119 protein-coding genes and 2 pseudogenes (2 of these 121 running past the window's edge) are annotated in these 109,372 nt (G+C 62.7%); 76 read left to right on the top strand and 45 right to left on the bottom strand.

Annotation, left to right across the window (positions count from 1 at the left end; translation table 11 throughout):
• The 31 genes from tuf to bfr all read left to right on the top strand — a co-directional run.
• Positions 1-287, top strand: the 3' end of a protein-coding gene (tuf, locus tag CXQ81_RS29625; protein WP_007924207.1) for an elongation factor Tu. 907 nt of this gene lie to the left of the window's left edge; only the last 287 of its 1,194 coding nucleotides appear in the window; its start codon lies off the left edge, out of view; the stop codon is at positions 285-287.
• 140 nt (positions 288-427) lie between these two features.
• Positions 428-739 (top strand): 30S ribosomal protein S10, encoded by a 312-nt coding sequence (rpsJ, locus tag CXQ81_RS29620; protein WP_003186070.1) that lies wholly within the window; start codon positions 428-430, stop codon positions 737-739.
• 80 nt (positions 740-819) lie between these two features.
• Entirely contained in the window at positions 820-1,455 is a 636-nt protein-coding gene (gene rplC / locus CXQ81_RS29615; RefSeq protein WP_007924205.1) for a 50S ribosomal protein L3, read from the top strand.
• Positions 1,456-1,467: 12 nt separating this feature from the next.
• Positions 1,468-2,070, top strand: coding sequence for a 50S ribosomal protein L4 (rplD, locus tag CXQ81_RS29610; protein ID WP_007924200.1), 603 nt, complete (start codon positions 1,468-1,470; stop codon positions 2,068-2,070).
• Complete coding sequence (gene rplW, locus CXQ81_RS29605) at positions 2,067-2,366, top strand: 50S ribosomal protein L23 (RefSeq protein ID WP_002555488.1); 300 nt, start codon at positions 2,067-2,069, stop codon at positions 2,364-2,366. The genes rplD and rplW overlap by 4 nt, the downstream gene beginning before the upstream one ends.
• Positions 2,367-2,380: 14 nt before the next feature.
• Positions 2,381-3,205: a 50S ribosomal protein L2 gene (rplB, locus tag CXQ81_RS29600; protein WP_007924198.1), complete on the top strand. Its 825-nt coding sequence runs from the start codon at positions 2,381-2,383 to the stop codon at positions 3,203-3,205.
• Between the two features lie 16 nt (positions 3,206-3,221).
• Entirely contained in the window at positions 3,222-3,497 is a 276-nt protein-coding gene (gene rpsS / locus CXQ81_RS29595) for a 30S ribosomal protein S19 (protein ID WP_002555486.1), read from the top strand.
• Between the two features lie 13 nt (positions 3,498-3,510).
• Positions 3,511-3,843: a 50S ribosomal protein L22 gene (rplV, locus tag CXQ81_RS29590; RefSeq protein WP_003103908.1), complete on the top strand. Its 333-nt coding sequence runs from the start codon at positions 3,511-3,513 to the stop codon at positions 3,841-3,843.
• A gap of 13 nt (positions 3,844-3,856) precedes the next feature.
• Positions 3,857-4,543 (top strand): 30S ribosomal protein S3, encoded by a 687-nt coding sequence (gene rpsC, locus CXQ81_RS29585; RefSeq protein ID WP_007924192.1) that lies wholly within the window; start codon positions 3,857-3,859, stop codon positions 4,541-4,543.
• Positions 4,544-4,555: 12 nt separating this feature from the next.
• Entirely contained in the window at positions 4,556-4,969 is a 414-nt protein-coding gene (gene rplP, locus CXQ81_RS29580; protein ID WP_003228729.1) for a 50S ribosomal protein L16, read from the top strand.
• The gene (gene rpmC / locus CXQ81_RS29575) at positions 4,969-5,160 is read left to right on the top strand and encodes a 50S ribosomal protein L29 (RefSeq protein WP_002555481.1); all 192 of its coding nucleotides are present in this window, start codon (positions 4,969-4,971) and stop codon (positions 5,158-5,160) included. The genes rplP and rpmC overlap by 1 nt, the downstream gene beginning before the upstream one ends.
• Before the next feature lie 2 nt (positions 5,161-5,162).
• The gene (gene rpsQ / locus CXQ81_RS29570) at positions 5,163-5,429 is read left to right on the top strand and encodes a 30S ribosomal protein S17 (protein ID WP_003194644.1); all 267 of its coding nucleotides are present in this window, start codon (positions 5,163-5,165) and stop codon (positions 5,427-5,429) included.
• A gap of 23 nt (positions 5,430-5,452) precedes the next feature.
• Positions 5,453-5,821 carry a 50S ribosomal protein L14 gene (gene rplN, locus CXQ81_RS29565; RefSeq protein ID WP_002555479.1) on the top strand — a complete coding sequence of 123 codons (369 nt, stop codon included), beginning with the start codon at positions 5,453-5,455 and terminating at the stop codon, positions 5,819-5,821.
• A gap of 11 nt (positions 5,822-5,832) precedes the next feature.
• Positions 5,833-6,147, top strand: a complete 315-nt coding sequence (gene rplX, locus CXQ81_RS29560; RefSeq protein WP_003186046.1) for a 50S ribosomal protein L24 — start codon at positions 5,833-5,835, stop codon at positions 6,145-6,147.
• Positions 6,148-6,167: 20 nt separating this feature from the next.
• Positions 6,168-6,707, top strand: coding sequence for a 50S ribosomal protein L5 (gene rplE / locus CXQ81_RS29555; RefSeq protein ID WP_007924186.1), 540 nt, complete (start codon positions 6,168-6,170; stop codon positions 6,705-6,707).
• A gap of 13 nt (positions 6,708-6,720) precedes the next feature.
• On the top strand, positions 6,721-7,026 hold the full coding sequence (gene rpsN / locus CXQ81_RS29550; protein ID WP_003228726.1) for a 30S ribosomal protein S14: 306 nt from the start codon (positions 6,721-6,723) through the stop codon (positions 7,024-7,026).
• A gap of 208 nt (positions 7,027-7,234) precedes the next feature.
• Positions 7,235-7,627, top strand: a complete 393-nt coding sequence (gene rpsH / locus CXQ81_RS29545) for a 30S ribosomal protein S8 (protein ID WP_003228724.1) — start codon at positions 7,235-7,237, stop codon at positions 7,625-7,627.
• Between the two features lie 12 nt (positions 7,628-7,639).
• Entirely contained in the window at positions 7,640-8,173 is a 534-nt protein-coding gene (gene rplF, locus CXQ81_RS29540; RefSeq protein WP_007924185.1) for a 50S ribosomal protein L6, read from the top strand.
• A 10-nt stretch (positions 8,174-8,183) separates the two neighbouring features.
• Entirely contained in the window at positions 8,184-8,534 is a 351-nt protein-coding gene (gene rplR / locus CXQ81_RS29535; RefSeq protein WP_003186037.1) for a 50S ribosomal protein L18, read from the top strand.
• Between the two features lie 3 nt (positions 8,535-8,537).
• On the top strand, positions 8,538-9,038 hold the full coding sequence (gene rpsE / locus CXQ81_RS29530) for a 30S ribosomal protein S5 (RefSeq protein WP_007924184.1): 501 nt from the start codon (positions 8,538-8,540) through the stop codon (positions 9,036-9,038).
• Positions 9,039-9,040: 2 nt separating this feature from the next.
• Complete coding sequence (rpmD, locus tag CXQ81_RS29525; protein ID WP_003176408.1) at positions 9,041-9,217, top strand: 50S ribosomal protein L30; 177 nt, start codon at positions 9,041-9,043, stop codon at positions 9,215-9,217.
• Positions 9,218-9,220: 3 nt separating this feature from the next.
• Complete coding sequence (rplO, locus tag CXQ81_RS29520; protein ID WP_007924183.1) at positions 9,221-9,655, top strand: 50S ribosomal protein L15; 435 nt, start codon at positions 9,221-9,223, stop codon at positions 9,653-9,655.
• Entirely contained in the window at positions 9,656-10,984 is a 1,329-nt protein-coding gene (gene secY / locus CXQ81_RS29515) for a preprotein translocase subunit SecY (RefSeq protein WP_007924182.1), read from the top strand.
• 24 nt (positions 10,985-11,008) lie between these two features.
• On the top strand, positions 11,009-11,125 hold the full coding sequence (rpmJ, locus tag CXQ81_RS29510) for a 50S ribosomal protein L36 (protein WP_002555468.1): 117 nt from the start codon (positions 11,009-11,011) through the stop codon (positions 11,123-11,125).
• 130 nt (positions 11,126-11,255) lie between these two features.
• Positions 11,256-11,612 carry a 30S ribosomal protein S13 gene (gene rpsM, locus CXQ81_RS29505; RefSeq protein WP_009045849.1) on the top strand — a complete coding sequence of 119 codons (357 nt, stop codon included), beginning with the start codon at positions 11,256-11,258 and terminating at the stop codon, positions 11,610-11,612.
• 30 nt (positions 11,613-11,642) lie between these two features.
• A complete protein-coding gene (gene rpsK / locus CXQ81_RS29500) occupies positions 11,643-12,032 on the top strand; it encodes a 30S ribosomal protein S11 (protein ID WP_007924177.1) in 390 nt (129 codons plus the stop codon).
• Between the two features lie 18 nt (positions 12,033-12,050).
• Positions 12,051-12,671 (top strand): 30S ribosomal protein S4, encoded by a 621-nt coding sequence (gene rpsD / locus CXQ81_RS29495; RefSeq protein ID WP_003176404.1) that lies wholly within the window; start codon positions 12,051-12,053, stop codon positions 12,669-12,671.
• 22 nt (positions 12,672-12,693) lie between these two features.
• Positions 12,694-13,695 (top strand): DNA-directed RNA polymerase subunit alpha, encoded by a 1,002-nt coding sequence (rpoA, locus tag CXQ81_RS29490; RefSeq protein ID WP_007924176.1) that lies wholly within the window; start codon positions 12,694-12,696, stop codon positions 13,693-13,695.
• Positions 13,696-13,737: 42 nt separating this feature from the next.
• Positions 13,738-14,124 (top strand): 50S ribosomal protein L17, encoded by a 387-nt coding sequence (rplQ, locus tag CXQ81_RS29485; RefSeq protein ID WP_007924175.1) that lies wholly within the window; start codon positions 13,738-13,740, stop codon positions 14,122-14,124.
• Between the two features lie 171 nt (positions 14,125-14,295).
• Positions 14,296-15,744: a catalase gene (locus CXQ81_RS29480; RefSeq protein WP_007924174.1), complete on the top strand. Its 1,449-nt coding sequence runs from the start codon at positions 14,296-14,298 to the stop codon at positions 15,742-15,744.
• 155 nt (positions 15,745-15,899) lie between these two features.
• Positions 15,900-16,364, top strand: a complete 465-nt coding sequence (gene bfr, locus CXQ81_RS29475; protein ID WP_007924173.1) for a bacterioferritin — start codon at positions 15,900-15,902, stop codon at positions 16,362-16,364.
• A 91-nt stretch (positions 16,365-16,455) separates the two neighbouring features.
• On the opposite strand, the gene uvrA is transcribed toward bfr, so the two are convergent.
• Positions 16,456-19,290: an excinuclease ABC subunit UvrA gene (gene uvrA / locus CXQ81_RS29470; RefSeq protein WP_007924172.1), complete on the bottom strand. Its 2,835-nt coding sequence runs from the start codon at positions 19,288-19,290 to the stop codon at positions 16,456-16,458.
• Positions 19,291-19,470: 180 nt separating this feature from the next.
• Between uvrA and CXQ81_RS29465 the strand changes: the two genes are divergently transcribed.
• Together CXQ81_RS29465 and CXQ81_RS29460 are read left to right on the top strand one after the other, a co-directional pair.
• Positions 19,471-20,865, top strand: coding sequence for an MFS transporter (locus CXQ81_RS29465; protein ID WP_062824453.1), 1,395 nt, complete (start codon positions 19,471-19,473; stop codon positions 20,863-20,865).
• A gap of 9 nt (positions 20,866-20,874) precedes the next feature.
• The gene (locus CXQ81_RS29460) at positions 20,875-21,387 is read left to right on the top strand and encodes a single-stranded DNA-binding protein (protein WP_009045846.1); all 513 of its coding nucleotides are present in this window, start codon (positions 20,875-20,877) and stop codon (positions 21,385-21,387) included.
• Positions 21,388-21,479: 92 nt separating this feature from the next.
• Here the strand turns inward: CXQ81_RS29460 and CXQ81_RS29455 are convergent, their stop codons facing one another.
• From CXQ81_RS29455 to CXQ81_RS29410, 10 genes are all read right to left on the bottom strand, one after another.
• A complete protein-coding gene (locus CXQ81_RS29455) occupies positions 21,480-22,535 on the bottom strand; it encodes a hypothetical protein (RefSeq protein ID WP_101339258.1) in 1,056 nt (351 codons plus the stop codon).
• A gap of 199 nt (positions 22,536-22,734) precedes the next feature.
• Positions 22,735-25,131, bottom strand: a complete 2,397-nt coding sequence (locus tag CXQ81_RS29450) for a hypothetical protein (RefSeq protein WP_101339257.1) — start codon at positions 25,129-25,131, stop codon at positions 22,735-22,737.
• Between the two features lie 10 nt (positions 25,132-25,141).
• Entirely contained in the window at positions 25,142-26,281 is a 1,140-nt protein-coding gene (locus tag CXQ81_RS29445) for a hypothetical protein (protein WP_053262845.1), read from the bottom strand.
• The gene (locus tag CXQ81_RS29440) at positions 26,260-27,705 is read right to left on the bottom strand and encodes an alkaline phosphatase family protein (RefSeq protein ID WP_101339256.1); all 1,446 of its coding nucleotides are present in this window, start codon (positions 27,703-27,705) and stop codon (positions 26,260-26,262) included. Before CXQ81_RS29440 ends, CXQ81_RS29445 begins: the two co-directional genes overlap by 22 nt.
• Positions 27,695-28,927, bottom strand: coding sequence for a metabolite traffic protein EboE (gene eboE / locus CXQ81_RS29435; RefSeq protein ID WP_101339255.1), 1,233 nt, complete (start codon positions 28,925-28,927; stop codon positions 27,695-27,697). Before eboE ends, CXQ81_RS29440 begins: the two co-directional genes overlap by 11 nt.
• Positions 28,924-29,808, bottom strand: a complete 885-nt coding sequence (locus tag CXQ81_RS29430) for a TatD family hydrolase (RefSeq protein ID WP_101339254.1) — start codon at positions 29,806-29,808, stop codon at positions 28,924-28,926. The genes eboE and CXQ81_RS29430 overlap by 4 nt, the downstream gene beginning before the upstream one ends.
• Positions 29,809-29,857: 49 nt before the next feature.
• A complete protein-coding gene (locus tag CXQ81_RS29425) occupies positions 29,858-30,625 on the bottom strand; it encodes an EboA domain-containing protein (protein ID WP_101339253.1) in 768 nt (255 codons plus the stop codon).
• Positions 30,622-31,506, bottom strand: a complete 885-nt coding sequence (locus CXQ81_RS29420) for a UbiA family prenyltransferase (protein ID WP_101339252.1) — start codon at positions 31,504-31,506, stop codon at positions 30,622-30,624. Before CXQ81_RS29420 ends, CXQ81_RS29425 begins: the two co-directional genes overlap by 4 nt.
• Entirely contained in the window at positions 31,503-33,386 is a 1,884-nt protein-coding gene (locus CXQ81_RS29415; RefSeq protein WP_101339251.1) for a 3-dehydroquinate synthase, read from the bottom strand. Before CXQ81_RS29415 ends, CXQ81_RS29420 begins: the two co-directional genes overlap by 4 nt.
• A 737-nt stretch (positions 33,387-34,123) precedes the next feature.
• Positions 34,124-34,690: a cysteine hydrolase family protein gene (locus CXQ81_RS29410; protein ID WP_101339250.1), complete on the bottom strand. Its 567-nt coding sequence runs from the start codon at positions 34,688-34,690 to the stop codon at positions 34,124-34,126.
• Between the two features lie 103 nt (positions 34,691-34,793).
• Between CXQ81_RS29410 and CXQ81_RS29405 the strand changes: the two genes are divergently transcribed.
• The 3 genes from CXQ81_RS29405 (at position 34,794) to CXQ81_RS29395 (ending at position 37,838) form a co-directional block, all read left to right on the top strand.
• Positions 34,794-35,801, top strand: coding sequence for a GlxA family transcriptional regulator (locus CXQ81_RS29405; RefSeq protein ID WP_101339249.1), 1,008 nt, complete (start codon positions 34,794-34,796; stop codon positions 35,799-35,801).
• A 182-nt stretch (positions 35,802-35,983) separates the two neighbouring features.
• Entirely contained in the window at positions 35,984-37,093 is a 1,110-nt protein-coding gene (locus CXQ81_RS29400; protein ID WP_101339248.1) for a DUF3182 family protein, read from the top strand.
• Positions 37,083-37,838: a S9 family peptidase gene (locus tag CXQ81_RS29395; protein ID WP_062824457.1), complete on the top strand. Its 756-nt coding sequence runs from the start codon at positions 37,083-37,085 to the stop codon at positions 37,836-37,838. The genes CXQ81_RS29400 and CXQ81_RS29395 overlap by 11 nt, the downstream gene beginning before the upstream one ends.
• A 69-nt stretch (positions 37,839-37,907) precedes the next feature.
• Here the strand turns inward: CXQ81_RS29395 and CXQ81_RS29390 are convergent, their stop codons facing one another.
• The 6 genes and pseudogenes from CXQ81_RS29390 to CXQ81_RS29365 form a co-directional block, all read right to left on the bottom strand.
• On the bottom strand, positions 37,908-38,903 hold the full coding sequence (locus CXQ81_RS29390; RefSeq protein ID WP_101339247.1) for a lysylphosphatidylglycerol synthase domain-containing protein: 996 nt from the start codon (positions 38,901-38,903) through the stop codon (positions 37,908-37,910).
• Positions 38,890-40,191, bottom strand: coding sequence for a cardiolipin synthase ClsB (gene clsB / locus CXQ81_RS29385; RefSeq protein ID WP_101339246.1), 1,302 nt, complete (start codon positions 40,189-40,191; stop codon positions 38,890-38,892). Before clsB ends, CXQ81_RS29390 begins: the two co-directional genes overlap by 14 nt.
• The gene (locus CXQ81_RS29380; RefSeq protein WP_101339245.1) at positions 40,188-40,985 is read right to left on the bottom strand and encodes an endonuclease/exonuclease/phosphatase family protein; all 798 of its coding nucleotides are present in this window, start codon (positions 40,983-40,985) and stop codon (positions 40,188-40,190) included. The genes clsB and CXQ81_RS29380 overlap by 4 nt, the downstream gene beginning before the upstream one ends.
• Before the next feature lie 32 nt (positions 40,986-41,017).
• Positions 41,018-41,593: pseudogene (locus CXQ81_RS29375) on the bottom strand (DUF72 domain-containing protein); the annotation flags it as partial.
• 261 nt (positions 41,594-41,854) lie between these two features.
• Entirely contained in the window at positions 41,855-43,066 is a 1,212-nt protein-coding gene (locus CXQ81_RS29370) for an MFS transporter (protein ID WP_053262830.1), read from the bottom strand.
• Between the two features lie 194 nt (positions 43,067-43,260).
• On the bottom strand, positions 43,261-47,577 hold the full coding sequence (locus CXQ81_RS29365) for a DEAD/DEAH box helicase (protein WP_101339244.1): 4,317 nt from the start codon (positions 47,575-47,577) through the stop codon (positions 43,261-43,263).
• 222 nt (positions 47,578-47,799) lie between these two features.
• Between CXQ81_RS29365 and CXQ81_RS29360 the strand changes: the two genes are divergently transcribed.
• Both CXQ81_RS29360 and CXQ81_RS29355 read left to right on the top strand, forming a co-directional pair.
• Positions 47,800-48,684, top strand: coding sequence for a sugar nucleotide-binding protein (locus CXQ81_RS29360; RefSeq protein ID WP_037034303.1), 885 nt, complete (start codon positions 47,800-47,802; stop codon positions 48,682-48,684).
• Complete coding sequence (locus tag CXQ81_RS29355; protein WP_101339243.1) at positions 48,677-49,606, top strand: NAD-dependent epimerase/dehydratase family protein; 930 nt, start codon at positions 48,677-48,679, stop codon at positions 49,604-49,606. The genes CXQ81_RS29360 and CXQ81_RS29355 overlap by 8 nt, the downstream gene beginning before the upstream one ends.
• Before the next feature lie 58 nt (positions 49,607-49,664).
• Here the strand turns inward: CXQ81_RS29355 and CXQ81_RS29350 are convergent, their stop codons facing one another.
• From CXQ81_RS29350 to CXQ81_RS29330, 5 genes are all read right to left on the bottom strand, one after another.
• Complete coding sequence (locus CXQ81_RS29350) at positions 49,665-50,363, bottom strand: OmpW family protein (RefSeq protein WP_101339242.1); 699 nt, start codon at positions 50,361-50,363, stop codon at positions 49,665-49,667.
• A 235-nt stretch (positions 50,364-50,598) separates the two neighbouring features.
• Positions 50,599-51,117 (bottom strand): DUF3299 domain-containing protein, encoded by a 519-nt coding sequence (locus CXQ81_RS29345; protein WP_101339241.1) that lies wholly within the window; start codon positions 51,115-51,117, stop codon positions 50,599-50,601.
• A gap of 28 nt (positions 51,118-51,145) precedes the next feature.
• Positions 51,146-52,411, bottom strand: coding sequence for an ABC transporter permease (locus tag CXQ81_RS29340; protein ID WP_101339240.1), 1,266 nt, complete (start codon positions 52,409-52,411; stop codon positions 51,146-51,148).
• Between the two features lies 1 nt (position 52,412).
• Positions 52,413-53,123, bottom strand: a complete 711-nt coding sequence (locus CXQ81_RS29335) for an ABC transporter ATP-binding protein (RefSeq protein WP_101339239.1) — start codon at positions 53,121-53,123, stop codon at positions 52,413-52,415.
• Positions 53,124-53,261: 138 nt separating this feature from the next.
• Positions 53,262-53,858 (bottom strand): DUF2796 domain-containing protein, encoded by a 597-nt coding sequence (locus CXQ81_RS29330; protein WP_101339238.1) that lies wholly within the window; start codon positions 53,856-53,858, stop codon positions 53,262-53,264.
• Between the two features lie 135 nt (positions 53,859-53,993).
• On the opposite strand from CXQ81_RS29330, the gene CXQ81_RS29325 reads away from it, so the two are divergent.
• Positions 53,994-54,347, top strand: coding sequence for a hypothetical protein (locus CXQ81_RS29325; RefSeq protein WP_007924138.1), 354 nt, complete (start codon positions 53,994-53,996; stop codon positions 54,345-54,347).
• A 50-nt stretch (positions 54,348-54,397) separates the two neighbouring features.
• Here CXQ81_RS29325 and trxA read toward each other — a convergent pair whose 3' ends face one another.
• The 3 genes from trxA to CXQ81_RS29310 form a co-directional block, all read right to left on the bottom strand.
• A complete protein-coding gene (gene trxA / locus CXQ81_RS29320) occupies positions 54,398-55,270 on the bottom strand; it encodes a thioredoxin (protein ID WP_007924137.1) in 873 nt (290 codons plus the stop codon).
• A 160-nt stretch (positions 55,271-55,430) separates the two neighbouring features.
• Positions 55,431-56,087 (bottom strand): methyltransferase, encoded by a 657-nt coding sequence (locus CXQ81_RS29315; protein ID WP_101339237.1) that lies wholly within the window; start codon positions 56,085-56,087, stop codon positions 55,431-55,433.
• On the bottom strand, positions 56,084-56,542 hold the full coding sequence (locus CXQ81_RS29310) for a hypothetical protein (RefSeq protein WP_101339236.1): 459 nt from the start codon (positions 56,540-56,542) through the stop codon (positions 56,084-56,086). The genes CXQ81_RS29315 and CXQ81_RS29310 overlap by 4 nt, the downstream gene beginning before the upstream one ends.
• A gap of 129 nt (positions 56,543-56,671) precedes the next feature.
• Here CXQ81_RS29310 and nrdR point away from each other — a divergent pair, with 129 nt between their 5' ends.
• The 12 genes from nrdR (at position 56,672) to CXQ81_RS29250 (ending at position 65,341) form a co-directional block, all read left to right on the top strand.
• Positions 56,672-57,136 carry a transcriptional regulator NrdR gene (nrdR, locus tag CXQ81_RS29305; RefSeq protein ID WP_007924133.1) on the top strand — a complete coding sequence of 155 codons (465 nt, stop codon included), beginning with the start codon at positions 56,672-56,674 and terminating at the stop codon, positions 57,134-57,136.
• Positions 57,133-58,266 (top strand): bifunctional diaminohydroxyphosphoribosylaminopyrimidine deaminase/5-amino-6-(5-phosphoribosylamino)uracil reductase RibD, encoded by a 1,134-nt coding sequence (ribD, locus tag CXQ81_RS29300; protein ID WP_101339235.1) that lies wholly within the window; start codon positions 57,133-57,135, stop codon positions 58,264-58,266. Before nrdR ends, ribD begins: the two co-directional genes overlap by 4 nt.
• Before the next feature lie 46 nt (positions 58,267-58,312).
• The gene (locus tag CXQ81_RS29295; protein ID WP_007924128.1) at positions 58,313-58,975 is read left to right on the top strand and encodes a riboflavin synthase; all 663 of its coding nucleotides are present in this window, start codon (positions 58,313-58,315) and stop codon (positions 58,973-58,975) included.
• Between the two features lie 16 nt (positions 58,976-58,991).
• Positions 58,992-60,083, top strand: coding sequence for a bifunctional 3,4-dihydroxy-2-butanone-4-phosphate synthase/GTP cyclohydrolase II (ribBA, locus tag CXQ81_RS29290; RefSeq protein ID WP_007924126.1), 1,092 nt, complete (start codon positions 58,992-58,994; stop codon positions 60,081-60,083).
• Between the two features lie 91 nt (positions 60,084-60,174).
• Positions 60,175-60,651 (top strand): 6,7-dimethyl-8-ribityllumazine synthase, encoded by a 477-nt coding sequence (ribE, locus tag CXQ81_RS29285; protein WP_007924117.1) that lies wholly within the window; start codon positions 60,175-60,177, stop codon positions 60,649-60,651.
• Positions 60,648-61,148, top strand: coding sequence for a transcription antitermination factor NusB (nusB, locus tag CXQ81_RS29280; RefSeq protein ID WP_007924115.1), 501 nt, complete (start codon positions 60,648-60,650; stop codon positions 61,146-61,148). Before ribE ends, nusB begins: the two co-directional genes overlap by 4 nt.
• An 18-nt stretch (positions 61,149-61,166) precedes the next feature.
• On the top strand, positions 61,167-62,132 hold the full coding sequence (thiL, locus tag CXQ81_RS29275; RefSeq protein ID WP_101339234.1) for a thiamine-phosphate kinase: 966 nt from the start codon (positions 61,167-61,169) through the stop codon (positions 62,130-62,132).
• Positions 62,129-62,632, top strand: a complete 504-nt coding sequence (locus CXQ81_RS29270; RefSeq protein WP_053262819.1) for a phosphatidylglycerophosphatase A — start codon at positions 62,129-62,131, stop codon at positions 62,630-62,632. The genes thiL and CXQ81_RS29270 overlap by 4 nt, the downstream gene beginning before the upstream one ends.
• A 10-nt stretch (positions 62,633-62,642) precedes the next feature.
• Positions 62,643-63,401, top strand: coding sequence for an ABC transporter substrate-binding protein (locus tag CXQ81_RS29265; protein WP_007924110.1), 759 nt, complete (start codon positions 62,643-62,645; stop codon positions 63,399-63,401).
• A gap of 112 nt (positions 63,402-63,513) precedes the next feature.
• Entirely contained in the window at positions 63,514-64,131 is a 618-nt protein-coding gene (gene ribA / locus CXQ81_RS29260) for a GTP cyclohydrolase II (protein WP_007924108.1), read from the top strand.
• On the top strand, positions 64,128-64,547 hold the full coding sequence (locus CXQ81_RS29255) for a hypothetical protein (RefSeq protein ID WP_009045819.1): 420 nt from the start codon (positions 64,128-64,130) through the stop codon (positions 64,545-64,547). Before ribA ends, CXQ81_RS29255 begins: the two co-directional genes overlap by 4 nt.
• Positions 64,547-65,341, top strand: a complete 795-nt coding sequence (locus CXQ81_RS29250) for a cobalamin-binding protein (protein WP_101339233.1) — start codon at positions 64,547-64,549, stop codon at positions 65,339-65,341. Before CXQ81_RS29255 ends, CXQ81_RS29250 begins: the two co-directional genes overlap by 1 nt.
• Before the next feature lie 106 nt (positions 65,342-65,447).
• On the opposite strand, the gene CXQ81_RS29245 is transcribed toward CXQ81_RS29250, so the two are convergent.
• The 4 genes from CXQ81_RS29245 to CXQ81_RS29230 all read right to left on the bottom strand — a co-directional run bounded on the left by CXQ81_RS29245 (position 65,448) and on the right by CXQ81_RS29230 (position 70,586).
• Positions 65,448-67,337, bottom strand: a complete 1,890-nt coding sequence (locus CXQ81_RS29245; protein ID WP_101339232.1) for a TonB-dependent receptor domain-containing protein — start codon at positions 67,335-67,337, stop codon at positions 65,448-65,450.
• Between the two features lie 112 nt (positions 67,338-67,449).
• Complete coding sequence (gene dxs, locus CXQ81_RS29240; protein WP_007924104.1) at positions 67,450-69,348, bottom strand: 1-deoxy-D-xylulose-5-phosphate synthase; 1,899 nt, start codon at positions 69,346-69,348, stop codon at positions 67,450-67,452.
• Between the two features lie 111 nt (positions 69,349-69,459).
• Complete coding sequence (gene ispA / locus CXQ81_RS29235; protein WP_101339231.1) at positions 69,460-70,347, bottom strand: (2E,6E)-farnesyl diphosphate synthase; 888 nt, start codon at positions 70,345-70,347, stop codon at positions 69,460-69,462.
• Positions 70,344-70,586 (bottom strand): exodeoxyribonuclease VII small subunit, encoded by a 243-nt coding sequence (locus CXQ81_RS29230; protein ID WP_007924102.1) that lies wholly within the window; start codon positions 70,584-70,586, stop codon positions 70,344-70,346. Before CXQ81_RS29230 ends, ispA begins: the two co-directional genes overlap by 4 nt.
• Positions 70,587-70,812: 226 nt before the next feature.
• On the opposite strand from CXQ81_RS29230, the gene nirK reads away from it, so the two are divergent.
• The 3 genes from nirK (at position 70,813) to CXQ81_RS29215 (ending at position 73,335) form a co-directional block, all read left to right on the top strand.
• Positions 70,813-71,901, top strand: coding sequence for a copper-containing nitrite reductase (gene nirK, locus CXQ81_RS29225; protein ID WP_101339230.1), 1,089 nt, complete (start codon positions 70,813-70,815; stop codon positions 71,899-71,901).
• A gap of 66 nt (positions 71,902-71,967) precedes the next feature.
• Complete coding sequence (locus CXQ81_RS29220; RefSeq protein WP_007924100.1) at positions 71,968-72,267, top strand: helix-turn-helix transcriptional regulator; 300 nt, start codon at positions 71,968-71,970, stop codon at positions 72,265-72,267.
• A 63-nt stretch (positions 72,268-72,330) separates the two neighbouring features.
• Entirely contained in the window at positions 72,331-73,335 is a 1,005-nt protein-coding gene (locus CXQ81_RS29215; protein ID WP_092420571.1) for an NAD(P)-dependent alcohol dehydrogenase, read from the top strand.
• A 24-nt stretch (positions 73,336-73,359) separates the two neighbouring features.
• Here CXQ81_RS29215 and CXQ81_RS29210 read toward each other — a convergent pair whose 3' ends face one another.
• On the bottom strand, positions 73,360-73,809 hold the full coding sequence (locus tag CXQ81_RS29210) for a DUF3828 domain-containing protein (RefSeq protein ID WP_009045812.1): 450 nt from the start codon (positions 73,807-73,809) through the stop codon (positions 73,360-73,362).
• Between the two features lie 171 nt (positions 73,810-73,980).
• Between CXQ81_RS29210 and CXQ81_RS29205 the strand changes: the two genes are divergently transcribed.
• Both CXQ81_RS29205 and CXQ81_RS29200 read left to right on the top strand, forming a co-directional pair.
• A complete protein-coding gene (locus tag CXQ81_RS29205) occupies positions 73,981-74,280 on the top strand; it encodes a type II toxin-antitoxin system RelE/ParE family toxin (protein WP_007924097.1) in 300 nt (99 codons plus the stop codon).
• Positions 74,277-74,570 carry an addiction module antidote protein gene (locus CXQ81_RS29200; protein WP_007924096.1) on the top strand — a complete coding sequence of 98 codons (294 nt, stop codon included), beginning with the start codon at positions 74,277-74,279 and terminating at the stop codon, positions 74,568-74,570. Before CXQ81_RS29205 ends, CXQ81_RS29200 begins: the two co-directional genes overlap by 4 nt.
• Before the next feature lie 112 nt (positions 74,571-74,682).
• Here the strand turns inward: CXQ81_RS29200 and CXQ81_RS29195 are convergent.
• From CXQ81_RS29195 to CXQ81_RS29155, 9 genes and pseudogenes are all read right to left on the bottom strand, one after another.
• Positions 74,683-75,029: pseudogene (locus CXQ81_RS29195) on the bottom strand (hypothetical protein).
• 806 nt (positions 75,030-75,835) lie between these two features.
• Positions 75,836-76,363, bottom strand: coding sequence for an inorganic diphosphatase (gene ppa, locus CXQ81_RS29190; RefSeq protein ID WP_003228599.1), 528 nt, complete (start codon positions 76,361-76,363; stop codon positions 75,836-75,838).
• A gap of 264 nt (positions 76,364-76,627) precedes the next feature.
• Positions 76,628-77,437 carry a zinc-dependent peptidase gene (locus CXQ81_RS29185; RefSeq protein WP_053262809.1) on the bottom strand — a complete coding sequence of 270 codons (810 nt, stop codon included), beginning with the start codon at positions 77,435-77,437 and terminating at the stop codon, positions 76,628-76,630.
• Between the two features lie 5 nt (positions 77,438-77,442).
• Positions 77,443-78,099: a DedA family protein gene (locus CXQ81_RS29180; RefSeq protein ID WP_007924093.1), complete on the bottom strand. Its 657-nt coding sequence runs from the start codon at positions 78,097-78,099 to the stop codon at positions 77,443-77,445.
• 251 nt (positions 78,100-78,350) lie between these two features.
• The gene (locus tag CXQ81_RS29175; protein ID WP_007924092.1) at positions 78,351-78,809 is read right to left on the bottom strand and encodes an N-acetyltransferase; all 459 of its coding nucleotides are present in this window, start codon (positions 78,807-78,809) and stop codon (positions 78,351-78,353) included.
• A gap of 107 nt (positions 78,810-78,916) precedes the next feature.
• On the bottom strand, positions 78,917-79,741 hold the full coding sequence (gene eutC / locus CXQ81_RS29170) for an ethanolamine ammonia-lyase subunit EutC (RefSeq protein ID WP_053262807.1): 825 nt from the start codon (positions 79,739-79,741) through the stop codon (positions 78,917-78,919).
• 10 nt (positions 79,742-79,751) lie between these two features.
• Positions 79,752-81,146 carry an ethanolamine ammonia-lyase subunit EutB gene (locus tag CXQ81_RS29165; protein ID WP_023969298.1) on the bottom strand — a complete coding sequence of 465 codons (1,395 nt, stop codon included), beginning with the start codon at positions 81,144-81,146 and terminating at the stop codon, positions 79,752-79,754.
• A gap of 55 nt (positions 81,147-81,201) precedes the next feature.
• A complete protein-coding gene (gene eat, locus CXQ81_RS29160; protein ID WP_007924089.1) occupies positions 81,202-82,650 on the bottom strand; it encodes an ethanolamine permease in 1,449 nt (482 codons plus the stop codon).
• 165 nt (positions 82,651-82,815) lie between these two features.
• Positions 82,816-84,336, bottom strand: coding sequence for an aldehyde dehydrogenase family protein (locus tag CXQ81_RS29155; RefSeq protein ID WP_007924088.1), 1,521 nt, complete (start codon positions 84,334-84,336; stop codon positions 82,816-82,818).
• 429 nt (positions 84,337-84,765) lie between these two features.
• Here CXQ81_RS29155 and CXQ81_RS29150 point away from each other — a divergent pair, with 429 nt between their 5' ends.
• The 4 genes from CXQ81_RS29150 to CXQ81_RS29135 all read left to right on the top strand — a co-directional run bounded on the left by CXQ81_RS29150 (position 84,766) and on the right by CXQ81_RS29135 (position 89,234).
• Positions 84,766-86,682 (top strand): sigma-54-dependent Fis family transcriptional regulator, encoded by a 1,917-nt coding sequence (locus tag CXQ81_RS29150; protein ID WP_101339229.1) that lies wholly within the window; start codon positions 84,766-84,768, stop codon positions 86,680-86,682.
• Positions 86,683-86,975: 293 nt separating this feature from the next.
• Positions 86,976-88,325 carry a UDP-N-acetylmuramate:L-alanyl-gamma-D-glutamyl-meso-diaminopimelate ligase gene (gene mpl, locus CXQ81_RS29145; protein WP_007927128.1) on the top strand — a complete coding sequence of 450 codons (1,350 nt, stop codon included), beginning with the start codon at positions 86,976-86,978 and terminating at the stop codon, positions 88,323-88,325.
• Positions 88,322-88,954: a flavin prenyltransferase UbiX gene (gene ubiX / locus CXQ81_RS29140; RefSeq protein WP_007927126.1), complete on the top strand. Its 633-nt coding sequence runs from the start codon at positions 88,322-88,324 to the stop codon at positions 88,952-88,954. The genes mpl and ubiX overlap by 4 nt, the downstream gene beginning before the upstream one ends.
• A complete protein-coding gene (locus CXQ81_RS29135; RefSeq protein WP_009051050.1) occupies positions 88,947-89,234 on the top strand; it encodes a YceK/YidQ family lipoprotein in 288 nt (95 codons plus the stop codon). The genes ubiX and CXQ81_RS29135 overlap by 8 nt, the downstream gene beginning before the upstream one ends.
• Positions 89,235-89,388: 154 nt before the next feature.
• Here the strand turns inward: CXQ81_RS29135 and CXQ81_RS29130 are convergent, their stop codons facing one another.
• From CXQ81_RS29130 to CXQ81_RS29120, 3 genes are all read right to left on the bottom strand, one after another.
• Positions 89,389-90,030: an oxidoreductase gene (locus tag CXQ81_RS29130; protein WP_101339228.1), complete on the bottom strand. Its 642-nt coding sequence runs from the start codon at positions 90,028-90,030 to the stop codon at positions 89,389-89,391.
• Between the two features lie 28 nt (positions 90,031-90,058).
• The gene (locus CXQ81_RS29125; RefSeq protein ID WP_101339227.1) at positions 90,059-91,777 is read right to left on the bottom strand and encodes a C13 family peptidase; all 1,719 of its coding nucleotides are present in this window, start codon (positions 91,775-91,777) and stop codon (positions 90,059-90,061) included.
• A 103-nt stretch (positions 91,778-91,880) separates the two neighbouring features.
• Positions 91,881-92,336 (bottom strand): MaoC family dehydratase, encoded by a 456-nt coding sequence (locus CXQ81_RS29120; RefSeq protein WP_053281082.1) that lies wholly within the window; start codon positions 92,334-92,336, stop codon positions 91,881-91,883.
• Positions 92,337-92,518: 182 nt separating this feature from the next.
• Here CXQ81_RS29120 and CXQ81_RS29115 point away from each other — a divergent pair, with 182 nt between their 5' ends.
• Genes CXQ81_RS29115 through CXQ81_RS29105 form a run of 3 tightly spaced genes read left to right on the top strand, consistent with a single transcriptional unit; the run spans position 92,519 to position 94,195 of the window.
• Positions 92,519-92,881 (top strand): CidA/LrgA family protein, encoded by a 363-nt coding sequence (locus CXQ81_RS29115; RefSeq protein ID WP_009045794.1) that lies wholly within the window; start codon positions 92,519-92,521, stop codon positions 92,879-92,881.
• Positions 92,878-93,594 carry an LrgB family protein gene (locus CXQ81_RS29110; protein WP_101339226.1) on the top strand — a complete coding sequence of 239 codons (717 nt, stop codon included), beginning with the start codon at positions 92,878-92,880 and terminating at the stop codon, positions 93,592-93,594. Before CXQ81_RS29115 ends, CXQ81_RS29110 begins: the two co-directional genes overlap by 4 nt.
• A gap of 10 nt (positions 93,595-93,604) precedes the next feature.
• Positions 93,605-94,195 (top strand): LON peptidase substrate-binding domain-containing protein, encoded by a 591-nt coding sequence (locus CXQ81_RS29105; protein WP_007927116.1) that lies wholly within the window; start codon positions 93,605-93,607, stop codon positions 94,193-94,195.
• Positions 94,196-94,325: 130 nt separating this feature from the next.
• Here the strand turns inward: CXQ81_RS29105 and CXQ81_RS29100 are convergent, their stop codons facing one another.
• Positions 94,326-95,642, bottom strand: a complete 1,317-nt coding sequence (locus CXQ81_RS29100) for a bifunctional DedA family/phosphatase PAP2 family protein (protein WP_101339225.1) — start codon at positions 95,640-95,642, stop codon at positions 94,326-94,328.
• Between the two features lie 95 nt (positions 95,643-95,737).
• Positions 95,738-96,424: a DNA-3-methyladenine glycosylase gene (locus CXQ81_RS29095; protein ID WP_101339224.1), complete on the bottom strand. Its 687-nt coding sequence runs from the start codon at positions 96,422-96,424 to the stop codon at positions 95,738-95,740.
• 176 nt (positions 96,425-96,600) lie between these two features.
• On the opposite strand from CXQ81_RS29095, the gene CXQ81_RS29090 reads away from it, so the two are divergent.
• From CXQ81_RS29090 to CXQ81_RS29030, 13 genes are all read left to right on the top strand, one after another.
• Positions 96,601-97,866, top strand: coding sequence for a glutamate-5-semialdehyde dehydrogenase (locus tag CXQ81_RS29090; RefSeq protein WP_101339223.1), 1,266 nt, complete (start codon positions 96,601-96,603; stop codon positions 97,864-97,866).
• Positions 97,866-98,510 (top strand): nicotinate-nucleotide adenylyltransferase, encoded by a 645-nt coding sequence (gene nadD / locus CXQ81_RS29085; RefSeq protein ID WP_007927112.1) that lies wholly within the window; start codon positions 97,866-97,868, stop codon positions 98,508-98,510. The genes CXQ81_RS29090 and nadD overlap by 1 nt, the downstream gene beginning before the upstream one ends.
• 60 nt (positions 98,511-98,570) lie before the next feature.
• A complete protein-coding gene (gene rsfS / locus CXQ81_RS29080; RefSeq protein WP_007927111.1) occupies positions 98,571-98,993 on the top strand; it encodes a ribosome silencing factor in 423 nt (140 codons plus the stop codon).
• Positions 98,994-99,002: 9 nt separating this feature from the next.
• On the top strand, positions 99,003-99,470 hold the full coding sequence (gene rlmH / locus CXQ81_RS29075; RefSeq protein WP_003185785.1) for a 23S rRNA (pseudouridine(1915)-N(3))-methyltransferase RlmH: 468 nt from the start codon (positions 99,003-99,005) through the stop codon (positions 99,468-99,470).
• A gap of 12 nt (positions 99,471-99,482) precedes the next feature.
• Positions 99,483-101,378: a penicillin-binding protein 2 gene (gene mrdA, locus CXQ81_RS29070; protein WP_009045790.1), complete on the top strand. Its 1,896-nt coding sequence runs from the start codon at positions 99,483-99,485 to the stop codon at positions 101,376-101,378.
• Positions 101,379-101,409: 31 nt separating this feature from the next.
• Positions 101,410-102,513 (top strand): rod shape-determining protein RodA, encoded by a 1,104-nt coding sequence (rodA, locus tag CXQ81_RS29065; protein ID WP_051003959.1) that lies wholly within the window; start codon positions 101,410-101,412, stop codon positions 102,511-102,513.
• A gap of 17 nt (positions 102,514-102,530) precedes the next feature.
• A complete protein-coding gene (gene mltB, locus CXQ81_RS29060; RefSeq protein ID WP_009045789.1) occupies positions 102,531-103,544 on the top strand; it encodes a lytic murein transglycosylase B in 1,014 nt (337 codons plus the stop codon).
• Positions 103,544-104,545 (top strand): septal ring lytic transglycosylase RlpA family protein, encoded by a 1,002-nt coding sequence (locus tag CXQ81_RS29055; RefSeq protein ID WP_101339222.1) that lies wholly within the window; start codon positions 103,544-103,546, stop codon positions 104,543-104,545. Before mltB ends, CXQ81_RS29055 begins: the two co-directional genes overlap by 1 nt.
• Positions 104,546-104,728: 183 nt before the next feature.
• Complete coding sequence (locus CXQ81_RS29050) at positions 104,729-105,886, top strand: D-alanyl-D-alanine carboxypeptidase family protein (protein ID WP_101339221.1); 1,158 nt, start codon at positions 104,729-104,731, stop codon at positions 105,884-105,886.
• Positions 105,887-105,966: 80 nt separating this feature from the next.
• Entirely contained in the window at positions 105,967-106,242 is a 276-nt protein-coding gene (locus CXQ81_RS29045; protein ID WP_007927103.1) for a DUF493 domain-containing protein, read from the top strand.
• Positions 106,242-106,889, top strand: a complete 648-nt coding sequence (gene lipB / locus CXQ81_RS29040; RefSeq protein WP_025807692.1) for a lipoyl(octanoyl) transferase LipB — start codon at positions 106,242-106,244, stop codon at positions 106,887-106,889. The genes CXQ81_RS29045 and lipB overlap by 1 nt, the downstream gene beginning before the upstream one ends.
• A gap of 1 nt (position 106,890) precedes the next feature.
• Positions 106,891-107,913, top strand: coding sequence for a lipoyl synthase (lipA, locus tag CXQ81_RS29035; protein WP_007927101.1), 1,023 nt, complete (start codon positions 106,891-106,893; stop codon positions 107,911-107,913).
• A gap of 168 nt (positions 107,914-108,081) precedes the next feature.
• Entirely contained in the window at positions 108,082-109,029 is a 948-nt protein-coding gene (locus tag CXQ81_RS29030) for an LD-carboxypeptidase (protein ID WP_101339220.1), read from the top strand.
• A 78-nt stretch (positions 109,030-109,107) separates the two neighbouring features.
• On the opposite strand, the gene CXQ81_RS29025 is transcribed toward CXQ81_RS29030, so the two are convergent.
• Positions 109,108-109,372, bottom strand: the end of a protein-coding gene (locus tag CXQ81_RS29025; protein WP_007927094.1) for a lytic murein transglycosylase. 1,058 nt of this gene lie beyond the right edge of the window; only the last 265 of its 1,323 coding nucleotides appear in the window; the start codon falls outside the window, past its right edge; the stop codon is at positions 109,108-109,110.

Here is a 109,372-nt window from a genome sequence, read left to right as displayed (position 1 = left end):
AGCCGCACACCAAGTTCACTGCTGAAGTGTACGTTCTGAGCAAGGAAGAAGGCGGCCGTCATACTCCGTTCTTCAAAGGCTACCGTCCACAGTTCTACTTCCGTACTACTGACGTGACTGGTAACTGCGAGCTGCCAGAGGGCGTTGAAATGGTAATGCCGGGTGACAACATCCAGATGACTGTCACTCTGATCAAAACCATCGCGATGGAAGATGGTCTGCGTTTCGCTATCCGTGAAGGCGGTCGTACCGTCGGCGCTGGCGTCGTAGCCAAAGTCATCGAGTAATCGACGACTCATGAAAAAGCCCCCGCTTGCGGGGGCTTTTTTATTGGGTTGACACTCTGTGGGGCCGTCTATAGAATTGCGCCTCCTTTTAACGGGCGTATTGCGCCCGGTGGGAATAGCAGCCTGGAGTCTGAAATCCAATGCAAAATCAGCAAATCCGTATCAGGTTGAAGGCTTTCGACCATCGCCTGATCGACCAATCCACCCAGGAAATCGTGGAAACCGCGAAACGTACTGGTGCTCAAGTGCGTGGTCCTATTCCACTGCCTACCCGTAAAGAGCGGTTCACCGTTCTGGTCTCCCCGCACGTCAACAAAGACGCGCGTGACCAGTACGAGATCCGTACTCATAAGCGCGTACTGGACATCGTCCAGCCAACGGATAAAACCGTTGATGCTCTTATGAAGCTTGATCTTGCGGCAGGTGTGGAAGTGCAGATCAGCCTCGGCTAAGACTCGGTCTTAGTCGTGTAACGCTCTGAAATGGGCGGCCATAGCGGGTGAAAGCCCCGTACACTCATGAGGTTTACAACATGACTATTGGTGTAGTCGGTCGTAAATGCGGTATGACCCGTATTTTCACCGAAGAAGGTGTCTCCATTCCGGTCACGGTCATTGAGATCGAGCCGAATCGCGTCACCCAGTTCAAAACTGAAGAAACCGATGGCTATCGTGCAGTGCAAGTCACTGTAGGTGAGCGTCGTGCTTCGCGCGTGACTGCTGCTCAAGCAGGTCACTTCGCTAAAGCGAACGTTGCTGCCGGTCGTGGCGTTTGGGAATTCCGCCTTGAAGAAGGCGAGTACCAAGCTGGCGATCTGATCAATGCAGAAATCTTCGCAGCTGGCCAACTGGTAGATGTTACCGGTCAGTCGAAAGGTAAAGGCTTCGCCGGTACCATCAAGCGTTGGAATTTCCGCGGTCAAGATAACACCCACGGTAACTCCGTTTCCCACCGCGTCCCGGGCTCTATTGGCCAGTGCCAGACTCCTGGTCGTGTATTCAAGGGCAAAAAAATGTCCGGTCATATGGGCGCTGAGCGCGTGACCGTGCAGTCCCTGGAAGTAGTGCGCGTCGACGCTGAACGCAATCTGTTGTTGGTCAAGGGTGCTGTTCCTGGCGCTACTGGCGGCAACCTGGTTGTACGTCCGGCGGCCAAGGCTCGCGGTTAAGGGGAAGCTGACATGCAATTAAATGTAAATGACGCTCAAGCGATCGAAGTTTCCGAACTGACATTTGGCGGCGAATTCAACGAGACGCTGGTTCACCAAGCAGTCGTGGCCTACATGGCCGGCGGCCGTCAAGGTAGCAAGCAGCAAAAGACCCGTTCCGACGTTTCTGGTGGCGGCAAGCGCCCATGGCGTCAGAAAGGTACTGGCCGTGCTCGTGCCGGTACTATCCGTAGCCCAATCTGGCGTGGCGGCGGTACCACTTTCGCAGCTCGTCCACAGGATCACTCCCAGAAGCTGAACAAGAAGATGTATCGCGCAGCAATGCGTTCCATCCTTGCTGAGCTGGTGCGTACTGATCGTCTGGTCGTGGTTCAGGATTTCGCTGTTGAAACTCCGAAAACCAAAGATCTGCTGGGCAAGCTGAACAACATGAGTCTGACCGACGTTCTGATCGTGTCTGACGCTGTTGATCAGAACCTGTACCTGGCTGCTCGTAACCTGCCACACGTTGATGTACGTGACGTGCAAGGTTCCGATCCAGTTAGTCTGATCGCATACGACAAAGTGTTGATCACTGTGTCGGCCGTGAAGAAATTCGAGGAGCTGCTGGGATGAACCAGGAACGCGTATTTAAAGTTCTGCTTGGCCCGCACGTTTCCGAGAAGGCTACGGTTCTGGCAGACAAGAAAGGCCAGTTCGTTTTCAAGGTTGCTACTGATGCAACCAAGCTGGAAATCAAGAAGGCCGTCGAAAGCCTGTTCAGCGTGAAAGTGGAGCGCGTTACTACCCTGAACGTTCTGGGTAAGAGCAAGCGTACCGCTCGCGGTCTGGGCAAGCGTAATGACTGGAAGAAGGCAGTTATCTCCCTTCAGCCAGGCCAAGATCTCGATTTCAGCAGCAGTGCTGAGTAAGGAAGGGGTGCATCATGGCAATCGTTAAATGCAAACCGACTTCCCCTGGCCGCCGTTTTGTGGTCAAGGTGGTCAACCAGGAGCTGCATAAAGGCGCTCCTCACGCACCGCTGCTCGAGAAGAAATCGAAGTCTGGTGGTCGTAACAACAATGGCCGTATTACCACTCGTCACGTTGGTGGTGGTCATAAGCAGCACTACCGTCTGGTCGACTTCCGTCGCAACGACAAAGATGGCATCGCTGCCACTGTCGAGCGTATCGAATACGATCCAAACCGTACTGCTCACATCGCTTTGCTGCTGTACGCAGACGGCGAGCGTCGCTACATCATCGCCCCTAAAGGCGTGAGCGCTGGCGACCAGCTGATCGCAGGTGCTCTGGCACCGATCAAGCCGGGCAACGCTCTGCAACTGCGTAACATTCCAGTTGGTAGCACCGTACACGGTATCGAACTGAAGCCAGGTAAAGGCGCGCAAATCGCTCGTTCCGCTGGTGCTTCGGCTCAGCTGATCGCTCGTGAAGGTGTCTACGTGACCCTGCGTCTGCGTTCTGGTGAGATGCGTAAAGTTCTGGCTGAATGCCGTGCGACCCTGGGCGAAGTCTCGAACTCCGAGCACAGCCTGCGTTCGCTGGGTAAAGCTGGTGCCAAACGCTGGCGTGGCGTTCGCCCAACCGTTCGTGGTGTTGCCATGAACCCGGTTGACCACCCACATGGTGGTGGTGAAGGTCGTACCTCTGGTGGTCGTCATCCGGTATCGCCATGGGGCTTCCCGACTAAGGGCGCGAAGACTCGTGGTAATAAGCGTACCGACAAAATGATCGTCCGTCGTCGCAAGTAAATAGAGGGATACGACAGTGCCACGTTCTCTGAAAAAAGGTCCTTTTATTGATCTTCACCTACTGAAGAAGATCGAAGTGGCGGCGGAAAAGAACGATCGCAAACCAGTTAAGACCTGGTCGCGCCGTTCCATGATCCTGCCACAAATGGTCGGTCTGACCATTGCTGTGCATAACGGTCGTCAACATGTTCCAGTTCTCGTGAACGAAGACATGGTCGGCCACAAACTGGGCGAGTTCGCCGGTACCCGTACATATCGCGGGCACGTGGCTGACAAGAAAGCCAAGCGTTAAGGGGTAAGGAACGATGGAAGTAGCCGCTAAGTTGTCGGGCGCTCGAATCTCCGCCCAGAAAGCCCGCTTGGTCGCCGACCAGATCCGCGGGAAGAAGGTGGGCGAAGCGCTCAACCTGTTGGCTTTCAGCAGTAAGAAAGCCGCCGAGATCATGAAGAAAGTGCTGGAGTCGGCCGTAGCCAACGCCGAGCATAACGAAGGCGCAGACGTTGATGACCTGAAGGTCTCCACCGTTTTCGTCAACGAAGGGCGTTCGCTGAAGCGCATCATGCCACGTGCCAAAGGCCGTGCTGATCGCATCGTCAAGCGGTCTTGCCATATCACTGTCAAGGTTGCTGACAAGTAACGGAGTCGAAGAGATGGGTCAGAAAGTACATCCCATTGGCATTCGCCTGGGAATCGTCAAGGAGCACACCTCCGTCTGGTACGCAGACGGTCGGACTTATGCGGACTATTTGCTCGCAGATCTGAATGTGCGTGAGTACCTCCAAGACAAACTAAAAAGCGCGTCCGTAAGCCGTATCGATATCCATCGTCCGGCTCAAACTGCACGCATCACCATCCACACCGCTCGTCCCGGCATCGTGATCGGCAAGAAAGGTGAAGATGTTGAGAAACTGCGTCAGGACCTGACCAAGCAAATGGGTGTGCCTGTGCACATCAATATCGAAGAGATCCGCAAGCCGGAGCTCGACGGTATGCTGGTTGCCCAGAGCGTAGCTCAGCAGCTGGAGCGTCGCGTAATGTTCCGTCGCGCTATGAAGCGCGCAGTACAGAACGCCATGCGCATTGGTGCCAAAGGCATCAAAATCCAAGTGAGCGGTCGTCTCGGCGGTGCTGAAATCGCACGTACTGAATGGTATCGCGAAGGTCGTGTGCCGCTGCACACCCTGCGTGCCGATATCGACTATGCCACCTACGAAGCTCACACCACTTACGGTGTGATCGGTGTGAAGGTTTGGATCTTCAAAGGCGAAGTAATTGGTGGTCGCCAAGAAGAGCTGAAGCCACAAGCACCTGCGCCTCGTAAAAAAGCTGCTAAGTAAGGGGTACGCCAAATGTTGCAACCAAAGCGTACGAAGTTCCGCAAGCAAATGACCGGCCACAACCGTGGTCTGGCATTGCGCGGTAGCAAAGTCAGCTTCGGCGAGTTCGCGCTGAAGTCTGTTGCTCGTGGTCGTCTCACCGCTCGTCAGATCGAGTCAGCGCGTCGTGCTCTGACCCGTCACGTAAAACGTGGCGGCAAGATCTGGATCCGTGTATTCCCGGACAAGCCTATTTCCAAGAAGCCACTCGAAGTTCGGATGGGTAAAGGTAAGGGTAACGTCGAATACTGGGTTGCCCAGATTCAGCCAGGCAAAGTCCTGTATGAAATCGAGGGTGTTTCTGAAGAGCTGGCGCGTGAGGCTTTCGCCCTGGCTGCTGCAAAGCTGCCGCTCGCCACCTCCTTTGTTAAACGGACGGTGATGTGATGAAAGCGAATGAACTTCGTGAAAAATCCGCACAGCAGCTGAACGAGCAACTGCTCGGCCTGCTGCGCGACCAGTTCAATCTGCGCATGCAGAAGGCAACTGGCCAGTTGGGGCAGTCTCATCTGCTCTCGCAAGTTAAGCGTGACATCGCTCGCGTGAAGACTGTGCTCAACCAGCAGGCAGGTAAGTAATCATGGCTGAAGCCGAAAAAACTGTCCGTACGCTGACTGGCCGTGTTGTCAGCGACAAGATGGACAAGACCATCACCGTTCTGATCGAGCGTCGCGTTAAGCACCCTATCTACGGTAAATACGTTAAGCGTTCGACTAAGCTGCACGCGCACGACGAAACCAACCAGTGCCACATCGGCGACAAAGTCACTATTCGTGAAACTCGTCCGATGGCCAAGACCAAGTCTTGGGCTCTGGTTGATGTTCTCGAACGCGCTGTGGAAGTCTAAGGGCTAAGGGTCGGAGAAATTATATGATTCAGACTCAATCCATGCTCGATGTGGCCGATAACAGCGGCGCTCGCCGCGTTATGTGCATCAAGGTGCTGGGTGGCTCCCATCGTCGTTACGCTGGTATCGGTGACATCATCAAAGTTACCGTCAAGGAAGCAATTCCTCGCGGTAAGGTGAAGAAAGGTCAAGTGATGACTGCTGTTGTAGTCCGCACTCGCCATGGCGTCCGTCGTGCTGACGGCTCCATCATCCGCTTTGATGGCAATGCTGCTGTTCTGTTGAACAACAAGCAAGAGCCGATCGGCACCCGTATCTTTGGGCCAGTGACCCGTGAACTTCGTACTGAGAAGTTCATGAAGATCGTCTCGCTCGCCCCAGAAGTGCTGTAAGGAGATCCGACATGCAAAAGATTCGTCGTGACGACGAGATCATCGTGATCGCCGGCAAAGACAAGGGTAAGCGCGGTAAGGTGCTTAAGGTTCTCGCTGACAACCGTCTGGTTGTTGGTGGTCTGAACCTGGTTAAGCGTCATACCAAGCCTAACCCGATGTCGGGCGTACAGGGCGGTATCGTCGAGAAAGAAGCGCCACTGCACGCTTCCAACGTCGCCATTTTCAACGGCGAAACCAACAAGGCTGACCGCGTTGGTTTCAAAGTAGAAGACGGCAAAAAAATTCGTGTCTTCAAGTCGACCCAAAAAGCGGTTGATGCTTGAACACTGCTAGGTAGAAGACCATGGCACGACTACAAGAGATTTACCGGAAGGAAATCGCTCCGAAACTTAAGGATGAACTTAAGCTTTCGAACGTGATGGAAGTTCCGCGCGTTACCAAAATCACCCTGAACATGGGTCTGGGCGAAGCGATCGGCGACAAAAAAGTCATCGAGCACGCTGTTGCTGACCTGGAAAAGATCACCGGCCAGAAAGTCGTTGTGACCTACGCTCGGAAATCCATCGCTGGCTTTAAAGTCCGTGAAGGTTGGCCGATCGGCGTCAAAGTGACCCTGCGCCGTGAGCGTATGTACGAGTTCCTGGATCGTCTGCTGTCGATCTCCCTGCCTCGGGTTCGCGACTTCCGCGGCCTGAATGCCAAGTCCTTCGACGGTCGTGGCAACTACAGCATGGGCGTGAAAGAGCAGATCATCTTCCCGGAAATCGACTACGACAAGATCGATGCTCTCCGCGGTCTGGACATTACCCTGACCACCACTGCCAAGAACGATGATGAAGGCCGCGCTCTGCTGCGTGCTTTCAAATTCCCGTTCCGCAACTGATTGGAGTAGGAAAATGGCCAAGAAGAGCATGAAAAACCGTGAGCTGAAGCGTCAGCTCACCGTTGCCAAGTACGCCACCAAGCGTGCAGCGCTGAAAGCTATCATCGTCGATCTGAACGCAAGTCCAGAAGCGCGTTGGGAAGCTACCGTAGCTCTGCAGAAGCAGCCACGTGACGCAAGCGCTTCGCGCATGCGTAACCGCTGCCGCCTGACTGGTCGTCCGCACGGCGTTTACCGCAAGTTCGGCCTCGGCCGTAACAAGCTGCGTGAAGCTGCAATGCGTGGTGACGTACCAGGTCTGGTTAAAGCCAGCTGGTAATAGCTATCAAAGTCGCGGTGTTCGGGGTCGCAAGATCCTGACCGCCGGTGGCCTTGAACATGAATCAAGCCCCTTTTGGGGCTTGATTCATTTCTGGGGTGTGTCTAGAATGACCGGCTCGCCTGAGCCCGTGTTTTTTGCCCGGAATTTCTCGGCGACAAGCTGTAGCCGTAAGGCTCATTTTTTTTGTATCAGGAGCGTCTAGCCCATGAGTATGCAGGACCCGTTAGCGGACATGCTAACTCGAATCCGTAATGCCCAGATGGCTGAAAAGTCCGTCGTAAGCATGCCGTCTTCCACGCTGAAGGTGGCTGTAGCAAAAGTCCTGAAGGACGAAGGTTACATCGCGGGTTATCAGATCAGCAGCGAAACCAAGCCACTGCTGTCCATCGAGCTGAAATACTTCGAAGGCCGTCCGGTCATCGAGGAAGTGAAGCGCGTTAGCCGTCCAGGCCTGCGTCAGTACAAGTCCGTTGAAGATCTGCCGAAAGTTCGTGGCGGTCTCGGCGTGTCTATCGTCTCCACCAACAAAGGTGTGATGACTGATCGTGCTGCGCGCGCTGCCGGTGTCGGCGGCGAAGTTCTTTGCACTGTGTTCTAAGGGGGGATAAGCATGTCTCGCGTCGCTAAGAACCCCGTTAAGCTGCCAGCTGGTGTTGAAGTTAAATTCGCCGGCCAACAGCTTTCGGTGAAGGGTGCCAAGGGCACTCTCGAACTGAACGTACACTCGTCCGTTGAAATTGTTCAGGAAGCTGGTGAGCTGCGTTTCGCTGCTCGCAATGGCGACCAACAAACTCGCGCAATGGCCGGTACCACTCGTGCGTTGGTAAACAACATGGTCCAAGGCGTAAGCCAAGGCTTCGAGCGCAAGCTCCAGCTGGTCGGTGTTGGTTACAAGGCACAAGCAAAAGGCACAGTGCTGAACTTGGCCCTTGGCTTCTCGCATCCAGTGGACTACGAGCTGCCGGAAGGCATCACCGCTGAGACTCCTAGCCAGACCGATATCCTGATCAAGGGCATCGACAAGCAGCTGGTAGGTCAAGTGGCCGCTGAGATCCGCGACTTCCGTCCGCCAGAGCCTTACAAAGGTAAAGGTGTGCGCTACGCGGACGAAGTCGTCCGTCGTAAAGAAGCCAAGAAGAAGTAGGGCATAGCAAATGACCGACAAAAAAGTTACTCGACTGCGTCGCGCTCGCAAAGCACGCCTGAAAATGCACGAACTCGAAGTCGTGCGTCTCTGCGTGTTCCGCTCTTCGCAGCACATCTACGCCCAGGTCATTTCGGCCGACGGCAACAAGGTCCTGGCAAGTGCCTCGACTTTGGATAAAGAACTGCGTGATGGCGCCACTGGCAACATCGACGCGGCCACTAAGGTTGGCCAGCTGGTCGCTACGCGTGCAAAAGCCGCTGGCGTCTCGCAGGTGGCTTTCGACCGCTCTGGCTTCAAGTACCACGGCCGCGTCAAGGCGCTGGCTGATGCTGCTCGTGAAGCTGGGCTGGAGTTCTAAGTTATGTCAAATAACGACCAAAAGCGCGACGAAGGCTACATTGAGAAGCTGGTTCAAGTTAACCGCGTAGCCAAAACCGTAAAAGGCGGCCGTATCTTCACTTTCACCGCGTTGACCGTGGTTGGTGATGGTAAAGGTCGCGTTGGCTTCGGCCGTGGCAAGTCGCGTGAAGTGCCTGCTGCGATCCAGAAGGCAATGGAAGCTGCTCGCCGCAACATGATCCAAGTTGATCTGAACGGTACCACCCTGCAGTACGCAATGAAGTCCGCTCACGGCGCTTCGAAGGTGTACATGCAGCCTGCTTCTGAAGGTACCGGTATCATCGCTGGCGGCGCTATGCGTGCTGTCCTCGAGGTTGCTGGCGTTCAGAACGTTCTGGCCAAGTGCTACGGCTCGACTAACCCAGTAAACGTGGTTCACGCCACTTTCAAGGGTTTGAAAGCAATGCAGTCCCCTGAATCCATTGCCGCCAAGCGTGGCAAAAGCGTCCAGGAGATCATCTGATCATGGCTACCGTTAAAGTAACGCTGATCAAAAGCATGACCGGCCGTATCCCTAACCACAAACTGTGCGTTAAGGGTCTGGGTCTGCGTCGCATCGGTCACACTGTAGAAGTCCAGGATACTCCCGAGAACCGTGGGATGATCAACAAGGCTTACTACATGCTGCGTGTCGAGGGTTAATCGATGAAACTCAATGATCTGAGTCCAGCGCCGGGTTCCCGTCGCGAAAAGCATCGTCCGGGCCGTGGTATCGGTAGTGGTTTGGGTAAGACTGGTGGCCGTGGTCACAAAGGTCAGACTTCCCGCTCCGGTGGCACCATTGCTCCAGGCTTTGAAGGCGGTCAACAGCCGCTGCATCGTCGCCTGCCAAAGTTCGGTTTCGTATCCCTGAAGGCCATGGACCGCGCAGAAGTGCGTCTGTCCGAGCTGGCTAAAGTGGAAGGCGACATCGTCACCGTGCAGTCCCTGAAAGATGCCAACGTGATTAACCAAAACGTACAGCGTGTGAAAATCATGCTGTCCGGCGAAGTTACTCGCGCTGTGACTATCAAGGGCATCGCAGCCACCAAAGGTGCGCGTGCGGCTATCGAAGCAGCTGGCGGCAAGTTCGAGGAATAAATGGCTAAGCAAGGTGCTCTCTCTGCGCTCGGCAAAGGCGGTATGTCTGAACTCTGGGCTCGTCTGCGTTTTCTGTTCTTGGCGATTATCGTCTACCGAATAGGCGCACACATCCCGGTTCCAGGTATTAACCCTGACCGACTCGCAGACCTGTTTCGACAGAATGAGGGGACCATTCTTAGCTTGTTCAACATGTTTTCCGGCGGCGCGCTGGAGCGGATGAGCATCTTTGCACTGGGGATCATGCCGTACATCTCGGCATCGATCATCATGCAGCTGATGACCGCCGTCAGCCCGCAGCTGGAGCAGTTGAAGAAGGAAGGTGAAGCTGGCCGTCGCAAGATCAGCCAGTACACCCGCTACGGCACTGTCGTCCTAGCTCTTGTTCAGGCCATCGGCATGTCCGTTGGCCTGGCGGGGCAGGGCGTTGCGTTCACTGGTGACTTTGGCTTCCATTTCGTCGCGGTATCCACTTTTGTGGCTGGTGCGATGTTCATGATGTGGCTGGGTGAGCAGATTACTGAGCGTGGTGTTGGCAACGGTATCTCGATGTTGATTTTCGCAGGTATCGTCGCCGGTCTTCCGAGAGCGATCGGGCAGTCTTTCGAGTCTGCGCGTCAGGGTGATATCAACATTTTTGCCCTGGTTGCCATCGGTTTGCTGGCAGTAGCGATTATCGGTTTTGTGGTGTTCATTGAGCGTGGCCAGCGTCGTATTGCTGTTCACTATGCCAAGCGTCAGCAGGGCCGCAAGGTGTTTGCTGCGCAGACTAGCCACTTGCCGCTGAAAGTGAATATGGCAGGCGTTATTCCTGCTATTTTCGCGAGCAGCATTTTGCTGTTCCCGGCTTCGTTGGGTGCCTGGTTCGGTCAGTCTGAAGGTATGGGCTGGTTGCAGGACATCTCGCAGTCGATCGCTCCTGGTCAGCCGTTGAATATTCTGCTGTTTAGTGCAGGGATTATTTTCTTCTGCTTCTTCTATACGGCGTTGATGTTCAATCCGAAAGACGTAGCGGAAAACCTGAAGAAGTCCGGTGCCTTTATTCCGGGCATCCGTCCAGGTGAGCAGTCTGCGCGCTACATTGATGGCGTTCTGACCCGCTTGACCATGTTCGGTGCTCTATATATGACGGCCGTCTGCCTGTTGCCCCAGTTCCTGGTGGTTGCAGCAAACGTTCCGTTCTACCTTGGCGGGACCTCGTTGCTGATCGTGGTCGTGGTTGTTATGGACTTTATGTCGCAAGTACAATCGCACCTCGTTTCGCACCAGTACGAATCCCTGATGAAGAAAGCCAACCTGAAGGGTTACGGCAGCGGCATGCTGCGCTGACCCATAAGGTTCGAGGAGTTGGTGATGAAAGTTCGTGCATCGGTGAAAAAGCTGTGCCGTAACTGCAAGATTATTCGCCGCGAAGGTGTTGTTCGAGTAATTTGCAGCGCGGAACCGCGTCACAAACAGCGCCAAGGCTGAGTGTGATTGTGCTTCAAGCCCAGCAGCTAGTGCGCTGCTGGGTTGATTATTTGTTATTACAGCGATATTATCTCGCGCCCTATTTCTTGGCTTCCGGGGCGTAGGTAGCTGTCAATTGGAGTCCCACTGAATGGCCCGTATTGCAGGCGTTAACATTCCAGATAACAAGCATACTGTTATCTCGCTGACCTACATCTATGGTGTTGGTCGCACGACTGCGCAGAAAATCTGTGCAGAGACTGGGGTCAACCCAGCCGCAAAGATCAAGGATCTGAGCGACGAGCAAATTGAACAGCTGCGTGGCGAAGTGGCGAAGTTCACCACTGAAGGTGACCTGCGTCGCGAAATCAACATGAAAATCAAACGCTTGATGGATCTGGGCTGCTACCGCGGTCTGCGCCATCGTCGTGGTCTTCCAGTGCGCGGTCAGCGTACCAAGACCAACGCGCGTACTCGCAAAGGTCCGCGTAAGCCGATCCGCAAGTAATCGCACCAGCGAATCGACAGGAATTTAGTCATGGCAAAACCTGCTGCTCGTCCTCGTAAAAAGATTAAAAAGACAGTGGTTGATGGCATCGCCCACATCCACGCGTCTTTCAACAACACCATCGTGACCATCACCGACCGTCAAGGTAACGCTCTTTCCTGGGCAACCTCCGGTGGTTCGGGTTTCCGCGGTTCCCGCAAGTCCACCCCGTTCGCTGCTCAAGTAGCTGCTGAGCGTGCTGGTCAAGCTGCGCTGGAATATGGCCTGAAAAACCTCGACGTTAACGTCAAGGGCCCAGGTCCAGGTCGTGAATCCGCAGTCCGCGCTTTGAACGGCTGTGGCTACAAGATCGCCAGCATCACCGACGTGACGCCAATCCCGCATAACGGGTGCCGTCCGCCGAAGAAGCGCCGCGTGTAATCCAGGAGATTGTAAAGAATGGCTCGTTACATTGGTCCAAAATGCAAACTGGCTCGTCGCGAAGGCACCGATCTCTTCCTGAAGAGCGGCGTGCGCGCTATCGAATCCAAGTGCAACATCGAAGCAGCACCTGGTATCCACGGCCAGCGCCGCGGTCGCCAGTCCGACTACGGCACCCAACTGCGTGAAAAGCAGAAGGTCCGTCGTATCTACGGCGTTCTCGAGCGTCAATTCAGCGGCTACTACAAAGAAGCTGCTGGCAAGAAAGGTGCAACCGGTGAAAACCTGCTGCAACTGCTCGAATGCCGTCTGGACAACGTTGTATACCGTATGGGCTTCGGTTCGACTCGTGCCGAATCCCGTCAGCTGGTATCGCACAAGTCGATCAGCGTAAACGGTCAGACCGTTAACGTTCCGTCCTACCAGGTTCGTGCTGGTGACGTGGTTGCTGTTCGCGAGAAAGCAAAAAACCAACTTCGCATTGTCCAAGCTCTCGATCTGTGTGCCCAACGTGGCCGCGTAGAATGGGTAGAAGTAGACACTGAGAAGAAGTCGGGCGTTTTCAAGAACGTTCCAGCTCGCAGTGATCTGTCCGCCGACATCAACGAAAGCCTGATTGTCGAGCTCTACTCCAAGTAAGGGCTAGAAAATAGGTGCATCCATGCAGATTTCGGTAAATGAGTTCCTGACACCCCGCCATATTGATGTGCAGGTTGTCAGTCCAACCCGCGCCAAGATCACCCTCGAGCCTCTCGAGCGTGGTTTTGGCCACACCCTGGGCAACGCGCTGCGCCGCATCCTGTTGTCCTCAATGCCCGGCTGTGCAGTAGTCGAGGCCGAGATTGACGGTGTGCTCCACGAGTACAGCGCCATCGAAGGTGTACAGGAAGACGTAATTGAAATCCTGTTGAACCTTAAAGGTCTGGCTATCAAGCTGCACGGCCGTGACGAAGTTACGCTGACCTTGTCGAAGAAGGGTTCGGGGGTGGTTACCGCTGCCGATATTCAGCTGGATCATGATGTCGAGATCGTTAACCCCGATCACGTAATCGCTAACCTGGCGTCTAACGGCGCCCTGAACATGAAGCTCGTAGTAGCTCGTGGTCGTGGTTATGAACCGGCAGACTCGCGTCAGAGCGATGAAGACGAAAGCCGCAGCATCGGTCGCTTGCAGCTTGACTCTTCGTTCAGCCCGGTTCGCCGTATCGCATACGTGGTGGAAAACGCCCGTGTCGAGCAGCGTACCAACCTGGACAAGCTGGTTATTGATCTGGAAACCAACGGTACCCTGGATCCTGAAGAGGCTATCCGTCGTGCTGCAACCATCCTGCAACAGCAGTTGGCTGCGTTCGTCGACCTCAAAGGTGACAGTGAGCCAGTGGTAATCGAGCAGGAAGACGAGATCGATCCGATCCTGCTTCGCCCGGTTGACGATCTGGAACTGACTGTACGTTCGGCTAACTGCCTTAAGGCGGAAAACATTTACTACATCGGCGACCTGATTCAGCGTACCGAAGTAGAACTGTTGAAGACTCCGAACCTTGGCAAGAAATCCTTGACTGAAATCAAGGACGTTCTGGCCTCCCGCGGTCTGTCCCTCGGCATGCGCCTCGACAACTGGCCGCCTGCAAGTCTTAAGAAGGACGACAAGGCGACTGCCTGATCGTCGTAATCACCGAACGTTGTGTTTGGTAAGGAATGAACCATGCGTCATCGTAAAAGTGGTCGTCACCTGAGCCGCACCAGCTCGCACCGCAAGGCCATGTTCCAAAACATGGCGGTGTCGCTGTTCGAGCACGAGCTGATCAAAACTACACTGCCGAAAGCTAAAGAACTGCGCCGCGTTGCTGAGCCGCTGATCACTTTGGCCAAGACAGACAGCCTGGCTAACCGCCGTCTGGCTTTCGACCGTACTCGTTCGAAAGCTATCGTTGGTAAGCTCTTCAACGACCTGGGCAAGCGTTACGCTACCCGTGAGGGTGGCTACCTGCGCATCCTCAAGTGCGGTTTCCGCGCTGGCGACAACGCGCCTATGGCGTACGTCGAGTTGGTTGATCGTGCTGTCGGCGGTGAAGCTGTATCCGCTGAGTAAGACGTCAAATACAAAGAACCGGGCCTAGTGCCCGGTTTTTTGTGTCTGCTGTATTAGAAAATTACTATCGATAGCAATCATTTAATGCATTTGATGCTGTCATCTTGATGGTCGATACTCCTCGTCAGCCGATTAGCCGGCAGTTCCAAGACTGACAGAGGAAGATTGAGCATGAGCCAAAACAAAACGCTTACCACCGCAAGTGGCGCTCCAGTCGCCGATAACCAGAATTCCCGTTCTGCTGGCCCTCGTGGCCCGCTGCTGCTCGATGATTTTCACCTGATCGAGAAGCTTGCCCACTTCAACCGTGAAAACATTCCTGAGCGTCGCGTACACGCCAAGGGCTCGGGCGCCTACGGCACTTTCACTGTGACCCGCGACATCACCGAATACACCAGCGCCAAGCTTTTCGAGTCCGTGGGTAAGCAGACTCCTACCTTCCTGCGGTTCTCCACCGTAGGTGGCGAGCGTGGTTCGGCTGATACCGAACGCGACCCGCGCGGTTTTGCCCTGAAGTTCTATACCGAAGAAGGTAACTGGGACATCGTCGGCAACAACACGCCTGTGTTCTTCATTCGCGATCCACTGAAGTTTCCCGACTTTATCCACACCCAGAAACGTCTGCCGCAGAGCAACCTGAAGAGCGGCCAGGCCATGTGGGACTTCTGGTCACACTCTCCCGAGGCGCTGCACCAGGTCACCATCCTGTTCTCGGATCGCGGGATTCCGGACGGCTATCGTCATATGCACGGCTTCGGTAGCCACACCTACAGCTTGATCAACGCCAAGGGCGAGCGTCACTGGGTGAAATGGCACTACAAGACCCGGCAGGGCATCAAGAACCTGGCACCGGCCGAGGCTGCCCGCCTGGCGGGTACCGATCCGGATTACGCCCAACGTGACCTGTTCAACGCGATCGAACGCGGCGACTTCCCGAAATGGAGCGTATGCATTCAGATCATGACCGAGGCTGAGGCTGCTGCTCACTACGAGAACCCGTTCGACGTGACCAAGACCTGGTCGCAGAAGGAGTTCCCACTGATCGAGGTCGGTGAGCTGGAGTTGAACCGCAACCCGCTGAACTACTTCGCGGAAGTCGAGCAGGCTGCCTTTGGTCCTAGCAACATGGTTCCAGGCGTCGGCCTGTCGCCGGACCGCATGCTGCAAGGCCGCGTATTCGCTTACGCCGATGCTCATCGCTATCGTGTCGGCACCAACCACCAGCAACTGCCGGTCAACGCCCCGCGCAGCCCGGTGAACAGCTACCAGCGCGACGGCTCTATGGCCTTTGGCAGCAATGGTGGCGCGGCGCCGAACTATGAGCCGAACAGCTACGCCGATGCGCCGAAGCAGGCTCCTCGCTACGCGGAGCCGGCGCTGGCCCTCAGCGGTGCGGCGGACCGTTACGATCACCGCGAAGACACCGACTACTACAGCCATGCAGGCGCTCTGTTCCGCCTGATGAATGATCAGCAGCAAGCCCTGTTGATCAACAACATCGCCGGCGCAATGGCGGGTGTCAGCTCGGACGTGGTCCAGCGTCAGTTGCAGCATTTCTTCAAGGCTGACCCGGCTTATGGAGAAGGAATCGCAAAGGCGTTGGGCGTACAGCTTAACTAAGTCTAAACGAGAAGCAGAACCGCCCTCATCTGGGCGGTTTTTGCGTTTTTTCGGCTACTTTTCTCTGAAAATCTTCACTTTGTTAGCGTTTTTCCAGTGACCTGCAAGTCAGCTTGGTTCAAAATACAGACTTTCAAGCAGGGAGATGTAGGGCGATGCAAGGTCACCCGGACGTAATCGATTACCTCAACACGTTGCTGACGGGCGAGCTGGCGGCACGTGACCAATATTTCATCCACTCGCGCATGTATGAAGACTGGGGCTTCAGCAAGCTCTACGAGCGCATCAATCACGAGATGGAAGAAGAGACTCAACACGCCGATGCATTGATGCGTCGCATCCTGATGCTCGAGGGCACGCCACGCATGCGCCCTGACGATCTGGATATCGGCACTACCGTGCCGGACATGTTCGCCGCCGACCTGCGCCTGGAGTACAAGGTCCGCGCTGCACTGTGCAAAGGCATCGAACTGTGCGAGAAGCACAAGGACTATGTCAGCCGCGACATCTTGCGTGTGCAGTTGGCCGATACCGAAGAAGACCATACCTACTGGCTGGAAAAGCAGTTGGGGCTGATCAAGTCGATCGGTCTGGAAAACTACCTGCAGTCGCAGTTCTGATGTTCTAGCCCGCGTCTGCAGGCAAATGCAGGACTGACGAGCACAAAAAAGCCCCTGCCATTTCACAATGGCCGGGGCTTTTTCATTGGGCTCAGGCCCGGTCGCGGGTCAGCAGTGGCTTGAGGTAGTAGCCGGTATGGGATTGCGGCATTTCTGCCAGCTGCTCCGGCGTACCCTCGGCAATGATCTGTCCGCCCTTGGAACCGCCTTCCGGCCCCAGGTCCACCAGCCAGTCGGCGGTCTTGATCACGTCCAGGTTGTGCTCGATCACCACCACGGTGTTGCCGTGGTCACGCAGGCGATGCAGAACGTCCAGCAACTGCTGGATATCGGCAAAGTGCAGGCCGGTGGTCGGTTCGTCGAGGATGTAGAGGGTCTTGCCGGTGTCACGCTTGGACAGCTCGCGAGACAGCTTGACCCGCTGCGCCTCACCGCCGGACAAGGTCGTCGCCGACTGCCCCAGCTTGATGTAGGAAAGCCCCACATCCATCAGCGTCTGCAGCTTGCGCGCCAGCGCCGGCACCGGGTCGAAGAACTCCCGTGCTTCCTCGATGGTCATTTCCAGGACCTCGTGGATGCTCTTGCCCTTGTACTTGATCTCAAGGGTTTCGCGATTGTAGCGCTTGCTCTTGCACACATCGCACGGCACGTAGATGTCCGGCAGGAAGTGCATTTCCACCTTGATCAGGCCGTCGCCCTGGCAGGCTTCGCAGCGTCCGCCCTTGACGTTGAAGGAGAAGCGGCCCGGACCGTAGCCGCGCGAGCGCGATTCGGGTACCCCGGCAAACAGTTCGCGGATCGGCGTGAACAGCCCGGTGTAGGTCGCCGGGTTGGAGCGCGGGGTGCGACCGATCGGGCTTTGATCGATATCCACCACCTTGTCCAGGTGCTGCAGGCCATTGATGCTGTCGTGCGCAGCGGCTTCCAGCGTGGTCGCGCCGTTCAGCGCCGTGGCGCTGAGGGGGAACAGGGTGTTGTTGATCAGGGTCGACTTGCCCGAGCCGGAGACACCGGTCACGCAGGTCAGCAGGCCGATCGGAATCTCCAGATCGACGTTGCGCAAGTTGTTGCCGCGAGCCCCCTTGAGGGACAGTGAAAGCTTCTTGTTGCGCGGCGTACGCTTGGCCGGCACGGCGATTTTCACGCGCCCTGACAGGTATTTGCCGGTCAGCGAGTCGGGATGGGACATCACCTCGTCGGGAGTACCCTCGGCGACGATCTGTCCGCCATGCACGCCAGCGCCCGGGCCGATGTCCACCACATAGTCGGCCAGGCGAATGGCGTCCTCGTCGTGTTCGACCACGATCACCGTATTGCCGATATCCCGCAGGTGCTTCAGGGTGCCCAGCAAGCGATCGTTGTCGCGCTGGTGCAGGCCGATGGAGGGTTCGTCGAGGATGTACATCACCCCCACCAGGCCGGCGCCGATCTGGCTGGCCAGACGAATACGCTGCGCCTCGCCGCCGGACAGGGTATCGGCGCTGCGATCCAGGGTCAGGTAATCCAGGCCGACATTGACCAGGAACTGCAGGCGCTCGCGGATTTCCTTGAGGATCTTGTCGGCAATCTCGCCACGGCGTCCGGTTAGCGACAGGGTGCCGAAGTAATCGGTGGCATCGCCGATCGGCAGGCTGGTAACGGCCGGCAACGTCTTCTCGCCGACCCAAACGTGGCGGGCTTCGCGACGCAGGCGAGTGCCGCGGCAATCCGGGCACGGCTGGGTGCTGAGGAACTTGGCCAGCTCCTCACGCACGGTGGCCGACTCGGTCTCGCGGTAGCGGCGTTCCAGGTTCGGCACTATGCCTTCGAACGGGTGGGAGCGTTTGACGATATCGCCACGATCGTTGAGGTACTTGAAGTCGACGTTCTGCGTGCCGCTGCCGTTGAGAATGACCTTCTGCTGGTCGGCCGGCAACTGGTTGAACGGTACTTCCAGGCTGAAGCCGTAATGCGATGCCAGCGAGCCAAGCATCTGGAAGTAATAGACGTTGCGCCTGTCCCAGCCGCGAATCGCCCCCTCGGCCAGGGTCAGCTCGCCATTGACCAGGCGCTTGATGTCGAAGAACTGCTTGACCCCCAGGCCATCGCAGGTCGGGCAGGCACCGGCCGGGTTGTTGAAGGAGAACAGCTTGGGTTCCAGTTCGCTGATGGCGTGGCCACAGATCGGGCAGGCGAAGCGCGCGGAAAAGATGATTTCTTCACCGGGTTCGTCGTCCATCGGCGCCACCAGGGCGATACCGTCGGCCAGCTTCAGCGCGGTCTCGAACGACTCGGCCAGACGCTGCTGCAGGTCGGCGCGGACCTTGAAGCGGTCGACCACCACATCGATCGAGTGCTTCTTCTGTTTATCCAGCTTCGGCAGCTCATCCAGCTCGTAGAGCTTGCCGTTGACCCGGGCACGGACGAAGCCCTGGGCGCGCAGTTCCTCGAAGACCGACAGGTGCTCGCCCTTGCGCTCGCGAATCACCGGCGCCAGCAGCATCAGCTTGCTGCCTTCCGGCTGGGCCAGCACCAGGTCGACCATCTGGCTGACGGTCTGGGCTTCCAGAGGGATGTCGTGATCCGGGCAGCGTGGCGTACCCACGCGCGCATACAGCAGGCGCAGGTAGTCGTAGATCTCGGTGATGGTGCCCACGGTGGAGCGCGGGTTATGCGAGGTGGATTTCTGCTCGATGGAAATTGCCGGCGACAAACCTTCGATGGTGTCGACGTCGGGTTTTTCCATCATCGACAGGAATTGCCGGGCATAGGCCGACAGCGACTCGACATAACGGCGCTGCCCTTCGGCGTACAGCGTGTCGAACGCCAGGGACGATTTGCCGGATCCGGACAGGCCGGTGATGACGATCAGTTTGTCCCGTGGCAGGGTCAGGTCGATGTTCTTCAGGTTGTGGGTTCGGGCCCCACGAATCAGGATCTTGTCCAAAGTGGCCTCGCTCGGCGGGCGTCGAAAACGTAGGAGTATAAGGGCAAATACTGGATGGATGCACACTATCAAATGAGGTCTGTGCAGCCGTAGATGAAACCTGCGCGGCAAAGCGTCGCCATATACCCCGTCAATCGATCGGACTGGTAGAATCGCCGCCGGTTCACACGAGGTTTTTCCATGCATGATCCCCACAGCGAGCGCATGAGTGGCGCCGAGACCCGCGCCGCAAGCGGTCTGGCCCTGGTGTTCGCCTTCCGTATGCTTGGCATGTTCATGGTGTTGCCGGTCCTGGCGACCTATGGGATGGACCTGGCGGGAGCGACCCCGGCCCTGATCGGGTTGGCGATCGGCGCTTACGGCCTGACCCAGGCGATTTTCCAGATCCCGTTCGGGATCATTTCCGACCGCATCGGCCGTCGTCCGGTGATTTACCTGGGGCTGATCGTCTTTGCCCTGGGCAGTGTGCTGGCGGCCAACGCCGATTCGATCTGGGGCGTGATCGCCGGGCGCATCCTGCAGGGCGCCGGGGCGATTTCCGCGGCGGTCATGGCGCTGTTGTCGGACCTGACCCGCGAGCAGCACCGCACCAAGGCCATGGCCATGATCGGCATGACCATCGGCCTGTCCTTTGCCGTGGCCATGGTGGCCGGCCCGCTGCTGACCCGCGCTTTCGGCTTGCCCGGGCTGTTTTTCGCCACCGGCGGCATGGCGCTGCTGGGCATTTTCATCGTCGCCTTCATGGTGCCGCACTCGACCGGCCCGTTGCAGCACCGCGAATCCGGGGTCGCGCGCCAGGCCCTGTTGCCGACGCTCAAGCACCCGGACCTGCTGCGCCTGGATCTTGGTATCTTCGTGTTGCACGCGATGCTGATGTCGAGCTTCGTCGCCTTGCCGCTGGCCCTGGTGGAAAAAGCCGGCCTGCCCAAGGAACAGCACTGGTGGGTCTACCTCACCGCGCTGTTGATCTCCTTCTTCGCCATGATCCCGTTCATCATCTACGGCGAGAAGAAACGCAAAATGAAACGAGTTCTGCTGGGCGCGGTCAGTACGCTGCTGCTCACCGAGCTATTCTTCTGGGAGTTCGGCGACAGCCTGCAGGCGCTGGTGATCGGCACGGTGGTGTTCTTCACCGCGTTCAATCTGCTGGAAGCTTCGCTGCCGTCGCTGATCAGCAAGGTTTCACCGGCCGGCGGCAAGGGCACGGCCATGGGGGTCTACTCCACCAGCCAGTTCCTCGGTTCGGCGCTGGGCGGCATTCTCGGCGGCTGGTTGTTCCAGCATGGCGGTTTGTCGGTTGTATTCCTGGGTTGCGCAGGGTTGGCTGCACTCTGGCTGGCCTTTGCTGTTACCATGCGCGAACCACCTTACGTGACGAGCCTGCGCTTGCCGTTATCGCCCGAAGCGATCCGCGAAGCCGGTCTGGTCGAGCGCCTGAAGGCCGTTGTTGGGGTAACAGATGCAGTGATGGTGGCCGAAGAAGCCGCCATTTACATCAAATTGGACACCGAATTATTGGATCGCGCGACCCTCGAGCAGCTGGTCAACCCAGCCCGATCGGCGTGCGAAGCCTAGGAGAACGTTATGGCCCGTGGGGTTAACAAAGTCATATTGGTCGGCACTTGCGGCCAGGATCCTGAAGTTCGCTACCTGCCTAACGGTAACGCCGTGACCAACCTGAGTCTGGCCACCAGCGAACAATGGACCGACAAGCAGACCGGCCAGAAGGTCGAGAAGACCGAGTGGCACCGTGTGTCGATGTTCGGCAAGGTCGCGGAAATCGCCGGCGAGTACCTGCGCAAAGGTTCGCAGGTCTACATCGAAGGCAAGCTGCAGACCCGCGAGTGGGAAAAAGACGGCATCAAGCGTTACACCACTGAAATCATCGTCGACATGCAGGGCACCATGCAGCTGCTGGGCGGCCGTCCTCAGGGCGACCAGGGCCAGGGCATGGGCAACTCCGCGCCACGTCCGCAGCAGTCGCGTCCGCAGCCTTCGCAGGCGCCACAACGCGAATCGCGTCCAGCGCCTCAGCAGTCCTCGCCACAGCCGGCGCAGAACTTCGACGACAGCTTCGATGACGATATTCCGTTCTGATCCCTCGGAACGCAGGTCATGAGTGAAAAACGGAGCCCTTGATGGGCTCCGTTTTTTTTGGCCGCTCGAAACACCGGCCTGGTGTCGACGCTTTAGAGTTCGACTCGCCGCAGCCTCCCGGTCAAGGGGACGGGCGGGCCGTCGGGGGTGGGCAAGGGGCGGCCACTCAAGCCCATGCCTTCGCTGATCAGTACGGCCCCTGGTACCAGGCACAGGTTGGACGGGGTATCCAGGCCCTGGGCGAGGATACTCACTTCTCTTGTCGGCAGGTTGCAGCACAGCAGGCGGCCGCTGAAGCGGGCGAAGCCGCCGTGCAGGCATTCGCCGTCCCAGTCCGTGAGCAGCGGTTGCAGCAGACGGTCGCAGAGTTCCAGCACCAGCAGCTGTCCCGTTGGGGTCAGTGCCAGGCCGGTGGGCAGTTGTAGGCCTTCGATCAGGACTTCGCTGTGGCCGCTTTCCGGCCAGACCCGGATCACCTGGCCGGCCTGGTCGGCGAAGTCGATGCCCCGGCGGCTCGGGTCCTGGTGCAACTCGCCGGAGAACAGGCTGATCAGCATGGCGCCGGTGCTCGGTTCGTAGACCAGGGTAACGGGCACCGCATCCTGATCCTGGCCCAGGTCGGGCAGCTCGACCAGGACCCGCTCATCGCCGGTGCCACTGAACTCCACCAGTTGGTTGCTATCGGGTTTGACTGCCAGCCAGCGATGACGCGTGGGGTGATAGCACAGGGCGTTGAGGTTGCCGCGGCTGTGAAACAGAGGCTCGGGAGGGCTACAGGCCAGGTCCAGGACTTTCGAGCCTTCGACGTAGTCGGTCAGGCTGGCCAGGCAACGCCCCGCGCCGCAGGCGATATCCGACAGCCCCAGGATTTCGTCGCGCAGCATGCGTGCCTGCATGTTCATGGAGCGAAAACCATGGGCCAGCGTTTCGGGCATCAGGTAGGCACCCGTCCGGCGTGGGTCGGGGCGCAGTCGGCTGATGCGTCCACTGAACGGTTGGTCCGGCCGCCCGGAGCCGGCTTCGGCCAGCAGCAGGCTGCCATCGGCTTGCAGACAGAGGCCCCGGGGGTTGAGCAGGTTCTCGTGAATGACCGTGTGCGCACGCAAGTCTTCATGGGGCCGGGGGGGAATCCGTAGGGGAGCTGTCATCGGTTCTCTCCAGTTGGCATTGGGTCGGTTCATAGCGGCGGCTGCCAGGGCTCGCTGCTGTCCTGCCCGGCGAAAGCCCAGGGACAGAACAGCAGGAGCAATGGCAACAGGCGGCGCAAGAGACGGACGTTCATGGCGGCACTCCTGTGAAGGGCCGGGTGACGCTGTGTCACCCGGTGTTCCCGGTACGGGGCTCCTGTCAGCAGGGGGGGAAGTCCTTCATGCTCAGGGGCATAGGCGGGTAATTGTGTTTCACCAGGGCGTTGGCCCAAAGCTCCAGCACGGCCCGCCGGCTCTGCGACATGTCACGGGTGATGGGCATCGAGAGCGTGCTTTCTTCCTGGTACTCCTTGCTGATCAGCACGATCAACTGGTCGATGGCGCCTTCCACGCGCTGCTGGGAGTTGAGCGGCATGAACTTGTTCATGATCGGGTACAGGTAATAGAAGGGCAGCAGGATCTGCGGGTAGATGAAGTTGTTCCACATCAGCTGGCTGGCGTTCAGGTCCCGGTAGATGGTGTTCCAGTAGTCGATGAAGTCCTGCTGCAGCTTCGGCTCCAGCGGCAGCACCCGCAAAGGTGCGAGGCAGTCGGTGTAGGCCTCGGAGTAGTTGAAGCTGAAGGGCACGGCGGGCATCTTGCCGCCTTCGGGCAGGAAGAAACGCAGGGTAGGGAAACCCGGTGCCTCTGCCCTGATTCCCAGTCGGGCGACACCGCTGGCGTCGGTGCGGATCCTGGCGATGCTGTAGTTGACGCTGCTGGTAGCCGTTTCGTCGCGCAGGGTGCCGGTCTGGGCGATGGCATTGTCGAAAACCAGGCAGGGGCGCAGGTTGACGGTAATGGGTTGGTCGAGGAACTGCTGATAACCGACCGGTTCTCCCTCCGGCACGGTATTGGAGGTGACGACCGTGCGCCTGTCCGTGAGCCGGCGGCCGCTGCCAGTGGCCAGATAGCTGACAGCCACCGGCGTGTCGATGAACTGCGGCCGGTTGGAGCGATTCAGCGTAGGTTCTTCCGGGTAATCGTAGAACAGGGTGAAGTCGGCTTCGTTGCTGAATGCCAGGTAATAGTCGCTGGTGGTCACCATATAGGCGTTGCCGTATTCGGCGACCAGCAGTTCGGTGCCCTCCGGCGCGGGCTTGCCGTCCTTCTGCACCATGATCGTCAGCGTCTTGTGGTCGCCTACGTCGATGAAGCCTCCACTCTCGACCACTTCGGCGGTCCACTGTCGCTGGGTGGCGGCGATCACCGGTTCGGCGCTTGCCAGCAGTTGTTGCAGTTCCAGGGGGCCGCTCTCGAGCAGGTTCTTTTGCTCGACAGTCAGGGGCAGGTCGAGAATGCCTGAGCGCTGGTTGAAGGCCGACTGACGGTACAGGGAGTAGGTGATCATGACGGCGGAGATGAACCGGTCTTCCTGGCGCACTCCCAGGTGGAGGATGCCGGCATTGAATTTCTCGGCCACCGCGATGGGGGCCTCGGGATCGACCGGATAGAACGGAATGCCGTTGGACAGATCCAGCGACAGGGTGTCGCCGGTGATCTGGACAGGGATCACGCCCAGCGTGGCCTTGGTGTCTTGCATATCGCCAGGCGTGGTCTTGTAGACCGGCACCGGCTCCGCCGGGACCAGGCGCCGGCCAGCCGGGGCGGTGGGGAATTCGTCGTCGAACCACAGGCCCAGGGTACCCGCCGTGCTGCTGTAGGCCGGGTTGTAGAAAATATCGGCGACGTTGTTCAGCCCCTGCTCATACATCCGCTGCACCTGGGCCACGTCCTTGGGGTTGCTGGAATGGGTATTGACCGGCGGGAAGTCGTTGAACACGCCGTTCTTGTCGTAGTAGGTCAGGTAGGTGGAGAAGCGGAACATCAGCCCCTTGGCGCCTTGCTCGATCATCTGCTGCTGGAGCTGTTGCAGCAGGAGCGAATCGCCGACGGCCCAGTCCAGGTTTTCCCTCGCAAAGCAGGTCTGCCAGGTGGTCGTCACATAGCTCAGGCCGCCGAAGGTGGATGCCCAGTTGAAGTTCAGGAAGCGGTCGAGCATCCGGTACTGGCGGTTGAGGGTCAGGCCGCACTGGGCGTCGCCCAGCACCAGCTTGTCGAAATACAGCGCGGTGAAGGTGTTCTGCCAGGGGCTGATATCGACGAAGCGTGCGGGCGTGGGCGCCTTGCTGCCAAAGGGGTTGCCGAGCAACTGAAAGCTCTTGCTGACCAGCGGGTCCCGGTCGATGTAGGTATTGGCCTGGAGCTCGCCACCAATGATCGTTGACTGGGTGTCCTTGTAGCTCACGGTGCCGCAGGCATTGTCGCCGAACAGGTCCCATTCGGCGGGCATGAACGGATTGCGGAAGGCCCCGGCATTGGTCGGCACCTGCAATACATAGCGAGGTACCTGAGTACTGGACAACGGCTGGATGGTCCAGGGCATCAGCGCTTCGGGGGCGTTCTGGGGATTGATGTCGTAGTAGTTCAGGAACTGCCAGTTGAGGTCCATCCTGACCGCGTCATAGAGCGGCAGTGCATCGTTGTTGTTGGCCGTTGGCGGGTTCCAGAACATATGGCCGTTGAGGTAGATGCGGGGGAAATTCAATACGCTCATGTCAGGCTCCTTAGCGTTGCCACTGGGCGCGTTTAAGCGACCAGACAAAGTCCAGTTTGTTGTAATCGGCGAAGTCCGAAGCCGGCAGCGGGGTGGTGGGGTAGACGATCCCGCCGTCCTCTTTCATCGCGAAATTGAAGTAACCCTTCTGTTTCGAGTAGGCCGCGGTACCGTGGCAGGCCAGGCACGATGAGGTGTCCTGGAAGGCCGACTCCAGTTGCGAATTGGCCAGCACCTGGGTCACGGGTTGGAACTCGACCCCGATCAACTCGTACTTCGAGAGGTAGGGGTAGTTGCCCTGGAAGCTGCTGTTGACTGGTATGGAGGGGGGCGTCGGCCCGGTGGTGTTGGTCATCGGGGTGGCCGGCACGGCGTTGGTCACGGTGTACTTGTGGTTGTTGACGTTCTCGAAGGTGGTCCAGATCCACTCGGGGCTCAGCTTGTTGATCACGTGCATGCCGCTGAGCGCGGCATAGCCGACCTGATACTGGTTCTGGTGGGGGTAGTAGGCCTGGATGACGTAATAGCCGTCGTTTTCCAGCTGTTGCTTGAACGTGGCATCGGTGCCGATCCAGATCCAGGAGGTTTTTACCTCCCAGGAGGTCTCGGGAAATTTCAGGTTGCTGGTCAGCGCGTACTGACCGTTCATGTTGTAGACCTGTTTCTGCACGATGTAGTCGAAGGTGCCCTGGCCCATCTGCAAGAGAAAACGCACCGGCTGGCCCCGTTGCGCCGCCGGTACCTGGCCGCCCATCAGCAGGGGCAGGCCGTCCACCTGTAGCGTGCTGTCCAGGTCATGGAAGGTCCGGTCGAGGTTCATCCCCAGTTGCCGGGCCTGTTCCAGGACTGCGTCGGGCGCGGGCTGCTCCGGCAGGTAGGGCTGGGGCGGGGCACCATTGGGCAGGAACACCTGACTCGAGGGCTTGAGCCCTTCCCAGACCCGGTTGGGGCTGCCCTGGGCGGACGGCTGGTTGAGGCAGACGAACCAGTTCCAGGCCTGGGTCTCGGGACTGGCGAGGAAGTCGCTGCGGGTCTTCTCGACGTTGGTCCCGTAGGTGAAGAAATTGCTGCAGTCGTAAGGGCTGGCGCTCTGGGCCTGGGCCAAACCGGCCACGGCACTCAGAACTGTTATAGAGATGGCTCGCCGCATGGAAGCTCCTTGGCATTGGCCGGGTCGTGGTGAGGGCGCTCCAGGAAGTACTGCAGGAGCAGTTGCTTGACTGCCGTGGCCGGAAGCTGGTCCGGCAACGACAGACCGCAATTGGTGATCAGCAGCGGACCGGTCGCGCGGCTGGCCGGCAAGCGTCCATGGCTGCCGCGGACCAGCCGGGTATCGAGGGGGATCAGGTCCATGTAGTAGCGAAAGCCGAGTTTCTTCTGCAGCAGGCGCCGCGCCGCTCGCAGTTTCGGAAAGCGGATGGCCGGATCGATGAACAGTTCCAGCGGGTCGTAGCCCGGCTTGCGGTGGATGTCCACGGTGCGGGCGAAGTCGGGGGCCAGGCAGTCGTCGAGCCAGTAGCGGTAATCGAACCAGTAGCCGGCGGCGGCCACCGCCACCAGTTCGCCGCTGCGCTCGTGGTCCAGTTGCCAGTCCCGTTGCGCGGGCTTGTCCAGCACCTGCTCGATGCCCGGCTGGCGCTGCAATAGCGCCTTGACCCGGGCCACGTCCTCGGCGCGTTTCACGTAGACATGGGCGATCTGATGGTCCACCACGGCGAAGGCGGCGCTGGCGCCAGGGTCGAGCAATTCCCAGCTCAGCGACTGGCGGACCTGCAGCCATCCTTCACGGCGCAGCAGGCGGTTGATCGACACCGATTGCCGGACCGCCTCGATGCCGTATTCGGAGAGCAGCATCACCCTGGCGCCCTGGGCTTGGGCGAAGCTCAGCAGGCGCCCCACCTGCTGGTCGATGGCGCGGACCTCGTCGGCGATCGACGGGTCTTGGGGTCCCAGGCGTTGCAGGCTGTAATCCAGGTGCGGCAGGTAGATCAGTTGCAGGTCGGGTCGGTTGAGCTGGAACTCGGCCATGGCGCAATCGACGATCCAGCGGCTGGAGGCGATGCCCGCCGCGGGGCCCCAGAAACCGGGGAAGGGAAACTCGCCGATCTGCCGCTCGAGGGTCTGGTGCAGGCTGGCGGGCGTCGAATAGAGCCCGAACACCTTGCGCCCATCGGCCGGGTAATGGGGGCGTGGAGTGATGGCCGCATCCACCTCTGCGTGCATGTTGAACCACCAGAACAACTGGCTGCAGCGAAAGCCGGGGCGCAGGCGCTTGAGGGTCTGCCAGACCTTTTCCCCCTGGACCAGGGCGTTGGATTGCAGCCAGAAGCGCACTTCGGCCTGGTCGCGAAAGTACCAGCCGTTGCCGACGATGCCGTGTTCCGCGGGCGTCAGGCCGGTCAGCAGCGAGGCCTGCACGGTCGAGGTCACGGCCGGGAACACTGGTTGCAGGCTGGTCATCGCGGCGTTGCGCAGCAGAGCATTGATCCGTGGCGTGGCCTCGCCCAGCAGGCTCGGCGTCAACCCGACCACATTGATCAGCAACAGCGGTGGGCAGCTCGTTTCAGACGCCATGGGGGCAGGCCTCCTGCACGGGGGATGGGGCGCTCAGCAGTTGCCGCTCGCGTAATTGCCCTTCGACCCAGCGCAACTCGGCAACGATGCCCTGGAGCAGCGCCTGTTCGGTCTGTGGCCGCAGCGGAGCGGGCAGTACGTTCCAGCTGTAGGTTTCCACCTCCAGTACCGGGTGCACTTCCGGGTGCTCCGCCAGGTAATCGAAGGTCTGCAACAGCGCGCTCTGGCTGCCGCTGAGTTCGGGCAGCAACAACTGCTCGCTGAACAGCGGCACATGGAAATGAATGCGCAGCTCGGGGCAGGACGCCAGCTCGCCGGCCTGCAGCGCAGCGGGCAGGTCCGGCCAGGCCAGCAGGCGGCCCTGGTGGTCCCGGGCTTTGACCTGATGCAGGTAGGTGGCCTCGACAAAGTCCCCCAGGGCCGTCAGCACCTGCTGGCGCCGCAGCGGGTCCGCTTCCGGCAGGCGGCAGATCAGGGCATTGGAGAGCTGGATCTTGCCCACCGGCACACCGGCCTGGCGCAGCCGCTCCAGGGCGTCATGGCAATGCTCGAAGACCACGGCTTGATGGCAGACATCGAAGCACAGGGCCAGATGCTCATGGTGAGGATCCGTGGCTTGCCAGCGACGGAAGAATTCGATGGCCTGGTCGGTGTGCTCCAGCACGCAGTCGGGCTCCATTTCCAGGCAGAACAGGATCTGCTTGCCGGTCTCCCGGCGCAGCCTGGCCAGGGCCTGGGTCAGCTGGCGCAGCTGCTGCTCGGCCCGTTGCCGGTGGGCCAGGCTCCAGGTGGCGGCATACCCCAGCGGTACGCTGGAAATCACCCCTTTGGGGCAATCCTGCGGCAGGGCCGCGGCCAGGATCCGCGCCAGTTGCAGGCTGTACTCCAGGCGCTGCGGGTCGGCCCAGTTGGGCAGATAGACTTCGGCTTTCACCGCACCCTGGTGGAACTGGCCGTAGGGAAAGCCATTGAGCGAAGTCAGGCGCAACCCGCTGTGCCGCAACAGCCTGAGAAATCCCATGAGGGCCTGCGGCTGTTGCAGCTCGGCCGCCGCCTGGGCGCTGATCCACAACCCGCTGTCCTGTTCGGGCAGGCCGCGTTGCTGGCGCACGCCCTGGAAGTGCGTCTCGATCGAGGCGCTCAGCGTGGCCAGGTCGGGGGCTGGGTGCACGTTGCTGCAATAGCCGATCCGGGCGGCGCTCCAGCCCCGACGAGTGCTCATTTGACCACCGGTTCCTGGCCGCGCAGGGCGGAGTTGTCCTGCCACTGACGACGCTGGTCGATGGGCAGCGGGGCACTCACCCACTGCTTGTCCAGCTGCCCGCTCTGGGCGAAGAAATCCACCGGGTTGTGGAATAGCACCTGCTCCACCTGGGCTTCGCTGAAGCCGGCGGCGAGCATGGCCTGTCCGGTCTTGGGCACCTTGAGCGGATCGCTGATGCCCCAGTCGGCGGCGCTGTTGACCACCATTTTCTCGGTGCCGTACTCCTTGAGCAGGGCCACCATGCGCTGCTCCGACATCTTGGTGTTGGGGTAGATGGAGTGCCCGCGCCAGCAGTCGCTGTCGAGCACCAGGGGCAGGGTCAGTTCGTTGAGGTGATCGATGATCACCAGATGTTCGACGATGCCCACTTCGCGGATCACCGCCAGGGTGCGCTTGGTGCCGCCGATCTTGTCGCGGTGCGGGGTGTGCACCAGCACCGGCAGGTTGAACTGCTTGGCCAGTTCCAGTTGCGCGGCGAGAAAGCGGTCTTCCTCCGGGGTGATGTCGTCGTAGCCGACTTCCCCTACCGCCACGACGCCGTCCTTGACCAGATAGCGCGGCAGGATCTCCAGCACCTCGTTGGCCAGCGACAGGTCATTGGCCTCCTTGGGGTTGAGGCCGATGGTGCAAAAGTGGTGGATGCCGAACATGCTGGCGCGAAAGCGTTCCCAGCCCAGCAGGGTATCGAAGTAGTCGATGAAGCTGCCGACGCTGGTGCGCGCCTGGCCTTGCCAGAAAGCCGGCTCGATCACCCCGGTGATGCCAGCGGCGGCCATGTTCTGATAGTCGTCGGTGGTGCGGCTGACCATATGAATATGCGGGTCGAAGTATTTCAGCATGGTGAGTCCCTGATGTGGTTGTAGAAAACCGTGGTGGCGCCTGGCTTGTTCAGGCGTCGGCCGTGAGGTGTTCGAGCCAGTGCGGCGGCAGTCGTCGCTGCTGGCACAGGTCGCGCAGACGCAGACGTTGGGCCGGGCTCAACAACTCGAAGGCGATGACCTGGGGCAGCCCGTCGGAAACGTTGCGCTGCGCCGCCAATTGCTCCTCCATCAGGTCCAGCGCCAGCTGGTTGAGATCGACGCTGCGCCGCTGGGCCAGGCCGTTGATCCGGCGGCTGTCCAGGCCCATGCCCAGGCTCTTGAGCACCAGTTGATTGAAGGCCCGGTCGTTGTAGTGGCGGGCCGGGAAGGGGTTGTCCAGGGCGATGGCGGCGAACACCTCGCGGTTGTTGGTACGCCCCGCCTGCAGCGCCAGGTCGAGGCTGTGGCCTTGGCTATCCAGGTCGTCCAGGGCCTTGAGCAGGGCGCTCTTTTCCGAGTCGTCGGCCCAGAGGAACAGCTGGCGCAACAAGGGCAACCGATCGGCGCTGGCCTGCTGTTGCAGAAGCTGCGCCAACAACAGCGCGCGGGCCAGCTGGCTCCGGGTCCAGCCTTGGCTGTCGGGCACCAGGCTGTCACCGAGGCGGCGTTTGCACTGGCTGCTGAGCAGCACCAGGGTATTGGCCGAAGGCTTCCGGGCCAGTTGTTCCAGGGCCTCTTGCCACCAGCGGCGGGTGTCGGGGGCGAGCTGTCCGTCGAGCTGCCGGCGCCGTTCGGCGAAGGCGGCATGGCGGGGGGCGAGCGCATTCGAGGATGGGGCAATGACGTCCATGCTCATGTCGGCTTGATCCAGCGTTGAAGGTGGGGAAGCAGGAAAAACACCAGTACGCACAGCAGGCTGCCCAGGGGTTGGTTGGCCAGGGCCAGTACCAGGGCATCGAACAGTGGCAGGGCGGCCAGGCCGGCACCGATAAAGGCACGGATCTGCCGCTGCCGCGGGTTGGCCAGATGGCGCCGGTAGTGCCAGCCCAACCAGCCCAGCCACAGCAGCAGTACCAGCCAGAACACGCCGTTGTCGGCATAAGCGACCAGGGCCAGCGGGCTGAGCATCAGCAGCAGCGGCAGGCGGCTGAGCAGCTGGTTCTTATGTTCCAGCCGGGCCAGGTAAGTCAGGCCGGCGATGTAGGCGCCCAGCAATGCGGCGCACAACCACAACGGTTGCGGTGGCATGGCCAGGCTGGCGGCGGCGGTCAGGTACAGGGCCGAGCGGCAGCCGCCCATGAGCCAGACGCTGTGGGGGTGTTTTTTGTGCAGCAGGTTGTAGGCCAGGATGAACAGCAGCAACAACCCGGCGCTGGCCAGCAGCCAGCGAGGCTGGGCGATCAACTGGCTGAGCCCTAGCAGCGACAGCAACGCCAACAGCAGCAGGGCGGTGGTGGCCAGGCTCACCTGAGTGCGACTGACCAGGCCGAGGACAATGGGGCGCGGGTTCTGGTGCTGCTGATCCCAGTCGGCATCCAGCAGGTCGTTGAGCAGCATGCCCGCCAGGTAGAGCGCCGAGAGCACCACCAGCAGCAGGGTCCAGACCAGCGACGAGGGCGGCGCCAGGGCGGTGGCGCTGCTGGCCAGCAGGGCGGCGGCCAGGGCGTTGGTCCACACCGTCGGCAGGTTGGAGACCCGCCCCAGGGTCAGCCAGGTGCTCAGCGCTGAAGGCGTCATTGCGCGCAGCCCTCGCTCCAGGCGAAGTCCGCTCTGCCGAGGCTGGCCAGGCGCAACAGGGCTTGTTCCATCACTGGCAGTTCGATGTGGTGCACATCGATGGACTGGCCCAGGCGGTTGAGCATCGGGATCGACAACTGCCCCCCCAGGTGCTGGCGGAACTCTTCCAGCCCTTGCAGCACCAGAGAGCCACCCTGGGCGTCTTTCAGGCGCAGTTCCGCGGGGCACAGGTTGAAGCCGAGCTTGTCGAGCACGTGTAGCAGGCGCTGGGTTTCCCCATCGGACAGCAGGCCGATGGCGTTGGCGTAGAGCGCATCCAGAGCCATGCCCACGGCCACCGCCTCACCATGGCGCAAGCGGTGCCGACTGAGGTTTTCCAGCTTGTGGGCGGCCCAGTGGCCGTAATCCAGAGGCCGGCCGTTGCCCCGTTCAAAGGGGTCGCCGGCACCATTGATATGGCCCAGGTGCAGCTCGGCGCAGCGGCGGATGGCATAACGGCTGGCGCTGTGCTCGAAGCTGGCCAGGGCCTCGACCTGCTGCTCCATCCACTGGAAGAACGCATGATCCTTGATCACCGCGACTTTCACCGCCTCGGCGAGGCCGGCGATCTGGTCCCGGTGCGACAGGCTGAGCAGCAGCTGGAAGTCGTTGATCACTGCCGTGGCGGGGTAGAACGCCCCCAGCAGGTTCTTCTGGGCGAAGGCGTTGATGCCGTTTTTCACCCCGATGCCGGCGTCGTTCTGGGCCAGCACCGTGGTCGGGATGCGGACCAGGCGCATGCCCCGGTGGAAGGTGGCGCAGGCGTAGCCCACGGCGTCCAGTACCGCTCCGCCGCCCAGGGCCAGCACATAGCAGTGCCGGTCCAGGCCATGCTGCAGCATGTGCGCATACAACTGCTGGAGCACTTCCGGGGTTTTGCTCAGTTCCCCCGCCGGCACCGCGATCGGCGCGGCCTGCAGATGCAGGTCGGCGGTATGGGCGCTGAAGTAATCGCTGATCTGCCGTGGTAATTGCGCGGAGCACTGCAGCAGTTGCTCGTCGACAAACACCAGCACGGTGGTCCGCCCCGGATGCTGCCGGGTGAGTTGCTGGTGCAGGCAGGCATTGTCCGCCTGGAAGATGTGGTCGGTGAACAGTACCGGATAGTGGTAGCTCACCTCGAAGCGACCCTCCAGGGAGAGCGCTCGATCACCCTGCGGCTGCGCGACGCGTGACTTGAGCAGGCTGCGGCCGCCCAGGAACAGACCCGGCAGGACCATGCTGGCGAGAATGGTCGCCAGCAGGGCGTTCTGCTCTACCAGCAGACTGCCGATGGCGCTGTAGGCCAGGGCCAGTCCGGCGTTGGCCAGGGTGGTGACCAGCAGGAACTGGCGCAGCGGGTAGCGCTGCATGCCGGCGGCCAGCACCGAGGTCTCGGCCAGCACTGGCACACCACGCAGGCAGACCAGCGACAAGGTACTGAGGCGATAGGCCAGCTGCCCGGGTTGCCAGCTTCTGAGACCGAGCCAGTTGGAGAGCAGGCGAAAGTAGCCTGCCCCCAGCCAGTAGCCCAGGCAGGCTCCCAGGCACAGGCCGATAAAGATCACCAGGTAGCCGCCGATGGCACCCAGGGCTGCCACAGCCAGCAGCGCCACCAGGCTTGAAGGTACTGGCAGCAGCACATCCAGCGTCAGCAGGGCTACCAGCAGCAGGGCCAGGCCTAAACGTTGCGTGGGGTCGGTGGGTAGCAAGCTGCCCAGATGATTCAGCAGCTGTTGGATCTGCTGTTCGAACAGCAGGAAGCTGGCGACCACCAGGATCGAGAACAGGAATAACGAGAGCCAGTAATTCTCAGTCGTACCCTTCAGCGAGAAGGCACGAGGCAACGAGCTGCGCTTCATCAAGCATCCCTCTTGATTGATATGACTTATTCCGTGTCAGTTCAGCTTGTAAGGCAGGGGAGATGTTCGGTTATTGAATTCCTCGAAAGGTTCTTATTGGTTTTTGCCCCGTTGGAGAACACTTGGATGGCGATTAGTCATCAACTTAGCCAAGGCCGAGAGTTTTGCAAGTAAACCGAGCGAGCTGGCTGCAATACGCTTTTCTGGTTCGTTGGGAAAGCCTGGGAGTAATGTGTTTGTACTGTTGTGAACAGTCTTGTGGATGGACTGTGATGACCTGTTTTTGTGGGTTTTATTCAATGGACTTGGGGCGGTGCAAGATTTTTTGGTGTGGCGTTCGGCTATAGAATGTATTGCCTTTTTTCATATGCAAGAGAAGTAACCAAAAGAAATAAGCGCCGCAATTTATAAAGGGAATACTTTGGAAAGTAGTGGGGGATAAGGCAGGATTTGAAATAACTATTCTTAGGCTGACTATTAGTTGGCTATTGAATAGGTGGCTTGTTGGTTTGGGCTTTATTGAATTGTATGGGCGAATTTACTGTATGGACTTATTTAAGGAGGCGGTTGTTTGTTTGGTAGTAAGAATCATTCGTGAAGTTGTTCGGTTAAGTTGCCTTGCTTGAAACAATATGTATTGCCGTGCGCCATGGACCTGACTGTTTCTGCATCGGTTGTCCGTGAAGATCGGGCTGCACGGCGGCTGCGGTGAGGGAAAACTCACCGCAGCCGTGGGCTCAGGCCGGAGTGACGCGTTCGGCGGCAAGGAACTCTTCGGTGGACAAGACGCTGGCATAGGCGAACGCCAGGGCTGACATGACCGCGTTCTGAACCTGTGCCGCGGCGACTCGCTGGCCATTGAACTCCAGGTCGAGGGTGGCGCAGGCGTCATGAATCACTTTCACCGGGTAGCCCAGGTCGGCGGCGGCCCTGGCGGTACCTTCCACACACATGTGGCTCATGCTGCCGACCACCACCAGTTGTTCGATGCCGTGCTGGTCAAGAATGGCCTTGAGCTCGGTTTCGCGGAACGAGTTGACGAAGTGCTTGAGCACCACCGGCTCGTCGGCGCGGTTGCTGACCTTCGGATGCAGTTGCGCGCCGCTGGAGCCGGGGGTGAAGAACGGTGCGCTGTCGGAGGTGAATTCGTGGCGGATGTGCACCACCTGCTGGCCGCTGTCGCGGAAGGCCTGGATCAGCCGCGCGGCGTTGTCGGCGGCGGCTTCGGCGCCGACCAGGGGCCACTTGCCGTTGGGGAAGTAGTCGTTCTGGATATCGATTACGATGAGCGCTTGCTTGGCCATGGGTGTTTCCTCTGAAGTAGTGGTTGGCTGTGGAGTCCAGTATTGGCTCCGGCGGGCCGGTCGAGGATTGGCCGCACCGACAATAGCAGGGGGAAAACTGACAATGGGTATGGAAAGCGCAGTCGCCGAACTGGGCGTGCTGATCTATCCCGGCGCACAGATGGCCGCGGTGCATGGCTTGACCGACCTGTTCGAGGTCGCCAACCGCATTGCCGCCGAACAGCGCAGCACACAGTTGCCGCTGCTGCGCATCAGCCACTGGCAGGCCCAGGCCGACCAGGCGCCCGTACGGGTGTACGACAGTCACTCGGGTGCTGACGGTCCATTGCTGGCGGTGCTGATCCCACCCTCGGTGGCCGGTTTTTCCCAGGCGCAGGCACCGCAGGCGCTGATCCAATGGCTGCGCCAGCAGCATGCCAATGGCGCGACCCTGGGCGGGGTCTGTGTCGGTTCGATCCTGCTGGCCGAAAGCGGCCTGCTCGACGGCCGCAGCGCCACCACTCACTGGACCTCGGCGAAGCGGTTCGCCGAGCGCTACCCGAACATCCGCCTGAACGCCGACAAGCCGATCGTCGACGACGGCGACCTGATCACCACCGCCGGCCTGATGGCCTGGTCCGAGTTGGGGCTGCGCCTGGTCGACCGCCTGCTGGGCCCGAGCATCGCCAGCGGCACCGCGCGTTTCCTGGTGATCGAACACAGCGACAGCGCCAGTCAGTGCGGCAGTAACTTCGCGCCGATCCTCGGCCATGGCGACGCGGCGATCCTCAAGGTGCAGCACTGGCTGCAGGCCAATGGCGCGGTGGACGTTTCCCTCGCCGTCATGGCGCAGCAGGCCGGGCTGGAGGAGCGCACCTTCCTGCGGCGCTTCCGGGCCGCCACCGGGCTCAAACCCACCGAATATTGCCAGCACTTGCGGGTAGGCAAGGCACGGGAAATGCTCGAGTTCACCAACGGCACCATCGACCATATCGCCTGGACGGTCGGTTACCAGGACCCGGGGGCGTTCCGCGCCACCTTCAAGAAGATCACCGGGCTTGCGCCCAGCGAGTATCGCGCGCGTTTCGGCGTGACACCGCCGGCACCGCTGGCGCGGGCCGGGCAGGGCTGACCCCGCGGGTCGTGCAAAATACCGGGCGTCGCCGGCCGATCGTGCAAAATAAAACAGGCGCAATGCCAGCAGCGATGGCCTGGAGCGCTTATTCCATGGGGGCATTCGACTTCCCCCTGGCCCTGGCGTGATCCCTGCACCCTGTCTTGTACATTCATCACGCCGATGACAAAGGGGGACGCATGACCCCGACGCAACGCAAGAAGCTGGTGGTCGCCCACTCGGTCCATCCGGGGGCCTCGCAGCATGTCGTGGAGACCAATCGCGCGCTGGCCCGCTGGCTGGCGCAGATCCTCGGGTTGCAGTTCGCCGGTGACTACGACCCGCTCGTGCATGGGCAGAGCGAGCTGTACCTGTTGCCGACGCAGACCATCGTCGGCCCCGCCGCGGCCCGGCAATTGCGGCTCAAGGGGCCGGACGACCTGTGGGGCGGGTATGTCGAGCATGACTTTATCTGCACCAAGGCCATTACCCATGGTCTGTTGAACAGGAACGCCGTGGCCCCGCCGGGCTGGGCGGCGCTGTTCTCCCAGCGGGTGCGCAATGTGGTGCTGGACGGCCTGAGCGTGTTTTCCCTGAATGACGCCCGGCCAGCGGCCAGTCATTTGCTTTACAGCGGGCCGATCCGCATGAAACCGATCCATGCCTGCGCCGGTCGCGGCCAGCAGGTGATCGAGAGCCTGGAGCGCTTCGACGAGATGCTGGCGCAACCGGACGTCGCCCGGCAGTTCAATCAAGGCGTGGTCCTGGAGCAGGATCTGCAACAGGTGGCCACCTACAGCGTCGGCCAGTCCTTTATCGCCGGCCACGTCCTCAGTTACTGCGGCCAGCAGTACCTGACCGAAGACTCCGACAGCGAGCAGGTCTACGGCGGTTCCGAGCTGTTGGTGGTGCAGGGTGGCTACCCTGAGTTGCTGGCGCTGCAACTGCCGCAGCAAGTGCGCCTGGCGGTGCAGCAGGCGCGGGTTTTCGACGCCGCCGCCGATGAGGCCTATCCCCGATTCTTCGCCTCCCGGCGCAACTACGACATCGCCCAGGGCCTGGACGCCGAAGGCCGGCAGCGCAGCGGCGTACTCGAGCAATCGTGGCGCATGGGCGGTGCCAGCAGCGCCGAAGTGGCGGCTTTGCAGGCCTTTATCGAGCATCCGGAGATGCGCGCGATTCGTGTGTCCGCGGTGGAAACCTATGTCGACCGGCCCTTGCCGGCCGATGCCATCGAGGTCTATCGCGGGCCCGCGGAACACAGTGACTTTCTTCTCAAATATGTAACGGTCCAATCCTATGACGGCTAGAAGCGAAAGCATTCAAATCGACATCGATGACGAGCAGATGCGCGGGACTTTCCTCAGCCCCAAGTCGAAAGTCCCCGGCGTACTGTTTGTCCACGGCTGGGGCGGTAGCCAGGAGCGCGACCTGGAGCGCGCCCGCGGCATCGCCGGGCTGGGTTGCGTGTGCCTGACCTTCGACCTGCGGGGCCACGCCGGCAGCGGCATCCCGCTGAACCGCGTGACCCGCGAAGACAACCTGCGCGACCTGTTGGCGGCCTATGACCGCCTGCTGGCCCATCCGGCCCTCGACACCTCGGCGATTGCGGTGGTGGGCACCAGTTATGGCGGCTACCTGGCGAGCATCCTGACCTCGCTGCGACCGGTGCGCTGGCTGGCGCTGCGGGTCCCGGCGTTGTACCGCGACGAAGCCTGGAACAGCCCCAAGCGCGACCTGGACAAGGCCGACCTGCTGGATTACCGCAGCAGCCTGGTGCGTGCCGACAGCAACCGGGCGCTGCATGCCTGTTCGACGTTCACCGGGGATGTGCTGCTGGTGGAATCGGAAAACGACGAGCATGTGCCCCACGCCACGTTCATGAGCTACCGCGCGGCCTGCCAGCAGACCCATTCAATGACCCACCGGATCATCGATGGCGCCGACCATGCCCTGAGCGATCCCGTGTCGCAGCAGGCCTACACCTCGATCCTGGTGGACTGGATCACGGAAATGGTGGTGGGAGAACGCTTGAGCATCATTCAGTCGCGATAGTCGCAAGCGCTGGTTGAATGAGGCGCGCAAGCTCGCTCCTGGAGAGGAACGCGCGCGTGCGCGATAGCCTCAGCTGCCTTTGCGCGGCTTTTTCTCCACGCGCAACGCCTTGGCCCTGGCCTCCACCACCAGGTACATCAGCAGCGCGATCAGCAGCGGCAGGATGAAGTAGATCGCCCGGTAGGCGATCAACCCGGCCAGCAGGCTGCCGCGGGACACCTCATGTTGCAGCAGGGCGATAAACACCGCCTCCAACACCCCGAGCCCCGCCGGAATATGGGTGATGACCCCGGCGATGCTGCTGATCAGCAGCACCCCGAGCACCACCGGGTAATCGAGCTTGCTGGGCAGCAGGGTAAAGATCACCGCTGCCATCAGCGACCAGTTGAGTGCGCCCAGGGCCAGTTGCAGCAAGGCCATGTGCAACGAGGGCAAGTTGATCTCGACCCCGTGTATCGACCACTCGCGCCGTCGGGAAAACCGACAGGCCGCCAGGTAACCCACGCCCAGCACCAGCAGCAGGACGCCCACGCCCTGCAACGCGCCGTTGCTGAGTTGCCAGCCGGGCGGCAACTTCATCAGGCCACTGGCGAATACCGCGCCGGCCAGGGCCATGTAGCCGAACCAGTTGGTGGCCAGGCTCAGGCCGAGGATCTTGGCGATATTGCCGGTGCTCACCCCGAGCCTGGAATACAGCCGGTAGCGCATGGCGATCCCGCCAATCCAGGCGCTGAGGTTGAGGTTGAAGGCGTAGCTGATGACCCCCACCGGCAGGATCTGCCGCCAGCCGAGGTTCTGCCGGATGTAGGTGCGACCGATCAGGTCGAAGCAGGCATAGACCAGGAAGCTGGCCAGGGTCAGGCCCGCGGCGATGACCAGGGTGCGCACCTTGAAGTCGGCCAGGGTGCCGAGCACTTCGCTCCAGTCGATGCGCCGGGCCAGCAGGGTGAACAGCACGATCAACAGCAGGAAGAAGGCGATGGTCAGCGGTTTCTTCAGGCGTTGCCAGCGCGACCGGGAGTGCGATGCGGCAGGCGTCGAGCCATGGGCGTCAGTGTGGCTCATGGGGCGACTCCCGCGGGGTGGCGGCCTGGCCGAAGGGCTTCAATTGCGGCTTGTGGGCGGGCAGCCAGCCGGCCCAGGCCGGGAAGTGACGCAGGATGTGAAACACCAGGAAACCCACGGTCAGGCGCCACAAGCGGCCACGCCCGGAGCCCTTGGCCGGCATGGCCTGGCAGTGGTCGCGACTGAGCCGGTCGAGGCGCTCGAACAGGTCGCGATTGAACGCCCGGTCGCGGATCAGCACATTGGCCTCCAGGTTCAGCGACAGGCTCAGCGGGTCGAGATTGCTCGAGCCCACGGTGCTCCAGTCGTCGTCCACCAGCGCCACCTTGCCGTGCAGTGGCCGTTCGCAATATTCGTAGATGGTCACGCCGTCCTTGAGCAGGTAGTCGTAGAGCATGCGTGCCGCCAGCCTGGCCACCAGCATGTCCGGCTCGCCCTGCAGGATCAGCCGCACCTCGACGCCACGGCGCGCGGCGTTGCGGATCTCGCGCAGCAGCCGATAGCCGGGGAAGAAGTAGGCATTGGCGATTACCACCCGCTGGCGGGCCCCGCGCAGTACCAGGCGGTAGACCTCTTCGATATCGCTGCGGTGCTGGCGGTTGTCGCGATAGACCAGGCGCACCTGGCCGTCATGGTCGGTCAGGGCCAACTCCGCGCGGCGCTGCCGGCGGCGTTGCCACCAGTAACGGGCGCGGGCCGGGCGGTCGCCTTGCAGCAGGGCGAAATGGTGGATATCCACCACCGCCGGCCCCTGGATCTCTACCGAGTAATCCTGCTTGGCCTGGGGGCCGAAATCGGCCAGGTGGTCGGCGGAGAAATTAATTCCGCCGACAAAGGCAATGGCGCCGTCGACCACCACGATCTTGCGATGCAGGCGGCGGAACCAGTTGGTGCGCACCCCGAAAATCGGCTGTGCCGGGTCGAATATCTGCAAGCGCACCCCGGCGTTGCTCATGGCGGCAAGGAACTCGGTGCTCAATTCACCGCAACCGAAGCCGTCCAGGCTGACGATGACCCGCACGCCACGCTGTGCAGCCTCGATCAGGATACGATGCAGCTCGTGGCCGACCTTGTCCTCGAAGAGGATGAAGGTCTCCAGCAGGATCTCGTTCTGCGCCTGGCGCAGCACTTCGAACACCCGGGGAAAATACGCCTCGCCATTCTCCAGCAGCACCACCCGGTTGTTGCTGTGCCAACCGTACTCGAGGTCCATCCGTAGCGGCTCGTGGGCCAGCCCCGCGTCAGGCGGGTGGTCCACCGTGGTTTTTTCCAGGGGCATGTCGTTCATAACTCGACCTCGACCGACAGCGGTGCGTGATCGGAGAGATGGGACCAGGGATGGGAGGCCAGGACCTGGGGCCGGTGGATTTTCAGGTGACGCACGTAGATCCGGTCCAGCCGCAACAGTGGCAGGCGCGCGGGGAAGCTGCGTGCCGGTTTGCCGTGCTGGCTGACAAAGGCCTCCTGCAAGCCACTGGGGGCGAGCTGTGCATCGGCGCGCAGCCGCCAGTCGTTGAAGTCGCCGGCGACGATCAAGGGCGCGTCGGCGGGGAGCTCGGCGATCAGTTGCAGCAGCAGATCCAGCTGTTGTTGGCGATGGCTTTCGCGCAACCCCAGGTGCACGCAAATGGCATGCACTTCCAGGGCATCGCCGGGCAGGCGCAGCACGCAATGCAACAGGCCGCGGCTCTCGTGCCCGGACAGGGAGATGTCGAGGTTGTCGTAGCGAATGATCTGGAATTTCGAGAGCAGCGCATTGCCGTGGTCGCCGGCCGGGTACACCGCGTTGCGTCCATAGGCGAACTGCGGCCAGATGCTGTCGGCGAGGAATTCGTATTGCGGCATGCTCGGCCAATTGTTGTAGCGCTGCGGGTGCTGGTCGTGGGCGCCGTGCACCTCCTGCAGGAACACCACGTCGGCGGCCACGCTGCGCACCGCCTCGCGCAGCTCGGGCAGGATGAAGCGCCGGTTCAGGGCGGTGAAGCCCTTGTGGGTATTCACCGTCAGCACTGTGAAGCGGCGCGTGGCGGCGAGCCCGATCGCGGGCGGTATCGGGTTGTTGGCCGACTCGTCATGGCTCATGGCAGTACCCCGGGCGCGGCAGGCTCGCCGGGCGCTGTCGCCAGTACCACGCCGTGCTGGCGCAGCAGATGGGTGAATTCGGGCACGGCAAAGCTTGCGTGGCGAATTTCCACGGCATGGCGCATGGCTTTTTTGCCGTAGGCCTTGGTGCTGGCGTGGCCGTTGAGGCGTGGTTCGTGCTGGCGGGCGAGGGTGGCGGCCTGTTCGGTATCGGCGGGCAATTGCTGAAGAAAGGCGCCGAACAGCTCGGCGTCGAACCGAAAGCTTGGCGCAAACTGCCACAGGATCGGCCCGAGCTTGTTCTTGAACTCCAGCACGCCCGAGGCGAAGAAGTTGGCGATCGGCTTGTGCACATCCCGCAGCCGCAGGATATGGGTGATGTAGCGCGGCGCCTTGACGCTGAACACGAAGTCCTTGGGCGTATCGGCATACCAGTCGGCATAACGCTCGGGGGTCTGCAGCGCGTAGAACGAACCGTTGATTTCGATGCTGTTGACTGCGCGCGAAGCGAATTGCAGCTCGCGCTTGTGCGTCAGCCCCTCGGGGTAGAAATCTCCACGCCAGGGCTTGTAGCGCCAGCCGGAAATACCGATATGAATCGCCGCCATGTCCGCTCCCGTCTAGGGGCCTTCGAACCGCCTCTGTCTTTTGATGACTGCCCGGCTGACGGGAAAGTTTCGACCTTCCTACGGACGGTGTTTTCCAGCCCGTAGCCGCGGGCTGGCGGGTAATGGGCCGGCCGACGGTGGCAAATCCTGCGCCAGGCAGTCGCTAACGCCAGCCCCGCCAGGCGCCACCCTTTATGACCGGGCATAAAAAAACGCAGCCGGCCAGGGCTGCGCTTTTCTGGTTGGGGCCTGCTGGTGGGCTCAGTGCCCGACCACCACCCGGCTCGATCCCTCGGCCGGCTCGGCGTATACCGGGCCGAGGCGATCCAGGCGGCCGCTCCAGGCGGTCAGGGCCAGGGCGCCCAGTACCACCAGGCCACCGATCCAGGCGGTGTGGATCAGCCCCAGGTGGGCGACGATCAGGCCGCCACCCCAGGCGCCGCCGGCGATGCCGAGGTTGAAGGCGGCGATGTTCAGGCCCGAAGCCACGTCTACCGCTTGCGGGGTGTGGTGTTCGGCCTGGCGCACCACGTAGACCTGCAGGCCCGGTACGTTGCCGAAGGCCACGGCGCCCCACACCAGTACGGTGGCCAGTGCCAGCCATGGGTTGCCGGCGGTGAAGGTGAGCAGGAACAGCACGCCGGCCAGCAGGGCGAAGATGATCTTCAAGGCGCTGATCGGGCCGCGCTTGTCCGCCAGCTTGCCGCCCCAGATGTTGCCCACGGCGACCGAGATCCCGTAGACCAGCAGCACCAGGCTGACGGTGCTGGCGCTGAAGCCGGAAATGTCCTGGAGAATCGGCGCGAGGAAGGTGAAGGCGATGAACGAGCCGCCGTAGCCCACCGCGGTCATGGCGTACACCAGCAGCAGGCGCGGTTGTTTCAACACTTGCAGTTGTTGCAGCAAGGACGCCGGTTTGCTGTGGGCGATGTTTTTCGGCACGTAGATCAGGCTGCCGATAAAGGCGATCACACCCAGGGCGGATACCGCGAGGAAGGTTTCGCGCCAGCCGAAATGCTGGCCGATAAAGGTCCCCAGCGGCACGCCGGTGACCAGGGCCACCGTCAGGCCGGTGAACATGATGGCAATCGCGCTGGCGGCTTTTTCCTTGGGCACCAGGCTGGTGGCGATGGTCGAGCCGATGGAGAAGAACACGCCATGGGCCAGGCCGGTGACGATGCGTGCCAGGACCAGGGATTCATAGCTGGGCGCTTGCCAGGCCAGCAGGTTGCCGAGGGTGAACAGCACCATCAGCGACAGCAGCAACAGCTTGCGCGGGACCTTGCCGGTCAGCGCGGTGAGCACCGGCGCGCCGACGGCGACACCCAGGGCGTACAGGCTGACCAGCAGCCCGGCGGACGGCAGGCTGACGCCGAGGTCGGCGCCGATGGTGGGTAACAGGCCAACGATGACGAACTCAGTCGTCCCGATGGCGAAGGCGCTGAGGGTCAGCGCGAGCAAGGCAATGGGCATGGCTGCAACTCCGGTGGATTTGACAATGGAGCGCAGTGTCCGGATTTGAATCGTGCGGAAAAATAGCGGTTCCGGTATTTGATATTTGACCTGAAGGCAAATATCGAGCTGAGCGCGATCACTGCGCTTCTGTAGGAGCGAAGCTTGCTCGCGATAAGGCCGACGCGATGCACCAGGCCGCCCACGACCCGATATCAGTGGCGAATCAACCGGGTCCGCAGCTCAAGGCTGGCCTGCGGCTCAAGGTCCAGCCAGACATGCGGTTTGCCGGCGATCTCGGCGGCCGCGGGCAGGCCGTCGCGGTACACCAGCCGGTTGCCGGCCAGGGCCGGGACCTTCGGCCCGGGCAGCAAGGTGCCGGCGAGGTTCAGCGGGTCGACGCCACACACCGCGATCAGGCTGCCATCCAGCGGGCGGCGGCGCACTTCGCGCAACAGGGCGATGGCCTCGGGCAGGGCGAACTGCTCGCCGGCCAGGCCGCTGACAAAACGCCCGCCGCGAATTTCGCCGCGGGCCTCCAGCCGATGGAAGGTGCGCAACAGTTCGCGCCAGCTCGGCAGCCAGTCGGCCTCGCGTTCCAGCAGGCGCCAGAACACCACGCCATAACGCCGCAACAGGGTCATGGCGATGTGTTCCAGGGTGGCCGGTGGGGTTGCCTGCCCATGACCGCCGACGCCCTCCGGTACTGGCGACGGACGCCGTAGCAGGGCCCAGCGCCCTGCATCGTCCATGCCGCCGACCACGGCCCCGCGCCCGCGTCGGCCGCTGCGGGCCAGACGCTTGCTGGACGGGGTGATCAAGGCGCGCAGGCCGGCAAAACTGTCGGCATTCACCCACCCTGCGGCCACCAGTTCCTGCAGGGCGATCTCCAGCTCGGTGCGCAGGACATGGGCTTCATGCTGCAATTCATCGAAGAACAAGGCGCCGTGCTGGCTCAGGGCCTCATGGACCTTCTGCGCCTTGGGCGACAGCGCGCTGCTGTCGGGCTGTGCGTCCAGCCCGCTCCACAGCGCGACCTGGCTGCGCGGCAGCAGCACGATCGGCGTGTTGCGCAGGGTCGCGCCGGCGGCTTTGTGCGGCGCGCTGAGCCGGCTCCAGACCACCTTGCCGTTGCGGCACAGCTCATCCAGCCAGGTGGCGGAGTAATCCTTGATCCGCGCCGGCAGCAGGTCGCTGTCCCAGGCGCCGGCCGCGGCGGCATAGCCTTCGAACTGGGCGACCGTCTGCGCCAGCATGGCACTGCCCTGGCCCTGGGTGGCGCTGGACAGGTGCTGCCAGTCAAACAGAAAACGCATCAGGTCCTGCAGCGACACCGGTTCGATTTCCCGGCGCAGGCGTTTGACGGTGTAGCGATGAATCCGCGCCAGCAGATGCCGTTCGCACCATTCCTCCCGGGCCTCGCCGGGGCTGAAGCGGCCCCGCAGCACATAACCTTCGCCTTCCAGCTGCGCCAGGACCTGGGCGACCTTGCTGGCGCTCAGGCCCAGGGGCATGGCGATGCTCTCCAGCGGCAACGGGCCGAAGCCACTGAGCCGGGCTCGAATCACTTCGACCACCGCTTCATCGCGCTGCCATCGCTCATCGAAGCCGGGCGGCGCCTCGAGGAGCGGTTGCAGCAGCGCCTGTGGATAAATCGCCCGCAGGCAGCCCAGGCGCTCGATGGCCAGCCACAGGGCCTGTCCGCCGCCGATCTGCAAGCGGCTGGCGCGCCCGCTGTCCGCCAGGGCTTGCAGCCAGTCGGTCCACTGCGGGTTGGCCTGGGCTTCGTCCTCGCTGATACAGGCCAGGCTCATCAGCGCTTCATGCATTTCATCCGGGCTGCCGGGGGCGGGCCAGGCTTCCTCGCGCACCGACTGGATGGCCTCGGCATCCAGGGCGCCCAGATCGTCGCTGGATTCGGGGTCGCTCCAGCGGCGGCTGAGCACGGCCTGGGTGCGGCGCTCTTCCAGCGGTGCGTCGTCGAGGAAGGTGTAGGGCCGGGCGCTGAGGATTTCCGCGGCCAGGGGCGAGGGCGCCGGCAGGTCGCGGCTGATCAGGCGCAGCTCGCCGCGCTCCATGCGCCGCAACAGTGCCAGCCAGCCCTCGCTGTCCATGGCTTCGTGCAGGCAGTCGTCGAGGGTCTGTTCCACCAGCGGGTGATCGGGAATCTGCCGTTCGCCGGCGAGGTTCTCCAGGCAGGCGATCTGGTCGGGAAACACGCTGGCGATCAGGTCTTCGCTTTTCATCCGCTGGATCTGCGGCGCTACCTTGCGCCCGCCGACAAAGCGCGGCAGCGCCAGGGCCACCCCGGCATTCCAGCGCCAGCGCACGCCGAACAGCGGCGCCTCCAGCACGGCCTGGACCAGGATGTGTTCGGCGCTGTTGCTGTGCAGGTAACGCCAGACGTCGTCGAGCTCGAAACTGTGGCCGGTGGACAGCGACAGCACGATGGCGTCTTCGCTGGCGGCGGCCTGCAATTCGAAGTTGAAGGTGCGGCAGAAGCGCTTGCGCAGCGCCAGGCCCCAGGCGCGGTTGATCCGGCTGCCGAACGGCGTGTGGATGATCAGTTGGGTGCCGCCGGACTCATCGAAAAAACGCTCCATGATCAGCGTGTCCTGGGACGGCAGCGCGCCCAGGCTCTGGCGTGCGCGGGCCAGGTAGTCGACCAGTTGTTCGGCGCTGGCGGCGTCCAGGCCCAGGCTGTCGCCCAGCCAGTCGAGGGCGGGCTGTAGTTGGCCGGGGGTGGCGCCGAGCAACTCGTCGAGCCGGGCCAGCAGGCGCGCCACGGCAAACGACAGTTCGGCGCTGCGCCCGGGGGCTTCGCCGAGCCAGAACGGAATGGTCGGCGGCTGGCCGTGGGCGTCCTCGACCCGCACCCGGCCGGTTTCCACCCGCAGAATGCGGTACGAGGTATTGCCCAGCTGGAACACATCGCCGGCGATGCTTTCCACCGCGAAGTCTTCGTTGACGCTGCCGATATTCAGCGCCTGGGGCTCCAGCAGCACGGCGTAGTCGGCGTTGTCGGGGATGGTGCCGCCGCTGGTCACCGCCGTCAGCTGGCTGCCCCGCCGACCGCGCAGGCTGCGGTTGACGGCGTCGCGATGCAGATAGGCGCTGCGCATGCCCTGACGCCCGTTGTAACCTTCGGCGAGCATGCGCAGCAGCGCCTGGAAATGCCCTTCGTCGAGGTCGCTGTAGGGCGAGGCGCGGCGGATCATCTCCAGCAGCGGCTGCTCCTGCCATTCCTGGTTGCTGACTTCGGCGACGATCTGCTGCGCCAGCACATCCAGCGGCGCCCTGAGGATCTGCAGGGTGTCGAGTTCGCCGCGATGCACGCAGTCGAGCAGGGCGGCGCATTCGATCAGGTCGTCGCGGGTCAGGGCGAACAGGCGGCCCTTGGGCGTGCCGCCGACCTGGTGCCCGGAGCGCCCAACCCTTTGCAGAAAGGCCGAGATCGAACGCGGCGAGCCGATCTGGCACACCAGGTCGACATCGCCGATATCGATGCCCAGCTCCAGCGAGGCGGTGGCGATCAGTATTTGCAGGTCGCCGCGCTTGAGACGCTGTTCGGCGTCCAGGCGAAACTCCTTGGCCAGGCTGCCATGGTGGGCGGCCACCGCGTCCTTGCCCAGGCGTTCGCTGAGGTGGCGGCTCAGGCGTTCGGCCAGGCGCCGGGTGTTGACGAATACCAGGGTGGTACGGTGCTCCCGCGCCAGTTCGGCGATACGTTCGTAGACCCGTTCCCAGACGTCGTTGGCCATCACCGCCGACAGCGGCACGGGCGGCACTTCGATGGCCAGGTCCCGGGGGCGAGCGTGGCCGATGTCGACGATCTCGCAGGGGCGTTCATGGCCGACCAGGAAACGCGACACCGCTTCGATGGGCTTCTGCGTGGCCGACAGGCCGATGCGCGTCAGCGGCTCGGCGCAGAGCGCTTGCAGGCGCTCCAGGCTCAACGCCAGGTGGCTGCCGCGTTTGCTGGCGGCGATGGCGTGGATCTCGTCGACGATCACCGTGCGCGTGCTGGCGAGCATTTGCCGGCCGGAGGCCGAGCCCAGCAGCACATACAGCGATTCGGGGGTGGTCACCAGGATATGCGGCGCGCTCTTGCGCATGGCGCTGCGGTCTTTCTGCAGGGTGTCGCCGGTGCGCACCGCGGTGCTGATGCGCAATTGCGGCAGGCCCATGCGTTCGAGTTGCGCGGTGATCCCGGCCAGCGGGTCCTGCAGGTTGATCTGGATATCGTTGCTCAAAGCCTTGAGTGGCGAGACGTAGACCACCAGGGTCTGCTCCGGCAGTGTGCCGCCGTTTTCCAGACCGCGATGAACCAGCTCGTCGATCACCGCGAGGAAGGCGGTCAGGGTCTTGCCCGAGCCGGTGGGCGCGGCGATCAGCGTCGAGCGGCGCTGGCGGATCAGCGGCCAGGCCAGGGCCTGGGCGGCGGTCGCCGCCGGGAAGCAGCTGTCGAACCAGGCGCTGACCGCGGGATGAAAACCCGGCAGGGCGTTGGCGGGGATCTGGGGAAGGTTCATGCACAACGTTATGCGACCGCCGGAGTGAAGTTGCAAGCCTGCCTTGTCGCCGCTGGCGGCAGCAGCCCTGAAGGGCTGTGTGCTTTGTTGCTCTACACTTTCTCAGTGACGGTTGCGCCGGAAACCCGCAAAATGCAACGATTCTGAGCAATATTCATGGCCAAACCCGCGGGTCTGGCCGATTCAAACCATCGTTCCGAACAGATTGGGCCTGCTGACTCTATGCGAATGCGCCTTATGTTACTGGGCGGCGGAAATGCCCTTGGGCAGGCGCTGATTCGCCTCGGTGCGGAGGAAGACATCGGTTTCCTCGCCCCCCGTCCGCCGCAAGACGGCTGGGATGCCGCGAGCCTGACGCAACTGCTCGACGACACCCGCCCGGATGCCTTGATCAACCTTGCGTACTACTTCGACTGGTTCCAGGCGGAGAGTGTCCCCGAGGCACGCCTGGCTGGCCAGGAACGGGCGGTCGAGCGGCTTTCCGAGCTGTGCCAGCATCACAACATCATTCTTCTGCAGCCTTCCAGCTACCGGGTGTTCGACGGTTCGCGGGCCACCGCCTACAGCGAAAAGGACGAACCGGTACCGCTGGGTCTGCGTGGCCAGGCCTTGTGGCGGATTGAGCAGAATGTGCGCGCCACTTGCCCACAGCATGTGCTGCTGCGTTTCGGCTGGCTGCTGGACGATAGCGCCGAAGGCACCCTGGGGCGTTTCCTGGCGCGTGCCGAGCAACCCGAAGAGCTGCTGCTGGCCGACGACCGTCGGGGCAACCCGACGCCAGTGGACGATGCCGCCCGAGTGATCATCTCCGTGCTCAAGCAACTCGATTGCGCCGCGCCGCTGTGGGGCACTTACCACTACGCCGGCCATGAGGCGACCACGCCGCTGGCGCTGGGCCAGGCGATCCTCACCGAGGCCCGCAGCCTGCATCCGCTGGCCATCGAAGCGCCGACCGCCCAGGCCCACGCCGCCCGGCCGGACGCCGCTGAAGAACCGCAGCACGCGGTGCTGGCCTGCAAAAAAATTCTGCACACCTTCGGGATCAAGCCGCGCGCCTGGCGCGCGGCACTCCCGGCTCTACTGGATAGGTTTTATCGTCATGGCTGATGGCCCAATCTTGATCACCGGCGGTGCCGGCTTCATCGGTTCGCACCTGACCGACGCTTTGCTCGCCAAGGGCTACTCGGTGCGGATCCTCGACGATCTGTCCACGGGTAAACCCGGCAACCTGCCGCTGGACAACCCGCGGGTCGAACTGATCCAAGGCGACGTCGCCGACGCGGCCCTGGTGGCGCGGGCCATGAGCGGCTGCCGCGCGGTGGCACACCTGGCGGCGGTCGCTTCGGTACAGGCTTCGGTGGACGACCCGGTGCGTACCCACCAGAGCAACTTCATCGGCACCCTCAACGTCTGCGAAGCCATGCGCCAGGCTGGCGTCAAGCGTGTGCTGTTTGCTTCCAGCGCGGCGGTTTATGGCAACAATGGCGAGGGCGAATCGATCGACGAAGACACGCCCAAGGCACCACTGACGCCCTATGCGTCGGACAAGCTGGCCAGCGAGCACTACTTCGATTTCTATCGCCGCCAGCATGGGCTGGAGCCGGCGATCTTCCGCTTCTTCAATATCTTCGGGCCGCGCCAGGATCCGTCCTCGCCGTACTCCGGGGTCATCAGCATCTTTTGCGAGCGCGCGCAGAAAGGCCTGCCGATCACCGTATTCGGCGATGGCGAGCAAACCCGCGACTTCATGTATGTCGAAGACCTGGTGGACGTGCTGGTGCAGTCCCTGGAAACACCGCAACTGGAAGTCGGCGCGGTCAATGTCGGCCTGAACCAGGCCACTACCCTCAAGCAGTTGCTCGAGGTCCTGGGCGAGGTGGTAGGGCAGTTGCCACCGATCAGCTACGGCCCGGCGCGCTCCGGGGACATTCGCCATTCGCGGGCGAACAACCAGCGCCTGTTGCAGCGCTTCAAGCTCCCCGAACCGACGCCGATGAGCATCGGGCTGGCACGTTTGCTGGGCCGCTGAGCTTTCCCCAGCGATGAAAAAAGGCGCCTTTGCAGGCGCCTTTTTTTGTCTGGCCGATTTAGAACTTGTAGCCCAGGCCGACCATGTAGACCCATGGATCGACGTCCACGTCGACCTTGGCCCGGGTGCCGCCGGCGACCGCGTTGTTGTTCACGTAGGCGGTGGTGTCGATGTCGACGTAGCGCACCTGGGCGTTGATCATCACGTTGTCGGTCAGCATGTAGTCGGCACCGACCTGCCAGGCCAGGCCCCAGGAGTTCTTCGCCCGGAAGTTGTCGAAACCGGCTGCGCTGGCGCGGCTGCCGACGTGTTCGTCATAGATCCAGGTGTAGTTGATGCCGGCACCGACGTAAGGCTGGAAGGCGGCCTTGTGGTCCAGCGGGTAGTACACGACGCTCAGGGTCGGCGGCAGGTGCTTGAGGGTACCGAGCTTGCCGTTGGCGGCGTCCAGCGCGGTGCCCTTGAGCTTGACGTCATGCTCGAACGGGGTGGCCGCGAGCAGTTCGATACCGACGTTGTTGGTCAGCATGTAGGCGAAGTTCAGGCCCAGCTGGGTGTCGCTGCTCATGGTCGCCTTGCCGCCGAGGTTGGCTCCGGCCAATGGACCGCGGTCGACCTTGACGTCGCCGCTATCGGCTTTCGGATTGACGGTGATGGCACCGGCGCGAACGATGATGTCGCCGGCTTCGTGGGCGTGGGCGAGCGGGGCGGCGAGCGCGAGCGCGAACAGGGAGGCGCTGAGCAGGGACTTGTGCATGGGAGCTCCAAAGGACGATTCGAGTTGGCTAGGTCCAATGGTAAGGATCGTCAAGGAACAGGCTTTGACTCAGCTCAATGAAAACCGGATCAGCGCGGGAACGAGGGGGGCAGAGGGTTCTAGGCGCTTTGGAGTCGATCGCGAGCAAGCTCGCTCCTACATGAACAATGCGGTTCTCTGTAGGAGCGAGCTTGCTCGCGATGAGGTTATTTGCGGCACTGCAAAACCGGCGGTTTCACTCCTGCAATTCGTACACGTAAATTTTCTCTGCCTCCATCTGGTAACCCGCGTCGGCGATTTCGCTGGTGGACGCCTTGACCTGCATCGGCCCCTCGATCCAGTACGGCTGATACAGCTCGTCGAGCTTCACGCCGACGGCGCTTTTCACATGCACTATCTGGTTCGACGGCGGTGGCGGCACGTGGATGCAGGCGCCGAAATACGGCACCAGCAGAAACTCCGTGGTGCGGCCTTCCTCGCTGACTTCCAGCGGCACGATGTAGCCGGGCAGGCGCACCGACAGGCCGTCCAGGCTCTGCACCACCGGAGCGTTGGGCATGTCCTGCTTGGCCGCCGGGGCGGACTCGGCGGCCAGGGCGTCGCTCATCTGCGACAGGTCGTGCAGCGGCTGCATGTTCGGCACCTCCGCCGGCGCGTCCGGCGGGATCATTTCCGACCAGGCCAGGTCACGGGGTTCGGCGGCCCATAGCGGCAGGGCGGCCAGCATCAACAGCGCAAGCAGGGCACGGGGCATGCCGGAGCTCCTCATAACCAGAAGTTCCTCATAAACGGATGGACAGGCCATCGGCCAGCGATTGTCGGTAGGCGCGCCAGGCCGGCACGCTGCCCATCAGCAGGGCGGCGATCAGGATACCGCCGAGCAGCGTCCACTCATACTCGCTTGGCCAGGACAGCGGCAGGTACAGGCCGTAGCTCGACTGCACATAACCCTGGGCCAGGGCGATGCCCAGGTACAGCAGGCCCAGCCCGGCGAGCACACCGGACAGCGCCAGGGCGAAGGCCTCCAGCACCAGCAAGGTCGCGATATGCCAGGGGCGAGCGCCGACCGAACGCAGGATCGCCATTTCCCGGCGGCGCTCGTTGAGGCTGGTGAGGATCGCCGTGAGCATGCCGATCAGGCCGGTCAGCACCACGAACAGCGACACCACGAACAAGGCCTTTTCCGCGGTGCCCATCAGGCTCCACAGCTCCTGCAGGGCGACCCCGGGCAAGATCGCCAGCATCGGTTCGCCGCGGTATTCATTGATCTCGCGCTGCACCGCGAAGGTGGCGATCTTGCTGTTCAGGCCGAGCATGAAGGCAGTGATCGCTTGCGGCGTCAGATCCATGTTGCGCGCCTGGTCGGCGCTGATGCGGCCGTTGCCCTGGGCCGGCACGCCGTTGTGCCAGTCGATATGGATCGCCTCCATGCCACCGAGGCTGATGTGCAGCGTGCGGTCCACCGGGGTGCCGGTGCGCTTGAGGATGCCGACCACGGTGAAGGGTTTGTCGTCATGCTTGACCAGGCTGATGGCCGCTACGCCGTGGGCCAGCACCAGCTTGTCGCCGAGCTTGTAATGCAGGGCCTCGGCGACTTCGGCGCCCAGCACCACTTCGAACGGATCGCTGGCGAACTCGCGGCCGCTGGCCAGTTGCAGGTTCTGCTGGTGGCCGTACTGGTAATGCTCGAAGTAGGCCGCGGTGGTGCCCATCACCCGGTAGCCGCGATGGGAGTCGCCGAGGGAAATCGGGATCGCCCATTTCACTTTCGGGCTGCTGGCGAAGTGCTCGAAGCTGTCCCAGCGAATGTTGTTGGTGGCGTTGCCGATGCGGAACACCGAGTACAGCAGCAGGTTCACCGAACCGGAGCGGGCGCCGACGATCAGGTCGGTACCGCTGATGGTGCTGGCGAAGCTGGCGCGGGCTTCGGTGCGCACCCGTTCCACCGCCAGCAGCAGGCAGACCGACAGGGCGATGGCGAAGGCGGTGAGGATCGCGGTGAAGCGGCGGTTAGCCAGGCTGGCCATGGCTAGACGGAACAGATACATCTCAGACCTCCGCGGGCGTGGCGGCGCGATTGAGTTCGGCCAGCGACAGGTTGCGATCGAACAGCGGCGCCAGGCTCTGGTCGTGGCTGACGAACAGCAGGCTGGCCCCGGCCTCGCGGCATTCGGCGAACAGCAGGCGGATAAAGGCTTCGCGGGCGTCGTAGTCCAGCGCCGAGGAGGGCTCGTCGGCGATCACCAGTTCCGGCTGGCCGATCAGCGCGCGGGCGGCGGCGACCCGTTGTTGCTGGCCGATGGACAGCGAGTCGGCGCGGCGACCGAGCAGGCCGGGGTCTTTAAGCCCCAGGTGGGCGAGCAGGGTGGCCGCCGCCTGGTCGACACTGCCGTGGCGCTGTACGGCGCGGCTGGCGCGCAATTTGGAAAAGTGGCAGGGCAACTCGACGTTCTCGCGTACCGAGAGAAACGGCAGCAGGTTGAACTGCTGGAAAATGTAGCCGGTGTGATCGACCCGGAAGCGGTCGCGGGCGCCGGCGGAGAGTTCGGTCAGCTCCTGGCCCAGCAGGCGGATGCTGCCGCGGCCGGGTTTCTGCACGCCGCCGAGCAGGCCGAGCAGGGTGGTCTTGCCGCTGCCGCTGGGGCCCTTGAGGAACAGCGTTTCACCCGCTTCCAGGCGAAAGGCCGGGATATCCAGCAACTGTGGATGGCCGGGCCAGTTGAAGCCCAGGTCGGACAGTTCGATAAGTGCTTGGGTCATGTTGGGCCGATCATGGAGTGAGTTTTGTAGCCGCTGCCGAAGGCTGCGATAAGGTCCGCAGGACCTTGCGAAAACCTCAAGAGCAATGACCCCTTCGGGCTCGATCGCAGCCTGCGGCAGCGGCTACAGGAGTTGCGGTCAGAACTTCAGGCTGGCGGCCTTGGAGGTCGCTTCCACGCCTTGCTGGCCACTTGGCGAGATGAGTTGTACCTGAATTTTCTGGGTGGCGGGGAAGGTCTTGAACACGCCGGCCAGGTCCAGGTTCTTCAGCGCGCCCGGCGTGGCACAGGTGAACTGGTAGTGCGCATGGATCTCGCTGTGTTCGTGATGATGCTCGTGGCCGCCGGCATTCTTCGCGTCGTCATGGTCTTCGTCGTGATCTTCGGGCTTGTCGCCGAACAGCGGGCTTTCCAGTTCCTGTTGCGCCACCACGCAACCGGCGGCGGGCGGCAGGCTGAACAGCGCCAGCGGTTTTTCCAGCTGGGCGCGCACGGCGGCGACCTTGGCCTTGTCCGCGTCGGTGCTGGCGGCGTGCTCGAAGCCCACCAGGTTCATCGCCGGGCTTTCCAGTTCCAGCTCCAGGGTCTGGCCGTCCAGCGCTGCGTTCAGGCGGGCCACGCCATGCTCGTGAGCACCGAGGCTGCCGTGCTCATGGTCGTGGTCGTGTTTTTCGGCCGCGTGAGCGATGGCCAGGGGCAACAGAGCGAACGGCAGGGCGAGCAGCAGACGACGCATGGCAAGTCTCCGGGAGCGAACATGAAAATAATGTTATGTAATCTTATAACGAAAGTGGCGAGAGTTTGACCGCCTGCTTGGCGTTGCGCAAGACGCATGGGAGCATGCCCGTCAGAAATTTTCGGGAGCAGAGCGATGGTGCGGATTCGTGGAAGCATCGGCGAATGGCCGGTGGATTTGACCCTGGAACTGGACGAGGCCGACTGGGATCAGTTGAGTGCCCGACTGGGGACGCCGTTGCAGGCGGCCAAAGCCGAAAGCGGCGCGCCTGTGGCCAAGCCGGCGAGCCAGGACGATGCGCTGTGGCAGATCACCCAGGACCTGCTGCGCAAGGCCGGGCAATTGAGCGGCCCGGATCTTTTGGAGCAACTGGAAGGCCTGACCGGCAGCGCCGCGGCGGGCAAGCGGCTATTGGTGCGTTTGCGCCACAGCGCACAGGTCAAGGTGGTGAGCGGCGGTGATACGCCGCTCTACAGCTGGATCGAGTAGGCGAGGGCTGCGCCGGCTTGCGATAAACCGGTGCGGCTATCAGCTATGAATCAGTACAGCGCGGCGAACAGCTTGCGACGGTAGGTGGTCACCAGCGGGTGGTCGTTGCCCAGCAGCTCGAACACTTGCAGCAAGGTCTTGTGCGGCAGGCCTTCGTTGTAGCTGCGGTTGCGGATGAACAACTTGAGCAGGGCATCCAGCGCCGCGTCGTACTGCTGGCGCGCCAGCTGCTGGATGGCCAGCTGATACACCGCCTCGTCATCCTGCGGGTCCTGCGCCAGGCGGCTTTTCAGCTCGGCGCTGTCCGGCAGGTCGGCAGCCTGCTTGAGGAAGGTGATCTGCGCCTTGGCCCCGGCCAGCGCTGCCTTGTGTTCATCGCCGGTGACCGCGTCGAGTACGGTCTGGGCTTCGCCCAGTTCGCCGCGTTCGGCCAGGCAGCGGGCGTAGAGGATCAAGGCCTTGGCGTTGCTGTTGTCTTCGCCCAGCAGCACTTTGAGCGTGGCTTCGGCATCGGCGATGCGCCCTTCGGCGAACAGCGCTTCAGCCAGCTCCAGCGGGTCGGCGGCCTTGGGCGGCGGCATCTGCACATGGGGTTCGAGCATGGCGCGCACCGCGGATTCCGGTTGCGCCCCGGCAAAACCGTCCACCGGCTGACCGTCCTTGAACAGCACCACGGTCGGCAGGCTGCGAATGCCGAAGCGGGCAACGATGTCCTGCTCGATATCGCAGTTGACCTTGGCCAGCAGCAGTTCGCCCTGATAGCTCTCGGCGATCTGTTGCAGCATCGGCATCAGCGCCTTGCAGGGCGCGCACCATTCGGCCCAGAAATCCACCAGCACCGGCTTGTGGAACGAGTTCTCGATCACCGACTGGTCGAAGTCGGCGGTGCTGGCGTCGAAAATGTACGGCGTGTCCTGACTCATGGGGGATCTCGAAGAACGTGAATGGGCCAACTATAAGGCTTGGCGGGGGGCGGCTGAAAGCGGGGTATCGGGTGGCCGGTAGATTGTTTCGCGGGCAAGCCGCGCTCCTGCAGATGCTGCTGGACGTTGCTCGATAGAGCACAAGGTGACTTGTCCTTCATCAATCGCGCTGCGCGTGATACAGGCTCACATCGCGGAACTCCCAGGGCTCGGCCAGATCCGGCAGGGTCAGGGCGTGGAGCATTTCCAGGCGTTGGTACAGCGGATGCTGGAAGTCCTTGACCCGGGAATCCGCCACCAGCGCCTGGCGTCCTCGGCTAAGGAACTCATCCAGCAGCGGCAGGTTGGCGCGGTCGTAGAGCACGTCGGCCACCAGGATCAGGTCGAAGCGATCCGCTTGCGCGAAAAAGTCCGTGGAGTAACCCAGTTCAACCCCGTTGAGCGTCGCATTCGCCTTGCAGGCGGCGATGGCCAGCGGGTCGAGGTCGCAGGCCACCACTTCCAGCGCGCCGGCTTTCAGCGCCGCGATACCGGCCACACCGGAGCCGGCGCCGAAATCCAGGACCCGCTTGCCTTGCACCCACTGCGGATGCTCGGCCAGATAGCGTGCCAGGGCCAGGCCGCTGGCCCAGCAGAAACTCCAGTACGGCGGTTCGTGGAGAATTCGCCGGGTTTCTTCCGGGGTGAAGGCGCGGTCCATGTTGTCGGCATCGATCAACCACAGCTTCAGCTCGGTGTCCGGCAGTTCGCAGGCCACCAGTTGGGCGTCGCCCAGCAGTTCGCTCAGGGCGCGTTGCAGGTCGAGCGGTGGGGTCATGGTGCTTTGACGAACTGCAGCTGGCCCACGGCCTGGGTGGTCGGCTGGGTGATGAGTTGCGCCGGCAGGTGCAGGATCAACTGGCCGGACTGGCTGGCACGGCCGCGCAGTTCAACGCGGGCGCCTACCGGGAAGACATCGGGATTGAAGCGCAGGCGAAACGGCAGGACCTTGTTGTTGCCGATCAGGTTGCTGCTGGCCAGCAAACGTTGCGGCCGGCCGCGCTCGTCGATCACCAGCAACGCCAGTTCCACTTCGGCACCGCTTGGTACGCCCTGCAGGGTGCCGCTCAGTTCACGCTGGTAGGCCGGCAGGGGGCCGAGGTCGGTGGATTCCCGGGCTTTTTTCACACTCTGCTGGGGCGGCACGGTGGAGGCGGCCGGTTTCGGGGCGTCGCTGCTGCAAGCCACCAGCAGGCTGAAAAGGCTGAGCAAAACGAGCGGTCGTAGTGGCATGCGAAGCTCCAACAAGGCGAAATTCCATGTGCAAAACATAATAGTCGGTCTGTATACCGTAAAGGCTATGGCTTGTCTTGCCAGTGGGATGCGCTACCATGGCCCTCCCTTTTTTTGTTGCCTGCCACCATGCACTGTCCCTTCTGCGGTGCCAACGACACCAAGGTCATCGACTCGCGTCTGGTCGCCGAAGGCGAACAGGTGCGCCGCCGGCGTGAATGCCTGGCCTGCGGTGAGCGTTTCACCACTTTCGAAACCGCCGAACTGGTGTTGCCGCGCCTGATCAAGACTGACGGCAGCCGCCAGCCCTTCGACGAAGAAAAACTCCGCGCTGGCATGCAGCGTGCCCTGGAAAAGCGTCCGGTCAGCGTCGAGCGCCTGGAGGCCGCGCTGGTGCATATCAAGCACAAGTTGCGCGCCACTGGTGAGCGCGAGGTCAAATCCCTGGTCGTCGGCGAACTGGTGATGGCCGAGCTGCAAAAGCTCGATGAAGTGGCCTATATCCGCTTCGCTTCGGTCTACCGACGGTTCCAGGATCTCAATGAGTTCCGCGAAGAGATCGACCGTCTCGCCCGCGAGCCGGGCAAAGAATGAATACCTCCAGCGAACAGGCGGTGCTCGACGCCCACTATATGGCGCGCGCCCTGGAGCTGGCCGCAAAAGGCCGTTTCAGCACTCACCCCAACCCCCGGGTCGGTTGCGTGATCGTGCGCGACGGCCAGGTCGTCGGCGAAGGCTGGCATGTGCGGGCCGGCGAGCCCCATGCCGAAGTCCACGCTCTGCGTGCCGCCGGTGCCAACGCCCGCGGCGCCACGGCTTACGTGACCCTCGAACCCTGCAGCCATCACGGCCGTACGCCGCCGTGCGCCGATGCCCTGGTGGATGCCGGCGTGGCGCGGGTCGTGGCGGCGATGCAGGACCCCAACCCGGAAGTCGCCGGCCGTGGCCTGCAGCGCCTGGCCCAGGCCGGCATCGCTACCCACAGCGGGGTGATGGAGCAGCAAGCCCGTGCCCTCAACCAGGGTTTCCTCAAACGCATGGAGCACGGCCTGCCGTTCGTGCGGGTCAAGCTGGCCATGAGCCTGGACGGGCGCACCGCCATGGCCAGTGGCGAAAGCCAGTGGATCACCGGCTCCGCCGCGCGTTCCGCGGTGCAGCGTCTGCGGGCCCAGGCCAGCGTGGTGTTGACCGGTGCCGACACGGTGCTGGCGGACAATGCCCGGCTGACGGTGCGGGCCGAGGAGCTGGGGCTGGATGCGGAACAGACCGCCCTGGCCATGAGCCGTCCACCCTTGCGCGTGTTGATCGACGGCCGTTTGCGGGTGCCGCTCGATGCGCCGTTCTTCAAGGCGGGGCCGGCGCTGGTCGCCACCTGCGCGGCGGTGGAAGAACAGTACGCCAACGGTCCGGAATGCCTGATCGTGCCGGGCGCCGATGGCCAGGTGGACCTGCGTCGGCTGCTGGGCGAGCTGGCTGCCCGCGGCGTCAACGAGGTGCTGGTGGAGGCCGGCCCGCGCCTGGCGGGGGCGTTCGCCCAGCAAGGTTTGGTGGACGAGTACCAGATCTTTGTCGCCGGCAAGTTCCTCGGCTCTACGGCCCGGCCGCTGCTCGATTGGCCGCTGGCGCAGATGAGCGAGGCGCCGCTGCTGAAAATCATTGAAATGCGCGCCGTAGGCGATGACTGGCGAGTCATTGCCATTCCTCTGCCAGCAGCGAGCGTATAATTTCGGGCCTTCGCCACGCGGCGACCCTGTTCTCGAGGAGGACTCCATGTTTACAGGCATCATCGAATCCATCGGCAGCATCCGTGCATTGACCCCCAAGGGCGGCGATGTTCGGGTGTATGTGGAAACCGGCAAGCTCGACCTGGGCGACGTGAAGCTGGGCGACAGCATTGCGGTGAACGGCGTCTGCCTGACCGCGGTGGAACTGCCGGGCGACGGCTTCTGGGCCGACGTCAGCCGCGAGACCCTGGACTGCACCGCTTTCCATCAGTTGAAGGCCGGCAGCCGGGTCAACCTGGAAAAGGCCCTGACCCCGACCACCCGCCTGGGCGGTCACCTGGTCAGCGGCCACGTCGACGGCGTCGGCGAAGTGGTGGCCCGGGAGGAAAATGCCCGCGCCATCCAGTTCCGCATCCGCGCGCCCAAGGACCTGGCCAAGTACATCGCCCACAAGGGCTCGATCACCGTCGACGGCACCAGCCTGACGGTCAACGCGGTCAATGGTGCCGAGTTCGAGCTGACCATCGTCCCGCACACGCTGGCCGAAACCATCATGGCCGACTACCGGCCGGGTCGGCAGGTCAACCTCGAAGTCGACCTGCTGGCGCGTTACCTGGAGCGCCTGCTGCTGGGCGACAAGGCCGCGGAGCCTTCGAGCGGTGGCATCACCGAAAGTTTTCTGGCCGCTAACGGCTACCTCAAATCCTGACTCAAGGGGGTGCCGCGTGGCGCTCAACAGCATCGAAGAACTGGTTGAAGACATCCGCCAAGGCAAGATGGTCATCCTCATGGATGACGAAGACCGCGAGAACGAAGGCGACCTGATCATGGCCGCCGAGTGCTGCAAGGCCGAACACATCAACTTCATGGCCAAGCACGCCCGCGGCCTGATCTGCATGCCGATGAGCCGCGAGCGTTGCGAGCTGCTCAAGCTGCCTTTGATGGCGCCGCGCAACGGTTCCGGGTTCGGCACCAAGTTCACCGTTTCCATCGAGGCCACTACCGGCGTGACCACCGGCATCTCCGCCGCCGACCGCGCACGCACGGTGCAGGCTGCCGCCGCTAAGGACGCCAAGGCCGAAGACATCGTCAGCCCGGGCCACATCTTCCCGCTGATGGCCCAGCCGGGTGGCACCCTGGCTCGCGCCGGCCACACCGAAGCCGCCTGCGACCTGGCGCGCATGGCCGGTTTCGAGCCGAGCGGGGTGATCTGCGAAGTGATGAACGACGACGGCACCATGTCCCGTCGCGCCGAGCTGGAAGCCTTCGCCGCCGAACACAACATCAAGATCGGCACCATCGCCGACCTGATTCACTACCGGATGATCCACGAACGTACCGTTCAGCGGATTGCCGAGCAGCCGCTGGACAGCGAATTGGGCCAGTTCAACCTGGTGACTTACCGTGATTCGGTGGAAGGCGACGTGCACATGGCGCTGACCCTGGGCAACATCTGCGCCGAAGAACCGACCCTGGTTCGCGTGCACAACATGGACCCGTTGCGCGACCTGCTGATGGTCAAGCAGCCTGGCCGCTGGAGCCTGCGGGCCGCCATGGCCACGGTGGCCGAGGCCGGCAGCGGCGTGGTGCTGTTGCTGGGCCACCCGCTGGACGGCGACGTGCTGCTGGCGCATATCCGCGAAACGGCCGAGCACGTGCCTGCGAAAAAACCGACCACCTACAGCATCGTCGGTGCCGGTTCGCAGATCCTGCGCGACCTGGGTGTACGCAAAATGCGCCTGATGAGCGCGCCGATGAAATTTAATGCGATATCCGGTTTCGACCTGGAAGTTGTAGAATACGTGCCCTCCGAATAAAAGCCAGTTGTTGCGGGCTTGAAATTCGCGGTTCAAATATCACTAGTGAGCGCGTAGTGAACGCGCTCCGGCTCTTTAAGAGATTTGTCGAATGACCCTGAAGACCATCGAAGGTACCTTCATCGCCCCCAAAGGCCGCTATGCCCTGGTGGTCGGCCGTTTCAACAGCTTCGTCGTCGAAAGCCTGGTCAGCGGCGCCGTTGACGCCCTGGTCCGTCACGGCGTGAGCGAAAGCGACATCACCGTGATTCGTGCCCCTGGCGCCTTCGAGATTCCGCTGGTTGCGCAGAAAGTCGCGCAGAAGGGCGAGTTCGCGGCGATCATCGCCCTGGGCGCGGTCATTCGTGGCGGCACTCCGCACTTCGAATACGTGGCGGGCGAATGCACCAAGGGCCTGGCCCAGGTGTCCATGGAGTTCGGCGTACCGGTCGCCTTTGGCGTGCTGACCGTCGACTCGATCGAGCAAGCCATCGAACGTTCCGGCACCAAGGCCGGCAACAAAGGTGCTGAAGCTGCCTTGTCCGCTCTGGAAATGGTCAGCCTGCTGGCGCAGTTGGAGGCCAAGTGATTAGCGACGATAGCGATCGTTTCAACCCGCGTGATCCGAAACCTGCGGACGCTGGCAAGCCATCCAAGAGCGCCAAGCGTCGCGAAGCCCGTCAGCTCGCGACCCAGGCGCTGTACCAATGGCACATGGCCAAGCACTCGCTGAACGAGATCGAAGCGCAGTTCCGGGTCGACAACGATTTCACCGACATCGACGGTGCCTACTTCCGTGAGATCCTGCACGGCGTTCCGGCCAACAAGAATGAGATCGACAACGCTCTCACCCCTTGCCTGGACCTCACCATCGAAGAGCTGGACCCGGTCGAACTGGCGGTTTTGCGCCTGTCCACCTGGGAACTGCTCAAGCGCGTCGACGTGCCGTACCGCGTTGTGATCAACGAAGGTATCGAACTGGCCAAAGTCTTCGGTTCCACCGACGGCCACAAGTTCGTCAACGGCGTACTCGACAAGCTGGCCCCGCGTCTGCGTGAAGCTGAAGTGAAGGCATTCAAGCGCTGATCCGCGCTTGCAGCTGCCATGGGCGAGTTTGAGCTGATCCGTAACTTCTTCGCTGCCGCGCCTTGTGCGCAGGGCGGCGAGGGCGTTGTACTGGGGATTGGCGACGACTGCGCCTTGCTGGCTGTTCCCCCTGGCGAACAGTTGGCGATTTCCACCGACACCCTGGTGGCCGGTGTGCATTTCGCAGATCCCTGCGACCCTTTCCTGCTCGGCCAGCGCTCGCTGGCGGTGGCGGTCAGCGACCTGGCGGCCATGGGCGCCGCGCCTGTCGCCTTCACCCTTGCCCTGACCCTGCCGACGGTTGACGCCGATTGGCTGCAAGCCTATGCCAACGGCCTGAGCGCCATGGCGCAGAGCTGCGGCGTGCGCCTGGTAGGCGGTGACACCACGCGCGGCCCGTTGACCCTGACCATGACCGTGTTCGGTCGCGTGCCCGCCGGCCAGGCCCTGACCCGCAGTGGTGCCCGTCCGGGCGACCTGCTGTGTGTCGGCGGCGAGCTGGGCAATGGCGCCGGGGCCTTGCCCCTGGTGCTCGGACAACGCAGCGCCGAGCCGGCGGTCGCCGAGCCTTTGCTGGCCCATTACTGGTCGCCGCAACCGCAACTGGCCCTGGGCCAGGCGCTGCGCGGCAAGGCTACCGCGGCCATGGATATCTCCGATGGCCTGCTGGCCGACTGCGGGCACATTGCTGCCGCTTCAGCTGTCGGCTTGCTGATCGAAAGTGAAAAACTGCCGATGTCCCGGGCGTTGTTGAGCTTTCTCGGTGAGAATGGCGCCCGCTCGGCGGCACTCAGCGGCGGTGACGATTACGTGCTGGTCTTCACCTTGCCCGAAGCCGAGCTGGCGCCGCTGCTCGCCGCCGGCTGGCCGGTGCATGTGCTGGGCCGGGTCGTGGCCGGGCAGGGCGTGGTGCTGCTGGATGCCGAGGGGCGGGACATCACCCCGAACACTCGGGGCTATCAACATTTTCGGGAGACACCGTGACAGATCATCCCAAACAGGTTCCGGCAGAGTTCGTGCCGCCCTCCGTCTGGCGTAATCCCTGGCATTTTCTGGCCTTCGGTTTCGGTTCGGGCACCTTGCCCAAAGCTCCGGGTACCTGGGGCTCGCTGGTGGCGCTACCGTTCATCCCGCTGTGGCAGATGCTGCCGGACTGGGGTTACTGGCTGATGCTCGGCATCACCATGCTGTTCGGCTTCTGGCTGTGCGGCAAGGTGGCCGACGACCTGCGGGTGCATGACCACGAAGGCATTGTCTGGGACGAAATGGTCGGCATGTGGATCACCCTGTGGCTGGTGCCGGAAGGCTGGCAGTGGTTGCTGGCGGGTTTCCTGATGTTCCGCTTCTTCGACATTCTCAAGCCCTGGCCGATTCGCTGGATCGACCGGCATGTGCACGGCGGTATCGGGATCATGCTCGACGACGTGCTGGCCGGTGTCTTCGCCTGGTTGGCGATGCAGGGGCTGGTGTGGTGTTTTACCTGAGGAATCAGCCATGCCGGCCGCTCGCGTTCTGCTGGTAACGCTCTGTGTCTTGACCGCCAGCCTGGTCCGGGCCGCTGAGCCGGCGGCGCTTCCCGGCGAAATCCGGGTGGCCAGCGAGGAGTGGGACAGCTACACCCAGGCCGATGGCCAGGGCATGGCCTGGGATATCCTGCGCGAGGTCTTCGAGACCCAGGGCGTGAAGCTCGACATGCGCAGCGTGCCGTACACCCGCTCGGTCGGGCTGGTGCAGCGGCGTGAAGTCGACGCCCTGGTCGGTTCCTATCGGGACGAAACCGATGGCGCCCTGTATCCGCGCTGGAATTACGACACCGACCATATCTACAGCCTGGGCCTGGCGACGAACCCGCCGCCGACCCTGGCCACGCTCGGCAACTATCGCCTGGTCTGGGTGCGCGGCTATCGCTACCAGGACTACTTGCCCAATATTCAGCGTTTCAATGAGATCCGCCGGCGTGTCGGTATCTTGCCGATGCTCCAGCAAGGCCGCGCCGACTTCTATATCGATGCCCTGACCGAGGTCGATGTTGTCCTGTCCCAGGCCGGGGACCGCTCGCAGTTCCGGCGCAGCCATTTGGCCGAACTGCCACTGTTCCTGGGGTTTGCCAACAATGAACGGGGGCGGGTGCTGTGCGCGCTGTTCGATCGGCGGATGGCCGAGTTGGTGAAAAATGGCCGTTTGCGCCCGATTTTCCAGCGCTGGCAGCAGCCCTATCCGTTCGATACCGGGCGTCCGCCTGAAGACCGTTGATCTAACTTCTCGATCTTTATGTCCGATAATTCAGCCTAAGCGTCTGTCGGAAGCTGCTGTTACAATGCCGCCTCTGCGAATCTCCAGTCCCATACAGATCAGGAGCACAACGGTGCCCGTCGTTTTTGTTGCCGCTTCCAAGCTGCCTACCCCTTTTGCGCAATTCACCATGCACGGTTTTCTCGATGAAGCCACCGGCCGCGAGCACGTCGTGCTCAGCCTGGGTGATATTGCCGATGGTGCTCCGGTGCTCGGCCGGTTGCACTCCGAATGCCTGACCGGCGACGCCCTGTTCAGCCAGCGCTGCGACTGCGGTTCGCAGCTGGAAGCCGCCCTGCAGGCGATCGCCCGCGAAGGCCGTGGCGTGCTCCTGTACCTGCGTCAGGAAGGCCGCGGCATTGGCCTGCTCAACAAGATCCGCGCCTATGAGTTGCAGGATGGCGGCGCCGACACCGTGGAAGCCAACGAACGCCTGGGCTTTGCCGCCGACCAGCGTGACTACGCCATGTGCCTGCCGATGCTCGAGCACCTGGGGGTGAAATCCCTGCGGCTGATGACCAACAACCCGCGCAAGGTCAAGGCCCTGACCGAGATGGGCATAGTCGTTGCCGAGCGTGTGCCGCTGCATACCGGCCACAACCCGCACAACAAACTCTACCTGGCCACCAAGGCCAGCAAGCTCGACCACATGATGGGCAACGAGCACCAGGGCGAGGTAGACCGGGCGTGACCCGCGGTCAGGTCCGGCGGCGCCTGGCCGTCAGCTGGTGGCAATACCTGGCGCTGGCGCTGCTGCCGCTGTTCGTGATCAATCTGGTGTTTGGCCAGGGCGAGCCGCTGCTGCCGATTCTGGCGATGCCGTTTTTCATTGCTGGCGTAGCTTCGATGTTTGTCAGCCTGCGTTTTTTCGGCGGTTACAAACGGGCCTTGATCGCCACCCATAAAGCCCTCGATACCCCTGAAGAACCAGCGGCCTGGATCGAGCTGGCGGCCCGTCGTCGCGCGGCGTTTCTGGCGGCGGCGCTGCCGGCCTGGGTCGGTGCCCTGGCGGTATTCGTCGGCCTGGAAGCGGTGCCGCTGATCCTGCTGGCGCTGTCCACCGCGGTGCTGTTCTACCTCTACCGCATCCCGCGTCAGCTCGGTTGATGCGCCGCTGGCTGGCAGTCCTGCTGCTGGCCCTCGCAGGCCCGGCGCTGGCCGTGGAGCGCGTGGTCAGCCTCGCGCCTTCGCTATCGGAAATCGTCGTCGAACTGGATTCCGCCGACCTGCTGGTCGGTGTGCTCGACGCCGGCGAGCGCCCCCCTCAATTGCACAACCTGCCGTCGGTGGGCCGCTACGGCCAGCTGGACATGGAGCGGCTGCTCAGCCTCAGGCCGGATCTGCTCCTGCTCTGGCCCGGCAGCGTCGGCCCGGCCCAGCGCGAGCAGCTCGCTCGCCTGGGCATCCCGACCCTGGTGGCCGAACCCCACAGCCTCGACCAGCTCACCACTCAAATTGAAACCGTTGCCGCCCGGCTAGGGCGCCCGCAACGTGGCCTGGAGCGTGCCAATGAGTTGCGGCAGCAACTGGCCGGCCTGCGGCAACGCTATGCCCGCAGCGCGCCCCTGGCGGTGTTCTATCAGGTCTGGGACCAGCCGCTGTACACCGTGGGCGGCGGGCAAATCATCAGTGATGCCTTGAGTGTGTGCGGCGCGCGCAACGTGTTTGCCGACCTGCCGCTGCCGGCGCCCCAGGTCAGCGTCGAGTCGGTGTTGCAGCGCAACCCTGAAGTGATTCTGGCCAGCACCCAGGCGCAACTTGACGCCTGGAAAGCCTGGCCGCAATTGAAGGCGGTGGCGCAAGGCAGGTTGTTGCTGATCAGCGATAAAGGCCTGGAGCGGCCGAGCGGGCAGATGATCGCCGCGACGGCCAAGCTCTGTGAGTTGCTTGATTCCGAGTAGCCGCAGCTAGCGCATCGCGGGCAAGCCTCGCTCCTACAGAAAAATGTGCAATCCCCGTGTAGGAGCGAGGCTTGCCCGCGATAGCGTTCTTACAGGCCCGACCTGACTAAAGCTCCGGCGTCCAGGTCACCCCGAACATCCAGGCCCGGCCTTGCTCCCGATACCCGTACTGCGCGCCGTCATGGCTGTACAGCACCCGGCTGTAGGACTTGTCGAGCAGATTGTCGACCTTCAGTTCCAGCCGGACTTCGCGAGTCAGCGCCCAGCTGCTGCGCAAGCCCAGCAGGGCATAGCCGCCGAGGCGTTGCTGATTGGCCAGGTCGTCATAGCTGCTGCTCACTGCTTGCCAGCTGGCGCCGAGGCCCAGGCGGTCGAACTGCCGATCCAGGTCCAGGCTCAAGGTGCGCCGGGCACGACGGGCCAGGGTGTGGCCGGTGTCGCGGTCGCGGGGATCGATGATCGCCAGCCCCAGATTGCTCTGCCAGCCGAACAACTCCTGCTGCAGCGTCGCCTCGAAGCCGTTGATGCGTGCCGAGGCGACGTTCTGCGGGCGCGAATTGCTGCCGAAGATAATCGCGTCTTCCAGGTCGGTGCGGTACAGCGAGGTCTCCAGGCGAGTGCTCTCGCTCAACTGGCTGCGCCATTGCAATTCGTAGCTTTTCGAGGTCTCGGGCTTGAGGTCGGGGTTGCTGAAGTCGGGGTAATACAGGTCGTTGAAGGTCGGGGCGCGGAAGCCTTCGCTGTAGGTCAGCAGGACATCGTTGTCTGCATTCAACGGTAGGGTGAGGGTGCCGCTCCAGCTGTTCTGACCGCCGAACTGCTGGTTCTGGTCACGACGCAGGCCCAGTTCGGTGGAGAAACTGTCGGCCTTGAAGTGATGCTGGACAAAGGCCGCGCGGTTCCAGCGGCTGTCTTCGGCGAAGGCGGTACTGCTGTTGACCCGGTCTTGGTACCAGTCGCCGCCGACGATCAGGCTGTTGCGTTCGTCGAGGGTCAGGTCGTTCTGCCAGTTGACCGAGTCGCGATAGGTGTTGAACACCGTGCGTTCGTTGCTGAGCTTGTCGAAGGTCTTCTCGCGGTTTTCGCTGTGGCCCAGCTCCAGGCGCGACTTCCAGACGTCGTTGATACGCCCGTCGACATAGCTGCTGAAGCTGCTGACCGCGAATTCGCTGTAGGGCTTCTGGGGGAGGCTCTCGAAGGCGCTGCCATTGAAATACGAACGCCCGAAGGGGTTGTCGAACTCGCTTTTACCGCGGTTATCCAGCAGGTTCAGACCGGCTTCCCAGTCGTCGTTGAAGGCGTGGCTCAGGCTCAGGCTGAGGGACTGGTTGCGGTAGGCGTCATTGTCGCGATCGCTGGCATAGGACTCATGGGTGCGATTGCTCCCGGCCGTGTCGTCGAGGCTGGCACCCAGGCTGAAGCGGGTCTGCTGGTCGCCGCCGGACAGGCCGATGCTGCGCTCCCAGCTCTGGTGGCTACCCACTCCCAGGTGCAGGCGGGGTTGCAGGCCCTGCTCGGCGCTGCGCCGGGTGAAGATCTGGATCACCCCGCCGATGGCGTCGCTGCCGTAGATCACCGAGCGTGAACCGCGCAGTACCTCCACCCGCTCGATCTGCTGGATATTCAGATGCTGCAGATTGCTGTCGCCGGAGCTCGAACTGCCGATGCGCTGGCCGTCTACCAGCACCAGGGTCTGCGCCGACGAAGTGCCGCGGATATAGATCCCCGGCAGGCTGCCCCGGCCGCCACTCTGCGCCACTTGCACGCCAGGCACCCGTTGCAGCAGGTCGGTGACGCTGGAGGGTTGCAGGCGGTCGATGTCGTCGCGGGTGAACACGGTGTTGGCGGCGCTGCTGTCGTTGCGGGCCTCTACCTGGCGGTTGGCGCTGATCAGCGTGTCGGGCAGCTTGAGGGCCTGTTCGCGGTCGAGAGTGTCGGCCAGCAGTTGGCCGGTGGGCAGCAGGGCAATGGGCAGGACGAGGAGGGCGGGTTTCATCGGCAATCCGTGGCGCTTGGCGAGCGAGGCGGGAGCGGGGGGATAACTCCTGTAGCCGCTGCCGAAGGCTGCGATCGGCCCCGAAGGGGCCGTCGCTTTTAAGGTTTACAGGTTACAGGCCGAGCCGTTGCAGGCGTGCCCGTACGGCGGCTTCGATACCGGCTTCGTCCAGGCCGCATTCGGCCAGCATCTGCGCCGGCTTGGCGTGTTCGACGTAGAGGTCCGGCAGGCCCAGGTGCAGGATCGGCTTGAGGATCGCCTCGCGCGCCAGGAACTCGCCGACCGCGCCACCGGCGCCGCCCATGATGGCGTTCTCTTCGATAGTCACCAGCAGTTCGTGGCTGGCGGCGATTTCGCATACCAGGGCTTCATCCAGCGGCTTGACGAAACGCATGTCGACCACAGTGGCATCCAGCTTGTCGGCGACTTTCAGCGCCTCGGCCAGTTGCACGCCGAATACCAGCAGGGCGACCTTGCTGCCTTGGCGACGGACCACGCCCTTGCCGATCTCGATCGGCTGCAGGTCCTTTTCGATGGTGGCGTTCGGGCCGGTACCGCGTGGATAACGCACGGCGGCCGGGCCGTTGTACAGGTGGCCGGTGCTGAGCATCTTGCGCAGCTCGTTCTCGTCGCTCGGGGTCATCACCAGCATGCCGGGGATGCAACGCAGGAACGACAGGTCGAAGCTGCCGGCGTGGGTCGGGCCGTCTTCGCCCACCAGGCCGGCGCGGTCGATGGCGAACAGCACGTCGAGGTTCTGCACCGCTACGTCATGCACCAGCTGGTCGTAACCGCGCTGCAGGAAGGTCGAATAGATCGCCACCACCGGCTTGGCGCCTTCGCAGGCCATGCCGGCCGCCAGGGTCACGGCGTGCTGCTCGGCAATCGCCACGTCGAAGTAGCGCAGCGGGAAGCGCTCGCTGAAGGCCACCAGGTCCGAGCCTTCCTTCATCGCCGGGGTAATGCCCACCAGGCGCGGGTCAGCGGCGGCCATGTCGCACAGCCATTCGCCGAACACACCGGAGTACTTCGGCCCGCCGGCTTTTTTCGGCGCGGCGGCGGGGCTGTCCAGAGGGTCGAGCTTGGTGATGGCGTGGTAGCCGATCGGGTCGACTTCCGCTGGGGCAAAACCCTTGCCCTTCTTGGTCACCACGTGCAGGAACTGCGGACCCTTGAGATCGCGCATGTTGCGCAGGGTGGCGATCAGGGTCGGCAGGTCGTGGCCGTCGATCGGGCCAATGTAGTTCCAGCCCAGCTCTTCGAACAGGGTGCCGGGAACCAGCATGCCTTTTGCGTATTCTTCGGTGCGGCGGGCGATTTCCCAGGCGCCGGGCAGGCGCGACAGCACCTTCTTGCTGCCTTCGCGCATGCTGGCGTAGGTACGGCTGGAAAGAATCTTGGCCAGGTAGTTGGACAGGCCGCCGACGTTGCGCGAGATCGACATGTCGTTGTCGTTGAGGATCACCAGCATGTTGGCGTCCACTTCCGGCGCGTGGTTCAGCGCCTCGAAGGCCATGCCCGCGGTCAGGGCGCCGTCGCCGATCACCGCGATGGCCTTGCGCTCGCTGTTCTGCAGGCGGGCGGCAATGGCCATGCCCAGCGCCGCGCTGATCGAGGTGCTGGAGTGGCCGACGCCAAAGGTGTCGTACTCGCTCTCGGAACGCCGCGGGAAGGCGGCCAGGCCGTCCTTCTGGCGCAGGCTGGCCATGCGCTCGCGACGACCGGTGAGGATCTTGTGCGGATAAGCCTGATGACCCACGTCCCACACCAGACGGTCGTCCGGCGTGTCGAAGACGTAATGCAGCGCGATGGTCAGCTCGATGACGCCCAGGCCGGCACCGAAATGCCCACCGGTCTGGCCGACCGTATAGAGCAATTCCAGGCGCAACTCATCGGCCAGGGTTTCCAGCTCGGCTTCGCCTAACCGGCGCAGGCCGTCCGGCGTGTTGGCACGGTCGAGCAGGGGCGTGGTCGGGCGCTTGCGGGGAATCTCATGAAACGTCGTGGGCATCAGGCGAATCGTTATAGGTATAAAAGAGGCGGCAGTTTACCTTATGCATCGCAAGCTGCCCACGCAGAGCGCGGAACTTGGCCGATATGCGGTCTGCCGCGCCGGGGTCGATCAACTGCGTCGTTCGACGATATAACGCGCCAACTCCCGCAGGGGCTCGGCGCCCGCGTCAAAGGGTCGCAGTGCGTGCAGGGCCTGATCGCGCAGTTCCAGGGCATAGGCTTTGGCCGCTTCCAGGCCGAGCAGGGCCGGGTAGGTCGGTTTGTCCCGGGCGATGTCGGCACCCTGGCGTTTGCCGAGGGTCGCGGTATCGCTTTCCACGTCGAGAATGTCGTCCTGCACCTGGAACGCCAGGCCGATGGCCTGGGCATAGGTCTGCAGGGACTTGAGCTCGTCTTTTTCGGCCCGGCCGCTGGCCAGGGCGCCGAGCTTGACGCTGGCCTCGATCAGCGCGCCGGTCTTGTGCCGGTGCATGTACTCCAGAGCTTTCTGGTCGAGCTTGAGACCCACCGAACCGAGGTCGATGGCCTGGCCGCCGACCATGCCCGCCGGGCCCGCGGCCAGGGCCAGGGCGCTGACCATCCGCAGGCGGATCTCAGCGTTCGAATCGCTCAGGCGCGGGTCGAGCAGGGCGCTGAAGGCCAGGCTCTGCAACCCGTCGCCGGCGAGAATCGCACAGGCTTCATCGAAGGCTTTATGGGTAGTTGGCTGGCCGCGACGCAGGTCGTCGTCGTCCATCGCCGGTAGATCGTCGTGCACCAGGGAATAGGCGTGGATCAGCTCCACCGCGCAGGCCGCGCCGTTGGCCTGTTCCGGCCGTGCACCGAGGGCTTCGCAGGCGGCGTAGGCCAGCAGCGGGCGCACGCGCTTGCCGCCGTTCATCACGCTGTAGCGCATGGCCTGGTAAAGACGGGCCAGCTCCGGGCTTGGCGCGTGGAACAGGGTTTCCAGTGCAGCATTGACCCGGGCCTGGCTGCTGGCCTGATAGGCCGCGATCATTCTGGCTGTTCCGCGTCGAAGGGTTCTTCGGCCAGCTCGCCATCGCGCTCCAGCAGGATCTGCACCTTCTGCTCGGCCTGGGCCAGCGCCGCCTGGCAATCGCGGGTCAGGCCGATGCCTTGCTCGAAGGCGGTCAACGAGTCTTCCAGCGACAGCTCGCCGTTCTCCAGACGCTCGACCAGCGTTTGCAGGTCGGCGAGGGATTGTTCGAAATCTAAGGCAGCTTTTTTGCGGGCCATGGCGGCTATCCCGGTTGACGTTAAACCGGCGCGACACTAGCAGACATGGGGTTTTGGGGCAAATGAGCGGCGATTGGCGAACGGCTCGGCAGAGCGATTTTCTGCCCTGGGTCAGGGGCCGGTTGCGCGGGTCGACCTTCTGTCGCCATTTCTTGCTTTACGACAAGGAAAGTTGCGCGCACTTGCCTTGCAATGCCCCATCGTTGATTGGCAAGGAGAAGCTGCAATGAGTGTTTTTCGAAGTGTATTGGGGGCCTGGGTGCTGCTTGGCAGTTGTGCCAGCAGCCTGGTCCTGGCCGGTGGGGCAGAGGGTTTGCAGCGGGTGCAGGTCGAGCTGGTCGCACCGCCGCTGGTTCATCCTCATGAGCAAGTGGTCAACGGGCCGCCCAAGGTGGTGCAGTTCCGCATGAGTGTCGAAGAGAAAAAAATGGTCATCGACGACCAGGGCACCACGCTCCAGGCCATGACCTTCAACGGGTCCATGCCCGGCCCGACGCTGGTGGTGCATGAGGGTGACTATGTGGAGCTGACACTGGTCAATCCGCCGACCAACAGCATGCCCCATAACGTCGACTTTCACGCGGCCACCGGCGCCCTGGGCGGGGCGGGCCTGACCCAGGTGGTGCCGGGGCAGGAAGTGGTGCTGCGTTTCAAGGCTGATCGCAGCGGTACCTTTGTCTACCATTGCGCGCCGCAAGGCATGGTGCCGTGGCACGTGGTGTCGGGCATGAACGGCGCACTGATGGTGCTACCCCGTGACGGCCTGCGCGACCCTCAGGGCAAGCCCCTGCATTACGACCGCGTCTACACCATAGGCGAATCCGACCTGTATATCCCCAAGGACAAGAACGGCCACTACAAGGACTACCCGGACCTGGCGTCCAGCTACCAGGACACCCGTGCGGTCATGCGCACCCTGACTCCGAGCCACGTGGTGTTCAACGGCCGTGTCGGCGCCCTGACCGGTGCCAACGCGCTGACCTCCAAGGTCGGTGAAAGCGTGCTGTTCATCCATTCCCAGGCCAACCGCGACAGCCGTCCACACCTGATTGGTGGCCATGGGGACTGGGTCTGGACCACCGGCAAATTCACCAACCCGCCGCAACGCAACATGGAAACCTGGTTTATCCCCGGCGGCTCCGCGGTCGCGGCGCTGTACACCTTCAAGCAGCCGGGTACCTACGTGTACCTCAGCCACAACCTGATCGAGGCCATGGAGCTGGGGGCCCTGGCCCAGATCAAGGTGCAAGGGCAGTGGGACGATGACCTGATGACCCAGGTGAAAGCGCCGGGGCCGATCGTCGAGAGCAAGTAATAGGTGGACGGGCGGGGATATTGCTCGGATCTTGAACATTTCGTAAAAGTCCGTAGTATCCTCGCCATGCTCATCGACCAAATCAAAGCCCTGGCCAGCGACATCCGTATGCAGATGCTCGAATGGCTGAAGGATCCGGAAGGCAACTTCCCGCCCCAGGGGCATGACGCGCCGAAAGAAATCGGCATCTGCATGACTCACCTGCAGCACAAGGCCGCGCTTTCGGCGTCCAGCACGTCCAGCCATCTGGCGATCCTGCAGCAGGCCGGGCTGGTCGAGGCCACGCGTATCGGCAAATGGACTTACTTTCGCCGTAACGAAGCGGCCATTGCTGCTTTTGCCGAGCAACTGAAGCGCGAACTCTGAGTTTTTTTACTTGAACATTTCGTTATTTTTCGAAATGAAAAGGCAACCCAGGAGGATCTGTTCATGAAAGCAATCTACGTACAACCCGGTGGTGGCTACGACAAAGTAGTGGTCGGCGAGGCGCCGGCCGCGGCGCCACAAGCGGGCGAAATCACCGTGCGCCTGCGCGCCAGCTCCCTCAACTACCACGATTTCGCGGTGGTCAGCGGCATGTGGGGCCCGACTGAGTCGCGCATCCCGATGGCCGATGGCGCCGGTGAAGTGGTAGCGGTGGGCGAGGGTGTCAGTGAATTCGCCGTTGGCGACTCGGTGGTCAGCACCTTCTTCCCCGAATGGCTGGACGGCCGACCCAATGTCATAGGTTTCGCCACGGTGCCGGGCGATGGCCTGGATGGTTACGCCCGGGAAGTCGTCACCGCCCGTGCCACCTCCTTTACTCGTGCACCCAAGGGCTGGAGCCACGCGGAAGCGGCGACCCTCACCACCGCCGGCCTTACCGCCTGGCGTGCGCTGGTGGACGACGGCCGGGTGACCGCTGGCGATACCGTACTGGTGCAAGGCACCGGCGGCGTGTCGATCTTCGCCCTGCAATTCGCCAAGATGCTCGGCGCTACCGTGATCGCCACCTCGTCCAGCGATGCCAAGCTGGAGCGGCTGAAAGCCCTCGGCGCCGATCACCTGATCAACTACCGCCAGGACCCGACATGGGGCGAAACCGTGCAGAAGCTCACCGCCGGCCGTGGCGTCGATCACGTGATCGAAGTCGGCGGCCCCTCCACCCTGGAGCAGTCGATGATCGCTGCGCGGGTCGGTGGCCATATCTCGGTGATCGGCATCCTGACGGGGGTTGCCGGTGAGTTCCCGATCGTCACCGCGTTGGTCAAGCAACTGCGTCTGCAAGGCGTGCTGGTGGGCAGCCGCCGGCAGCAGCAGGACATGGTCCGCGCGATCGACGCCAACGGCATGCATCCGATCCTCGACAAGCACTTCGCCCTGGACGCGATGGTCGATGCCTTTCGCTACCAGGAAAGCAACCAGCACTTCGGCAAGATCATTCTCGATATCTGATCCTGCCTGGCCGGCCGCCGCGGATCACTCGCTCTGATCCGTGGTGGCCAGCACCTCGTTGATCTTCCAGCAGCCTTTGTCCTTGACCAGCAGCAGGTCGACGATCTGCGTGGTATCCGGCGTATTGCCCAGGGTCACCGACTCACGCGCCGAGGTGCCTTGCACCTGCGGTTCGCTGACCTTGATCTGGGTCAGCCACTCATCCATGTAGTCCTGGGTCTTGAGGAAATAATCCTCTTCCAGGCCCTCGGGGCTGCTCATCTGCTTCTTGATCCGTTCGATCAGCGTTTGCGTGACGTACTGCTGCAGGTGCGGCAGGTCATCGGTGATCGGGTCTTTTTCGTTGCTGAAACTCTGCAGGTACCAGTTGTAGAAGGCCTCGGCCACCGGCTTGGGCGAGCTGGCGCAGTCGGCGAAGGCGAGGGGCTGATGGAAAGCCGCGGCGAGGAGCAGCAGGGGGAACAGCTTTCTCATGGGGACGTCCTTACAGGAGTTAAGACATTGAGCCGTTGAGACATCAGATTTATGACCGAGTGCTCGATTTCAACACGCTGTGGCCCGGATCGCTATCGGCCTGTGCGTTGGCAGCGCTTTGCAATACAAATACGCTTTCAAATGCTGTAGTCTTCAAACTACAGTCGCGGGATGATCGAGATCAAACAGACCGCGACCTTTATGGAGTGGGAAAACAGGCTCAAGGATTCCAGAGCCAGGGCGTTGATTGCTGCGCGGATTTTTCGCCTGGCCAACGGTCTTGCCGGGGACGTGTCCCCGGTGGGCGAAGGCGTCAGTGAGTTGCGCATCCATTACGGGCCGGGCTACCGGGTTTACTTCCAGCAGCGCGGCTTGCAACTCGTCATCCTGTTGTGCGGCGGCGACAAGAGTCGCCAGAGCCGCGATATCGAACTGGCCAAATACCTGGCCCGTCGTTGGAGTCGATCATGAACGAACCGCTATTCGACTATGACCCCGCCACGGCCTTGCGCGACCCGCAAGCCATCGCCCTGTTCATGGCGGACGCCTTCGAAACCGGCGATGCCGGCTATATCGCCAAAGCCCTGGGTGTGGTGGCGCGGGCCAAGGGCATGACCGAACTGGCCCATGAAACCGGGCTGTCCCGCGAGCAGCTGTATCGCTCGTTCAGCGACAAGGGCAACCCGACCCTGAAGACCCTGCTGGCGGTGATGCGTGCACTGGGGTTGGACATGACGGCGCGGGTACATGGGGCGTCTTGATGGCTGGGCCGAGCCGCCAATGTCGGGGGGGCGGTCCTGCCTAACACGCCTGGCGGGAATTCATGGAGCACGGGGCGAATGAGCTTCGCCCCGTTCCAGCGTTCGCCGATTTTTAACGCCCCGCGCCAGCCTCGGCCGGCCGGTTAGTGTCGAGCAACGCGCTCACTACGGCATTGGCCATCTCCATCGAGTGGATCATCGACCAGATCAGCCCGCGCTCCACACCGCTGGCGCGTTCGCTGATCTCGTCGCTGACCTGTACCGCGCAATCCAGTAGTAGCGACACATGCACCAAGGCCTCTTCGGCGCTGACGCCGGGGCGGTGGCTTTCAGGTTGCCGAGGATTGAGGTTTCAGCTGTATTCGCGGCCAGGGCCAGGCGGATGCGCTGGGTGGCGAGATCGTGCTCGGGGGTTCTGAATTGCCCGGGCAGGGGCGGATCGGGAACAAGCTTTTTCATGGTGCATCTCCAACGTGAGTGGAGCTGCCAGATGTCGCTGCTAAACGATGGGGTGGCAGCTGTACGCAGGTTAGCAGGCCGGTCACATTGGAAAACCGACGCATCCGAAGATGCCCTGCGCACAGCCACCATGACAGGCAGAATAAAAAATCTACCGACCGGTGACATCGATGCGCCCAATGTGATGTTTCGAGCTGCTAAACCCGATCACTGAATAAGCAGTGACAGGCCGAGCCTAGACAGCAGGTTTCACAGGCGCAAGCGGGTGGGAGTTTCTAGGAAAAGTCGCTCAATAGAAAGCGAAGAACCTTACTTTTGCCGGGGCAGAAACGGGGGCCGATGACCTGTCCGGTCCCATCGGGTTACGCATGAACAGGGTTTTCCAGGCATTAAAAAGCCGGCTTGTGGCCGGCTTCTCGGGGACTGGCTTGGTTCATTTTTGGTAAACCGCACCAGCCTGCAAAACGTACACCCAGCTCTTGCGGCTGGCTGTGGGACTTGGCGAGAAAATCATCTGCCGCGTCGGGCGGATCTGACCGGTTGAACAGGTCGATGCGCAAAGGTGGGGCGCAGCATACTGATATTCGAAGAGAATTCCCAGCGCAAAGCGTTAGCCGGAGCCTGTGACGAGGGTGAAAAGCAGAGGCGTTTTGTATCGGAGGGTGTGATTGGCGGGGGATGGAGTGTTGTTCTGGGGAGATCGCGGGCAAGCCTCGCTCCTACGGGGAGGGCATTCGACAGGCATAAAAAAGCCCCGGGTCAGCAGGGCTTTTTCTTGAAGCTTGGCGCTGGAAGCTTGCAGCTGCTTAGCCTTTGTAGGCGGCAACCGACTTCGTGATCGCGGCGCGGGCGGCGTCGGCGCCGTCCCAGCCTTCGATCTTCACCCATTTGCCTTTTTCGAGATCTTTGTAGTTCGCGAAGAAGTGCTCGATCTGCTGAATCAGCAGTGGCGGCAGGTCGGTGTACTCCTTCACGTCGACATACAGCTGGGACAGCTTGTCGTGTGGTACAGCGATGACTTTGGCATCGCCGCCGCCGTCATCGGTCATGTTCAGGATGCCGACCGGACGGGCGCGGATGACCGAGCCTGGAGCCACCGGGTAAGGGGTCACGACCAGCACGTCGAGGGGGTCGCCGTCGTCGGCCAGGGTGTTCGGGATGTAGCCGTAGTTGGCCGGGTAGAACATCGGGGTGGCCATGAAACGGTCAACGAACAGGCAATCGCTGTCTTTGTCGATTTCGTATTTGATCGGCGCGTGGTTGGCCGGAATCTCGATTGCGACGTAGATGTCGTTCGGCAGGTCTTTGCCAGCCGGAATCTTGCTGTAGCTCATTGGGCGATGCCCCCGTTAGTTGACCAAAATGTCTTGGCCGGATTGACCAAAAAGTGGCGGCGATTATAGGCATATTCCAAGGGCTATGCCACGTACCGAAGGACGTATGGACGCCTTGGGCCAAACGCCGCGAACCCTATGCAGGAGCCGTCGGTCGACGCTCGATTGCTTGCGAAAAGAAGAGTCGCCGCAGCCTGTTTAGTTCAGAGACACCCGTCAGGATCGACGATTATTTCGCCAGCGGGCGCGTTCCGGCAGGACGCCTCAGTGTTGCTGGTAGTGCGGGTCGCTGGCCTGCAATTGCTGGAGCCGGGCCAGCGGATTCTGCCGGTAAAACAGCTGCAGTTGCTGGTAGACCTTCGGATAGGCCTCGTGCAGCAGATCCGGGGCGCTGAAGAAGTACTCGCTGGTGACGGCGAAGAATTCCGCGGGGTTTTCCGCGGCGTAAGGGTCGATGGCGGTTTCGGCGTCCGGGTTGTGATCGAGCTGGCGGTTGAGGTCGTCGTAGGCCGCCTGCATCACCTGCGCCCAGTCGCTGATGCGCATGTCGCTGTGCAGCGGCGGCAGGCCGTTGGCGTCGCCGTTGAGCATGTCCAGCTTGTGCGCCAGCTCGTGGATCACCAGGTTGTAGGCTTCCCAGCCGCCGCTGGCGAGCACGCCGGGCCAGGCCAGGATGATCGGGCCCTGTTGCCAGGCTTCACCGCTGTGTTCGCCGTCCCATTCATGTTCGACGCCACTGGCATCGCGATGGCGCTGGGGGCTGAGGAAGTCGTCGGGGTAGAGGACGATTTCGTGGAAGCCCTGGTACCAGTTCAAATCTCCCAGGTGCAATAGCGGCAACTGGGCCTGGGCGGCCAGCAGCAGGCGTTCGAACTGGTGCAGCTCGACCCCGGGCAGGGCGCTCAGGTGCTTGTCGTCGAGAAACAGGACGCTGGTTTCCCGCAACCACTGGTCCTCGGCATCGCTCAGGCCGTCGAGAAAGGGCAGGTGCTGGCGCACCCGTTGCCACATTTCATCGGCAACCGGGTGCTTGGCCAGCCGACGCCGGCGGCGCCAGGCACTGAGGGGCCACATAGCGATCAGTGGCTTTCAGCCTTTGCCGCCGAGCGGCCCAGGCGGCTGCGCACCACGCCGATGATCATCGGCACCAGCGACAGCAGGATGATGCCCACCACCAGCAGCGACAGGTTTTTCTTGATGAATGGCACGTTGCCGAAGAAGTAGCCCAGGGTCACCAGGCCGCCGACCCACAGGATGGTGCCGGCCACACTGAAGGCGAAGAAGCGCGGGTACGGCATCTTGGCCACGCCGGCGACGAAGGGGGCGAAGGTACGGATGATCGGCAGGAAACGCGCCAGGGTCACGGTTTTGCCGCCGTGCCGGTCGTAGAAGTCGTGGGTCTTTTGCAGGTAGTCGCGGCGGAAGATTTTCGAGTTCGGGTTGCTGAACAGTCGCTCGCCCACCGTTCGCCCGATGATGTAGTTGGTGCTGTCGCCGAGGATCGCCGCCAGCATCAGCAAGCCGCCGAGCAGCACCGGGTCCATGGCGCCACCGGCGGCGACCGCGCCGGCGATGAACAGCAGGGAGTCGCCAGGCAGGAACGGCGTCACCACCAGGCCGGTCTCGCAGAAAATCACCAGGAACAGGATGGCGTAGATCCATGGCCCGTAGTTGGTCACCAACATGTCGAGGTAAACGTCGAGATGGAGGATGAGGTCGATCGGGTTGAAATCCATTGGGGCACCTGTGGTGACGGCCCGACTCGGCGGGCCTGTGCGATGACTGGGGCAAAAACTTACAGCTGGCGCAGATTCATCTTACGCCCCGAAAAGGTCGGCATTATAAGACCTGATAGGTGAAATGGGCGTTGAGTTTGTAGCGAGGGATGTCTTGACGGCGCTGGCTGGCCAAAGGCGAAAGATCGTGGCCTTCGGCAGCGTCTTCCCAGGCGCTGTCGAAGGTTGTGATCGGGCGGTTGCAGAGGGGTTTAGTCGTCGCTGATCGGCAATATGTAGTTCTTGAACTCGGTATCTTCGCGAAAACCGATGGATTCATAGGTTTTCTGTGCCACTTCGTTGTCACTGCTGGTGGAGACACGCATGCGTACGGCCTGGGTGTCCTTGGCCATTTTCTTCGCGGTGCGGATCAGGTTGTCGGCCACCAGTTGTCGGCGAGCGTCTTCGGCGACGTAGATATCGTTGAGGATCCACACGCGCTTCAGGGACAGGGAGGAAAAGCTGGGGTAGAGCTGACAGAAACCGAGGAGTTTCTTGTCGTCATCGTCGGGCAGGGCCAGGTAGATCACCGATTCCTTGCGGCGCAGGCGCTTTTCCAGGAAGGCCCGGGACGAGTCCGGAAAAGGCAGGGCGCCATAGAACTCGCGGTATTTGACGAACAGGGGGGTCAACAGATCCAGGTGTTCGAGGGTCGCTTGAGTAATCCGCATGAGTTGTCCTCAACTTCGAATGGATACGACGGCAAACGGTTCATTACTCGGGCAGCCGTGTTTCGATGCTGCCTAAAGCCTGGAAAAAGCGCAATCGTCTCGAAAAGTCATGGCTTTGCAGGCCCCAGCAGGAAATTGCCCTTGGTGGTGTCGGGCGAGTCGCTGTCCAGCGTGTTCACCTGGGCCTCGTCTTTCAGGTTGACCCCCGAGAGCTGCCGCCTGCAGGCCTCGCGCATCAGGTACAGCAAGCGGTGGGCCGCCATGCCGTAGCTCAGGCCCTCCAGGCGCACGTTGGAAATGCAGTTGCGATAGGCATCGGTGAGCCCGACCTTCGGGTTGTAGGTGAAATACAGCCCCAGGCTGTCCGGTGAGCTGAGGCCCGGGCGTTCGCCGATCAGGATCACGGTCATTTTCGCCCCGAGCAGCTCGCCGATTTCGTCGGCCACCGCCACCCGGCCCTGTTCCACGAGGATTACCGGCGACAGCGACCAGCCTTCGGCCGCGGTCTGTTCTTCAAAACGGGCGAGAAACGGCAGGGTATGCCGATGCACCGCCAGCGCCGACAAACCGTCCGCCACGACCACCGCCAGATCCACCCCGCCCGGGTTGGCGGATGCATGATCGCGCAGGGCCTGGGCCGAATCGTCGCTGAGCTTGCGCCCCAGGTCCGGGCGTTGCAGGTAGCTGTGGCGATCGCTGGCGGCGCTGTGCAGCAGCAGGCTGTCGCGACCGCGTTCGGCCAGTTGGCTGCTCAGCCCGGCATGGTCGAAGGGCAGGTGCACCGCATCGCGGGCCTGGGCATGGGCGAACTGGAAGTCCAATTGGGCGCCGGTGGGCAGGCTGGTGCCGGTGCGGCCCAGGGCGATACGCGCCGGGGTCAGGCGGCGCAGCTCCAGCCAGGGGTTCTGGCTGTCGGTCGGATGTTTGTCCATAAGCCTGTCCTTACTGAAGCTGTGCCAGTGCCTGGCGGAAGGCCGGCGGCAGGTTGTGGCCGAACTGCACCTTGCCGTCGGGCTGGGTGAAGATGCCGGTTTTCGCCAGCCACTGCTCGAACTCCGGCGCCGGTTTCAGGCCCAGGGTCTGGCGGGCGTAGAGCGCGTCGTGAAAGGAGGTGGTCTGGTAATTGAGCATGATGTCGTCGGAGCCGGGGATGCCCATGATGAAGTTGATCCCGGCCACGCCCAGCAGGGTCAGCAGGGTGTCCATGTCGTCCTGGTCGGCTTCGGCGTGGTTGGTGTAGCAGATGTCGCACCCCATGGGCACGCCCAGCAGCTTGCCGCAGAAATGGTCTTCCAGGCCGGCGCGGATGATCTGCTTGCCGTTGTACAGGTACTCCGGGCCGATGAAGCCAACCACGGTGTTCACCAGGAACGGCTTGAAGTGCCGGGCCACGGCATAGGCGCGGGTTTCGCAGGTCTGCTGGTCGACGCCGAAGTGGGCGTTGGCCGACAGCGCGCTGCCCTGGCCGGTCTCGAAATACATCAGGTTCTGCCCCAGGGTGCCGCGCTTGAGGCTCAGGCCGGCCTCGTAGCCTTCCTGCAACACATTGAGGTTGATGCCGAAACTGGCGTTGGCCGCCTCGGTGCCGGCGATCGACTGGAACACCAGGTCCAGCGGCACGCCACGGTTGATCGCCTCGATGGAGGTGGTGACGTGGGTCAGCACGCAGGCCTGGGTGGGGATTTCATAACGCTGGATGATGGCGTCGAGCATTTCCAGCAGGGCGCAGATCGAGGCGATGCTGTCGGTGGCCGGGTTGATGCCGATCATGGCGTCGCCGTTGCCGTAGAGCAGGCCGTCGAGAATGCTCGCGGCGATACCCGCCGGTTCGTCGGTCGGGTGGTTGGGCTGCAGGCGGGTCGACAGCCGTCCACGCAGGCCCAGGGTGCCGCGGAACCGGGTGACCACGCGGATCTTCTGCGCCACCAGCACCAGGTCCTGGACACGCATGATCTTCGACACGGCAGCGGCCATTTCCGGGGTTAGCCCGGGTGCCAGGGCACGCAGGCTCTGTTCGTCGGCGGCGTCGCTGAGCAGCCAGTCGCGAAAGCCGCCGACCGTGAGGTGGCTGACGGTGGCGAAGGCGGCCTTGTCGTGGGTGTCGATGATCAACCGGGTGACTTCATCGGTCTCGTAGGGAATCAGCGCTTCTTCGAGGAAATGCTTGAGCGGAATATCCGCCAGGGTCATTTGCGCGGCGACCCGCTCGCCGTCGTTGAGGGCGGCGACGCCGGCCAGGAAGTCCCCGGAACGCGCCGGGCTGGCCTTGGCCATGACCTCCTTGAGGCTGTCGAAGCGGTAGGTCTGGGCGCCGACGGTGTGGGCGAAACTTGCCATACAGGTTCTCCGTGACGACGCAGGGACGTGGCCCCTGCGTCGAGGTTTTCGGCGGTTAGTGCAAGGCTTCTTCAGCTTTCTGAATGGCCGCGAATTCTTCTTCGGGCGTGCCTGCTACCAAGTGATGCCGACTGTAGAAAGCAAAGTAAGCAATTAATACTCCATAGATGATCGCGGCGCCAATGACCACCCGCGGATCCACCAGGAAGCCCGCCACCACGGCGATGCAGGCCAGTACCAGGGCCACGCCGGAGGTGAAGATGCCGCCCGGGGTGCGGTACGGACGATCCATTTTGGGGCGGCGGATGCGCAGGGTGATGTGCGCGGCCATCATCAGCACGTAGGAGATGGTCGCGCCGAACACCGCCACCAGGATCAGCAGGTCGCCCTGGCCGGTCAGCGACAGGCCGAAACCGATGATGCCGGGGATCACCAGCGCCAGGACCGGCGCCTTGCTCTTGTTGGTTTCCGACAGCTTGCGCGGCAGGTAACCCGCGCGGGACAGGGCGAAAATCTGCCGCGAGTAGGCGTAGATGATCGAGAAGAAGCTGGCGATCAAGCCGGCCAGACCCACCAGGTTGACGAAGCTGCCCATCCAGGTCGAGCCGCCGTAGGCCTTGGCCAAGGCTTCCACCAGCGGGTTGCCGGAGGTCAGCAGGGCGTTGGCCCCCGCGCCGCCGGGGCCGATCACCAGGATCAGCAGGGCGAAGCTCAGCAGCACCAGCATGGCGCCGATCAGGCCGCGGGGCAGGTCGCGCTTGGGGTTCTTGGTTTCTTCCGCGGCCAGCGGGACGCCTTCGACCGCCAGGAAGAACCAGATGGCGTAGGGAATCGCCGCCCACACACCGACATAACCGAACGGCAGGAAGCTGCTGGCGCCCACGGCCTCGGTGACCGGGATATCCAGCAGGTTGGCCACCGAGAAGTGCGGCACCATCGCCACCAGGAATACGCCCAGGGCGATGGCGGCCACGGCAGTGATGATAAACATCAGCTTCAGTGCCTCGCCGACCCCGAAGATATGGATGGCGATGAACACGATGTAGAACGCCAGGTAGATCATCCAGCCGCCGATGCCGAACAGCGATTGGCAATAGGCGCCGATAAACACCGCGATCGCCGCTGGGGCGATCGCATATTCGATGAGGATCGCGGTGCCGGTGAGGAAGCCACCCCAGGGGCCGAAGGCGCTGCGGGCGAAACCGTAGCCACCGCCAGCGGTGGGGATCATCGAGGACAGCTCGGCCAGGGAAAAGCACATGCACAGGTACATGGTGGCCATCAGCAGGGTGGCGAGGAACATGCCGCCCCAGCCGCCCTGGGCCAGGCCGAAGTTCCAGCCTGCGTAGTCGCCGGAGATGACGTAGGCCACGCCCAGGCCCACCAGCAGGACCCAGCCTGCCGCGCCTTTTTTCAGTTCGCGTTGTTGGAAATAGTCGGAGCCGACTTTTTCAAAGTCGACCGAAGAGCCAGCCGACTGCACGCCGGTATGTTCGCTAGGCATAAGGGTTCACCTGTTCTTATTGTTGTGCCCGGTCGGCAGACCGGATCGGTGTTGCAAGGCGATGGAGTGTTCTGCCTTGAGGTCGTCATCGCGAGCTTGCGCGAGCGGCCCCCAAGGGTGAAACCGCGTTGGCGGCTTCACCCTTGTCCCTGGCGTTGCTGGTTTTTAGAAGAAGCCCAGCGGGTTGATGTCGTAGCTCACCAGCAGGTTTTTGGTCTGCTGGTAGTGGTCGAGCATCATCTTGTGGGTTTCACGGCCGACGCCGGACTTCTTGTAACCGCCGAACGCCGCGTGGGCGGGGTACAGGTGGTAGCAGTTGGTCCACACACGACCGGCCTTGATCGCCCGGCCCATGCGGTAGGCGCGGTTGATGTCGCGGGTCCAGAGGCCGGCGCCAAGGCCGAACTCGGTGTCGTTGGCAATCGCCAGGGCTTCGGCTTCGTCCTTGAAGGTGGTGATGCTCACCACCGGGCCGAAGATTTCTTCCTGGAACACACGCATCTTGTTGTTGCCCTTGAGCAGGGTCGGCTGGATGTAATAACCGCTGGCCAGGTTGCCCTCGAGTTTCTCCACCTTGCCGCCGGTCAGCAGCTGCGCGCCTTCGCCCTTGGCGATTTCCAGGTACGAGAGGATCTTGTCGAACTGCTGCTCGGACGCCTGGGCGCCGACCATGGTGTCGGTGTCCAGCGGGTCGCCGCGCTTGATCTGCTCGACCTTTTTCATCACCACTTGCATGAACTCGTCGTAGATCGACTCTTCCACCAGTGCGCGCGACGGGCAGGTGCAGACTTCGCCCTGGTTGAAGAACGCCAGCACCAGGCCTTCGGCGGCCTTTTCGATGAAGCTCGGTTCGGCCTGCATGATGTCGGCGAAGAAGATGTTCGGCGACTTGCCGCCCAGTTCCACGGTGGACGGGATGATGTTCTCGGCGGCGCATTTCATGATGTGCGAGCCCACTGGCGTCGAACCGGTGAAGGCGATCTTGGCGATGCGCTTGCTGGTGGCCAGGGCTTCGCCGGCTTCTTTGCCGAAGCCTTGCACCACGTTGAGCACGCCCGGCGGCAGCAGGTCGCCGATCAGCTCCATCAGCACGCAGATGCCCAGCGGGGTCTGCTCGGCCGGCTTGAGTACCACGCAGTTGCCGGCGGCCAGGGCCGGGGCGAGTTTCCAGGCGGCCATCAACAGCGGAAAGTTCCACGGGATGATCTGCCCGACCACGCCCAGCGGTTCGTGAATGTGATAGGCCACGGTGTTGCCGTCGATTTCCGCGGCGCTGCCTTCCTGGGCCCGCAGGCAGCCAGCGAAGTAGCGGAAGTGGTCGGCGGCCAGGGGGATGTCGGCGTTGAGAGTTTCCCGCACGGCCTTGCCGTTGTCCCAGGTTTCGGTGATGGCCAGCAGTTCGAGGTTCTGCTCGATGCGGTCGGCGATTTTCAGCAGGATCAGCGAGCGGGCCTGTGCCGAGGTAGCACCCCAGGCGTCGGCGGCGGCATGGGCGGCGTCCAGGGCTTTCTCGATGTCTTCGGCGGTGGAACGCGGGAACTCGGCGATCGGTTGGCCGTTTACTGGCGAGGTATTGGTGAAGTACTGACCTTTGACAGGCGCGACGAATTCGCCGCCGATGTAGTTACCGTATTTGCTCTTGAACGAAACGATAGCGCCTTCAGTACCGGGGTGTGCATAACGCATGGTGGGTATCTCCTGGCTTTTGTGCTTATAGGGGAGGACGCGCTGTTGCGCTTGTAAAAGCGTAGAGCAAAGCCCGGGCCACTGCGTTGCGGGCCAGGAAAATCAAGGGTTTACGAATGTTTCAGCGGCTGCGTACCGGGCGTATGTGGCAGTTGTGGCACAGGCCGGGTGACACTTTGTACCGCTTGTGGCACAGCCTGTGACTCATTGGTCGAAGCAGCATTGCAATGCATCCATGGCTGGAGGATGCTGGTGGGCCGCGAGGATCTGAAGAACTCTTCTGTAGCCGCTGCCGCAGGCTGCGAACGACCGCGAAGCGGGCGCTGCTCTTCAGATCGCGGAAGCCCCTGCGGGGCTTGGCGCAGCCTGCGGCAGCGGCTACAGGTGGGTGCCTTCTGAGCAGTCAGCGCAGCAGGAGAACAATAAGAAATGCACAGCAATCACCTCACCCGGCACGCCCAGCAAGTGCTGACCGTGACCCAAGGCAAGGCCCATCTGCAGGGGCCCGGCAGCGATCCTTCCATCGCCCGCTCCTGGCTGCGTTGCCTGGAGGACTATCACCTCGACCCGGCCCTGAGCATGGCGCCCACCGTGCTCGAGCACGGACGTCTGCTGGAAAGCCGCGAACGCCTGCAGCAGGTGCTGCAGATCGCCGGCAACGAGATGACCAGCCTGCACCAGCAGCTGTCCGGCGCCGGCCATGCGGTGCTGCTGACCGACGCCCGCGGGGTGATCCTCAACTGTGTCACCGCGCCCGCCGAGCGCAAGATTTTCGAACGCGCCGGGCTCTGGCTCGGCGCCGACTGGAGCGAGGCCTGCGAGGGCACCAACGGCATCGGCACCTGCCTGGTGGAGCGCCAGTCCCTGACCATCCACCAGGACGAACATTTCCGTGGCCGCCATACCGGCCTGACTTGCTCGGCCAGCCCGGTGTTCGACCCTCACGGTGAACTGCTGGCGGTGCTCGACGTTTCCTCGGCGCGCCCGGATGTGTCGCGCCAGAGCCAGTTCCACACCATGGCCCTGGTCAACCTCTCGGCGAAGATGATCGAGAGCTGCTATTTCCTGCGTTATTTCGACAATCAATGGCTGCTGCGTTTTCACCTGCAGGCCGAGTCCGTCGGCTTGTTCAGCGAAGGCTTGCTGGCATTCGACGGGGAAGGGCGGATCAGCGCGGTGAACCAGAGCGCCTTGAACCTGCTGGGGCATATTCGCGGCGGCTTGCTGGGCAAGCCGGTGGAAGCTTTTTTCGACTGCTCGCTGGACGAGTTGCTGGGCCGCGCCAGTGTCAATGCCAGCGCCAGCTGGCCGCTGCGCACCCGTGATGGGCGGCATCTGTTCGCGGTGTTGCGTGGCCAGCCGCGCAGCGTGCCGCAACCGCTGCCGCCGAGGGCGCAGGCGCTGGAGCGTCCGCGCCTGCCCGAGATCTGCCTGGGCGATGCGGCCCTGCAAGACGACTTCCGCAAATCCTTGCGCGTGTTCGAGCGCGATGTGCCGCTGTTGATCAACGGCGAAACCGGCTCCGGCAAGGAGGCGTTCGCCAAGGCGGTGCACCATGCCAGCCAGCGGGCGGAGAAAGCCTTCGTTGCCTTGAACTGCGCGGCCATTCCCGAAAGCCTGATCGAAAGCGAGCTGTTCGGTTATCGCGGCGGCACCTTCACCGGGGCACGCAAGGAAGGCATGCGCGGCAAGTTGCAGCAGGCCGATGGCGGCACGCTGTTCCTCGATGAAATCGGCGATATGCCGCTGGCCTTGCAGACCCGCCTGTTGCGGGTGCTGGAAGATCGCATGGTGGTGCCTATCGGCGGCGAGCCGCAGGCGGTCAACGTACGCATCATCAGCGCCACTCACCGGGACCTGCTGGAGCGGGTGCGGGATGGCAGCTTCCGCGAGGATTTGTATTACCGGCTCAATGGCCTGGAAATCGCCTTGCCGGCGCTGCGCGAGCGCAGCGACAAATCCCAGTTGCTGGATTTTCTCCTGGCGCAAGAGGCCGGCGACCAGCTGGTCTCGCTCGACGGCCCGGCACGCCAGGCCCTGCTGGACTTCCACTGGCCAGGCAACGTGCGGCAACTGCGCAACGTATTGCGCACCCTGGCGGCGCTCTGCGACGACGGACGCATCGGCCTGGAGGATGTGCCGGCGATGATTCGCCAGGGCCGTCCGGCGCCAATGCCGGCAGCTGCCGAGGAGGCGGGCGGATACCCGTTGGACGATGCCGAACGCCTGGCCTTGCTCAATGTGCTGGAACAACAGCGCTGGCATATGACCCACACCGCCGAGCAGCTGGGGGTGAGCCGCAACACCCTTTATAGAAAGCTGCGCAAGCATGGGATTGCTCGCTAGGCGCGGCACCGCGTTATCGTTCATCGCGAACAATCGAGCGTCGACCGGCTGCTCCTACAGGAATGCGCACTGTATCTGTAGCAGTGAAGCTTGCTCGCGATAGACGGCGCAGCCGCCGATACATCGGTAACCGCGGTCCAAGGCTCCAGCGGCGTTCGAGCGATTCCCCGGCAAAAGCCCCACAGAACTCGTCACAACCTCCGGCAGTGACAACAGCCTGTTCCCCCATCAGCTAAAGAGTGCGATTTGCAGCCCTCTACGCTAACCTGCCTCGATGTTTTACGAGGCCTTCTATGCACATTCATATTCTCGGTATTTGCGGCACCTTCATGGGCTCGATGGCGGTTCTGGCCAAAGAACTGGGCCATCATGTCACCGGCTCCGATGCCAACGTCTACCCGCCGATGAGCACCCAGCTCGAGGCCCAGGGCATCGAGTTGACCCAGGGTTACGACCCGGCCCAGCTTGACCCGGCACCGGACCTGGTGGTGATCGGCAATGCCATGTCCCGCGGCAACCCGGCGGTGGAATATGTGCTGAACAAGGGCCTGCCCTATGTTTCCGGCCCGCAATGGCTGGCTGACCATGTGCTGCAAGGCCGTTGGGTGCTGGCGGTGGCCGGCACGCACGGCAAGACCACCACCAGCAGCATGCTGGCCTGGGTGCTGGAGCATGCGGGCATGAGCCCGGGCTTCCTGATCGGTGGCGTGCCGCAGAATTTCTCGGTGTCGGCCCGCCTGGGCGGCACACCGTTCTTCGTGATCGAGGCCGATGAATACGACAGCGCCTTCTTCGACAAGCGCTCGAAGTTCGTGCACTACCGTCCGCGCACGGCGATCCTGAACAATCTCGAGTTCGATCACGCGGACATCTTTCCCGATCTGCCGGCGATCGAGCGGCAGTTCCACCACTTGGTGCGGACCATCCCGAGCGAAGGCCTGGTCATCCACCCGACCACCGAGCCGGCCCTGCAACGGGTGATCGACATGGGCTGCTGGACCCCGGTGCAAACCACCGGCGCCGGCGGCCAATGGCAGGTCAAGCTGCTCAGCGAAGACGGCTCGAAGTTCGAAGTGATGTTCGAAGGCGAGGCCCAAGGCGTGGTCGAGTGGGACCTGACCGGCCAGCACAACGTCGCCAACGCCCTGGCGACCCTGGCCGCGGCGCGCCATGTCGGTGTGGTGCCATCCATGGGCATCGCTGCGCTGAGCGCGTTCAAGAGCGTCAAGCGGCGGATGGAGAAGGTGGCTGAAGTCCATGGCATCACCATCTACGACGACTTCGCTCACCACCCGACCGCCATCGCCACCACCCTGGACGGCTTGCGCAAGCGCATCGGCGATGCGCCATTGATCGCGATCATCGAGCCGCGCTCCAACTCCATGAAGCTCGGCGCCCACCGTGACGGGCTGCCGGAAAGCGTCAACCAGGCCGATCAGGTGGTCTGGTATGCGCCGGCCAATCTCGGCTGGGACCTGGGCGCCACCGCCGCGCTGTGCAGCGTGCCGTCGATTGTCAGCGACTCCCTGGAAGGCATCATCGAGCGGGTGAAGAGCCAGGCCAAGCCGGGCACCCACGTGGTGATCATGAGCAACGGCGGCTTCGGCGGCCTGCACGGCAAGCTGGCCGAGGCACTGCGATGAACAACGGTCCGGAACGCATCACCCTGGCGATGACCGGCGCCTCGGGCGCCCAGTACGGCCTGCGCCTGCTCGATTGTCTGGTGCGCGAAGATCGTGAAGTGCACTTCCTGATCTCCAAGGCCGCGCAGTTGGTGATGGCGACCGAGACCGACGTGACCCTGCCATCCAAGCCGCAGACCATGCAGGCCTTCCTCACCGAGTACACCGGTGCGGCAGCCGGGCAGATCCGCGTGTATGGCAAGGAAGACTGGATGTCGCCGGTGGCCTCGGGCTCCGGTTCGCCGGCGGCGATGGTGGTGGTGCCTTGCTCCACCGGTACCTTGTCGGCCATCGCCACGGGCGCCTGCAACAACCTGATCGAGCGGGCGGCGGACGTCACCCTGAAGGAACGCCGCCAGTTGATCCTGGTACCGCGCGAGGCGCCTTACTCGAGCATCCACCTGGAAAACATGCTCAAGCTGTCGAACATGGGCGTGACCATTCTGCCGGCTTCTCCGGGTTTCTATCACCAGCCGCAGACCATCGACGACCTGGTGGATTTTGTCGTGGCGCGGATTCTCAACCTGTTGAACATCCCGCAAGACATGCTGCCGCGGTGGGGCGAGCATCACCTGAGCAGCGATGAGTAAGTCGCTGCTGATCCTGCTGGTCGCCCTGCAACTGGGCGGCTGCGCCACGGCACGCACGCTGAACGCGGCCAAGCCAGGCGCACCGGTGGTGTATTCCGGGACGCGCCTGGATCTGTATGTGATGCAGGGCGGTTGTTGCCCGATGGATCGCTTCGGTGCCGAAGCGCCGAGCTATCCGGGTGTCGATCTGCCGGCCAGCGCCTTGCTCGACACGCTGCTGTTGCCGCTGTCGGTGCTGACGGTATTGGGGGTTGGTTTCCAGGCTACAGGCGGGTTGTAACGACCTTGTAGCCGCTGCCGAAGGCGGCGATCGGTCGCGTAGCGGCCGTAGAGGCGGGCGGCGCGGTGGTGCGGCAAATCGCGTCGTCAGCATTGCGCCTGCTGCGCAGTCGATCGCAGCCTGCGGCAGCGGCTACAGGCGCGATCCATGGCGTTTATTTGCCCAGCTTGCGCAATTCGTCGGACTCGACGATCCGCACTCCATCCTGCTCTTCCAGCGCCAGGCGCCACATGGCCCGGGCCAGATGGCAGGCTTCGATGCCGTGGTATTTGCCGGGAATCAGCTTGGACAGCGGGCCGGCCAGCTGTTCGGCGAGACGCGGTTCGATGCGTTCGCCAAGCAGCAGCGACGGCCGGCAAATAGTCAGTTGCGGCCAGTCCTGGGCCTTCAGCGCCTGTTCCATTTCGCCTTTGACCCGGTTGTAGAAAATCGAGGATTTCGCGTCCGCGCCCAGGGCGCTGATCACCACCAGGTGCCGCGCCCCCATCTCCCGCGCGCGTTTGCCGAAGGCCACCACCAGGTCCAGGTCGACGGCGCGGAACGCCTGTTCGGAGCCGGCTTTCTTGAGGGTGGTGCCCAGGCAGCAGAACGCCAGGTCCACCCGGCCGCTGAGCTGCGGCAGGAGTACCGCCGGCTCGCCGACCGGGTTTTCCAGGCGCGGATGTTCGCTCAAGGGCCGCCGGCTGGGCGCCAGTACGCGGGTTACCGTGGGTTCGTTGAGCAGGCGGTCGAGCAAGTGCTCGCCAGTCAGGCCGGTCGCGCCGGCGAGCAAGATATGCTGAGGCGTCAAGTACATAGTGTTTCCCCCTTGATACTGTTTCAGCTTAGTTGCTCTTTGCTTCCTTGCTGTCGTTGGCGGCGCTTTGCAGCGCCTTTCGTGCTTGTTGCTTGCGCAGATGCTGCCAGTGCGCCAAGACCCCCTTGGGCGCCCAGATCTGCGGTTCGGAGGCTTCGAAGTTGTCCGCCAGTTCACGTTCGGCCACGGTCGCCCTGGCCAGCTTGAAGGCCTGTTCCAGGTCGTCGGTCTGGTTCAGCGCCTGGGCGAACAGGGCGTCGCCGAAGTAGGTGAAGTCGGCTTCTTCCGAGCAGCCGAACGATACGCGGTCGGCCTGCGAAGCGGTCATGATCAGGGTCCGCTCATCCTTGAGCGCGGGAATGAACCCGCCGGAATAACAGGCCGAGATCACGATGATCTTGTCGCGGTTCTTCAGTGGCGCCAGTACCGCGGCCAACTCGTCGGCCGGCAGGTCGGCCAGCTCCAGGCGTGGCTGGTCGAGCACCAGTTCGTGTTCGCTGGTGCCGTGGCTGGTCAGGTAGATAAACAGCAGGTCTTCCGGGCCGCTGCGTTCGGCCAGGACCTGTACCGCGCGCCGCAGGTTTTCCCGGGTGGCCATGGGCCGGCTGTCGAGGCGGTCGCGGTGGTTGACCAGGCGGATCTGCCCGTAGGCGCCGAAGCGGGTGGCGAGCATGTTGCTGACATAGTCGGCCTCGCGCAGAAACACGCTTTGCTTGCCATCGCCGGCCAGCGTCAGGCTGTAGAGCTCGATGGCGGGGGTCGACGCCGGTACCGCGCCGAGGGCGTCGTCGAGCAGGCGGCCCTGGGCCAGCAGGCCGGTCTCCAGTGGGTCGGGCAACAGTCGGCCGTCGGCATCGCGAACCCGCAGGCCATTGATCCAGTCGCCGCTTTGCACGGAGCCATCGCGCAGCACCAGCACGCCGTGGCCCTGGTAGTTGTCGCCTTCGAAGCCGCCGATATAGAAGCTGCCGTCGCTGAGGTTCAGGCGGCCCTGGCCGCTGAAGCGCCAGTCGCTGAAACGGCCGATGTAGTGGCTGCCGTCGACGCCAATCAGCTCTCCCTTGCCACTGAGGGCGCCCTCCTTGAACTGGCCGATCCAGACATCGCCGTCGGCGTTTTCGTAGCGGCCCTTGCCGCTGAGCTGGTTCTGTTTGAAGCCGCCGACGTAGAGGTCGCCCTCGGCGCTGCTGAAGGTGCCGTTGCCTTCCAGCTGGCCATCGACGAACTGGCCGCTGAACTGGTTGCCGCTGGCATCGCTGCGCTGGCCCTGGCCATTGGGCTTGCCGCGGGAGAACTGGCCCTGGTACTGGCTGCCGTCTTCCAGTTCGAGACGGCCGAGCCCGGAATACAGGTCGGATTTGAATTCGCCGCGGTAGGTCATGCCGCGTTCCTTGAGGGTGCCTTCACCGTCGCGCCGGCCCAGTTTGAAACCACCGGTGTAGCTGCTGTCCTTGGTGGTCAGGCTGCCCTGGCCGTGGAACAGGCCCTGCTGGAATTGTCCGCGGTAGATCTCGCCGTCGCTGCCGTGCCATTCGCCCTGGCCATGCCACTGGCCGCTGTCGAACTGGCCGGCATACCAACTGCCGTTGGGGTAGTCGATGCGGCCTTGTCCCTGCAACAACCCGTTGACCACATCGCCGCGGTAGCGACCACCGTCCGGCAGACGGGCATCGGGAGGCAGCAGCGATTCGCCGTCTCCACATGCGGTGAGCAACAGGGTCAGAGCCAGGGGTACAAGTGGGCGCATAGCGGGATCCGGATAATTAGGGGACCGAGTATGCCGCAGCAACGAGGCTTATATATAGAGAGGCTGCGCGAAACAGCGTGAGCTGTTTCGCATCAGGAAGGTTTCAGACAAAGCAGAGGGACAAGGGCTCGGCGATGTAGGCTGGTTTTTCCTGGCCTTCGATTTCCAGTGTGGCGGTGGCCTTGAGCAGCCATTGGCCGGGTTTCTTCTCGGTGACGTCCACCAGATCGACCTTGAGGCGGACTCTGGAATCGACCTTGACCGGCTGGATGAAGCGCACGCTGTCCAGGCCGTAGTTGACCGCCATCTTCAGACCCTCGGGCAGGATCAGGATGTCTTCCATCAGTTTCGGGATCAGCGACAGCGATAGGAAACCGTGGGCGATGGTGCCGCCGAACGGCGTCTGGGCGGCTTTCACCGGGTCGACGTGGATGAACTGGAAGTCACCCGTGGCTTCGGCGAACAGGTTGATACGCTGCTGATCGATGGTGAGCCATTCGGAACGTCCTAGTTCCTTTCCGACATAATCTTTGAGCTCTGCAACAGGAACATACGGCATTGAGACTCTCCTTGGGTTCATCGGTTTTATCGTTCTAAAGGGGCGGGGGGCGTACCCCCTGACCACCCACTGTAGATCATCATGGGGGTTTGCTCCGGTCAACCTTCCATGCTTTTGGCGAATGCCGGTGCATAGCGTTCGCGTGCTTATAATGCCCGGCGTTTTTTCGGGGGGGATGAGAGATGTTGTTACGCGGTCTGACATGGCTGGTGCTGTTTCAATTGCTCGGCACGGCGATCAACCATCTGTTCCTGCCGATCCTGCCGGGGCCGATTGTCGGTCTGCTGTTGCTGCTGATTTTCCTGGTGGCGCGCGGCGAGGTAGGCGAGCCGCTGAACCTGGCCGCCTCCAGCCTCCTGCGTTACCTGCCGCTGTTGCTGGTGCCGCCCGCGGTGGGGGTGATGGTGTACGCGGCGGATATCGCCGCGGATTTCTGGGCGATAGTCGGCGCCCTGGTGTTGTCGCTGGTGATCTCCATGGCCTTCGTCGGCGTGCTGATGCAGCGGCTGGTCAAGCGCCACGGACATCGGGAGGGCGGCCAATGATGTTCGACTGGCAGGGCGCCTGGACGTCGGTGATCCATCATCCCTTGTTCGGTATCGGCATTACCCTGGGCGCCTATCAACTGGTGCTCGCGGCCTTCGAGAAAACCCGCTGGATCTTTCTGCAACCGGTGCTGGTCTCCATGTTGCTGGTGATCGGTGTGCTGCTCAGCTGCGGCCTGAGCTATGCCGAGTACCGCAAGAGCACGGAGATCCTCAGTGTTCTCCTGGGCCCGGCCACGGTGGCGCTGGCCGTACCGCTGTACCTCAACCTGCGGCGGATTCGACAGTTGTTCTGGCCGATATTTACTACGCTGGTGATTGGAGGGGTGGTCGCCACCGGCCTGGGCGTATTGCTGGGGTGGTGGTTCGGTGCCGAGAACATGATCCTGATGACCATGGCGCCGAAATCGGTGACCTCGCCGATCGCCATGCTGGTGGCCGAACAGATTGGCGGTGTCGCAGCGCTGGCCGCGGTATTCGTGTTGATCACCGGGGTGATCGGGGCGATTTTCGGTCCGGCCATCCTCAATCGCCTGCAGGTGCATAGCCCGGAAGCCCGAGGCATGGCGCTGGGCATGACGGCTCACGCAGTGGGCACTTCGGTGGCCTTGCAGGAAAGTGATGAGTGCGGTGCTTTCGCGGCGCTGGCGATGAGTCTGATGGGTGTGGCCACGGCGGTCTTCCTGCCGTTGGCGGTGTCGTTGGTGGTTTAAGGAAACCTGTATGAGCCTGGCGCTTTTCCCGCTGAATACGGTGCTGTTCCCCGACTGCATTCTTGATTTGCAGATTTTCGAGGCGCGCTACCTGGACATGATCGGTCGCTGCATGAAACAGGGCAGCGGCTTCGGCGTGGTATGCATCCTCGAAGGCGAAGAGGTGGGCATCGCCCCGGAAGGTTTTGCGCGGGTGGGTTGTGAAGCGCTGATCACCGACTTCCATCAGCAGGACAACGGCCTGCTGGGGATTCGGGTCAAGGGCGGGCGGCGTTTTAGGGTGCTGAGCAGCGAAGTGCAGCGCGATCAGTTGCGGGTGGCTGAAGTCGAGTGGCTGGACGAGGCGCCGGAGCGGCCGCTGCAGGATGAAGACGGGGACCTGATCGCCTTGCTCAAGGCGCTGGCCGAACACCCGATGGTCGAAGCCCTGAACATGGGCACCGAAGCCACCGGCCAGCAGTCGCTGGCCAACCAGCTGGCCTACCTGTTGCCGTTCTCCGAGCTGGACAAGATCGACCTGCTGCAACTGGACGATCCGCAGCAACGCCTGGATGCGATCCAGGCGTTGCTGGACGAGTTGCAGGGCGAACTGTTCGCCTGATCCTGATCCCAATCCTGTAGCCGCTGCCGCAGGCTGCGATCGCCCACACAGTGGGCGCAGATTCCGAAACCGCTGAAGGCCTTCGGCCTATCGCAGCCTGCGGCAGCGGCTACAGGGGCGTTCGCTCTATCTAGTAGGCATAACGCAGCATGGCGTGCGGCAGATGCCTGACTGCCTCGAAACCGAACAACGCTACCAGCGCCGGCAATACCAGCCACCAGATCTTGGCCGGCATGGGTTCCAGCGGGGTCTGGCGCTGGGCGAACCACAGGCTGGCGGCGCACACGCAGGCGGCAAGCATGGCGCCGGCAAGGATGTCGGAAGGCCAATGCGCGCCCAGGTAAATCCGCGACACGGCAATCACGGCCGCCGGCAGGCAGCCCAGCAGCAACCAGGTCAGGCGCATGCGCGGCGGCTGGCCGCGACCGGCGAGTATCGCCAGGGTCAGGAACAGGGCGAACGAACCGGAGCTGTGGCCGCTGGGCATGCTGTAGCTGGTCAGTGGGTCGGTCAGGACTTCCGGACGCACGCGGGCAAAGAAGAGCTTGGTGCCGGTGTTGGCCAGCGCGGTGCACAGCAGCGTGGCGCCCGCAAAAATCGCTTGCCGCCATTGCCGGGCAACCAGCAACAGCAGGGTGACCAGAGCGCTGGCGAACAGCATGGTGCGGAATTCGCCGAACTGGGTGAGCACCACCATCACCTCGTCCAGTGTCGGGCTGCGGTGCTCCTGGACCAGCGCCATCAGGCCCTGATCGAAATGGTTCAGGTAGGGGTAACCGATGAACAGCCCCGCCAGGATCGCCAGGCTGAGGCCAGCCACCAGCGGGCTGGCCTTGCGATGGCGGCGCACGGTGCTGTTGATGCTCAGGCCCAGCAGCACGGCGATGCTGGCGGCGACTATTCCCGCCTGCGGCCAGAAGCCTTCAGGCAAGGGCAGGCGGATCGCCGCGCCCGTGGCCCAGCCCGGCAGCAGGTAGGCGACTGTCCAACCGGCCGCGGCCAGCAGGCTGACGGAGAAAAAACGCGGGAACGACATGTCGAACATGCCGGCGACCATCGGCAGCATGGGCCGCAAGGGGCCGATAAAGCGCCCGACCAACAGGCTGGCGATGCCATACCGCTGGAAATAGGCTTCGGCGCCGTTGATCCATTCCGGATGATGGCGCAGGCCCGGCAGGCGACGGATGTTCTGGTGAAATCGGCGGCCCAGCAGATAGGACACCACATCCCCGAGCAAGCCGCCGAAGAACCCCAGTGCCAGGGTTTCACCCAGGGACAGTGCGCCGCTGCCGGCCATCACGGCAATGGCGAACAGCAGCACGGTGCCAGGCACGATCAGGCCGGCAATCGCCAGGCATTCGACGCAGGCGACGATGAACACGGCTGCCGCCAGCCATTGTGGGTTCATCGTCAGCCAGCCGGTTATTCCGTCGAGCCATTGGCCCATAGGTTTTCAACTCCGGTTATTCGGTGGTTTAACTGTAGAAGCGGACTTGCCCGCGATAAAACCATCCGCGGGCACGCCGGTTCCTGCGAAAGGGATCAATCGAGCAGCAAATAGTCGCGACCTTCGACCTGCCCGCGACGTAGCGGGTTCCGGGTGCAGTAGGGTGCGTAGGCGGCGTCGACAAAGCGGTACATCAAGTGCTCATCGCGGCCGTGAGGGATGCCCAGGCGGGTGGTCTGGATAACGCTGGCGACGGGCGTGCCGACATCCTCGACGAACAGCACTTCATGGTCGAAGCGCTTGGCATCCCACACCGGGACTTTCAGGCCCAGGGCCTTGCACAGCAGGGTCTGGCCGGCGCAGAGCTTCTGCGAGGGGCGCGGCCGGCCGCTGGCATCGGGATTGTTCAGGAGCATCTGCGCCAGGCTGGCGGGGCCTGAGACTTCGTCGACCCAGGGGTAGGCCGACTTGATCAGCACCGCGTTGCCCGGTCCCTGGGCGCTGAAGTTCAGCGAATCGCCACCGCGGGCGTAGTACATATAGATGTGGCCACCGTCCAGAAACAAAGCCTTACGCTTTTCTGTGTAGCCGAGGGAGGCATGGCTGCCTTTTTCCTCGCAGTAATAGGCTTCTGTTTCGATAATGCGCGCCGACAGCCACAGATCGCCGACCCGATGGCGGATGATTTTGCCGAGCAGTTCACGGGCCAGGACCTGGGCGTCTCGATCGAAAAAGCGGTCGGGCAGGGCCTTGGGCAGCGTCGGAGTGGACAGAATGGACATGATAGCCAGGAGCGATGACGGGAATTGGGTCGGAATGATATCAATTCCAGGCTTAATTCAGGCTGAACAAGAGGTATTTGCCGTCCATTTCGACCATCCGCCCGTGACCGCTGTCCGTGGACCGGCGCGACAGCTATAATCAGCCGCTTTCCTCTTTGCCAAGACCACAGCAGACCATGACTGAGTCCGTTCTTGACTACATGACCCGTTTGGGTCGCGCTGCCCGTGAAGCCTCGCGGGTAATCGCCCGTGCCACCACTGCGCAGAAAAACCGCGCATTGCTGGCGGCTGCCGATGCATTGGACGCTGCTCGTCCCGAGCTGAGCGCGGCCAATGAGCAGGACCTGGCCAACGGCCGGGCCAATGGTCTGGAACCGGCATTGCTCGATCGTCTGGCGCTGACTCCGGTGCGTATCGACGAAATGATCGAAGGCCTGCGTCAGGTGGCCAAGCTGCCTGACCCCATCGGTGAAATCCGCGATATGCGCTACCTGCCTTCGGGCATCCAGGTCGGCAAGATGCGCGTGCCCCTGGGCGTGATCGGCATCATCTACGAGTCGCGTCCCAACGTGACCATCGATGCGGCCAGCCTGTGCCTCAAGTCCGGCAACGCCACCATCCTGCGTGGCGGCTCCGAGGCGATCAATTCCAACCGTGCCATCGCCACCTGCATTCAGCAAGGGCTGGCGGTGGCCGGCTTGCCGGCGCAAGTGGTGCAGGTGGTGGAAACCACCGACCGCGCGGCCGTTGGCGCGCTGATCACCATGCCCGAATTCGTCGACGTGATCGTGCCGCGTGGCGGCAAGAGCCTGATCGAGCGGGTCAGCCGCGACGCCAAGGTGCCGGTGATCAAGCACCTGGACGGCGTCTGCCATGTGTTCATCGACGTGGCGGCCGACCTGGACAAGGCGATTCGCATCGCCGACAACGCCAAGACCCAGCGCTACGCACCCTGCAACACCATGGAGACCCTGCTGGTCCACGCCGGTATTGCCGAGCGCGTATTGCCGCCGCTGGCGGCGATCTATCGCGACAAGCAGGTCGAGCTGCGCGGTTGCCCGCGTACCCGTGCCTTGCTGGGCGATGATGTGATCGAGGCCACCGAAGAAGACTGGCGTACCGAGTACACCGCGCCGATCCTGTCGATCCTGGTGGTCGACAGCCTGGACGCGGCCATCGAGCACATCAACACCTACGGTTCGCAGCACACCGACGCCATCGTCACCGAGAACTTCACCGACGCCCGGCGTTTCCTCAACGAGGTGGATTCCAGCTCGGTGATGGTCAATGCCTCGACCCGGTTTGCCGACGGTTTCGAATATGGCCTGGGCGCGGAGATCGGTATTTCCACCGACAAGCTGCACGCCCGTGGTCCGGTCGGCCTGGAAGGGCTGACCAGCGAGAAATATGTCGTCTTCGGCGACGGTCATGTGCGCACTTGATGAGCAAACGTATCGGTCTGCTGGGCGGTACCTTCGACCCCGTGCACATCGGTCACCTGCGCAGTGCGCTGGAGGTGGCCGATTCGCTGGGGCTCGATGAGCTGCGCCTGACCCCCAGCGCGCGGCCGCCGCATCGCGATGCACCGCAGGTGTCGGCGCTGGACCGTCTGGCGATGGTCGAGTGTGCGGTGGCGGGCGTTTCACCCCTGGTGGTGGACGACCGTGAGCTGAAACGGGACAAGCCGTCCTACACCCTAGACACCCTGGAACAGATGCGGGCCGAGATGGCCGCGGATGACCAGTTGTTCCTGTTGCTGGGCTGGGACGCTTTTTGCGGCCTGCCTACCTGGCATCGCTGGGAAGAGTTGCTCCAGCATTGCCACATCCTGGTGCTGCAACGCCCGGATGCCGATAGCGAGCCGCCGGATGCGTTGCGCAACCTGCTGGCGGCGCGCTCGGTGAGCGATCCCCTGGCCCTGCAAGGGCCCGGAGGACACATTGCATTCGTCTGGCAGACACCGCTCGCGGTGTCTGCCACCCAGATCCGTCAACTGCTGGCCAGCGGTAAGTCGGTACGTTTCCTGGTGCCTGATGCGGTCCTGGCCTATATCGATGCACACGGTCTTTACCGTGGGCCGAACTGAAGGCGCGCTGCCGGCTGATGCCGTGCAACGCGCCACACATACGAGCTGAACGAGTTTTATATGACTAACCAAGTAATGAAAGGCGAAGATCTGGTCAAGGTGGCAGTCGCCGCGCTGGAAGACGTCAAGGCCCAGGACGTCCTGGTGATCGATGTTCGCGAAAAGCAGAGCATCACCGACTATATGATCATCGCCACCGGTACTTCCAACCGCCAGATCGGCGCGATGCTGGAAAAGGTCCGCGAGATGGTCAAGGCCCAGGGCGTCAAGCCGCTGGGTGAAGAAGGCAAGGGCGACAGCGACTGGGTGCTGCTGGACCTGGACGACGTGATCGTGCACATGATGACCGCTTCCGCGCGCCAGTTCTATGACCTGGAACGTCTGTGGCAGGGCGCCGAGCAGAGTCGTGCGGCCGATGGCAAGCACCACAGCCCGGAGCACACTCATGAGCACTTCACCAAGCTCAACAAAGACCAGCAATAAGGGACGGCTGTGCGCCTGCGTCTGATCGCTGTCGGTTCACGCATGCCCAAGTGGGTGGAAGAGGGTTGGCACGAGTATGCCAAGCGTCTGCCATCCGAGCTGGCGCTGGAACTGGTGGAAATACCGCTCAATACCCGTGGCAAGAACGCCGATGTGGCCCGTTTCATCCGTCAGGAGGGCGAAGCCATGCTGGCCAAGGTCGGCCCGAACGAGCGGATCGTCACCCTCGAGGTCCACGGCAAGCCCTGGAGCACCGAGCAACTGGCGGTGGAGCTGGATCGCTGGCGCCTCGACTCGCGTACCGTGAATTTCATGGTCGGCGGCCCCGAGGGGCTGGCGCCGGAAGTCTGCGCGCGGGCGGATCAGCGATGGTCGCTGTCGCCGCTGACCTTGCCGCACCCGCTGGTACGGATCCTGATCGGTGAACAGCTGTATCGCGCCTGGACAGTCCTGTCCGGGCACCCTTATCACAAATAGTCCGCGCCCCTAATGTCCCAGCCGATCCGTATCAAGGACCACGAAAAAGACGCCCGTCTGGTGCGTGGCCGGGTCGTGTTCGGGGCTATTGCCGTGGTCTGCCTGATCGGGGTGCTGATCGCGCGGCTGTATTACCTGCAGGTGATCCAGTACGACTATCACTCGACCCTGTCGGAAAACAACCGGGTTCATGTCCAGCCGATTCCGCCGACCCGCGGCCTGATCTTCGACCGTAATGGCGTGGTGGTGGCCGACAACCGGCCGAGCTTCAGCCTGAGCATGACCCGCGAGCGTTCCGGCGACTGGCGCCAGGTGCTCGACGTCATTGTCGAGGTGCTGGAACTGACGCCGGAAGACCGGGCGCTGTTCGAGAAGCGCATGAAGCAGGGGCGTCGGCCGTTCGAGCCGGTGCCGATCCTGTTCGAGCTCAACGAAGAGCAGATCGCCCGGATCGCGGTCAACCAGTTCCGCCTGCCTGGGGTGGAAGTGGTGGCGCAGTTGGTCCGTCATTACCCCCAGGGCGCGCACTTCGCGCACTCGGTGGGCTACATGGGGCGGATCAACGAGAAAGAGCTGAAGACCCTGGACCCGGTGAACTACAGCGGCACCCACCACATCGGCAAGACCGGTATCGAGCGCTTCTACGAGCCCGAGCTGCACGGCCAGGTGGGTTACGAAGAGGTCGAGACCAACGCTCGCGGCCGCGTGTTGCGAGTGCTCAAGCGTACCGACCCGATTCCCGGCAAGGACATTGTCCTGAGCCTGGACATCAAGCTGCAGGAAGCCGCGGAGGCGGCATTGGGTGGCCGGCGCGGCGCGGTGGTCGCGCTGGACCCTCGCACCGGAGAAGTGCTGGCCATGGTCAGCCAGCCGAGCTTCGACCCGAACCTGTTCGTCACCGGTATCAGCTTCAAGGCCTATGCCGAGCTGCGCGATTCCATTGACCGTCCACTGTTCAACCGGGTGCTGCGCGGTCTGTATCCGCCGGGCTCGACCATCAAGCCGGCGGTGGCGATCGCCGGTCTTGATTCCGGGGTGGTGACGGCCTCCACACGGGTCTATGACCCGGGCTACTACCAACTGCCCAACTACGATCACAAGTACCGTAACTGGAACCGCAGCGGTGACGGTTACGTCGACCTCGACACTGCGATCATGCGGTCCAACGACACCTACTTCTATGACCTGGCCCACAAGCTGGGGATCGATCGGTTGTCGGCCTACATGAACAAGTTCGGGATCGGCCAGAAGGTCTCGCTGGACATGTTCGAGGAGTCGCCGGGCCTGATGCCGTCGCGGGAATGGAAGCGTGCCACCCGTCGCCAGGCCTGGTTCCCGGGCGAGACGCTGATTCTCGGGATCGGCCAGGGTTACATGCAGTCCACCCCGTTGCAGCTGGCCCAGGCCACGGCACTGGTGGCGAACAAGGGCAAATGGAACCGTCCGCACCTGGCCAAGACCATCGAAGGCGAAAAACCGGTGGATGAAAACCCGATGCCGGACATCATCCTGCGCGATCCGTCGGACTGGACAAAGGTCAATCACGGCATGCAGCAGGTGATGCACGGCGCCCGCGGTACGGCGCGCAAGGCGGCCATCGGCTCGCAATACCGGATCGCCGGCAAGAGTGGTACGGCCCAGGTGGTCGCGATCAAGCAGGGCGAGAAGTATGACCGCTCCAAGGTCCAGGAGCGCCATCGCGACCACGCCCTGTTCGTCGGCTTCGCGCCGGCGGAAAACCCGAAAATCGTGGTCTCGGTCATGGTCGAGAACGGCGAGTCCGGTTCCGGCGTGGCGGCCCCGGTGGTGCGCCAGGTGATGGACGCCTGGCTCCTCGGTCCGGATGGCCTGCTCAAGCCTGAGTTTGCCGGCCCTATCAGTGCGGAGGCTACGGCCCGTGAAGAGTAATTTCGATCGCATCCTGTCCAGCGAGGATGTGATGCGTCGCCGGGCGACGTTGCTGCAGCGCATGCACATCGACGGCCCATTGCTGATCCTGCTGCTGACCCTGGCGGCCGGCAGCCTGTTCGTCCTGTATTCGGCCAGCGGCAAGAGCTGGGACCTGCTGGGCAAGCAGGCGACGTCGTTCGGCATCGGCCTGGTGTCGATGATCGTCATTGCCCAGCTCGAGCCCCGGTTCATGGCGCGCTGGGTGCCGCTGGCCTATGTGTTCGGCGTGATACTGCTGGTGGTGGTGGATGTCATGGGCCACAACGCCATGGGCGCCACCCGCTGGATCAACATCCCCGGGGTGATTCGCTTCCAGCCTTCGGAATTCATGAAGATCATCATGCCGGCGACCATCGCCTGGTACCTGGCCAAGCGCACCTTGCCGCCGCAGCTCAAGCATGTGGGCATCAGCCTGGTCCTGATCGGTATTCCGTTCATTCTGATCGTGCGCCAGCCGGACCTCGGGACCTCGCTGCTGATTCTCGCCGGTGGCGCCTTCGTGCTGTTCATGGGCGGGCTGCGCTGGCGCTGGATTCTCAGCGTGCTGGCTGCCGCGGTACCGGTGGCGATCGCCATGTGGTTCTTCATCATGCACGACTACCAGAAGCAGCGGATCCTGACCTTCCTCGATCCGGAAAGCGATCCGCTGGGCACCGGCTGGAACATCATCCAGTCCAAGGCGGCCATCGGTTCCGGCGGCGTCTTCGGCAAGGGCTGGCTGCTCGGCACTCAGTCCCACCTGGACTTTTTGCCCGAGAGCCACACCGACTTTATTATCGCGGTCATGGGTGAAGAGTTCGGCCTGGTGGGCATTTGCGCCCTGCTGCTGATCTATCTGCTGCTGATCGGTCGTGGGCTGGTGATCACCGCCCAGGCGCAGACGCTGTTCGGCAAATTGCTCGCCGGCGCCCTGACCATGACGTTTTTTGTTTACGTTTTCGTCAACATCGGTATGGTCAGTGGCCTGTTGCCGGTCGTGGGGGTGCCGTTGCCGTTCATTAGCTACGGAGGAACTTCGCTGGTGACGCTGCTGTCAGCGTTTGGGGTTTTGATGTCGATCCATACCCATCGTAAGTGGATCGCGCAGGTTTGAATAAGGTGAAGAATTCAATGCAAGTAATGCGTGGCTGGACTGCTCGGTATGCACCGTGGGTCGGTCTGGTAGGCATCCTTGGTGCGGCGCAGGAAGCGCTGGCCGGCGGCGAATACGAAGGTTCCCCCCAAGTAGCCGAATTCGTGGGCGAAATGACTCGCGACTATGGCTTTGCGGGCGAACAGCTGATGGGCGTGTTTCGCGAGGCCGAGCGCAAGCAGTCGATCCTCGACGCCATTTCCCGGCCCGCCGAGCGGGTCAAGCAGTGGAAAGAATATCGGCCGATGTTCATTACCGACGCGCGTATCGCCCGCGGTGTGGACTTCTGGCGCCAGCACGAAGCGGTACTGGCCCGTGCCGAGCAGGAATACGGCGTGCCGGCCCAGGTGATCGTGTCGATCATCGGCGTCGAAACCTTCTTCGGGCGCAACACCGGCAATTACCGGGTGATCGATGCCCTGTCGACTTTGGGCTTCGATTACCCGCCACGTGCCGAGTTCTTCCGCAAGGAATTGCGCGAATTCCTGCTGCTGGCCCGTGAAGAACAGGTCGACCCGCTGACCCTGAAGGGCTCCTACGCGGGTGCCATGGGTTTGCCGCAGTTCATGCCGAGCAGTTTTCGCGCCTATGCTGTGGACTTCGACGGTGATGGCCACATCAATATCTGGACCAATCCGGACGATGCCATCGGCAGCGTCGCCAGTTATTTCAAGCGTCACGGCTGGGAAGCCGGGCAGCCGGTGGTCAGCCGGGCCGAAGTGCGTGGCGATCAGGTCGACGAAGGCCTGACCACCGGTATCGAACCGACGAAAACCGTCGGGGAGTTGCGGGCGCTGGGCTGGTCGAGTCATGATGCGCTGCGCGATGATATGCCGGTCACGGCTTTTCGCCTGGAAGGTGACAATGGCCCCGAATACTGGATGGGCCTGAAGAATTTCTACGCGATCACGCGTTATAACCGCAGCGTGATGTACGCCATGGCCGTACATCAGCTCTCTGAACAGCTGGTCCAAGCACGGGGCGTCAAGTAATGCTGGCATCGCCAAACCGCAAACCCCTGAAGCTGGTGGCTCTTGCCGCGTTGTCCTTGCTGGTGGTCAGTTGTTCGTCAACCCAGGCGCCGAAACAGAAAGGCCCGACGACGGCCGTACGTGCGACGCCAGGCCTGGACATCAACCGTGCCCACAAAGACGGCGCTCCCTGGTGGGACGTCGATGTATCGCGTATCCCCGACGCCACGCCGACCCTGCACACCGGTCCGTACAAGGCCAACCCTTATACGGTGCTGGGCAAGACCTACTTCCCGATGGCCGAATCCAAGCGTTATGTCGCTTCGGGCACGGCTTCCTGGTACGGCACCAAGTTCCACGGGCAGAACACCGCCAATGGCGAGGTGTATGACCTGTACGGCATGAGTGCCGCGCACAAGACCCTGCCCTTGCCGAGTTATGTGCGGGTGACCAATCTGGACAACCACAAGAGCGTGATCCTGCGGGTCAACGACCGTGGGCCATTCTATTCGGACCGGATCATCGATTTGTCCTACGCCGCGGCCAAGAAGCTCGGTTATGCCGAGATCGGCACCGCCCGGGTCAAGGTCGAGGGCATCGACCCGCAGGAATGGTGGGCCCAGCGCGGCCGGCCGGCACCCTTGATGCTCAATGAGCCGAAAGCCGCGCCAGTGATGACGGCGTCCACGGGGACCGTCGAGCAATGGACGCCACCTGCGCAGCAGCACGCCGCGGCCGTCGTGCCGGTGCAGCTGGATGCAAAAAAAAACGCTTCTGCGCAAGCCTCTGGCCAGTATCTGCAGGTGGGCGCCTTCGCCAACCCGGACGCTGCCGAGCTCCTGCGCTCGAAGTTGAGCGGGATGGTGAGCGCTCCGGTGTTCATCAGCTCGATCGTGCGCAATCAACAGACCCTGCATCGGGTACGCCTGGGGCCGATCGGCTCGCCGGGTGAGATCCAGCAAGTGCAGAACAGTGTTCGGCTGGCCAATCTGGGGCAGCCGAGCCTGGTAACCGCCGAGTAATCGGATTCTGATTCATGGTTCACCCGCGGTATTTGGGGGGGAACCCAGGTTGTTGGCTCGTCGTACAACAAAAGCCCGGCAAGGGTCGTGAGTGAACAACTGAACACGCGACAGCCCTTTAGAAGGCTGTCTGAATAGTTTTGTCCGCGAGGACAAGTTTCCATTAGCAATTTCGAGAGACGGATGAACATCACCACCTTTGCCAAACGCCTGTGTCTGCTTGTCCCGCTGATCATCACGCCTGCCGCCTGGGCGGTAGAAGTGATGCCGTCGCCACCGCAGCTGGCCGCCAAGTCCTATGTGCTCATGGAGGCCAGCAGCGGTAACGTGCTGGTGGAGAACAACGGTGACCAGCGCCTGCCGCCAGCCAGCCTGACCAAGCTGATGACGGCCTACATCGCGACCCTGGAAATCCGTCGCGGCCAGATCGGCGAGAACGACCCGGTGACCGTCAGCGAGAACGCCTGGCGTACCGGCGGTTCGCGGATGTTCATCAAGGTCGGCTCGCAGGTCACTGTCAGCGACCTGTTGCACGGCATCATCATTCAGTCGGGTAACGACGCCAGCGTCGCGGTTGCCGAGCACATTGCCGGCAGCGAAGACGCCTTTGCCGACATGATGAACAAGACCGCCGGCGATCTGGGCATGAGCAACAGCCACTTCATGAACCCGACCGGCCTGCCGAACCCCGAGCACTACTCGTCGGCGCACGACATGGCGGTCCTGGCTCGCGCCATCATTCACGAAGACCCGGCTCACTACGCGATCTACTCGCAGAAAGAGTTCTTCTGGAACGGCATCAAGCAACCTAACCGCAACCTGTTGCTATGGCGTGACAAGACCGTCGACGGCCTGAAAACCGGTCACACCGACGAAGCCGGCTACTGCATGGTGTCCTCGGCCGTGCGTGACGGCATGCGCCTGATCGCCGTGGTGTTCGGTACCAACAGCGAGCAGGCTCGCGCGGCCGAAACCCAGAAGCTGCTGACCTACGGTTTCCGCTTCTTCGAAACCCAGACCTTCTACCAGAAGGGCACCGAGCTGGCTCAGGCCCCTGTCTGGAAAGGCACCACCTCCCAGATCAAGGCCGGCCTGGCCCAGGACCTGACCATGACCATGCCAAAAGGCCAGCTGAAAAAGCTCGCTGCCAGCATGACCATGAATCCACAATTGATCGCGCCTATCGCCAAGGGCGACGTGATCGGTAAAGTCGAAGTGAAACTGGACGACAAGGTGGTGCACAGCGCCGATCTGATCGCTCTGGACGCGGTCGACGAAGGTGGTATCTTCCGCCGCATGTGGGATAGCATCCGTCTATTCTTCTACGGCTTGTTCAACTGATATTGTCGACCCGCGCGGCCCTCGCTCTGAAATAGAGCGGGGGCCGCGTCCGTCGCCACGGCTTACGAGGCCGTTACGCCATGACAGACACCGAAGTAAAGGCGCCAAAGATCGAATTCCCCTGCGCGGATTACCCGATTAAGGTGATCGGCGACACCGGCGTGGGTTTCAAGGACAAAATCATCGCGATCCTTGAAAAACACGCGACCGTTGACCACAAGACCCTGGCCGAGCGCCAGAGCACCAACGGCAAGTACACGACCATCCAGTTGCACATCGTCGCCACCGGTCAAGAACAGCTGTACGACATCAACAGCGAGCTGCGGGCCACCGGCTTCGTGCACATGGTGCTGTGATGCCACAAACGCTGGGCTTTCGCGAGCTCGGCCAGATGGCCTACGAGCCGGTCTGGCAGGCCATGCAACGCTTTACCAACGAACGCGGCACCGACGCTCCCGATGAAGTCTGGCTGGTGCAGCATCCGCCGGTCTTTACCCAGGGCCAGGCGGGCAAGGCCGAACACCTGTTGCTTCCCGGGGATATCCCGGTGGTGCAGGTCGACCGGGGTGGCCAGGTGACCTATCACGGTCCTGGCCAACTGGTGGCTTATCTGCTGCTGGACGTTCGTCGCCTGGGTTTTGGCGTGCGCGACCTGGTCAGCCGGATGGAGCAGTGCCTGGTCGAGCTGCTGGCCAGCTACGGCGTGGCCGCGGCGGCCAAGCCGGATGCCCCCGGCGTTTACGTCGATGGCGCGAAAATCGCCTCCCTGGGCCTGCGGATCCGCCATGGTTGTTCCTTTCATGGCCTGGCCTTGAACGTGGACATGGATCTGCAGCCGTTTCGACGGATTAACCCCTGTGGCTATGCCGGGCTGGCAATGACCCAGCTGAGCGACCACACAGGACCGATTGAATTTGCCGAGGTAAGTGCCCGGCTGCGTGCGCAGCTCGTCAAACACCTCGACTATGCTGAGCAGACGACCCTAACGGGCGGAATCGACTGATATGACTACTGCGCAAGACGCTGTGCAAACCCTGATCCCGACGCTGGATGTTTCCGAGCGCCCGGCCCGTGCGAAAGTTGAAACCGGCGTTAAATTGCGCGGTGCCGAGAAAGTCGCGCGTATCCCGGTGAAGATCATCCCGACCACCGAACTGCCGAAGAAACCGGACTGGATTCGCGTGCGTATTCCGGTTTCCCCGGAAGTCGACCGGATCAAGCAATTACTTCGCAAGCACAAATTGCACAGCGTCTGCGAAGAAGCCTCCTGCCCGAACCTGGGTGAGTGCTTCTCCGGCGGTACCGCGACCTTCATGATCATGGGCGACATTTGCACCCGTCGTTGCCCGTTCTGCGACGTCGGTCACGGCCGTCCGAAGCCTCTGGACGTCGATGAACCGATGAACCTGGCAGTGGCCATCGCCGACCTGCGCCTGAAGTACGTGGTGATCACTTCGGTCGACCGCGACGACCTGCGCGACGGCGGTGCCCAGCACTTTGCCGACTGCATCCGCGAAATCCGCAAGCTGTCGCCGAACGTGCAGCTGGAAACCCTGGTCCCGGACTACCGTGGCCGCATGGACGTAGCGCTGGAAATCACCGCTGCCGAGCCGCCGGATGTGTTCAACCACAACCTGGAAACCGTGCCGCGCCTGTACAAGGCCGCGCGCCCGGGTTCGGACTATCAGTGGTCGCTGACCCTGCTGCAGAAGTTCAAGCAGCTGGTGCCGCACGTACCGACCAAGTCCGGCCTGATGCTGGGGCTGGGCGAGACTGACGACGAAGTCATCGAGGTCATGAAGCGCATGCGCGAGCACGACATCGACATGCTGACCCTCGGCCAGTACCTGCAACCGTCCCGCAGCCACTTGCCGGTGCAGCGTTTCGTGCACCCGGACACCTTCGCCTGGTTCGCCGAGGAAGGTTACAAGATGGGCTTCAAGAACGTCGCCTCAGGCCCGCTGGTACGTTCCTCCTACCACGCCGACGAGCAGGCGAAGCTGGCCAAAGAAGGCCTGGTCTCCTGATGTAATACGCCCGCAAGGTCTTTTCCTTGCGGGCGTCATCTTCCGTTACGCTCGCGTCTCCCTCCCTTCATAGACTTTTCCTGCAAGCGCCGTGGCGTTTCGGCACTTCTGTTTGCCCGCTTTCATGGCTACTGTGCACTAGAGAATCCACACAGGGAGAACCATTGGATGACCCTCCAACCGACTGACGTCCTTTGTGCACAACGGCCAGTGCCGGCGCTGCCTTCGCAAGGGCTGATCGGCTTGATTGCACCCGCCGGGCCCGCAGCCCTGGACACCGAGCAAGCCGCCCGCTGGATGCGCGCTCGAGGTTATTCGCTGCGGATTTATCCTGGGGTCCAACAGAAGGACGGCTATCTGGCCGGTAGCGACGAGGTCCGCCTGAACGACCTGCACGCCGCTTTCGCCGATGACGATGTCGATACCATCCTGTGCCTGCGGGGCGGCTATGGCAGCCCACGCTTGCTCGACCGGATCGATTACGACCTGCTACGCCGCCATGCCAAGCCGTTTGTCGGCTACAGCGACATCACCGCGCTGCATCTGGCCATCAATCGTCATGCGGGTTTCGTGACCTTTCACGGGCCGATGCTCAATGCCGACTTGTTGGGTGACAAGCAGCCACCTACCGAGTCCTCGCTGTTCAGCCTGCTCCGGGGGCAGTTGAAGGCTGGCAGCCTGCTGCCGCATCCGGCGGCTTATCCCTTGACCACCGTCGAGCCTGGCATCGCTTGCGGTCAGTTGCTGGGAGGCAACCTGTCGTTGATCGCCGCGACCATGGGCACGCCATACGAGATCAATGCTGACGGCATCATTCTGTTTATCGAAGACATCAACGAGCCGCTGTACCGGATTGACCGTCTGCTGACGCACCTGCGCCTGGCGGGCAAGCTCGACAGGCTTCGCGGTGTGCTGGTGGGGGATGTGGCTGGAGTGGAGCCCCAGGTGCTTGCCGTACTGCTCAAGCAGACCTTCGAACCCTTGCGCATTCCTGTTCTGGCTGGATGGCGCAGTGGCCACTGCGATCCGAACCTGACCCTGCCGATGGGGGCGATGGTCAGGCTGGATGCGGGGGAGAAGCAGTTGATCCTGGAACAGGACGTGGTATTCGGCTGATCAGCCCGTGCTCGCTGCCCTTGTCGGAGCGAGCTTGCTCAACTATGGCGTCCCTACGATTCGGCGCACAGGCCTGGCTCAACGCGAGCGCAGGCTCTCCAGCAGCTTGTGGGTCGGATAGCCGTCGGCGGGCCAGCCCAGCGATTGTTGGGCGCTGCGAATCGCCTTGCGGGTATTGGCGCCGATAATGCCATCCGGGTTGCCGGCATCGTAATTGTTGGCACTGAGCAGGCTCTGCAGCTCGATGCGCTCGGAGCGGCTGAGGGGCATGTCGTCCTTCGGCCAGACGCCGTTGATCAGGCCTGAACCGTTGAAGCGTTGTGACAGCAGGTTCACCGCCAGG

The sequence above is a fragment of the Pseudomonas sp. 09C 129 genome, from assembly GCF_002843625.1.
Classification (GTDB): Bacteria; Pseudomonadota; Gammaproteobacteria; order Pseudomonadales; family Pseudomonadaceae; genus Aquipseudomonas; species Aquipseudomonas chlororaphis.
This window is presented reverse-complemented; position numbering and strand designations above follow the sequence as displayed.

Coding starts and splice junctions, on each gene's coding strand:
- rpsJ (WP_003186070.1), top strand. CDS start 428: ATGCAAAATCAGCAAATCCGTATCAGGTTGAAGGCTTTCGACCATCGC.
- rplC (WP_007924205.1), top strand. CDS start 820: ATGACTATTGGTGTAGTCGGTCGTAAATGCGGTATGACCCGTATTTTC.
- rplD (WP_007924200.1), top strand. CDS start 1,468: ATGCAATTAAATGTAAATGACGCTCAAGCGATCGAAGTTTCCGAACTG.
- rplW (WP_002555488.1), top strand. CDS start 2,067: ATGAACCAGGAACGCGTATTTAAAGTTCTGCTTGGCCCGCACGTTTCC.
- rplB (WP_007924198.1), top strand. CDS start 2,381: ATGGCAATCGTTAAATGCAAACCGACTTCCCCTGGCCGCCGTTTTGTG.
- rplV (WP_003103908.1), top strand. CDS start 3,511: ATGGAAGTAGCCGCTAAGTTGTCGGGCGCTCGAATCTCCGCCCAGAAA.
- rpsC (WP_007924192.1), top strand. CDS start 3,857: ATGGGTCAGAAAGTACATCCCATTGGCATTCGCCTGGGAATCGTCAAG.
- rplP (WP_003228729.1), top strand. CDS start 4,556: ATGTTGCAACCAAAGCGTACGAAGTTCCGCAAGCAAATGACCGGCCAC.
- rpmC (WP_002555481.1), top strand. CDS start 4,969: ATGAAAGCGAATGAACTTCGTGAAAAATCCGCACAGCAGCTGAACGAG.
- rpsQ (WP_003194644.1), top strand. CDS start 5,163: ATGGCTGAAGCCGAAAAAACTGTCCGTACGCTGACTGGCCGTGTTGTC.
- rplN (WP_002555479.1), top strand. CDS start 5,453: ATGATTCAGACTCAATCCATGCTCGATGTGGCCGATAACAGCGGCGCT.
- rplX (WP_003186046.1), top strand. CDS start 5,833: ATGCAAAAGATTCGTCGTGACGACGAGATCATCGTGATCGCCGGCAAA.
- rplE (WP_007924186.1), top strand. CDS start 6,168: ATGGCACGACTACAAGAGATTTACCGGAAGGAAATCGCTCCGAAACTT.
- rpsN (WP_003228726.1), top strand. CDS start 6,721: ATGGCCAAGAAGAGCATGAAAAACCGTGAGCTGAAGCGTCAGCTCACC.
- rpsH (WP_003228724.1), top strand. CDS start 7,235: ATGAGTATGCAGGACCCGTTAGCGGACATGCTAACTCGAATCCGTAAT.
- rplF (WP_007924185.1), top strand. CDS start 7,640: ATGTCTCGCGTCGCTAAGAACCCCGTTAAGCTGCCAGCTGGTGTTGAA.
- rplR (WP_003186037.1), top strand. CDS start 8,184: ATGACCGACAAAAAAGTTACTCGACTGCGTCGCGCTCGCAAAGCACGC.
- rpsE (WP_007924184.1), top strand. CDS start 8,538: ATGTCAAATAACGACCAAAAGCGCGACGAAGGCTACATTGAGAAGCTG.
- rpmD (WP_003176408.1), top strand. CDS start 9,041: ATGGCTACCGTTAAAGTAACGCTGATCAAAAGCATGACCGGCCGTATC.
- rplO (WP_007924183.1), top strand. CDS start 9,221: ATGAAACTCAATGATCTGAGTCCAGCGCCGGGTTCCCGTCGCGAAAAG.
- secY (WP_007924182.1), top strand. CDS start 9,656: ATGGCTAAGCAAGGTGCTCTCTCTGCGCTCGGCAAAGGCGGTATGTCT.
- rpmJ (WP_002555468.1), top strand. CDS start 11,009: ATGAAAGTTCGTGCATCGGTGAAAAAGCTGTGCCGTAACTGCAAGATT.
- rpsM (WP_009045849.1), top strand. CDS start 11,256: ATGGCCCGTATTGCAGGCGTTAACATTCCAGATAACAAGCATACTGTT.
- rpsK (WP_007924177.1), top strand. CDS start 11,643: ATGGCAAAACCTGCTGCTCGTCCTCGTAAAAAGATTAAAAAGACAGTG.
- rpsD (WP_003176404.1), top strand. CDS start 12,051: ATGGCTCGTTACATTGGTCCAAAATGCAAACTGGCTCGTCGCGAAGGC.
- rpoA (WP_007924176.1), top strand. CDS start 12,694: ATGCAGATTTCGGTAAATGAGTTCCTGACACCCCGCCATATTGATGTG.
- rplQ (WP_007924175.1), top strand. CDS start 13,738: ATGCGTCATCGTAAAAGTGGTCGTCACCTGAGCCGCACCAGCTCGCAC.
- CXQ81_RS29480 (WP_007924174.1), top strand. CDS start 14,296: ATGAGCCAAAACAAAACGCTTACCACCGCAAGTGGCGCTCCAGTCGCC.
- bfr (WP_007924173.1), top strand. CDS start 15,900: ATGCAAGGTCACCCGGACGTAATCGATTACCTCAACACGTTGCTGACG.
- CXQ81_RS29465 (WP_062824453.1), top strand. CDS start 19,471: ATGCATGATCCCCACAGCGAGCGCATGAGTGGCGCCGAGACCCGCGCC.
- CXQ81_RS29460 (WP_009045846.1), top strand. CDS start 20,875: ATGGCCCGTGGGGTTAACAAAGTCATATTGGTCGGCACTTGCGGCCAG.
- CXQ81_RS29455 (WP_101339258.1), bottom strand. CDS start 22,535: ATGACAGCTCCCCTACGGATTCCCCCCCGGCCCCATGAAGACTTGCGT.
- CXQ81_RS29450 (WP_101339257.1), bottom strand. CDS start 25,131: ATGAGCGTATTGAATTTCCCCCGCATCTACCTCAACGGCCATATGTTC.
- CXQ81_RS29445 (WP_053262845.1), bottom strand. CDS start 26,281: ATGCGGCGAGCCATCTCTATAACAGTTCTGAGTGCCGTGGCCGGTTTG.
- CXQ81_RS29440 (WP_101339256.1), bottom strand. CDS start 27,705: ATGGCGTCTGAAACGAGCTGCCCACCGCTGTTGCTGATCAATGTGGTC.
- eboE (WP_101339255.1), bottom strand. CDS start 28,927: ATGAGCACTCGTCGGGGCTGGAGCGCCGCCCGGATCGGCTATTGCAGC.
- CXQ81_RS29430 (WP_101339254.1), bottom strand. CDS start 29,808: ATGCTGAAATACTTCGACCCGCATATTCATATGGTCAGCCGCACCACC.
- CXQ81_RS29425 (WP_101339253.1), bottom strand. CDS start 30,625: ATGAGCATGGACGTCATTGCCCCATCCTCGAATGCGCTCGCCCCCCGC.
- CXQ81_RS29420 (WP_101339252.1), bottom strand. CDS start 31,506: ATGACGCCTTCAGCGCTGAGCACCTGGCTGACCCTGGGGCGGGTCTCC.
- CXQ81_RS29415 (WP_101339251.1), bottom strand. CDS start 33,386: ATGAAGCGCAGCTCGTTGCCTCGTGCCTTCTCGCTGAAGGGTACGACT.
- CXQ81_RS29410 (WP_101339250.1), bottom strand. CDS start 34,690: ATGGCCAAGCAAGCGCTCATCGTAATCGATATCCAGAACGACTACTTC.
- CXQ81_RS29405 (WP_101339249.1), top strand. CDS start 34,794: ATGGGTATGGAAAGCGCAGTCGCCGAACTGGGCGTGCTGATCTATCCC.
- CXQ81_RS29400 (WP_101339248.1), top strand. CDS start 35,984: ATGACCCCGACGCAACGCAAGAAGCTGGTGGTCGCCCACTCGGTCCAT.
- CXQ81_RS29395 (WP_062824457.1), top strand. CDS start 37,083: ATGACGGCTAGAAGCGAAAGCATTCAAATCGACATCGATGACGAGCAG.
- CXQ81_RS29390 (WP_101339247.1), bottom strand. CDS start 38,903: ATGAGCCACACTGACGCCCATGGCTCGACGCCTGCCGCATCGCACTCC.
- clsB (WP_101339246.1), bottom strand. CDS start 40,191: ATGAACGACATGCCCCTGGAAAAAACCACGGTGGACCACCCGCCTGAC.
- CXQ81_RS29380 (WP_101339245.1), bottom strand. CDS start 40,985: ATGAGCCATGACGAGTCGGCCAACAACCCGATACCGCCCGCGATCGGG.
- CXQ81_RS29370 (WP_053262830.1), bottom strand. CDS start 43,066: ATGCCCATTGCCTTGCTCGCGCTGACCCTCAGCGCCTTCGCCATCGGG.
- CXQ81_RS29365 (WP_101339244.1), bottom strand. CDS start 47,577: ATGAACCTTCCCCAGATCCCCGCCAACGCCCTGCCGGGTTTTCATCCC.
- CXQ81_RS29360 (WP_037034303.1), top strand. CDS start 47,800: ATGCGAATGCGCCTTATGTTACTGGGCGGCGGAAATGCCCTTGGGCAG.
- CXQ81_RS29355 (WP_101339243.1), top strand. CDS start 48,677: ATGGCTGATGGCCCAATCTTGATCACCGGCGGTGCCGGCTTCATCGGT.
- CXQ81_RS29350 (WP_101339242.1), bottom strand. CDS start 50,363: ATGCACAAGTCCCTGCTCAGCGCCTCCCTGTTCGCGCTCGCGCTCGCC.
- CXQ81_RS29345 (WP_101339241.1), bottom strand. CDS start 51,117: ATGCCCCGTGCCCTGCTTGCGCTGTTGATGCTGGCCGCCCTGCCGCTA.
- CXQ81_RS29340 (WP_101339240.1), bottom strand. CDS start 52,411: ATGTATCTGTTCCGTCTAGCCATGGCCAGCCTGGCTAACCGCCGCTTC.
- CXQ81_RS29335 (WP_101339239.1), bottom strand. CDS start 53,123: ATGACCCAAGCACTTATCGAACTGTCCGACCTGGGCTTCAACTGGCCC.
- CXQ81_RS29330 (WP_101339238.1), bottom strand. CDS start 53,858: ATGCGTCGTCTGCTGCTCGCCCTGCCGTTCGCTCTGTTGCCCCTGGCC.
- CXQ81_RS29325 (WP_007924138.1), top strand. CDS start 53,994: ATGGTGCGGATTCGTGGAAGCATCGGCGAATGGCCGGTGGATTTGACC.
- trxA (WP_007924137.1), bottom strand. CDS start 55,270: ATGAGTCAGGACACGCCGTACATTTTCGACGCCAGCACCGCCGACTTC.
- CXQ81_RS29315 (WP_101339237.1), bottom strand. CDS start 56,087: ATGACCCCACCGCTCGACCTGCAACGCGCCCTGAGCGAACTGCTGGGC.
- CXQ81_RS29310 (WP_101339236.1), bottom strand. CDS start 56,542: ATGCCACTACGACCGCTCGTTTTGCTCAGCCTTTTCAGCCTGCTGGTG.
- nrdR (WP_007924133.1), top strand. CDS start 56,672: ATGCACTGTCCCTTCTGCGGTGCCAACGACACCAAGGTCATCGACTCG.
- ribD (WP_101339235.1), top strand. CDS start 57,133: ATGAATACCTCCAGCGAACAGGCGGTGCTCGACGCCCACTATATGGCG.
- CXQ81_RS29295 (WP_007924128.1), top strand. CDS start 58,313: ATGTTTACAGGCATCATCGAATCCATCGGCAGCATCCGTGCATTGACC.
- ribE (WP_007924117.1), top strand. CDS start 60,175: ATGACCCTGAAGACCATCGAAGGTACCTTCATCGCCCCCAAAGGCCGC.
- thiL (WP_101339234.1), top strand. CDS start 61,167: ATGGGCGAGTTTGAGCTGATCCGTAACTTCTTCGCTGCCGCGCCTTGT.
- CXQ81_RS29265 (WP_007924110.1), top strand. CDS start 62,643: ATGCCGGCCGCTCGCGTTCTGCTGGTAACGCTCTGTGTCTTGACCGCC.
- CXQ81_RS29250 (WP_101339233.1), top strand. CDS start 64,547: ATGCGCCGCTGGCTGGCAGTCCTGCTGCTGGCCCTCGCAGGCCCGGCG.
- CXQ81_RS29245 (WP_101339232.1), bottom strand. CDS start 67,337: ATGAAACCCGCCCTCCTCGTCCTGCCCATTGCCCTGCTGCCCACCGGC.
- dxs (WP_007924104.1), bottom strand. CDS start 69,348: ATGCCCACGACGTTTCATGAGATTCCCCGCAAGCGCCCGACCACGCCC.
- ispA (WP_101339231.1), bottom strand. CDS start 70,347: ATGATCGCGGCCTATCAGGCCAGCAGCCAGGCCCGGGTCAATGCTGCA.
- CXQ81_RS29230 (WP_007924102.1), bottom strand. CDS start 70,586: ATGGCCCGCAAAAAAGCTGCCTTAGATTTCGAACAATCCCTCGCCGAC.
- nirK (WP_101339230.1), top strand. CDS start 70,813: ATGAGTGTTTTTCGAAGTGTATTGGGGGCCTGGGTGCTGCTTGGCAGT.
- CXQ81_RS29220 (WP_007924100.1), top strand. CDS start 71,968: ATGCTCATCGACCAAATCAAAGCCCTGGCCAGCGACATCCGTATGCAG.
- CXQ81_RS29215 (WP_092420571.1), top strand. CDS start 72,331: ATGAAAGCAATCTACGTACAACCCGGTGGTGGCTACGACAAAGTAGTG.
- CXQ81_RS29210 (WP_009045812.1), bottom strand. CDS start 73,809: ATGAGAAAGCTGTTCCCCCTGCTGCTCCTCGCCGCGGCTTTCCATCAG.
- CXQ81_RS29205 (WP_007924097.1), top strand. CDS start 73,981: ATGATCGAGATCAAACAGACCGCGACCTTTATGGAGTGGGAAAACAGG.
- CXQ81_RS29200 (WP_007924096.1), top strand. CDS start 74,277: ATGAACGAACCGCTATTCGACTATGACCCCGCCACGGCCTTGCGCGAC.
- ppa (WP_003228599.1), bottom strand. CDS start 76,363: ATGAGCTACAGCAAGATTCCGGCTGGCAAAGACCTGCCGAACGACATC.
- CXQ81_RS29185 (WP_053262809.1), bottom strand. CDS start 77,437: ATGTGGCCCCTCAGTGCCTGGCGCCGCCGGCGTCGGCTGGCCAAGCAC.
- CXQ81_RS29180 (WP_007924093.1), bottom strand. CDS start 78,099: ATGGATTTCAACCCGATCGACCTCATCCTCCATCTCGACGTTTACCTC.
- CXQ81_RS29175 (WP_007924092.1), bottom strand. CDS start 78,809: ATGCGGATTACTCAAGCGACCCTCGAACACCTGGATCTGTTGACCCCC.
- eutC (WP_053262807.1), bottom strand. CDS start 79,741: ATGGACAAACATCCGACCGACAGCCAGAACCCCTGGCTGGAGCTGCGC.
- CXQ81_RS29165 (WP_023969298.1), bottom strand. CDS start 81,146: ATGGCAAGTTTCGCCCACACCGTCGGCGCCCAGACCTACCGCTTCGAC.
- eat (WP_007924089.1), bottom strand. CDS start 82,650: ATGCCTAGCGAACATACCGGCGTGCAGTCGGCTGGCTCTTCGGTCGAC.
- CXQ81_RS29155 (WP_007924088.1), bottom strand. CDS start 84,336: ATGCGTTATGCACACCCCGGTACTGAAGGCGCTATCGTTTCGTTCAAG.
- CXQ81_RS29150 (WP_101339229.1), top strand. CDS start 84,766: ATGCACAGCAATCACCTCACCCGGCACGCCCAGCAAGTGCTGACCGTG.
- mpl (WP_007927128.1), top strand. CDS start 86,976: ATGCACATTCATATTCTCGGTATTTGCGGCACCTTCATGGGCTCGATG.
- ubiX (WP_007927126.1), top strand. CDS start 88,322: ATGAACAACGGTCCGGAACGCATCACCCTGGCGATGACCGGCGCCTCG.
- CXQ81_RS29135 (WP_009051050.1), top strand. CDS start 88,947: ATGAGTAAGTCGCTGCTGATCCTGCTGGTCGCCCTGCAACTGGGCGGC.
- CXQ81_RS29130 (WP_101339228.1), bottom strand. CDS start 90,030: ATGTACTTGACGCCTCAGCATATCTTGCTCGCCGGCGCGACCGGCCTG.
- CXQ81_RS29125 (WP_101339227.1), bottom strand. CDS start 91,777: ATGCGCCCACTTGTACCCCTGGCTCTGACCCTGTTGCTCACCGCATGT.
- CXQ81_RS29120 (WP_053281082.1), bottom strand. CDS start 92,336: ATGCCGTATGTTCCTGTTGCAGAGCTCAAAGATTATGTCGGAAAGGAA.
- CXQ81_RS29115 (WP_009045794.1), top strand. CDS start 92,519: ATGTTGTTACGCGGTCTGACATGGCTGGTGCTGTTTCAATTGCTCGGC.
- CXQ81_RS29110 (WP_101339226.1), top strand. CDS start 92,878: ATGATGTTCGACTGGCAGGGCGCCTGGACGTCGGTGATCCATCATCCC.
- CXQ81_RS29105 (WP_007927116.1), top strand. CDS start 93,605: ATGAGCCTGGCGCTTTTCCCGCTGAATACGGTGCTGTTCCCCGACTGC.
- CXQ81_RS29100 (WP_101339225.1), bottom strand. CDS start 95,642: ATGGGCCAATGGCTCGACGGAATAACCGGCTGGCTGACGATGAACCCA.
- CXQ81_RS29095 (WP_101339224.1), bottom strand. CDS start 96,424: ATGTCCATTCTGTCCACTCCGACGCTGCCCAAGGCCCTGCCCGACCGC.
- CXQ81_RS29090 (WP_101339223.1), top strand. CDS start 96,601: ATGACTGAGTCCGTTCTTGACTACATGACCCGTTTGGGTCGCGCTGCC.
- nadD (WP_007927112.1), top strand. CDS start 97,866: ATGAGCAAACGTATCGGTCTGCTGGGCGGTACCTTCGACCCCGTGCAC.
- rsfS (WP_007927111.1), top strand. CDS start 98,571: ATGACTAACCAAGTAATGAAAGGCGAAGATCTGGTCAAGGTGGCAGTC.
- mrdA (WP_009045790.1), top strand. CDS start 99,483: ATGTCCCAGCCGATCCGTATCAAGGACCACGAAAAAGACGCCCGTCTG.
- rodA (WP_051003959.1), top strand. CDS start 101,410: ATGCGTCGCCGGGCGACGTTGCTGCAGCGCATGCACATCGACGGCCCA.
- mltB (WP_009045789.1), top strand. CDS start 102,531: ATGCAAGTAATGCGTGGCTGGACTGCTCGGTATGCACCGTGGGTCGGT.
- CXQ81_RS29055 (WP_101339222.1), top strand. CDS start 103,544: ATGCTGGCATCGCCAAACCGCAAACCCCTGAAGCTGGTGGCTCTTGCC.
- CXQ81_RS29050 (WP_101339221.1), top strand. CDS start 104,729: ATGAACATCACCACCTTTGCCAAACGCCTGTGTCTGCTTGTCCCGCTG.
- CXQ81_RS29045 (WP_007927103.1), top strand. CDS start 105,967: ATGACAGACACCGAAGTAAAGGCGCCAAAGATCGAATTCCCCTGCGCG.
- lipB (WP_025807692.1), top strand. CDS start 106,242: ATGCCACAAACGCTGGGCTTTCGCGAGCTCGGCCAGATGGCCTACGAG.
- lipA (WP_007927101.1), top strand. CDS start 106,891: ATGACTACTGCGCAAGACGCTGTGCAAACCCTGATCCCGACGCTGGAT.
- CXQ81_RS29030 (WP_101339220.1), top strand. CDS start 108,082: ATGACCCTCCAACCGACTGACGTCCTTTGTGCACAACGGCCAGTGCCG.